This window comes from Pontibacter liquoris, assembly GCF_022758235.1.
Classification (GTDB): domain Bacteria; phylum Bacteroidota; class Bacteroidia; order Cytophagales; family Hymenobacteraceae; genus Pontibacter; species Pontibacter liquoris.
The window spans coordinates 2,246,858-2,362,200 of the sequence record NZ_JALEBG010000001.1; the positions used below are offsets into that span (position 1 = coordinate 2,246,858).

The following is a 115,343-nucleotide window of genomic DNA, read 5'->3' on the forward strand; positions in this document are numbered from 1 at the left end:
ATGTATACCTGTATCTTCTTAGGCAATGTTACCCAGGTTTCCTCGCCGGTATCGATCGTATCGCGGATGCGCTGCTCATCCCACTCGGGCATATCCTGTAACACATACTTGGCTAGTTCCAGGGGTTTCTCCAGCCGAACGCAACCATGGCTGAAATCACGCTGTGTCTGGCTGAAAAGGGAGCCGGCAGGCGTATCGTGCAGGTATACTGCGTACTGGTTCGGGAACAGGAACTTAAGCGACCCAAGGGAGTTCTTCGGGCCAGGTCGCTGGCGCACCATGTACTCAAAATTCTTCTCCGTTACGTCCGCCCAGTTAATGGAAGAAGGCGAAACCGGTTGCGGCTCTTTTTCCTTAGTCACTATTTCCATGTCCTGCGTATCGAGCCAGTTGATGTTGGAGAGCATATGGGGCTTTATTTCCTTCTCCACAATGCTGTTGGGCACATTCCAGTAAGGCGCGAGCACCACATACTCCATTTTATCACTGAAGATCGGGGTGGAATGCAGGGTCTTACCCACGATCACGCGCATCTCCATTTTCTTCTGGTATTCCCGTTCAGCTTCCGGATCGTTTTGGGGGTCTTCGTATACATAGAGTTTATACTCCGGTATATTAACCCAAATGTATTTCTGATCCAGGCTTTTAGGCACCATGCGTTTCGGGATCCAGCGCCAGCGCTCCATATTGATCACGATCTGCCGGATACGGTCATCCAGGGGCACATTCAGGGCTTTCAAGGTATTTCCGCCTACTACACCGTCCTGGTCCAGGCCGTTCAACATCTGAAAATGCTTTACCTGGGCCACCAGCTTCTCATCGTACGTGCGCAGGTTTTTATCGTTCGTATTCAGGGGCTGACCGGGGTTCAGGCGTTGGCGCAGGGCCAGCACAGCAGCGGCCGTATCGCCTTTTACCAGAGATTTACGGGAAGCCAAGTCAATTTTAGGCCAGCCACCTTTTGCCTGTAGGTCGCGGTATTGCTGCAACTTGTCGCGCAGCCTTCTGTAGCCGGCATGCAGGGCTTCGAACTCGTAGTAGGGATAGGTGCTTTCGCGTTCTTTCAGAATGGTCTGCAGGGCTTTATCCAGCTTGATCTTATTCTTTTTCACATCCCAGCTCACTGTGGTAACATCATCCGGATTTACCCGACCCCGGTAAAAATCGGAAGCGAAGTTGAAGTAGGAAGCCGTAAGGGCCACATCTATTTGCTGCTGTAGTTGCTGCCGGCTCGGGTCATCAGAGGCTTTCGCGTCATACGCTTCCAGCAGCTTGTTAACGTCCACAATTTTATAATTCTTTGGGTCTAAGCCCTCTTTAGAAGCATGATCTATCGCCTGCATCAGTTTCTGCATCTGCGGCACTGGTTTATTCTCCCGGAACCAGGCCAGGCGGTAGTCCCGCGCACGGTAAAAATCGAACATGAGGTCTTCGTGTTCTTTGAACTCAGGTTGTTTCTGTAAGTACTTCTCTACAAACAGGCTATCGGTTTTGACCTGCGGCTGGGTGTTTTTCCCGAACATACCTTTCAGGCCATCTGCTGAGGAATTGTCATCTGTTTTGGTTTTATTGCAACCTGTGGCCAGGCCCAGGCATAAGACAGCAGCAAACGGTAGTATGGCACGCTTTAACAGGACATGCTTTAGATTAGAAGGGCTCATTTTTAAATGTTTAGTATGATTTATCAGTTGCTGGTTCAGGGGCTTACCTTTGAAGGGTTTTAGCACAGGCTTCATCTTGTTTTAATACAACAACAATGCGCACTCACCCTGCTATACAGCTAGTTGCCTTTATGTACTCCTACTTTAGCTAAAATGTTATTCAGCCGCAAGCGTCTTTCCGCTCCTTAGTTCCTGCCGCTTTCACCTGCTACCGCTTACCGGTAAACGGGGGAAAGGCATTTTAAGACCAGCACCGGACCTGCGGCATATTTCTCATCATAGCGAATGTATAACCCTCCCTGTCCTGAAAACTTATAGGCCATGGCCCTCGTTGCTTCAAGGGATAAAAAGTCCTGCGAGCGTATACGCAAGCTGACCGCCACAACACAACCTGACTTAAAGCACAACCTATGAAGATGAGTGAACAAACAACGGGCCATACTGCTACTGACGTACACAGCTACGCCCGGCCGACTGAGGCCGTAGCCCGGCACCTGGACCTGGATATTACCGTCGATTTTGACACCCAAACCCTTCACGGCACGGCTACCTATACTATCGAGAACCTTACCGGCACAGATCACATCATTTTTGACACACGCCAGCTGGCCATCGAAAAAGTGTACGAAGGCTCCGATATGCAGGAGACAACCTTCTCGCTTGGGCTGGAAGACCCTGTGCTAGGCCAGCCGCTGATCATTGCCGTGCAACCTGCCACTACCCGCCTCACCATAAAATACCGCACCTTGCCCGGCGCAGCAGCTGTGCAGTGGCTGCCCCCGCAGCAAACGGCAGGCAAAGTCCTTCCTTTTCTTTTCACGCAGTCGCAGGCCATCCTTGCCCGCACCTGGATTCCGATACAGGACAGCCCCGGCATCCGGATCACATACAATGCGCGCGTAAAAGTACCTCCTGTGCTACTGGCTGTGATGAGTGCGGAGAACCCGCAGGAAAAAAACAACACCGGCGAATACACCTTCCGCATGCAGCAACCCATTCCCTCTTACCTGATGGCCCTGGCTGTGGGCGACCTGCAGTTCCGCTCCCTGGGGCCAAAGACGGGAATTTACGCTGAGCCTGCTACCCTGGATGCTGCTGCGTATGAATTTGCAGAAATGAGCCAGATGCTGACGGCGGCTGAAAAAATATATGGCACGTACCGTTGGGATCGCTATGATTTGCTGGTGTTGCCTCCTGCGTTCCCATTCGGAGGGATGGAAAACCCGCGCCTGACGTTTGTTACGCCTACCGTGCTGGCCTCCGACCGCTCCCTCACCAGCCTGATAGCGCATGAGTTGGCCCATAGCTGGAGCGGCAACCTGGTAACCAATGGCACCTGGAACGATTTCTGGCTCAACGAAGGCTTTACCGTATACTTTGAGCGCCGCATTATGGAGGAACTTTATGGCAAGGACTACGCCGATATGCTGGAAGTACTGGGCTACCAGGATCTGCAGCACACGATACAGGAACTTGGCCCCGCCAGCGAGGACACCTGCCTGAAACTCGATCTGGTAGGACGCGACCCGGACGAGGGACTAACTGAAATTGCTTATGAAAAAGGAAACTTCTTTCTTCTTCATATCGAGCAGGCGGTTGGCCGGGAGCAGTTTGATGCCTTTGTAAACAAATACTTCAACACATTTGCCTTCCAAAGCACCACAACTGATCTATTCCTGAATTTCCTGGAGAAAGAACTGATCAAATGGGATAAAGAGCTGGCCACCCAAATCAATGTTGACGGGTGGATTTTTTCGCCGGGCTTACCGGCTGATGTTATAAAACCTACTTCCAGCCGCTTTGCAAGCGTAGAAAAAACGTTCAGGGAGTGGAACGCCGGCAAACCCGCTTCGCAGCTGAACACCGGCTCCTGGTCGAGCCACGAGTGGCTGCATTTCCTGCGGATGTTACCAGACACCATGTCGCCGCAGCAAATGGCCGAACTGGACGCTGCTTTCCAGTTTACCAGCTCCAAAAATTCAGAAGTGCTTGCTGCCTGGCTCCTGCATGCCATCCATAACAAGTATACTTCAGCGCAGGAGGCCCTGGAAACCTTCCTGGTCAACGTGGGGCGGCGCAAGTTCCTGGTACCGATCTACAAGGCGCTGCTCGCCACGCCCGAAGGCAAGGAAAGAGCGCTGGCTATTTATGCCCAGGCCAGGCCCCATTATCATGCTGTAGCCTCTGTTACGCTGGATGAACTGGTAAAATAGACGTACCAAGCTGCGATAGGTAAAGCCTAGAAAGAAACAAGAGCCGGCGCTTAGTTGGATGAACGAAGCGCCGGCTCTTGTTTTATAAAAACGAAAAACTCTGTCACCTTCATACCTGCTGGTGAGAGCCAGGCGAAAGTACAGAGTTTTTTCCGTATGTCGTTTAAGCCTTTTACTACCTTTCGGCTCTGATGTTTATTGTCTCTTCTGCAATCATGGTCAGGCGCTGGTCGGTTGCTTTTTCTTCATCCAACGTCATCAGCAACTGGTTCATCACGTCTGTCATATTCAACTGCTTGGCATACGTACAAACCGTGCCATAGGCTGCAATCTCATAGTGCTCTACCCGCTGGGCGCAGCCAATAAGGGCCGCATCCATCACACTTTTATCTGCTCGTTCGCTCATCATCGACTCGCATTCCTTTATGATGCCCTCCATGGCTTTGCAGTGTTCCGATTGGGCTTTCATACCCAGCATGTCGAACACATTGTCCAGGCGCTCGATCTGCATTTTGGTTACCTGCAGGTGATCCTGGAAAGCAGCCCGTAATTTTTCGGAAGAACAGGCTTCCATCATTTTAGGTAATGCTTTGGTGATCTGATGCTCGGCACTGTAAATATCTTTGAGCTCGTGGATCATGAGGTCTTTTAAATTATTAAGTTTCATAGCTTGGAAAGGTTACGTGTATACTTTAACATCTGTCTGTGGACTTTCTATACGGCCGCTATCAAAAGGGGTTAGGCAAAATATTATTCTTTTCATACCAATAGCGTAATTTTACACCCAAACACATGCTGTATATAATATTATACATATACATGATATTAATAGCGCTATATTTGCCCGGCAGCCACCGAACAGGGCCAGCTGACAGAACATTCTTGAAACGATTTCTGCCAAAACAGGTAATTTAAGGAGGTCTGCTCTTGCAGGTATACTGCAAGGAACTGGCACCTGCTTTGCAGCAGCATCTAAACCATACATCAAAACAAGAGATTACGTGAATACACCCAAAGGAAAACTAATAGCAGTAGGCGGAAATGAAGACAAAGGCACATACCCTAATCCGGTATCGCGAAAAAAATATTACCTTGATTTTTTCGAGCTGGGCATCCTTAAACGTTTCCTCAAAGAGATACCAGCTAAAAACCCTCGTATAGAAGTGATTACAACAGCCTCGATGATCCCGGAAGAGGTAGGTGAACGCTACTGCAGCGCCTTTGGCATTTTGGGTGTTGATACGGTTAATCTCATGCACATCCGCGAGGAAGCCGATGCTTTAAATCCGGAATACCTGGCGCGCATCCGAAAGGCCGATGGCATCATGTTTAGTGGCGGCGACCAGTCCCGTATTACGCGTATGTTTCTGAACACCGAAATGCTCGACATTCTGAAGCAGCGTTACCAGAACGAGAACTTTGTGATTGCCGGCACCAGTGCAGGCGCAATGGCCATGTCGAAGATCATGATAAAGGGCGGCAATGCGAAGGAGTCACTGCTGCGGGGTTCAGTCAAATTCGGGCATGGGCTCGATCTGATCAGCAGTGTGCTCATTGACACGCACTTTGTGGCGCGCGGGCGTTTCGGGCGCTTACTCGAATCGGTGGCCACGCACCCGAAAACGATCGGCATCGGACTGGGCGAAGACACCGGCGTGCTGATCACTGACGGGCACCTGCTCGAAACTATTGGCTCAAACTTGGTGGTGATTGCCGACGGGCACAACATGGGCTATACCAATGCCACGGAAGTAGACAAAGGCCATCCGATTGCCATTGAGAACATGTTGATGCATGTAATGGCGAAAGGCAACATTTACGATATCGAAAACCGCCTGTTCTTTAAAGACATCGAAACCTATACCCTGGCGCGCATCCAGCAGGAAGCGGAGTAACGCCCGTTTCCGTGCTTACATCTCTTTATAGATGCCAACCTGGGCAGCGTCATTATTTTTTTTGAAGGCCCTGTACATCCCCTCGGTATTAAAAGGCAGGGCAATGTCGCCGGCCGCCGAGACGGCGATCAGGCCTCCTTCGCCGCCAAGTTTTACCAGTTTCTGCATCACCACCTCGTCGCAGGCCTGTTGCAAAGTATAGCCTTTGTAGGCCATCAGGCACGACACGTCGTGAGCTACCACCGCGCGCATAAAGAACTCGCCATGGCCGGTGCATGAGATGGCGCAGGTCGCGTTATTGGCATAGGTGCCCGCCCCGATCAGTGGCGAATCGCCGATGCGGTTGTAGTTCTTGTTGGTCATCCCGCCCGTGGAGGTGGCAGCAGCAATATCCCCGTTCATATCAACAGCTACCGCACCAACGGTACCGAATTTTTCATCAATCTTTTTCGTATGGTCCAGCAGAAAAATGTTGGAATCGCGCACCTCCGCCCATTGCTTGTAGCGAAATGAGTTGAAAAAGTATTCTTCCGATTCGAAGGCCAGCTGGTAGGTACGCGCAAACTCTTCGGCGCCATAGCCACTGAGCAGCACATGGTCCGAATGTTCCAGCACAGTACGGGCTAGTTTAATCGGGTTGCGGATGCTTCTGACACCGGCTACGGCGCCGGCTTCGAGTGTTTTGCCGCACATTATGGCCGCATCCATCTCATGTTTGCCTTCTTTTGTAAAAACGGCTCCTTTGCCGGCGTTAAACAGCGGCGAGTCTTCCAGGTTGGTCACGGCATGTTCCACTGCTTCCAGGGCCGTGCCGCCTCCGGCCAGCACCTGGTGGCCGGCTTCCACGGCTTCCTTTAAAGCGGCCCGGTACGCTTTGTCCTGGGCGGCTGTCAGGGTGGCTTCTGTTATGGTTCCGGCTCCGCCATGTATGGCAATGGCTATGTTTCTCATAGGGTATAAGGCTTACAGTTTTAATTCAGCTAGGCTGTACGTAGGCACAGCTTTAGCCGTTAAAAGAACAGAAAATATCCGGCATTTTTATACTTTATCGCTTCCAAAACAAGGCCGGTTTTGCTGAAAATTCGTTATCTTTGTTCTTATTAAAATAACCTCTTTTTATTTGATTGATTATGTCGTTTGATATCCAAGGAAAACTGTACGAAGCTTTTGATGAGCAACAGGTAAGTGACAAGTTTAAAAAGCGCGAGTTTGTGCTGGAAATACCCGATGGTTCGTACACACAATACGTGAAGTTTCAGCTGACACAGGACAAGTGCAGCCTGCTGGATGCCTTTAAAAGTGGCGATGAAATAAAAGTAACCTTCAACCTGACAGGGAAGCCTTTTACAAAGAACGGCACGACTATGTACTTCACCAACCTGCAGGCCTGGCGCGTGGAACCGGCGGCAGCAGGCGGTGGCAACTTTGGCGGTCCGTCAGGAGCTCCTGCCCAGAACGACGCTCCTACGTTTTATAGCAGCGACGCCGATAACGACCTCCCTTTCTAAGCCATTAGCCAGAATTGACATACCAAAGAAGCGGGCCCTACGGTTCGCTTCTTTTATTTTAAGCTCAAACAAGCGCCTTGGCTGCAAACTGTTTCCGGCAAAGCAGAACCTTTTATACTTTCTATCGAAAAAAGAAAGAAGCCTGCTGGCTATTCAGGGAGGCACCCGTATCACGACCTCCTGAACCCGCTGGCTCCTTTATACTATGGAAGAACTGGAACGCCTGATCCTACAAGGCGAAAACGACACCCTGGACTTTAAACAACGGGTTACCCAGCCCGAAAAGATAGCCCGCACCCTGGTTTCCTTTGCCAATACCCGCGGCGGCCGCATCCTGATCGGGGTAAAAGACAACGGCACCATATCAGGCATTGATCCGGAGGAGGAAAAACATACCCTGCAACAGGCTGCCGACTTTTACTGCGACCCGCCGGTGCTGGTACATTACGAGGAAATCGAGATCGATGACCGGATGGTGCTGGTGGTACTAGTGCCCGAGAGCTCCCAGAAACCGCATTATGCAAAAGTAAAAGAAGACGACTGGCGGGGCTATGTGCGCGTGCAGGACACAAGTGTGCAAACAAGCAAAATGGTGAACAAAGTCCTGCGGGAAGAAGCACCGGCTTTCGAGCAAATTCCGCTGGACCGCCACGAGCTGGCCGTGCTGGACTACCTCCGCCTAAGCCCGCGCATTACGCTGCGGCAGTTTATGAAGCTGGCAAACCTGGGCGAACGGCGAGCTTACCGCATCCTGGTAAAGCTGGTCATCCACGGCTACCTGCGCCTCCACGACAAAGAAGTGGAAGAATATTATACCCTGAGCTAAGTATAAATTACTCCATAACGCACTGATATACTACTGCTAAGCAGCTTACACCTGGAGGCTTTCTTATACTTAGCATCTCTACTATACTCCCACTTCAAGCTAAGGTGGTAGGTTTCTATTCTCCGGGGCTTTCCGCTTTTCGCCTGATCAGATGGCCGTTTTCATAGAGCTCGGTATGCGTGTAGTTACCCTGTTTGTCATATACCTGCCAGGGTCCAGTCCAGTAATAATGATCCATGGTAGTGGTGCTCACCTGCACGGCTTTGCCTGTGCGGGCCAGTTTGCCGTTTTCGTGGTACCTGCTTACGGCCACTTCGGGGCTGTGCCGGCTATACTTCTCTATCATGTACAGTGTACCGTCGGGGTAATAATACTTCCAGGTTCCTACTTCGCGTCCATGCCGGAAGCGCCCGTTCCGGATCACGACCTGCTCCTTCCCTTCTCCCAGGTATAATTTCCAGCGGCCCGTATACCTGCCCGCTTTATCGGTGCGGTTTACCTGGAAAGGCCAAATCCTGTGTTTCCCGGGTTGGGCTGTACCTAAAAGCGGGAGCAGCAGTAACAGGCAGCACAAAAGAAAATGCTTCATGGTAATATGCTTTTAGAGATCTGCGGCCGGCTGGGCTGCCGGTAGCGACTTACAAAAGTATTACTATATAACTAAACATTTAGTTACAAAACAACACCCTTCTAACTAATTGTCTTTCAAGCGCATACTTTTGAATAGGCGATTACTGAAATATGAACTGTGTTAAACCTCGAAAAATGGCCGGCACTGGGATAGCCGCGCAAAAAAATATCCCGTAAAAAGCTCTAATTGCAAGAGGCTAAACCACCGGCCACGGCAGGAGACTACCTGTACACACCGTATCACCTATAGCCATACCGTATGCTCAAACCCAGCAAAACACCAGCGGCATCTTCCCAGATCAAAACCAAACCAACACCCGCCTCCAAGGCAAAAAAAAGCAAACCAACCCCCGACGCCCTTGTGCCGAATCCCAAAGCCATTAAGGTTTTTGTATTGGATACCTCCGTTATACTATATGACCACAGCGCGATCCAGAACTTTCAGGAGCATGATGTGGCCATTCCGATCACGGTGCTCGAGGAGTTGGATAACTTTAAAAAGGGCAACGACATTAAGAACTTTGAAGCGCGGGAGTTTATCCGCTTCATCGACAAGCTTTCTGCCGAGCACAAGCTGCAGGAGTGGCTGCCGCTCAATGGCAAGAACAAAGGCAAGTTCAAGGTGCTGATGCATACCCCTTCCGCGCTGGATGCCGTGGAGATCTTCGGCGACAAGAACGACCACCACATTCTGAACTCCGCCCTGCAAATGCAACGCGAGCGGCCCGACAACAAAGTAGTGCTGGTAACCAAGGACATTAACCTGCGCCTGAAAGCCCGTGCCTTAAACCTGGTGTCGGAAGATTATGAAACAGGCAAGATCCAGGATGTGGCTGGGCTGTATACCGGCAACGACACGCTGGAAGAGGTACCGGCAGAGCTCGTGAATGACTTATATGAGAAAGGTCATTGCGAACCGGGAAAAGTGTTGGAAGCCGTTCCGAAGGACAACCATTACTTCGTGCTTAAGAGCTTTAAAAGTTCAGTACTAGCCTATTATAATTCGGCGGAGCAATTGCTGGAGCGGGTAGATAAAATCACCGCTTTCGGCGTTAAACCCCGCAATGCCGAGCAGGCCTTTGCGCTGCATGCACTCACCAACCCCAGCATTAAACTGGTATCAATTCAAGGAGTGGCGGGCACGGGCAAAACGCTACTGGCCCTGGCCAGCGCCCTGGAGCAGCGCCGGGAGTATAAGCAGATCTACCTGGCCAGGCCTGTGGTGCCCCTGAGCAATAAAGATATCGGTTATCTGCCCGGCGATATTAAATCGAAGCTGAACCCTTACATGGAGCCGCTTTGGGATAACCTGAAGTATATACAGAACCAGTTTGCCGAAAGCAGCAAGGAATTCCAGAAGATCCGGGACATGGTGGACCTGGAAAAGCTGGTCATCACGCCGCTGGCCTACATCCGGGGCCGCAGTTTATCGAACATCATCTTTATTGTGGACGAGGCCCAGAACCTAACGCCGCATGAAGTGAAGACGATTATTTCGCGTGCCGGCGAAAATACCAAGATCATCTTTACCGGCGACATTTACCAGATCGACACCCCCTACCTCGATTCGCAAAGCAACGGCCTTTCTTACCTGATCGACCGGGCAAAGAACCACCCGCTCTATGCACACATCACGCTGCTGAAAGGGGAACGCTCCGAACTGGCAAACCTGGCAAACGAACTACTGTAACCTAAAATTAAAATGTAAAAAGCCTCTGCAAGTATAAGTTTATACTTACAGAGGCTTTTTGCATGTCGTCAGGACATTATACAAACGATCGGCTATGCTTTTAGAAGTATAGTGCTGATTTGCTGCCACGCATAGGTATGAAAAGCGCCTGACGGAGGTATTACTGTAAAAAGAGGAAGCTGGTTTATGCGATTAATGGGATACTAGAAATTCAGCTCAGGTATGTATAAGCATCCCGAAGAAACCTTTTAGTTACACCCTTAATTGGCCGGCTATACTTAGGTGCTTATACTTGTGCTGCTATACTTTAGTCTTTGCGCTTAAGGTAGCGGGTTTGCAGTATGTTGATATGATGCATTTCGTGTGCCGCCAGCACATGGATGATCACGCGTACAGACATGCGGTTGCCATTGCAGATACCGGTCTGATCCAGCATCTCGGTGGTGAAGCTCCTGAAGAGTAGCAGATTTGCCCGGCGCACCTGTTCATACTCCTCCAGTATGTTGGGCAGCAGCCTGATGTTGGCAAGGGAGTTATAGGCGTACATGTTCTCGTCAAAACCGGGAAGTTCCTGCCGCTCGCCCCGGGCAATGCACAGAGCCCGGTAACTGAAGATGCGCTCGGCATCGATCAGGTGCTGCAGCAGCTCTTTCATCGTCCATTTACCGGGGGCATAACTTTCTTCTGCCCGCGTATCAGAGATGTTGCTAAACATGTGGCGCAGGTCGGTGCTATGTTTTTCCAGCAGGTATAACACATCGCCTTCGGGCAACAGGCTCATGTAAGGCTGGTATACTTCCGGAAACTCATCGGCGGCAGGTCGGATAATGGAGGTCGGCATAGCTGTTTTTTTATCTGGCTGCTCTTCTCTTACTGTTATCCTGCAGTAAGGTTTTTAGTCCTGCCAGCCCCTGCTCCACCTCCTGCTGCTTTTTATAGGTGTGGTATAGCCCTTTGTAGCGATCGAGCGGGTTGGTGCCTATCGCCGAGGTCTGGCGCCAGGTCAGCGCTGTGCCTTCTTTGGTGGGCTCAAGGTTAAACTCCCCGAACACGCTGTCCGGCATGCCCGATTCGCTCTGCACATAAGCCAGGGTGCTCGGGCTGGTGCTTTCGGTCAGCTGCAGTTTGCCTTCTCCCGATTTATCGCCACTCCATTGCATGCGCGCGCCCACTCCTGCCATAGGGCCTCCATAAAGGTAGATGATGGTGGGGTCTGCTGCTTTGTTCAGACTGCTCCACTTGGGCCATTCCATGGGGTTGTTCAGGTAGGGGTATACCTGCTCGGGGCTCACCCCCAGCTCCACCCGGTGCTCGACCAGCATCTGGGCCGGCAACCGGTACGAAACGCCATATAGGGCTGCCGCTATTACAGGAAGCGGCAAAACCAGTTTCCAAATCAGCTTCATAGGAACCGGTAAAAAGTAATTGTTAGGACAGAACGTTTGGCTGTTAAAGTACACTAATTTACACGATGATTTGGGTAGGAATCAAGTGCCGCTCCATAAATATTTTTACCTTACTCCCCCTTGCAAACAAAACACGCCAGACGCGTAAAGCCTTTTGGGCCCTTGCGCCGTATGATGCTCTAAAGAGACAACTGTTATGCTAAACGACTGGATTCAAAAAGGACTTGTCTACTCACAAAACCCGGCTTTCCGGAAGTATATGGGCAAAGCCAGCGGGCTGCTGGCCAAACCAGTAAAGCTGGGCATCCTGCTCACCACGGCCTATGGCAAACTGGTGGACAGCAACAGCCCCAAAGGCAGCTTTGAACAGATAAAGGAGATCATGCAGACGTTCATACGCCTGGTGCGCGCCTATGTGAGCGGCGATTACCGCCATGTAGCTAAAAAATCGATTCTGATCGGGGTAGCCGTCCTGTTATACCTGGTTACGCCCTTAGACATTATCCCGGACTTTATACCGGGCATTGGCCTGCTCGATGACCTGAGTCTGATGGCCTGGTTTGTTACCTCCTTTCAGAGAGAGATCGAAAACTTCCGGGCCTGGGAAGCCGACACGAGCTACGCCCACATCGGCTCATTCTGATTCAAGGATTTCCTGGCCGCTGCGGTGGCTTCTATTACTGCATCAGAAGGGCAGCCCCTGGTTAGGGGCTGCCCTTCTGTTATTTATACTTCCCTGGTCTACTGAACTAGCTACCAATTCCATCCGAAAAAAGCAGCCGGTTAGCAAATTTCAGGTATTCCTTGCCCCATTCTCCCCTTTGGCCCTGATTTTTGCTTAATTTTGTTAGATACAATTATTTCTCACAAGTTAACTGATCATGATCCGTAAACATTTAATAGCCCTCTTTGCCGCTACCTGCCTGAGCCTGAGCTCTACCGTAGCGCGCCCGGATGAGGGAATGTGGCTGCCGATGCTCTTAAAGCAGCTCAACGAATCGGAGATGCAGAAAAAAGGCATGCGCCTTACTGCAGACGATATCTATAGTGTAAACCAGTCCAGCCTAAAAGATGCCATTGTGTCTTTTGGCGGCTTTTGTACCGGAGAGATGATCTCCTCCGAAGGCTTGCTGCTTACCAACCACCACTGCGGCTATGGCTCCGTGCAGGAACACAGCTCGGTGGAACACGACTACCTAACCAATGGCTTCTGGGCCATGGACAAGGCGCAGGAACTTCCGAACCCGGGGCTTACCGCCACGTTCATCGTGCGGATGGAAGACGTGACCAAGCAGCTACTGGCCGGCACTGCCAACGCGAAAACCGAAGCGGAACGCGAAGCCATTGTGCAGCGCAACATGGCTCAGGTGCGTAAGGCAGCCACGGCCGGCACACACTATGAGGCCGTGATCAAACCCTACTACTATGGCAACGAATACTACATGTATATCACTGAAACGTTTAAGGACGTGCGCCTGGTGGGAGCGCCACCATCTTCTATCGGTAAGTTCGGGGGCGATACTGACAACTGGATGTGGCCGCGCCACACCGGTGACTTCTCGCTCTTCCGGGTATATGCCGGCCCTGACAATGCACCTGCCGAGTATTCACCCTCGAACAAGCCTTACAAGCCCCGCCACCACCTGCCTATCTCGCTGAGCGGCATCAAAGAAGGTGACTTTACGCTGATCTTCGGTTTCCCGGGACGCACCAACGAGTACCTTACCTCCCAGGCCGTAAAGGAGATCTACGAGGTATCGAACCCGGCCAAGATCAAGATACGCGAAACAAAGCTCAACATCCTGGACAAGGACATGAAAGCTTCTGACGCTATCCGCATCCAGTATGCAGCCAAGTATGCTAGCATCGCCAACTACTGGAAAAAGTGGATCGGCGAAAACCGCGGCATTAAAAAAGCTAAGGCCATTGCCACCAAGCAGCAACTGGAAGAGCAGTTTGCCCGCTGGATAGCAGCCGATCCGGCGCGTCAGCAGCCGTATGGCAGCCTGCTAGCCGACTTTGCCAAAAATTATAATGCCCTGAACGGCATCACGATCTCCCGCGACTATTATACTGAAGCGGCCAATGGCATCGAGCTACTTAAGTTTGCCAACACGTTTATCGGCCTGCAGGAACTGCTGGAGGCAAAAGCCCCGCAACAGGACATTAACGCCATGGCCGACAAACTGGAGAAAAGCGCCCCTGCTTTCTACAAGGATTACAGCGCCCCAACTGACCAGAAAGTATTTGCCGCCTTGCTGGACCTCTACTACACCGGGCTGGACAAGCAATGGCATCCTGCTGCATTGGACGCCGCTCACGACACCTACAAAGGCGACTTTGGCAAGTATGCCGCAGCTGTTTACAGTAAATCGCTGTTTACCTCCGAAGCGGGCGTTAAAAAAGCGCTGTCAGCGATAAGAGCCGGCAAAAAGGATGTGCTTGCAAAAGACCCGGCCTACCAGCTGTCCAGCAACATTACAACCCATTACCGTAACAGTGTGCTGCCAACCTACAACCAGGTGAACGAGAACCTGAACCTACTTTACCGCACGTATATGGCAGGCCTGCGGGAGATGCAAAAGGACAAAACCTTTTACCCGGATGCAAACTCTACCCTGCGCGTAGCTTACGGACTGGTAGAACCTTTTGAACCGGTGGATGGCGTGCAGTATAAATATTACACTACGCTGGAAGGTATTATCGAGAAAGCAGAAACAGGGGCAGCCGAAGATTACGCCATCCCGGCTAAGCTGAAAGAGCTATACCTCAAAAAGGACTATGGCCCTTATGGCGTGAATGGCCAAATGCCGGTAGCCTTCATTGCATCTAACCATACAACCGGTGGCAACTCTGGCTCTCCGGTGATCAATGCCAACGGGCAGCTGATCGGCACGAACTTCGACCGCAACTGGGAAGGCACTATGAGCGATATCGTGTATAACCCCGACCAGGTTCGTAACATTGCCGTTGATGCGCGGTACATGCTCTTTATCGTTGACAAGTTTGCTGGCGCCGGGCACCTGGTGAAAGAAATGACCTTGATAACCGACGACACCTCGGGCCTGCCGCAGGTAGATGCCCGCCGTGAAGGGGAGAAAAAAGCACCTGCCAAAAAGAAAAAGCAGAAAGCTAAGAAAAAGAACAAAGCAGTGGCTGAAGTACAATAAGTGAGCCCTATACTTTGCCGTATCTTAAAACAGAATGCCCCGCCTGCTATACAGGCGGGGCATTCTGTTTTAAGTATGGCCAGTTGAAAAGATATGTTGCTAAGAAAGGCACAGCAGCGCTGCCATTATGCCATCAGATCTAGTACCGACAAATTTTTAGAAGGCAACGAGGACGTTCCCATCAGGTATTCGTCTACGGCGCGGGCCGCTTCTCTCCCTTCTGAGATGGCCCATACAACCAGCGATTGCCCGCGGTGCGCGTCTCCTGCCGTAAAGACCTTGGCTACATTGGTCTGAAAGCGTTGATCGGCCTCTATGCTGCCGTTAGGATCAAAGGCTATTCCCAACTGCGTCAGCAATCCTTTGGGTTGCGGCGCGGCAAAACCAATGGCGATCAGGGCCAGGTCGCAGGGCAGTTCGCGCTCGGTACCTTCTATTTCTTCGTAAATGGTTCCTTCCGCTCCTTCCAGGCAGCGCAGATCCGCCACCAGCAACCCTTTGACATGCCCCTTCTCATCCCCCACAAACGCTTTGGTCAGCAGGGCCCAGGAACGGGTGCAGCCTTCTTCGTGCGAGCTGGAGGTTTGCATGATCAGGGGGGCTTGTGGCCAGGGATTGTTGTCGGGGCGTTGCTGCGGGGGCTCATACATACGGGCGATCTGCGTCACGGAAGCTGCTTGCTGCCTGTTCGCTGTCCCCACGCAATCGGAACCCGTATCGCCGCTGCCTACCACCACCACATGCTTGCCGGTGGCAAGTATGGCTTCCTGCTGCACTTCCAGGCCCCGCACGCGACGGTTTTGCTGTACCAGGTAATCCATGGCATAGTGGATACCCTGCAGATCATGGCCTTTCAACGGCAGCGCTTTGGGCACCTCGGCTCCACAGCAAAGCACCACGGCATCAAAGCTGGCCAGCAGCGCTTCAGCCGTTATCGTAATGCCCACCTCTACGTTGGTCTTAAACGTAATACCTTCCGCTTCCAGCAACTGCACTCTGCGCTCGATCACCCATTTTTCCAGCTTAAAGTCAGGTATGCCGTAGGCCAGCAAGCCGCCAATCACATCCTGCTTCTCAAAAACCGTTACCCAGTGCCCCGCCAGGTTCAATTGCGTGGCAGCAGCCAGGCCTGCCGGCCCCGAACCAACCACTGCTACCTGCTTACCGGTGCGCACAAGAGGCTGCTGGGGTTTGATCAGGCCTAACTCGAACGCTTTTTCGGCAATCGTCTTCTCAATAAACTCAATGGCCACCGGCGCTTTGTTTATACTTAGCACACAGGACGACTCGCATGGTGCCGGGCAGATGCGCCCGGTAAACTCCGGAAAGTTGTTGGTGCTGCTCAGTATTTCAAAGGCCTGCGCCCAGTTGTTTTTGTAAACGGCATCGTTAAAGTCTGGAATTTTATTTCCGAGCGGGCAGCCGCTGTGGCAGAAAGGCACACCACAATCCATGCAGCGGGTGGCTTGCTGGGTAGCCAGCTCGTAGCCCGACTCCAGGTATATCTCCTTAAAATCACGGATGCGCTCTTCCGGCTCTCGGACAGGCGGCAACGTTCTATCCAGCTCTATAAATCCTCTTTCTTTTCCCATGGTTGGTCTTACATAGCGTTTCGCAAGGTTTCTTTATTTTGAGAGAGTACCGCTTTATACTCCTGCGGGATCACTTTCATGAAGTTCCGGATAGCTTGGTCCCAGCGCTCCAGGATGCCGGCGGCCAGACGGCTGCCGGTATACTGGACATGGCGCTCGAGCAGCTGGCGTAGCATCAGGTGCTCTTCATAGGCTACCGGGTCCAGGTCCACCATCTCAAGATTGCATTGCCCGGGCAATTGCTGTCCCGGGTCATATACAAAGGCCAGCCCGCCGCTCATGCCGGCGGCAAAGTTGCGGCCCGTAGCCCCCAGGATAACCACTACGCCCCCTGTCATATATTCGCAGGCATGGTCGCCTACTCCTTCCACCACAGCCCGGGCACCGGAGTTACGTACGGCAAAGCGCTCGCCGGCCATGCCGTTGATGTATACTTCGCCGGAGGTGGCGCCATACAGGGCCACGTTACCGATAATGATATTTTCCGCCGGATTATACTTACTTGTTCTGTCGGGGTATACAACCAGGTGTGCACCCGATAATCCTTTGCCAAAGTAATCGTTGGCTTCGCCTTCCAGCTCCAGGTGCAGCCCGGGTGCCCCAAAGGCCCCAAAGCTCTGCCCGGCAGAACCCCGGAAGTTGAAATGAATGGTTTTTTCGGGTAAGCCCGCTTTTTTATACTTTTTTGAAATTTCGTTCGAAAGCAGGGTGCCGACCGATCGGTCGATGTTCTTCAGGGGGAAAGAGGCCCGGACAGGCTTACCGTCGTCGATTGCCTCCTTTGCTGCTGCCAGCAAGTGCCAGTCTAGCACGTCGTCCAGTTGATGATCCTGCGCTATTTGCTTGTAAAGCCCCACCTCCGGACCTGCTGCTTGCTTGTAGAGCAGCTTGCTCAGATCGAGCGCCTTTAATTTCCAGAAACCTGCATTCTCCCGCACTTTCAGCACATCGGCTTGCCCTACCATCTCATTGATGGTGCGGAAGCCAAGCGCAGCCATATGCTCGCGCAGGTCCTCGGCCAGGAAAAGGAACAAATTGACGACGTCCTCTGGTTTGCCCGTAAACAAAGCCCGCAGCTCCGGGTCTTGGGTAGCTACCCCTACCGGGCAGGTATTCTGATGGCATTTGCGCATCATAATGCAGCCCGCCACAATTAGGGCTGCCGTGGCAACGCCCCATTCTTCGGCACCCAGCAAAGTAGCAATAGCCAGGTCGCGACCCGTGCGGATCTGCCCGTCTGTCTGCAGCACCACCCGGCTGCGGAGGTTGTTTTTCACCAAGGTCTGGTGTGCTTCCGCAAGCCCCAGTTCCCAGGGCGTACCGGCATGGCGGATGGAGCTAAGCGGTGAGGCGCCGGTACCCCCATCATGGCCCGAGATCAAAACTACGTCGGCCTTTGCTTTGGCTACACCGGCTGCCACCGTGCCCACGCCTGCTTCCGCCACAAGCTTCACGTTGATGCGGGCAGCACGGTTCGCATTTTTCAAATCGAAGATGAGTTGAGCCAGGTCTTCAATCGAATAAATATCGTGGTGCGGGGGCGGCGAGATCAGCCCCACGCCCGGGGTCGAGTGCCGTACGCGCGCGATCCAGTCGTCTACCTTATGGCCGGGCAGCTGGCCGCCCTCGCCGGGCTTGGCGCCCTGCGCGATCTTGATCTGCAGTTCATCGGCATTGGCCAGGTAATAACTCGTCACACCAAAACGGCCGGACGCCACCTGTTTGATAGACGATCGCTCCGAATCCCCATTGGGCTTCAACTCGAAACGCACCTCATCCTCCCCGCCTTCCCCGCTGTTGCTTCTGGCCCCGATGCGGTTCATGGCAATAGCCAGTGTGCTGTGCGCCTCATACGAAATAGACCCGAAGGACATGGCGCCTGTCGCAAATCGCTTAAGTATACTTTCCACCGGCTCTACTTCTGCCAGCGGCACTGGCTGACGCTCCCGGAAGTCGAGCAGGCTGCGCAACGTGATAGCCTGTTGTTGCTGGTCGTTTACCAGCTGCGCATACTTTTTGTACAGCCCGTAATCGTTACGGCGGGTGGCATGCTGCAAAAGATGGATCGTTTCAGGGTTCATGAGGTGGCGTTCGCCATCGCGCTTCCACTGGAAAAATCCCCCTTCAGGCAATCGTGGGCTCAGATGGTGCGCGTATACATAGGCATGCCGCACCAGCACTTCTTTGGCAATACCATCGAAGTCAATGCCGCCGATTGTAGAAACCGTACCTTCAAAGCATTTGTCGATCACCTCCGGGCTGAGCCCCAGGCATTCAAATATCTGCGAGCCCTGGTAAGCCTGCAGCGTTGAAATGCCCATTTTAGAAAGGATCTTGAGTAAGCCATTACCTATTGCTTTCACATAGTTCTGCACCACCTCCTCTTCCGGTAAGCGCTGTGGCAGCTCCTGTTGTTTATTTAGCGAGAGGATGGTTTCAAAAGCAAGATAAGGGTGCACGGCGCTGGCGCCATACCCGATCAGGGTAGCGAAATGGTGCGTTTCCCAAACATCCCCGGCTTCTACCACCATGCTGGCTTTGGTGCGTAGCCTCTTCCGGATCAGGTGGTGTTGCAAAGCGCCCGTTGCCAGCAAAGACGGGATGGGGGCATGCGCCGCATCCACCGCCCTGTCTGAAAGCACCAGCACATTATAGCCTGCCGCAATGGCCGCTTCCGCATCGGCACACACCCGGTCAATTGCCTCTGTTAGCCGCTGCGGCTGTCCATCGGCATTAAAAACCAGCGCTATTTCCTTGTGCCTGTAGCCATGTTGGTCCAACTGCTTTAGCGTAATGATATTCTCGTACGTGAGCACAGGTTGCGAAATATGCACTTGGCTGCAATGTTTGGGTGATTCGGATAAGATGTTCTGCCCGGAGCCCACCCGCGTGAAGAGTGACATCACCATCCGCTCGCGGATAGGATCAATGGGCGGGTTGCTGACTTGTGCAAAGTGCTGCTTAAAATAATGGGACAGGTGCTGGCTCTGGTTCGAAAGTATGGCCAGTGGCGTGTCCGCTCCCATCGAGCCGAGGGGCTCTTTTCCGCTCGCTGCCATGGGGGCCAGGATCATTTTCAGGTCTTCTGAAGTATAGCCATAGACCTGCTGCCGTTGCCGCAGCGTATCTTCCTGTAGCACAAACGCTGGCACCCGGGGCGGAAGCATCTCGCGAAGTTTAAGCCGGTTATGGCGCACCCATTCCATATAGGGCCGGCGGCAGGCAACTTTCTCTTTTATCTCCTCATCTTCCAGGATGCGGCCCTGTTCTAAATCAACTATAAACATCTTGCCCGGCTGCAGGCGCCCTTTCCGTATCACTTTCGCCGGGTCTACGGGCAAGGCACCGGCTTCGGAGGCCATAATCACGGTGCCGTCGGAGGTGACGCAATAGCGCGAGGGGCGCAGGCCGTTCCGGTCGAGCATGGCGCCAACCATTTTGCCGTCCGTAAAGCAAATTGCCGCCGGTCCGTCCCAAGGCTCCATCAGCGAGGCGTGGAACCTATAAAAATCTTTCTTTACCGGCGACATCTGCTCATTATGTTCCCAGGCTTCGGGCACCATCATCATCAGAGCATGCGGCAGCGAGCGGCCCGCCAGCACCAGCAGTTCGGCCAGGTTGTCGAAGTTAGCAGAATCGGATTGGCTGGCATCGCAAATAGGCAATAACAGGTTCAGCTCCTCTTTTGTGAACAGCTCGGATTCCATCAGGACTTCTTTGGTCTTCATCTTGTTCACATTGCCCCGGATGGTGTTTATCTCCCCATTGTGGGCAATAAAGCGAAAGGGTTGCGCCAGCTTCCACTTCGGGAACGTGTTGGTCGAGAACCGGGAATGCACCAGGGCAATGGCCGAAACAAGGCGTTCATCCTGCAGATCGGTATAATATTGCTTTACCTGGTCGGTGCGCAGCTGGCCTTTGTACACGATCACCCTGCCTGAAAGACTTGCAAAGTAGAACTCGCCATGGTTGCCTTCTACCAGGCGGTTGATGGTATGGGTACTATAGTTACGAAACACGTATAGCTTCCGCTCCAGGGCATCGGCTTGCAGGCTCTCATCAACCGGTTTTATAAACAGCTGTTCAATGGCGGGCTCATGGGCAAGTGCCGTAGCCCCGATACCTGTCCGGTTAACAGGCACAACCCGGTAACCAAGTATAAGGAGGCCCAGCTTGGCGGCGGCTTCTTCCAAAAGCTGCCTGCATTGTTGCTGCAGCGCAGCCTGCACCGGGAAGAACACCATCCCCACGCCATACTTGCCGGGTGAAGGCAGCTCGAAACCGAGTGGACGGCATGCTGCTGCTAAAAAGTCGTGGGGTAGCTGGAAGAGAATGCCGGCACCATCGCCTGTTTCCGGCTCGCAGCCACAGCCTCCCCTGTGCTCCATATTTTCCAGCATGACCAACGCGTCTGCCAGGGTAGCATGCGTCTTCTTTCCGGCCAGGTTGGTCACAAAGCCGATACCACATGAGTCGTGCTCCGCTTGCGGGAGATAAAGGGAATTATCAGTTTCTTTTGTCATGGTCTGCACAAGGGTAAGTATCCTCAGCAATAAAGCTGAGGGGCATCAAACGAAATAAATGGAAGTTGATCAGGAAAAGCGGCTATCGGGAATGATCATGCAGGATACAACACCTGAAGAAATGTTTGTGCAGCAAAGAACCGGGAAGGAGACTAGTAAAATAAAGAACCATTCTTCAATTTTTTAATAATAAAAGAGATGCATAATCAGCATTACATCAACAATATATGGCCTATTTTACGAATATGAAAATTTATGTTCATAAAACTACTGATTTTTTTAGGCAGGTAAAAAGATCGCCTCTGATGTGGAAAGGGTTTTTACATCCGGCAATAAAGCTACCTAACAGGTATAAAAAAGAGCATTTCAGCCACGCATGCGACCTTTACCTGCCCCACACGCTGCCAATTCTGGTAACTAAATAATAGTAGCCATTGCCCCCTGTTTTTCGCATTTTTTTCTTCCCTGCGGCTGCGTGCACTTCATCTGAAATAAATGGTTTTAAGCCGGTGAATAGCTGCTGTCTGGCGGCCACAAAAGCAAACCAAGTAGGTATTTTTCTAACTTCCTGCCGCTGGAATAGCACTTTCCGTTGCCCGGTAGATAAAAAATCAATTACCTTTGCTACCGAATGAACATTCAATAGACTGGAGCTAATGGAGAATGTTGCCGATAAGAAGCGCGCTATTTTCAAGAGCATGCTGGCCCTGGTAAAGGAAAATGGCTTCCATGGCACACCCATGAGTATGGTGGCGCGGCATGCCGGCGTAGCAGCCGGTACCATTTACCATTATTTCGAAAGCAAAGAGAAGCTGATCTGTGAGCTCTTCGGCTATATCCGAAAGCAGATGATAGCAGCGGTAGCGAAAGGCGATGCCGAGCCTCTCTCGTACAAAGACCGCTTTTATTCTATCTGGATGAACCTTTACCGGTTTTATGAGGCGAACCCGGACATGCTATGGTACATCGAACAGTTTGTGAATTCGCCGTATAATACGAGGAAACCCGAAGCCGGTCCCGATGCCTTTCATTCCCAGCTCTTCAGCTTTTTCAGTAGGGGTGTAACGGAAGGCTATTTAAAAGACATGAACCCCGAGATCCTTGGAATTTTAGCCCATGTAAACATTATCATGACCGCTAAAATGCAGGGCAAAGGCCAGGTTGTAATTTCAGACCCTGAATTACAGCAGATCGCCCAGTTGCTGTGGGATGGCATGTGCCGCCACCCCGGCACCTCCTGAACCGGCAACTCACCTGCCCTAGGCAGGTGACTGGCAGCAACATACAAGACCGAATCCTAACGTGCAAAATAGAATACATGAAATTAATTAACTGTTTTAAGCCATTGCTGCTGGGGATGCTGCTGTTCCCCTCCGCCCGGCTGCTGGCACAAACAAAACCGGCCACCCCAGCGCAGCAAACGCTGACCCTGGAGCAATGCGTGGCATACGCCTTAAAGAACAGGGCTGCCGTGGAGCAGGCTTTGCTGGATGAGGAAATCGGGCAGCACGAGATCAAAGCGAACTTATCGGGCTGGTTACCCCAGATTTCGGCCAACTATGGTGGCACCCATCTTTTTAAGTTACAGCAACAGCCTTTTGGCGGCGAAGTGCGCACCATTGGGCAGAAGTATACTTCCAATATTTTGCTGCAGGCCACGCAAACGCTCTATAGCTCGGAGCTGCTGCTTGCTTCTAAAGCATCCCGTTATACCCGTCAGCAACTAGCCCTCGATATCCAGAACAATAAAATAAATACGGTGGTGGATGTGAGCAAGGCCTTCTATGACATCCTCTTCACGCAGGAGCAGCTCCGCATCCTGGACGAAAACGTAGCCCGCCAGGAAAAGCAGTATAACGATGCCCGCAGCCGTTTTGATGTAGGCCTGGTAGATAAGACCGACTACCAGCGGGCGGCCATTACGCTGGCCAACATCCGCAGCGACCGCAACCGAGCGCAGGCAAGTATAAAAGCCAAGGTTGCCCTGCTCAAGCAACTCATGGGCTACCCCGTAGCATCCGACCTGGACCTAAGCTATGATTATAACCTGATGCAGCAGGCCGTACTCCTGGATACCACTGAAGTGATAAACTTTGCCAACCGCATCGAGCTGCAGCAACTCCAGACCCAGCAGCAGTTGCAGCAGCTCAACACGGCTTATTATAAATGGAGCTTCCTGCCCACTGTTTCCTCCTACATCAACTATAACTGGCTCTATTTTAACGATACCTTTTCGGGGCTTTACAGCCAGTCCTACCCTACTTCGGGCGTGGGCCTGCAGGTGTCGCTCCCTATTTTCCAGGGTACCCGCCGCCTGCAGAACCTGAAGATCGCCCAGTTGCAGGAGCAGCGCCTGGAGCTGGAAACCGAAAATACCCGCAAGGCCATCAACACCGAATACCAGGCTGCTCTGGCCCGTTACAAAAGCGATTACTACGAGTGGACGACCCTGCGCGATAATGTGACGCTGGCCAGGGAAGTATATGACGTGATCAAACTGCAGTATGACGAAGGCATCAAAGCCTATGTAGACCTGGTAGTGGCTGAAACCGACCTGCGCACGGCGCAGCTGAACTACTACAACGCCCTCTACAATGTGCTGGCCAGCAAACTCGATTACCAGCGCGCGCTGGGTACCATAAACATCCAATAATATAAGCCCATAAAACGAATGAGAATCACATACGCATGGTTGCTGGCAGCCATAATGAGCCCGGCTATACTTGCCTCCTGCGGCGGGAAAGAAGATGTAAAGCAGCAGAACCCGGCCGCCATGGCGGTGCCGGTTACCGCTTATCCTGTAAAAAAACAAGCCGTGACCGGCACCGACACCTATCCGGGCAACATTGTATCACTACAGGAAGTGGAGCTGCGGCCCCAGGTATCGGGCTATATCACCAACATTTTTGTGCAGGACGGACAGCGGGTTACCAAAGGACAGAAACTTTACGAAATAGACCGCACCCGCTACCAGGCGGCCTACCAGCAGGCAAAAGCCAACCTGCAATCGGCACAGGCAAACCTGGAGCGCAACCAGAAGGATCTTCAGCGCTACGAAACCCTGGAAGCCCGTGAAGCAATTGCCAAACAGCAGGTAGATTATGCCCGCACCAACGTGCAGACTGCCCAGGCCCAGGTTGCCGCGGCCCGCGCGCAGGTAAGCAGCGCAGCCAATGAGCTGAGCTATGCCATAATCACAGCGCCTTTCGACGGGGTAATCGGTATTTCGAATGTCCGGGTCGGGGCGCAGGTATCGCCGGGGCAGCCACTCCTGAACACCATTTACAGCATGGCGCCTATCGCTGCGGATTTTGTTATTAACGAGCAAGAAGTACCGCGTTTTGCCAATTATATGAGCAATCCCAAGGCGCAGCCGGATTCTCTGTTCACCATTGCCCTGAACAACGGCCAGGTATACCCACATGTAGGAAAACTCATTACCGTAGATCGTTCCATCGGGCGTCAGTCGGGCACCACCACCGTGCGGGTGGAGTTTCCGAACCCCGAGCGCCAGCTTATACCCGGCATGACAGTTGATGTGCGCGTGCTGAACCAGGATATCGGCCAGCAGGTGGTGATTCCTTACAAAGCCGTGACAGAGCAGCTGGGCGAGTATTTTGTGTATGTGATCCAGGGCGATTCGGTGCACCAGCAGAATGTGCAGCTGGGTACCCGCTTTAACGGCAACGTGGTGGTGCGCGAGGGGCTGGCGGCCGATCAGAACATCGTGCTGGAAGGCATTCAGAAGCTGCGCGAGGGCGCCAAAGTACAGGTGGGCGACGCGGCAGCGCAGCAACAGGCCCCGGCCAAACGCTAAGAAGAAGTATAGGTAATTATCCCGAGCAACATGATTTCAGATGTATTTATAAGAAGACCCGTCACCTCCATCGTCATTTCCATTGTGATCGTGCTGGTGGGTGTGCTGTCGATGATGAACCTGCCGATTACCCAATACCCCGACATCTCTCCGCCAGTAGTATCGGTTTCGGCCAACTATACCGGGGCGGATGCCCAGACGGTAGAGCAAACGGTTGCCACGCCCATCGAAACACAGATCAACGGTACGCCCGGTATGGCTTACATCACGTCTACCAATACCAGCACCGGCCAGATGAACATGGCGGTGACCTTTGAAGTAGGCACCGATATTGACATTGCCACGCTCGACGTACAGAACCGGGCAAGTATAGCCTCCCCCAGCCTGCCCGAAGAAGTACGCCGCCTGGGCGTGATCGTGCGCAAGCGTAACCCGAGTATCATGATGGTAATTGGTATTTATTCGCCAAAAGGGACCCATGATATTCAGTACCTGGACAACTATACCAACATCTTTGTGCGCGAGGCCTTGCTGCGGGTACCGGGCGTGGGCGATATCAACGCGCTGGGCCAGGATTTCAGTATGCGTATCTGGCTCAAACCCGATAAGCTGGCCCAGTATGGCATTAGCGCTAACGAAATTACAGGGGCCATTCAGGAACAGAACATGCAGGTGGCCGCCGGTACGGTAGGTGCCAAGCCGCAGTATGACAACCTGGCGTTTCAGTACCCGATCACCGTAACGGGCCGCCTGCAAACGCAGGAAGAGTTCGGCAACATCATTGTGCGCACCAATCCTGAAAACGGCTCGCTGGTATACCTGCGGGATGTGGCCCGCATAGAGTTCGGCCGCTTTGATTATGGCCGCGCCGCCACCATCAACCGCAAGCCCTCCGCTATCCTGCTCCTTTACCAGGCGCCGGGAAGCAATGCCCTGGAAACTGCGGATGGCGTGTATGCTGCCCTGGATCAGCTGAAAAAGTCCTTCCCTGCCGATGTAGACTATGTCGTTTCCTTCGAAACAGTATCGGTGGTACAGGTATCCATCAACGAGGTGGTGCATACGCTGGTCGAGGCGCTTATACTTGTGATTATCGTCGTGTTCCTGTTCCTGCAAAGCTGGCGGGCCACGCTCATCCCGGTGCTGGCTATTCCGGTTTCCATTATCGGAACGTTCATCTTCTTTATCCCGCTTGGTTTCACCATCAACACGCTTACTTTGTTCGGCTTTGTGCTGGCCATTGGTATTGTGGTAGATGATGCCATTGTGGTAGTGGAAGCCGTGCAGCACTACATGGATACCCAGGGGATTTCGGCCAGGGAGGCTACGCGCAAAGCCATGAAGGATATTACCGCGCCGGTAATTGCCATTGCGCTCATACTGGCCGCTGTGTTTATCCCCGTGGGCTTTATACCCGGCATTGTAGGCCGCCTCTACCAGCAGTTCGCCATCACCATTGCCATCTCGGTGCTGATCTCGGCTTTTGTAGCCCTTACGCTCACCCCGGCGCTCTGCTCACTCATGCTTAAACCCATGAACGTGAACAAAGACTCTAAAGGGCTGAATAAATTCTTCTACAAATTCAACAACTGGTTTGAACGAACCACGAACTCCTACTCGCGCGGCGTGCGCAAAAGTATAAAAGCCACCCCGCTCGTACTCATCCTGCTGGTGTGCGTGTATGTCGGCACAGTGGGCTTGTTTGCGACCAAACCAACCGGCTTTATACCTACCGAGGATGAAGGGCGCTTGTTTGTGTCCATCGAGTTGCCGGAAGGCTCCTCGGCTAGCAGAACGGAAGCGCAGCTGGCCCGCATGGGCGAGATACTGGCCGACATCCCGGCCGTTAAAACCTATACAGCCATCGGTGGCCTGAATGCCATTAACTTCTCGTTTAAATCTAACAGCGGTACCATCTTTTTACAATTGCAGCCCTGGGACCAACGCAAGGAAGAATCGCAACAGCTGCAGGGCGTCATGGCTACGCTGAACCAGCGGTTTGCCGCTCTCAAAGAAGCCAATGTGATTGTAGTAGCTCCGCCGGCTATTCCGGGCCTGGGTAGTTCGGGCGGCTTTAGCTTTATGCTGGAGCAGCGCGCAGGTGGCGGCGATCTGAAGCAGTTTGAGGGCGTGCTGGGCCAGTTTCTGGGCGCTGTGAACCAGCGGCCGGAGATTGCGATGGCCTACAGTTTCTTTAACACCCGCACGCCTGGGTACCATGTCACCATCAACCGCGAAAAAGCCAAGCAGCTGGGCGTTTCGATTGCTGATGTGTATGCCACGATGTCGTCCTACATGGGAAGCCGCTACATCAACGACTTTACCCGCTACGGACGTAATTTCAGGGTGGTAGCGCAGGCCGATACGTCTTACCGCATGGATATTGAAAGCCTGAAGCAGTTCTACGTGCTCAACCGGCAGGGAGAATCGGTGCCGCTGAGTGCGCTGGTTACCTCGACAGTGGAAGAAAATGCATCCGTTATCTCTCACTACAACCTGTTCCGCTCGGCCGAGGTGATGGGAAGTGCCGCCCCAGGTTACAGTAGCGGCCAGGCCTTGCAGGCGCTGCAGGAAGTAGCCACACAAGCCTTGCCTGCCGGCTATGGGTATGATTTCTCGGGCATCAGCCGCGAGGAACTCACCGCCGGTAACAGCACCATCTATATTTTCTCGCTCTCGATCATACTTGTATTGCTGCTGCTGGCTGCCCTGTATGAAAGCTGGTCGGTGCCGTTCTCTATCCTTTTTGCTATCCCGCTGGGCATGTTCGGGGCTATTCTGGCGCTTACGCTACTACCCCGCCTGGATAATAACGTGTATGCCCAGATCGGTATGATCACTTTGATCGGACTAGCTGCTAAAAATGCCATCCTGATCGTAGAGTTTGCCAAAGAACGGGTAGACCGGGGTATGGAGCTTATAGAAGCGACCATTGAAGCCGTAAAGCTACGCCTGCGCCCTATTCTGATGACGTCGGCTGCCTTTATACTTGGCGTGGTGCCGCTGGCTACTGCGTCGGGTGCGGGTGCCGTGTCGCGCCAGACGATTGGTTGGGTGGTGATCGGTGGTATGCTAGCGGCTACGTTGCTGGCCATATTTGTGGTGCCGGTGCTGTTCGTAGTAATTACGCGGCTGGCTTATGGCAAACGCGGATTGGCCGAGCTCCGCGAAAAGCAGGCCGCCACAGCGGACGATGGCGGCGATCCGGCTTACGTGAACCCGCACCACTAAACACGGTTACATTATACTTTTTAAACCAAAACACCCGGTTCTGAGGAACCGGGTGTTTTGGTTTAAAAAGGAGGATACAATTAGCATGGATGCTAGGCTGAGCAGGAGAGGCAAGTATAACAGCGGCAAGAATCCCTGCTACTAATTTAGGTTGCCGCCCTCCGCCTGCGTCTTTGTTTTGGCAGCTGTAGTCGGGCAAATCCCGCTCCTGGTCTAAAAACTGCACGGGTATGCAGGGCTTTGTTTATCTTGTCAGCTGCGACTGCTTGCTCCTCCAAACGATGAACTTCAAGAACTTCACTCTCAATGGCATCAGTGTTTTCCTAGGCCTGATTTTCTTTACTGCCGGTATGGGCAAGCTGTTTTTTGAGCACAGGTACCCGGGCCTGATTGGGCCGGTATGGCTGGAGGAACGGCTTGCTACCTTCTGGCTGGGCCTGTTTGCCCGCTTTATTGCCTATACGCAAGTGCTGGTGGGGTTTGTGCTCCTCACGCTCCGTTACCGCACACTTGGCGCTATCATGCTGCTGCCTCTGCTGCTCAATATCCTGGTGGTCACCATATCGCTTCACTGGCGGGGCACGCCCTACGTGCTGGCCTTTTTGCTGGGGCTGAACCTGGTATTGCTTTTGGCGGAGGCTCCCAAGCTCCTGCACCTGCTGGGCTTCCGCACGGCTTATCGACCACCGGTAGCGGCACCCTCGCCTGCTACTTACGGGCTGGTATGGCTGGCAGGACTGGCCGTAATGCTAGCCAGTATACCGGTGTCCGCTTACCTGCCGGCAGCAGGTTACCTGCTCAGTATACTAGGCCCGGGCATCGGGCTGGCGACCTACCTGAAAGGAGGCCGCGCCGGAGAGCAGCCAGCAAGTCCGGCAACGCCATCTCCCATATAAAAAGCACATCAGCAATAAGTTACGATCTTAATATCAAAGTATAACACCAGAAATCTCATTACCTGCAAAGTATACTTTACTGACCTTTGCCGCGCATCTGTTTTTCCATGGCATCCCACATTTCTTGCGGGATCTGGTCGAAGCTGTTGAACTCGCCGGCCCCGTAAAGCCACTCGCCGCCGTCTATGGTCACTACCTCGCCGTTCACAAAAGAAGCATAATCCGATACCAGGTAGGCTGCCAGGTTGGCCAGTTCCTGGTGTTCGCCAAACCGGCCCACTGGAATGCGCCTCAGCGGATCCAGTTTATCGGCCAGTTGCTTCGGAAAAAGGCGCGTCCAGGCTCCTTCCGTCGGGAAAGGTCCGGGAGCGATGGCGTTGGAGCGGATGCCATACTTAGCCCATTCCGACGCAAGCGAACGCGTAAGGGCCAGCACGCCTGCCTTGGCCGTAGCAGAGGGCACTACATAGCCGGAGCCCGTCCAGGCATAGGTGGTCACAATGTTCAGGATGGCGGCTTCCTGCTTTTGCTCGATCCAGTGCTTGCCCAGAGCCAGCGTGCAGTTATAGCTGCCTTTCAGCACAATGTCCACCACCACATCAAAGGCCTTGTGGCTCAGGCGTTCGGTAGGGCTCACAAAGTTACCCGCAGCATTGTTCACCAGCACATCCACGCGGCCGAATCTGTCCAACGTGGCCTGCAGCATGGCTTCCACCTCGTTATACTTGCGCACATCGCAGGCAAAGGGCAGTACCTGCCCGCCGGTTTCCTGCGCCAGCTCTTTAGCGGTCTGCTCGAGCACGTCGAGTTTGCGGCTGCAGATCACGGCATTGGCGCCCAGTTCTAAAAAGTATTTCACCATGGAGCGGCCCAACCCGGTACCGCCGCCGGTTACCACGATGGTTTTCCCTTTTAGGGCGCCCTCTTTTAACATGGGTTCTGCTTTTATCATCGTTCTCTCGTATTAAGATTTCAGCGGCCATTTTTGGCAGCACATTACCTAAAGATAAGAAGCGATTTGGATTGACACCTATAAACCATTTCAATTAAAACACATGGGCACCATAATGAACAAAGAAGAAATCCAAAACGCATTGGCCCGGGCAACAGACGGCCTGCTGATGCACAGCGAAATAGAGGCCCCTTTTGAAGTTGTTTTCCACTCTCTGCGCCCAGGCCAGCAATTTGGCCCCGAGGCGGTAGCGGAATGGGCCGGGAAACCGTCAGGCATGGCCGTGGAAACAAAGGAGTTGGAGCAGTTTATGGACGAAATGAAAGGCATCAGCACCGACGCACGCCAGGAGGGCAGTATGGCATACCGTTACCAGAAACTGGTGCAAACGCTACATCAGCTGCTACGCGATGTGAAAGTATACTGCATCACCCAGATTGGCACCGAAGTATTTATTCTGGGCAAGACAGAAGCAGGCGACTACGCCGGCCTGCGCACCATGGTGGTGCACGACCAGGCTACGATTAATTGAGTTAAAAATGATCCTGCCATAACTTGTTAGCAGCAATAATGCCGCTCAGGCAGACACCTGGAATCCCCTGGCCGGGATAAACGGTATCGCCGCAGAGGTAAGCGCCACGATGGTCGAGGCGGGCATCTTTCATTTGCCAGGGTTTAATGTGCCGGTACTGCGGGTAGCCTCCTACTGCGCCATAAGCCCGCTTTGTCCAGAAGAGCCAGGCACCCGGCGTGGCCGCCTGCATATACTTGATTTTTTGCGGATCGATCAGCCCGCGCGTGGCCAGCGCCTCCAGTATCGCCGCTGCTATGGCCTCCTTGTCTTCGATGTACCTGGCTACCGGATCGGCGAGATGGGTACTGATGCTGGCCACTACCTCTCCGGCCGGCGCCCGCAGCTTATCCTCCTTATGGCTGAAACTGACAAAAATACTTTTGCTTCCCACCAGCGGTATCCCACCGGGAATATGCACCTGGTGATGGAGTATCTCGGGTTGCTCCTGCTGTAGTACGACACTCATCGTAAAAGCTCCCCAAAGTTTTTCGGATGGCAATGTATACTTGCTGAGCTTTTGCTGCAGGGGCTTGTCTGTAAACAGTTCCCGGGTATTGTTCAGGGGCATGCCGCTGATCACAAAGCGGCTCTCCAGTTCCGTTTTCCCCGTGCTGATCCGGTACCCCGTTGCTGTGGGCGTTACGGCTTTTACCTGCTGCCCATACATGATCTGATTGCCCTTGCTGGTTAGGTATGCCTCCAAGGGCTTTACCAGGTTGATCATGCCTCCGGGCACGTAATAGTTGCCATACAAAGTATAACACAACGCTGTCGCCCGGAAGAGTGCATTCACCTCCGGCAGGTAATTCTGGGCCGTGATGAGCAACTGTTCGTTTACAAAGGCCACAAACAACTCGTTTTGTAGCAGCTTATACTTGCTCAGCAACTGTTCCATCGTTTGGAAAGCAGCGGGCAGCAGCCTGAGGTGCATTGGTCGTACCCGCGCAGCCGAGAGCAGCAGATCTTTGGTATTAGAAGCAGGGAAGCTCTGCTGCTGCAGCGAGGTGCGCCATACCTGCTGGCTCAACGTATAGCAATGCTCCCAGAAAGGCCGTTGGTTATACTTCCCGAAAACCCGTTCAGCTTCTGCTATCCAGTCTTCCAGTTGCGGGTAGCGCGTCAGCAGCTGTCCGTCGGGCAGGTGCACCTGCATGGGTGTTTGCAGCCGCAGAACGGGCAGCCGGATGCCTGTTTCAGCCAGCAGGTAATGTAGCGGCATGTGCGCATCCAATCCTACCAGTGTGGTAGCGCCAGTCTCGAACCAGTAGCCTTTGCGCCTGTAACTGGCCGAACAACCCCCGGGGTATTTGGCCTGCTCCAGCACGCAGACCTGCAGCCCGCGTCTGGCCAGCAGCGCTGCAGCTGTTAAAGATCCGAACCCGGCGCCGATCACCACGACATCATACTTCATTTTTGCGTTATTTGCTGTAGTTTTATACCCGGTAGCTAAACACAAAAGCCAAGTCTTTGTTGGCACCCGGCACAAAATCACACCTACAATCTATATGGCGGAAAAAGCAGATATCAGTATAATGGGATGCGGCTGGCTCGGATTGCCCCTGGCCGGCAACCTGGTGCAGGCTGGCTACCGCGTAAATGGCTCTACCACCTCCCCTGCCAAGCTACCTGTGCTGGGGCAAATGGGCATTACCCCATTCCTGATCAACTTGCAGGAAACAACGCCGGGACAGGAAATACTGCACGACTTCCTCAATGCGAAGGTGCTGGTGCTTAATATTCCGCCCTTGCTGCGCGCTGATGGTGGCGAAAGTTACCTGCAGCAAATGCACCTGCTGCTGAAAGCATTGCTCACCTCCCCGGTCAACCGCATTCTTTTTGTGTCCTCCACATCCGTTTACCAGGACCTAAACCGGCTCGTAACCGAAGAAGACATTGTATTTACTGACGAGCAGGAACCGGGCAATATGCTGCGCAGGGCAGAGAAACTGATTTCCGGGCGGGAAGAATGGCTGACGACCATCGTGCGTTTTGGCGGATTGGTGGGCGGCAGCCGGCAGCCAGGCCGGTTTTTGGCTGGCAAGCAAAACGTGCCACAGGGCGATGCGCCCGTTAACCTCATCCACTTGGAGGATTGCTTGGCGATCCTGCAGCGGATCATAGAACAGGAAAAATGGGGGCAGACTTTTAACGCCTGTGCCGGGGAGCACCCGCTGCGTCGGGAGTTTTATACCAAAGCAGCCGAAGCGTTAGGCCTCACGCCTCCGCAGTTTGCCGACATGGACAAGACAAGCTTCAAGCTCATCAAAAGTCAGAAACTACAGGACGAGTTGGCTTATACCTTCATGCATCCCAACCCGATGACATTCTTTTCCTGATCCTCAGATCACCAGCCTCACCCCACCAAGTTCCTCCAGCCCATACAGAAAGCGGTTGCCGGGAGAGCCAATAAACATGAAATTTTTCGGTATTTTCCATTCTTCAGAGAGCAGTTCGATCAGCTCCGGTCCGAAATGGCCATGGATCGTAACAAAGTCCACGTCTATATCGGGGTACGCCCTGTCCAGCACACCAATATCCTCGATGAGCTTGTGTGGCGGTTCTTCCCCGTCTTTCAGCACGTTAACAATTTTGATCTTGTTTGTCTGTTCATTCTCCTCCACATAGCGCATCACCTGGTTGATGTTGGCAATGTTATCGCCCCGGGTAAAGAACACGAACTCCTGCGACTGGATCTCATTGATCAGGCGCTTAAGGGAATACGATTTAAGCGGGATAAGCTTTCTGAGTGGTTTGGCCAGGTGCTGCAGCACGTACGTAAACAGGCGCAGCAGCCGGATACGGTACAGCATGATCAGCACCAGCGAGAGCGTGGGCAGAAAGTATTTGAGGAAGACAAGGATATACGCCGGGTTCAGGAGGGCGTTCCCGACCAGAGCAGCCAACACCGCAGCTATGGCTATAAACAACGAAAGTCCCGAAGCCTGCACCGGCCGGGGCAGCCGGTTACGCCGTATTTTCAGGAGGATGTTTCCTAAACCGAACAAGACCATCACCGATAAAAAGGAGATCGTATACACACCGGCCAAAGCGCCCAGGTCACCAGCCGTGATCAGGAGGATAGAAACGCAAAGCAGGAAGAAAGTAATCATGATTAGGTAGGCCGATCCTCTTTTGTTGGTGATCAGCAGAAATTGGGGCAGGCAGCGGTCCAGCGTCATGCGGTGCACTAAACCCGTTACCCCGACATACGACGTCAGGACGGCGCCACTTAACACCAGCGCCGCATCTACCGAGACAAGGATAGACAGCCACTTGCCACCGGCTATGCCGCCAAGGTAGGCCAGCAAGGCATTTTCATGCCCCGCTACCTCTCCCATCGGAATGATGGCCAGCACTAAAAAAGCCGTCAGTGGGTTGAAAATCGACACAGCCAGCCACATGTTGCGCAGCGTTTTAGGAAACACACCCTGGGCCTGTTCTTCTACAAAGTTAGCTGAGCTCTCAAACCCCGAAATGCCCAGCATGGCTGCCGCAAAGCCAAAGAACAACGCCCGCCAGATGCCCCCCTCCACGGGTTGACTAAAATTAAATTGCATGATACTGAGCCCGTGGGTGACCAGGTACGTACCGCCCACCACAATTAAAAGCGTGAGCGTAAGCATGTGCGTCAGAAAGATAAGGACCGCTACAATCGATGACTCGCCTATGCCCATAATGGTGAGCCCCATAAAGATGGCCAGCAGCACGATGGTGGCATAGATGACCGGAAGCCCTTCCCAGAGGTGGTGCACATAATGCATGGCCTCGTTGGCCGAGATCACGGCTGTAGCCATATAGGAAAGTAGTGTGAGGCAGGCGGCCATAGAGGCCGTTTGCTTGCTGGTGGTGTTGAGCAGCGCATTATACGCGCCGCCATTCAGGGGCAGCGCGCCTACCACTTCGCCATAGATGTTCCGGAAAAGAAACAATACACCACTCACCATCAGAAGCGATACCCAGGCATATTGCCCGGCATAAATAATAGCTAGTGCCGAGACATACAAACAGGAAGACGTGATATCGTTGCCGCAAATGGCCGTTGCGGCCAACTCCTGAAGTTTTGGCGCGTGCGGCGGGGAAAGCGCAGCATTTAAGTTTTTTTCCATGAGGTAGAGCTGGCAAAGGATACGCCTGTGCTGAAGGTATATATGCAGATTGGGGCCAAAAGTTTCAAGATGAGCGGGTATGCTCCGGTATAACTGCTGCCCCATAAGTATAAAAAACGCTTAAAAAACTCGCTTTGCCCTTACGGATGCTGCTACTCTCCGGCGCGGGCAGCTATGCCGGCACAGCAATGAGCGTCGTTCAGACGAGCGTTTTGCCCGAAAAGTGCTTAAATAGGTTGTCTGAACGACTTTGCAGGCATTCAGCTACTGCTGGTTGCGCTAAAACAGCTACCTTTGTACTCTTTTACATTTTTTAGGCAACAAATAACATGCAGGTAGTAGTGATTGGCGGCGGTGCGGCAGGTTTTTTCGGGGCCATTGCCTGTGCGCAGGCAAACCCGAAGGCACAAGTTATGCTGCTGGAAAAGTCAAATAAATTGCTGGCAAAGGTGCGCGTATCGGGTGGCGGCCGCTGCAACGTAACGCACCACTGCTTTGAACCCGCTGCCTTCGCTAATTTTTACCCACGTGGAGCACGGCAACTGAAAGAAGCTTTCAAACGCTTCGGCGCAGCCGACACCATCACCTGGTTTGAGCAGCGTGGTGTAAAACTGAAGGCAGAAGCAGACGGGCGCATGTTCCCGTTAACTGATAATTCGGAAACGATCATCCACTGCCTGCTGCACGAAGCAAAACGGACAGGCGTGCAGGTGCGCACAAATACGGGCGTAACCGGCATCGAGCCGATAACAGGCGGTTCGCAACAGAAGTATACGCTGCACCTGAGCTCGGGCCAGAGTATAACCGCTGACAAAGTACTCGTATGCACGGGAGGCAATCCTAAAACCACAGGCTACGACTGGCTGCGTGCCTTAGGTCATCCCATTCAGGAGCCTGTGCCTTCATTGTTCACCTTTAACGTCCCCGGCTCACCTTTTAAAGAGTTGCAGGGGGTGTCGGTACCCAGTGCACGCGTACGCGTGGCCGGCCAGAAACTGGCCTATGAAGGACCGCTGCTCATCACCCACTGGGGCTATAGCGGTCCGGCGGTTCTAAAGCTTTCGGCCTGGGGAGCACGCCTTTTTCATGACCAGCAGTATCAATTCACCATCCTGATCAACTGGATACCAACCTTAACCGAAGAAACCCTGCGGGAGCACCTGCAACAATACCGGCAGGCGCATCCGCAAAAAGTGGTTGCCACTAACCCGCTGTTCGGCCTGCCGCAACGCCTCTGGAAAGCGCTGGCACACCTGGCCGACATACCGGCCGAGACTAAATGGGCCGAGCTGCCTGGCAAAAACACGAACAAACTGGTGGAGGCGCTGCACCGGGCCCCCTTTGAGGTAAAGGGGAAAACTACTTTTAAGGAAGAATTTGTGACCTGCGGCGGCGTTGACCTAAGCCAGGTAAACATGCGCACCATGGAAAGCCGCCTGCAACCCGGTTTATACTTTGCCGGGGAGGTGCTGGATATCGATGGCATAACCGGCGGATTTAACTTTCAGGCTGCCTGGACGACCGGCTACCTGGCCGGCTTGGCGATGGCTGCTGCTGCGGACTGAGGGCGGCTGCGTGGCTGCGGTGGCAACAAAAAGACTTTAATATCAGTATTACTGCATGTTAGATCACTTAAAAGTAAAACTATGACGATAAATAAAGAACTATACTCTACGGTTCATCATCTTATCGAAAGATGCAAGGATGGCTCCAAAGGGTATAAAACAGCCGCTGAAGATATTGAAGACCAGGATCTGAAAGAACTCTTCCTTAAGTATGCCGTGCAGCGCGACAGCATGATCACTGAACTGCAAGACCAGTTAACAAAAATGGGCCATGCCGATGACGAGTCCAGCTCCCTGGAAGGTACTGTGCACCGGGCGTGGATCGATCTTAAATCGGCCCTTTCTTCCAAAGACCGTGTTCGGGTGCTGGAAGAGTGTGAGCGTGGCGAGGATTATGCGGTAAAAGCCTACGAGGAAGCCCTCAAAAAGGAATTGCCTGGTCCGTTGCATCAGATTGTGGAGCAGCAGTTCCGCGATGTAAAGAACGCCCACGATCATATCCGTTCTCTGCGCAATGCCGCCAGAGAGGCTTAATTCTTTTGAGATCAAAGTCAAATATTAAAAAGGGCTTCGGCCCTTTTTTGTTTTCTTACGATAAAGGAAAGCTGCTGCAAGACTGGTGTTTACCAATAGCATCTTGGGGCAACGCAACAGGCGTTTCTACCTAAAAAGTGGAAAAACAAAAAGGCCGACGTTTCAAGTCGGCCTTTTCTAACAGTTTCAGAAGTTTTTATACTTCAAACGCTGTATAAGTAAGTATACGAAAGCGCTACTCGGGAGTTACGCTTAGAATCTTTTTTTACGGAATCCGCCACGGTCACCGCCGCGATCGCCGCCACGGTTTCTGTCGCCGCCACCAAAACGGTCGCCACCGCCGAAGCGATCACCACCACCGCCACTACGGCGGTCACGGAAAGAGCCTCCGCCACGGTTTCTGTCACCGCCACGACCTTCGCCGCCGGAACGGTTAAAGCCAAAGTCTTCGCCACCGCGCTCGCTGCGGCCACCTTCGCGTTCTGTTCCTTTTTTATCGGATTTCTCTACGATCACCATGCGGCCATCCACTTCGATACGGCCTACCCGCTTGAGGATATCGGCCGTATACTCGGTCGGCACTTCCACAAAGCTGAACTTGTCGTAGAGGTCGATGTCGCCTACACGTGAAGCAGGAATATCACTGTTCTGGCTCAGCAGATCGATGATGTCACGCGGGTGTACGCGGTCTTTCTTGCCGATTGTGATAAAGAGGCGGTCCATACCTTCTTTGGCAGCACCCAGTCCTTTTTCTACTTCAGCACCTTTCTCTTTTACTTTGGCCTCTTTCATGCTCATTTTGAGCAAAGCAGCCGCTACATCAAGTGGCGTGATGCCGTCGGATTCATTTACAAAGCGCTCAATGCGGGCCACGTGCTTGGCAAGATGTCCTTTCTCCAGCACTTCCTTCACTTTCTCGAAGTATAACGTGGTGCGAATCTCGTTCACATCTTCCACAGACGGCACTTGCTGCAGCACGATCTTGGCTTTTGTGAAACGCATAATATCCTTGATCTTGTAGCCATCGGTACGGCCACCTACAAACGAGAATGCTTTACCAGACTTGCCGGCACGGCCGGTACGGCCAATGCGGTGCACGTAGGATTCTTCATCCTGCGGCAGATCGTAGTTAAATACTGCTTCCACATTCTCCACGTCCAGGCCACGGGCAGCCACATCAGTCGCTACCAGAATCTCCAGGGTGCCGTTGCGGAACTTGCCCATCACGTTAGAGCGCTGGTTCTGGTTCATGTCGCCATGCAAGCCATCGGCAAAATAGCCACGGGCCTGCAGGTTCGATACCAGCTCGTCCACCATCCGCTTGGTATTACAGAAGATGATCGTAGATTTCAGGTTATACATGTCCAGCAAGCGTGACAGCACTTCCATTTTCAGGCCGCTGCGCACTTCAAAGTATACCTGGTCAATATTAGTTACGGTGAGTTCCTGGTGCACCACCTTCACAATCACCGGATCGGTCTGATAACGCTTGGTCATCTCCATGATCGGCTTGGACATGGTGGCCGAGAAGAAGATCGTCTGGCGGTCTTCCGGGATGCGCTCCAGTACATACTCAATATCCTCGCGGAAGCCCATGTCGAGCATCTCGTCGGCTTCGTCCAGGATGATTTTCTTTACATTATCAAGCACCAGCGTTCCGCGCTCGATGTGGTCCATCACACGTCCCGGGGTACCGATCACGATCTGTACGCCCTGCTTTAAGGCGCGCAGCTGGCGATCGTAGGGCTGGCCGCCGTAAATAGGCACCACGCTGATGCCCTGCTTATACTTGGCCAGTTTCTGAATCTCGCCGGAAACCTGGATAGCCAGTTCACGCGTCGGGCACAGAATAAGGGCCTGTACGCTGCGGTCGTTCTGATCAATGCCTTCGATAGTCGGGATGCCAAAAGCAGCTGTTTTACCGGTACCCGTCTGGGCCTGGCCAATAATGTCTCTGCCTTCTAAAACAACCGGGATAGCTTGCGTTTGGATAGGGGAAGCTTCTTCGAAGCCCATGTCTGCGATGGCTCGCTGAACTTCCTGCGAAAGCGGAAGCTCGTCAAATCTGATTTTGTTCATCTAATTTACTTAATAACCTAACTTATGACACATCTGGAGGCAGCCTGCCTTTCAACCTTTCTCTACTGAGAGAGCGACTTAACCTTTCTCTACTTAAGAGAGCGACACGAAAAACTAAAAACAACTAGGGCACGCCTACAGAGGGACTTTCCAGTTATGCAGTAAATCAGACTGATTCCAAATCGGGTGCAAAAATACAAAATATTTACCAGCTAAACTAGTTAAAGGTCCATTATAAAAAATTGCACTTCATTTACCCCCTAAAGTATGCGCCTCACCCAAGGTTTAAGCGAAGTCACGTACAATTAACTCCATTTTACCATTTATTCTGGTATTATTTATTTATATCATTTATATTACCTTAATAATTCATAAAAAATATTGGCTAAAGGAAACTATTATACTTGCTGCCCGTAAATGCCGCATATTAACACAAGAAAAACAGGCATTTACAATAAGTTAGGCCAGGAGTGTTATTGCAAAAAAATATCTCACGTAGATACAAAACGCGCTCCGGATTAGTATCTGTACCAGTAGCTGAAACCTAAACAAACCATTACCCGCTCCTCTTACTCCATAGATCGATCTACGGTCTAACTGCTCTTAAGCTGTTTATAACAAACCATTTAACAATAGCTTACCTGCAGATAAATGTGTAAAATCATTCATAAAGTATAAACCCTCAAGCTCTCAAATTATGTTACATTTTTCTAAAATTTCAGCAAAAGGCAAGGATTTTAACCTGATCGCCTCCGGTGCACTGGCGTTTAAGATTCATAACAAGATCCTCAAGGATGAGTCTTTAACACAGGGTACCAAAATCAGTAGAAACATGCTGCTTAACGGCATCCCTGTTTCGGAAAACACCGGGCAAAAGAAGGTTTACTTCGTCATTATTTCCGATCTCGACAAAACCAATGTAGAGGCGCTGTGTGCCACCATCGCGGCCGAGCGGGCAAAAGGCAGCTACGCCGTTTGCCAGGTTATACCTGTTTTCTACAACGAGCCTTCTTTTAAAGCCCTGAAAATGCTTCGCCAGAACTTTGATGAAGTGGTGGAACTGAACAAATTTAACCTGGGTGGCAGCAAAGCGCTTTCGCATGCCGAGCAGCAACAGTGCCTCATTACAGAGTACTCCCTATCTATGGCGCGCATCATGTACCATGTTTGTGTAAAGGATTTCGCTCCGAGCTATCCCAAAACAGAACAGCGCGTTCCCGTGCAAGCCTATGCTTAAACCTTTACGCTTATGGTCAAGATCTTATAGCCCCCGCCATCTACACATAGCGGGGGCTTTTTAAGACAAAGACTTAGAGGCGCTTATGCCCTGCTCCGAAATCTTTTTGCAGCAAACTTGTCTTTCGGGCTTGCTTCGGTGTATCTTTAAGTATAGAACCGATGCTTATGCCTTCACTCTTCAAGATATATTCCTCCTCTGCCGGTTCCGGCAAAACCTATCATCTCACAAAGGAATACCTGAAGCTGGCCCTGCATACCGCTGATCCGGATTACTACCGCGCCATTCTGGCCATTACGTTTACCAACGACGCCGCTGCCGAAATGAAGGAGCGCATCATGGGCGCTTTGCGTGGCTTTAATGATCCAACTCAATCCGAAAAAGCAAAAGCCCGCAGCGAGGAACTGCTCCAAAGTATAACTGCCGACCTGCAGCAGGAATACCCCGAAGAGAATCTGGACATCACCGAAATCAGAAGCCGGGCGGCCAAACTCTTCAGCCAGATCCTCTACAACTACAGTGATTTTTCGGTTAGCACCATCGATAGCTTTGTGAATAAGATTGTGCAGGCCTTTACACGGGAGCTCAACATTCCGCATAATTTTGAAGTGGACCTGGACTCGCAGACGTTGGTGAACACGGCCGTGCAGCTGCTGCTGGACAAAGTATCGGACAACAAAGACGACCTGCTATCTGAAACGTTGGAGCAGTATGCACTAGAAAAAGCCCGCGAAGGCCGCAGCTGGAACTCCCTGCCCGAAGACCTGGCCGATTTTGCAAAAAACCTGCTCAATGAGCAAGTATACGAAGCTGTTACGGACCTGCAGACGCTTACGCTCGAGGATTTTAAACATATCCGTACGCAGTTAAAAGAATTGCAAAAGGGAATAGAAGAAGCCCTGCACGAAGACGCTGCCCAGGCACTTGCAGCCATCGAGCAGGCCGGCCTCGCTCCTGCTGATTTCTTCCAGGGGAACCGCGGCATCTGGGGCTATTTTTATAAATTTTCTCGGGAAGCTGACCTGAACTACGGCAACAACTATGCCCGCCAGAGTATAGAAGACGATAAATGGTATGCCGGCAAAGCCAGCACGGCTACTAAAAACCAGATCGATCATATAAAGCAGCAACTCACCGATTTATACTTCCACATCGAGGAAATCAAGCAGGAATATGCGGCCACTTCCACCCTCATCAACGCCATTGTACCGCATCTTTATAAAGTCTCGGTGCTCAACGAGCTGGAAAAGTGCCTGCAGGAGATTAAGCTGGACAAAAATACGGTGCACATCTCCGAGTTTAACAAGCGCATCATTGATATAGTACTCAAAGAACCGGTGCCCTTTATTTATGAGCGCCTGGGCGAGAAGTATAACCACATCCTCATCGATGAGTTTCAGGACACCTCGGTGCTGCAGTGGAACAACCTGCTTCCGCTGGTAGATAATGCCCTGGCTTCGGGGCACTTCAGCATGGTGGTGGGCGATGCCAAACAGGCCATTTACCGCTGGCGGGGCGGCGAAATGGAGCAGATATTACATCTGTATAAAAAGAACACGGCCAAACTCTACCAGAACCGCCGCCACGGAAGTATGATCCGCGAACGCTACGAATCGGTGGATCATGCCCTGCGGCCCGACGAGCTGAACACCAACTATCGCAGCCGCGCAGAGATCATCTCCTTTAACAACGAGCTGTTTACTTTTATCAGCCAAGGGCACGAAAACTTCGGGATGTTCGCCTCTATTTACGACGAGAAATTTGTGCAAAGCGTGCCCGAAGGCAGCGACAAAAGTGGCGGACATGTGCAGATCATGTTCACGCACCCCGAGGACGAAAACTACAAGTATGACCTGGATGGTTGCTCCCGCACCGAAGAACTGTACGACAGCTATACCCACCCGGTTATCCTGAGCTACGACGAGAGCATGCTCAACATGGTGCTGCAACTGGTCAACCACGGGCTGGCCGAAGGTTATACTTTAAAAGATATGGCCATCCTTTGCCGCACCAACAGCAAGAGCAAGCTCATTGCCAACTTCTTAAAAGAGCGCCGCTTTGATATCATTTCGCAGGATTCGCTTTCGCTGCAGTTTGCCGAGGTCATCAACCTGATCATTGCCCTGTTCCGTGTCTTTAACCGGCCCAACGATACCCTGGCAAAATCAGAGGCCTTGTACCTGGTGTGCGCCGTAGCTCTGGAAACCATACCCGATACCGGCATGACGCAGCGCATCGCCCAGATTGCCAACACCCCGGATCCGCAGCCTTTGTTCGACCAACTGCGCGTGTTTGGCTTTGATGTGAAAGAGCGGGAAACGGGCAACCTGTCTATCTATGAATTGACCGAACAGCTGATCCGAATCTTCGGCCTGCTGGACAAAAATAATGAGAGCGAATACCTGTTCCGCTTCCTGGACCTGGTACTGGAGTATAGCCTGAAAAACAGCAATAACCTGAACAACTTTCTGGCTTACTGGGAAGTGCAGAAGGAAAAGCTGAGCATCAACACGCCCAAAGACCGGAATGCCATCACTATCACCAGCATCCACAAGTCCAAAGGCCTCGCCTACCCGATCGTGATCATACCGTTTGCCGATTGGAGTACCGAGCCCATGAACCGGGCCTTGATGTGGAGCCAGCTGCCCGATGAGATAACCGTAACAGGCAAGCTGCGCAGCGTGGCAGTTAACATAAGTTCTAAACTGGAGACAACCATCCTGGGGGAGCAATACAGCAACGAGGTGGAGAAAACCTTTATCGAGAACCTGAACATGCTCTATGTGGCCCTCACCCGCCCCATCGACCGGCTTTACCTGATCGGCAACAGCAAAGATCTGCTGGACGATAAAAAAGCCGCTAGGGCGCTGGATGGCAATGCTAAAAATGTAAGCCATTTGCTTTACCGCTACCTGGTGCACAAAGGCCTGTGGCAGCCGGGGCAGTTCTGCTACCAGCTGCACAAAGGGGGCTCGGGGCAGCACCATACCACCATCTCGTCTGATAAAACATACTTTCTTGAGCACCTGGTCACCACCGATTGGGCCCAACGGCTGCAACTTAAACAGCACGCCAATAACGTGTTCGACTTTGAAACCCAGACGCTGCAGCGTGCCGTGAACAAGAAACTGCATTATGCCCTGTCGCGGGTGCTGGAAGCCTCCCAGTTAGATGCGGTCCTACGGCAGATGGTTAACCAGGGCATCATCAGCGAACGCGAAAAACCGGAGCTGGTTACCCGCCTGCAAGGAGTGCTGAACCATCCCAAACTGCGGCATTATTTCTCGGATAAGGTAGTGGTAGAGCATGAAAAAGAGCTCCTGGATGCCCGTGCCTACCTGTATAAGCCCGACCGCGTGGTGTTTGACGGCGAACAGGTGGTGGTGCTCGAATTCAAGTTGCCGCCACCCGAGCCCGAGCACCGCAATAAACTGGACCATTATGCCGTACGCTTTAAGCAGCTGGGCTATGCTAAGGTAAAATGCCTGCTTTATTACTTTGATACCGGGCAAGTGCAGGAGTGGCAGTATGGCGGCAAAAGTATGCAAATTGGGCTAGCTTTGTGACGATCCTCTACTGAGAACAGAATTAGCGCCTGTTCTTCCTTCTGATGAAAGTATAAAGGCTATAATTGAGCTTTTTGGTGCTTCCACCAAAATCCTTTCAGGATGACAGGTAAGAGAAAAAAAGGAAGTACGAATCAATAACAAGTAAAACGCCCATCCTTTGTTAAGGAAGGGTCAGGGATGGTTGGACTACGACAAACCACCATCCTTAATCATACAGAAATAAAATACCATTATATGGAACAACGCATTACGATTATTACCCTTGGCGTTAAAAACCTGCAGCGCTCGAAGGATTTTTATCAGAACATACTGGGTTGGCAGCCCCTGGACAGCAGCTCGGAAGGCATTGTGTTCTTTCAGCTGAACGGCATACAACTGGCGCTCTTCCCGCAGGAATCGCTAGCCGATGATGCCGGCTTACCGGCCGATGGCAAGGGATTCCGCGGCTTCTCGTTAGCGCATAACGTGGGCTCCGAAAAAGAAGTGGACGCGCTGGTAGCGTCGCTGGAAGAAAAAGGCGTGCGGGTGTTAAAGCAGCCTGAAAAAGTTTTCTGGGGCGGATACAGCAGCTACATCGCCGATCCGGACGACAACCTCTGGGAGATCGCCTACAATCCGTTTCTGCCCCTGGATGAGAAAGGAAATACCGCCAGCATACATTAGGCTATTGGCAGTAGCCAGTTTGTTTTAGCCGGCCACACCGCATTTGTCCTCCTGAATAGATCTTAGTTGCCAGCGGGTGTAGCGCATACTACTATAAAGCAGTTAAAGAGGCTCTCATACAAGATCCTTTCAGGAGAACAAAGTCTTCAATTGAGTACTTTACCTCCGGGTATATGCATTCAGTTATTCAATCATTCAGTCATTCAAAATTACCCGTGCAGACTTTCCTCGAGCTCACCGCCAAGTACGTTTACGAGAAGTATAAAGAGAACATCAGCGAGCTGTGCATCATTCTGCCCTCCCGCCGCGCCAGCTTTTTCTTTAAAAATGCGTTGGCACAGGCTGCACCGGAGCCGATCTGGTCGCCGGAGGTAGCGGGCATGGAAGATTTTATTACGCGCCTGGCCCAGACCGATGTGCTGGAACCAATCAACCTGCAACTCGAGCTCTTTGACTTGATGCGCGAGCAGGACCCGCTGCTCGACTTCGACCAGTTTGTAACCTGGGGCGGCACGCTGCTGGATGATTTCAGCCGCATCGACCAGAACCTGGTGGATGTGAGCAAGCTGTTCGAGTACCTCTCGGAAGCAAAGGCGCTGGAACGCTGGGATCCCAAGTTCCTGGGCAAGGCCATCTCCCCGACCATGAAGAAATACTTCAGCCTCTGGGACAACATTGAGAAAACGTATCATAACCTGCAAAAGCGCCTGCTCCGCAACAAGCAGGCGTACACCGGCATGGCTTTCCGGAAAGTGGCCGAAAACATCAACCGCATTGCCAAAGAATCGAGCTGTAAGCAGTACATTTTTATTGGCCTCAATGCCCTGACAGCTTCCGAAGAAGTGATCATTAAAGCCCTGCTCAAGCACGACAAGGCCGAAGTGCTGTTCGACTCGGATAACTTTTACATGGAGGAAAGTACCCCCAACCGGGCCGGCACATTTCTGCGCAAGTATAAAAGCACCTGGAAACTGCCCGAGTGGCGCTGGCAGCAAAACCTCTTGCTGACCGACGACAAGGAGATCAGCGTGATCGGGGTAGCCAATGCCAGCATGCAGGGCAAACTGGCCGGGCAGCTTTTACAACAGATCCGGCAGCAGGACAAGCACGCGCAAACGGCCATCATCCTACCCGACGAAACCCTGCTTTTGCCGGTGCTGCACTCCATCCCCGACGAGGTGCCCAACTATAACGTCACCATGGGCCTGAGCTTTAAAGGCACCCCTCTGTTCAACCTTATCGACCTGCTGTTTGAAGTGCACCTGACCGGCGTAACCCAGCTGCAGGAATCGGGCTACAAAGTATACCAGTACCACCACCTGTCGGTTACCAAACTGCTCACGCACCCTTTTATCCGCAGGTATGAAGTATACCTCAACGAACAGCCCGGGCAGGTTAAACACCATGGCCTCATCCAGCAGGTTATCGATAAAATAGTGGCCGATAATCGGGTGTTGGTATCAGCGCAGGACCTGCTGCACATGGGCCGGCAACACCCACTTTTCGAGACACTCTTTAAAACCTGGCGCGATTGCGATGATATTATCGCGGCCATGTATAATCTCATCGAGCTGCTGCGCGAAGTATACAGCCACCAGCCCAACACCATTGAAACCGAGTATCTCTACATCTTTTATACCCTGGTAAAGCGGCTCGACACCATTTTCGATTGCCGCGAGCACAAGATCGGGGTGCGCAGCTTCCGTAAGTTTCTGTACGAGCTGATCTCGGCCACCCGATTGCCCTTCAGCGGCGAGCCGATCTCCGAAGTACAAATTATGGGTATGCTGGAAACGCGGGCGCTTGATTTTGAGAACGTCATCATTCTGTCAGTAAACGAGAACACCTTACCGGCGCCAAAGCGTCACGAATCGCTGATGCCGTATGATGTGCTGCGTGAGTTTGGCCTGCCCACTTATTCGGAGACGGAAGGCGCGATGGCGTATAATTTTTACCGCTTGCTGCAGCGCGCCAAACGCGTGCATTTACTTTATGTGCTTCCCTCCGATACCTATGGCTCGGGCGAGAAAAGCCGGTTTATCCTGCAACTGCAGCATGACCTGGCCTTGCGCAACCCGGGCATCACGTTCCGGGATCTGACAGCGGCCGTAGAGCAGCAGCAAACAAAGAATTATGACGAGGACATCCTGATTGAAAAAGATGCGCAGACGCTCACGCAGCTGAAAAAAGAGCTGGAAAAGGGCCTCTACCCCTCGCACCTTAACATGTACATCAACTGTTCGTTGCAGTATTATTTCAGCCGCATTGCCAAAATACAGGAGATGGACGAGGTGGAAGAGCAGTTGGGCACCGATAAATTTGGGACGCTGGTGCACCAGGTGCTGGAAGATTTTTTCCGCCCATTTGAGCAGAGCGGCAAGCCGATTTTAGCAGCAGATGTGGCCCTGATGTTGCAGCAACTGCCCGGGCAGGTAAAAGAAGAATTCCGGAAAACCACCCGCGGTGCTTCGCCGGAGCGGGGCATGAATTATCTGCTGTTTAAGGTAGCGGTGCAGGTGCTGGAAAAATACCTGGAAAAACTAAGAGACTCCGACGAACTGCCGCTTTATGTGCTGCGCCTGGAAGACACGCTGGCCGCTATACTTCCCGTAGCAGTAGGCGGCGAGGTGATTCCGGTGCGCATTGCCGGCAAAGCCGACCGCATTGACCTGACCGGCAATGCACTGCGCGTGATCGATTATAAAACCGGCAGGGTGGAGAAAAGCCAACTACAGGTGAAGCCCGAAGATATGGCGTTGCACTTTACCAGCGACCGCAAATTTGACAAAGCCCGCCAGCTCTGGCTCTACCAGTATGTGCTGCAACGTAACCTGCAGGAGCAACCGGACATCATCCTGAAAAATGCCCGGCATATGGAGGCGCACCACATTGTTCCCAGGTCCGGCATTCTGTCGTTTCGCAACCTGGAAGACGGCGTGCTGGTGGCCGAGCTCCCTTTCGGAAAAGAAGCGGAAAACACCAATTTTATATCGGCCTCAGAGCAGCTGCTGACCGATTTTGTAAAACATATGCTGGACCCCGAAGAGCCAATCCGCAAAACCAATGACCTGGAAGTTTGCCAATGGTGCCCGTACCGGGGTATCTGCGCGCGCTAGCAGCAGCATTCCCAAACGCTTAGTATCATACTTCTTTAAGCGTCAGGCGGCTAACGAGCGTTGGCTGCCTGACGCTTTTATTTGCCGGCACCCGCACGCGCCGTTATATCTGAACAGCTTGCCTCTTTCCGCCAGAGCTCCCCGTTAACAAAAGACGTACCCAGCCTAGAAATCTAAATATTATACTATTTACATATAGTATATCCTAAAGACCTTATTGCTGTTTACCTAACATAACTTTATAAAAATGCCCACGTTTAGATGTATCGGTTGGTTGAAAGGCTAAGAACCCGAAACAATCATACTAAATATTATACAATTTAATTATTATTAAAATTTTAGCTCACGTTACTAATATGAAAAAACTGAACTGGCTTTTCGCGCTTTTGTTTGTCCTTGCTTTTACTGCTTGTGATGACGACGATAATGATGTCACACTTGACACCACTGCGCCTGTAATAACGATTACTTCCCCTACTGCCAATGCCTCGTATGCTGCAGGCGCGCAGGTGCCGTTCAAAGCGACGGTGACAGACAACGAAGGACTTGATAAATTGACGGTATCCGTTACAGATGCCGGTGGTACTGTCCGGCAGGTTGATGATCAGAAGATCAGAGACTTCCTGAACGATAACACTAAAAAGGACTTAGAGCTTAATATCGGACTGGACGCCAATGCGGCAGCCGGCTCTTATACGATCATTGTAACAGCTACTGATAAGCAGGGCAATAATGCCTCGCAGTCCATTGGTTTTACCGTGATGTAAGCCCCTCTGTTTAAACGGCTAATTCGTTTAAAAGCATTTAAAATGCCCTGCCACTGATGCAGGGCTTTTTTTATGGCTCTATGAGGGCGCACTTTCGGATTTACATAATATAGCAGCCCATACTTGCCCTATACTATTTATCAGGAGTTAGCAGTATAAACCAGCTTCAACCGCTTTGGAAATAGTTTCGGTAAATCCTTTCCCTCTCACGTACTTTATAATGAACAGGTCTAGTTACAAGTAACAGGCGGCATGATTTTGCAACGTACTTTATGAAACGATTCGTCACCTCCGACAGCCACGGCGGCTACAGAGCACTGGTACAATGCCTGGCGCGCTGCGGCTTCGACAAGAAAAACGACCAGTTGTTTTTCCTGGGCGATGTGGTGGATGGCTGGTCCGAAACAAAGGAAAGTATAGAGCTGCTTTTATCGCTCAGGCACCTGCTTTTTTTGCTGGGCAACCACGATCAATGGGCGCTGGCTTATTATTCCCACCAAAATGGCAGGAAGGCGGCCTCTGACAGCTGGCAGAGCCAGGGCGGTCGTGCTACCGTAAAATCTTATGGGGCTGCAATGCCGCCGGCACACCTGGCGCTGCTGCAAAAAGCCCGGCTATACCATATCACTTCTGATAACATCCTTTTTGTGCATGCGGGTTTCGATGAGTGCATACCCATAGAAGAGAACGACGCCTATACCCTTCTCTGGAGCCGCGATTTTGTGGAAGAGCACTACAGCCACTACAAGCAGCACAAGCCCGATCGCATCAGCCCCTACAAGGAAGTATACATTGGCCATACCCCCACCATTGCGCTTGACAGGAAGCAAACCTCGCCCCTGCATATGGAAAACCTGACCCTGATCGATACCGGGGCTGCTTTTACCGGTTGCCTCTCTATCATGGATCTGGATAGTAAACAGGTCTGGCAATCAGACAAAGTAATGACTTTATACCCCAATGAAACCGGCCGCAACAGGCAAACCTGGAACCAGCTTCTGAAATCAGGAGGCTCCGTTTTTTATTAGGTGTTGTCTTGGTTTATACCTAACACTTTTTACCGGAAGAAAGCAGGCGCTATCCGTATCAAAACAACACGACCTACGTTGCAGGATAAATCAGGTATAAAGCACATCTTTGTAGCTGTACCTGCCGGGCAAGTATTTAAGCAACAGCCATACCCTTGTATAAAAGCATCCAGTTCCTTGCCCGCTTCGGGCTAACCTTACAGATCCTTAAAACGGCTTTAGCCGCTGCCGTCGCCTGGTTTGTCGCCACCAGCCTGTTGCATGCCGAGTACCCCTATTTTGCCGCCATCGCCGCTATCCTGACCGTACAGGTTACCGTAGCCGATTCGGTGGATAAAGCCTCACAGCGCATAATTGGTATCATTGGCGGCGTGCTGGTCAGTATGGTGCTGGGGCGTTGGTTTGAGATCGGGGCTTTATCTATTTTCCTTGTGATTCTCATCGGCATGGGCTTTGCCAAGGCGCTTCGCCTGAACCCGCAGATCATCTCGCAAGTGGCCGTCAGTTCGTTACTGGTGCTGGCTTTTGGCAACACCCGCCACGGGTATGGCTATGAGCGCATCATCGAAACCATGATCGGCTCTGGGATTGCCGTGCTAATAAATGCCCTGATCGTGCCGCAAAATGCCATTCCGGATGTGGAGCGCAGCATCCGTACCTTCAGCAACCTGGCCCAGACAACGCTTATCCAGCTCACGAGTTTGCTGGACACAAGCGGCAAGCGCCGCAAAACGGGCCGCTCGGAAGTAGACGCCCTCATCAGGGAAGCCGAAAACTGCCACCAGACGCTGAAGCTGGCCGAACAGAGCCTGAAGTATAACCCTTTCCTTACCCCTAAACGCACCCGGTTAAAGCGCCTGGCTTTGCGCATTAAAATGCTGGAGCAGATCACCACACAGATCCGGGGCATCCGGCGGGGGCTGGCCGACCTGCAGGAAACAGACATCAACCACAACCAGGCTATTTTACTGCAGCTGAAAGGGGCCATGGAAGCAACGGCCAACTGTATAGGGGCATTTGGCGAAGCCATACTTGATCACTCCGAGCCCAGGCTCCGCACCCTGCGCACCTGCATCCTGGAGGCGCGAAGCCAACAAACCGATTGCCTGCTGAACCTGCGGAATACGACTTCGTTAGAGATCTTGCGCGATTTGGGCAGCATTCTGACCGACCTGAGCCGCATAGTAACAGAAACCGAAGTGCAGCATACCAGTACAGAAACGCCTTAGCTGCCGGGTAACCCGCTCCCTGCGGCACGTAGGCGTTAAGTCATCATTCCTTTGCACTTTACCGGCTCACCTTGCTCTCCTAAGCGCCATTGTAACTATCCCCTTTACAAAGTCGTTGAGGGGTAAATAAAACTTTCCTAATATATGATCCCTGTCGGGAAAAACAGGTATGGGAAATTAACATGATCCTACACTATGAAAAAAACAACCATAACAGGCTTTATAGCAGCTATATTGCTGCTATTTAACTCCTGTGCCACTAACCCGGTCACCGGCAAAAAAGACCTGATCTTTATGTCCGAAGAACAGGAAGTTGCATTAGGGCAACAGACCGACCCGGCCGTGGTGGCCCAGTTCGGGGAATACAACAGCCCGAAACTACAGGCATTCATCCAGGAAAAAGGCCAGGCCATGGCCGCGGTCTCCCACCGGAGCAACCTCAAGTATAACTTTAAAATTGTGGACTCGCCGGTGATAAACGCCTTTGCCGTACCCGGTGGCTACGTATACTTTACACGCGGCATTATGGCGTATTTTAACAACGAAGCGCAGTTTGCCGGCGTGTTAGGCCACGAGATCGGGCACATTGCCGCCCGCCACTCGGCACAACAGCAAAGCAAGGCTACCCTGGCGCAGGTGGGCCTTATTGCCGGTATGGTGCTGGCGCCCAATGTCGCTTCGCAGTTCGGCGATGCTGCCTCGCAGGGGCTGGGCCTTCTGTTCCTTAAATTCGGGCGCGACGATGAGCGGGAAGCCGATAAGCTGGGCGTGGAATACTCTTCCAAGATCGGGTATGATGCCGCCGAAATGGCCGACTTCTTTTTAACCCTGCAACGCGAGCAGGAAGCCAGCGGCGCCGAAGCCATCCCCGACTTTTTGTCTTCACACCCCAACTCTGCTGACCGCTATGAGGCGGTGAGCAAAATGGCGACCGAATGGAAACAGAAGCTTAGCCTGACCCATGCCGAGGTAGACCGGAATGATTACCTGAAGCTCATTGACGGCATTGTGTTTGGCGAAGACCCGCGACAGGGATTTGTGGAGAACCAGGTCTTTTATCACCCGGAGCTCAAGTTTAAGTTTCCCATTCCCAATGGCTGGAAATATATGAACTCGCCACAGCAGTTCCAGATGGTGCCGCCCGACGGCAAAGCGGCCATGTCGCTGAGCCTGGTACCCGGCGAAACCCTGGAAGCGGCAGCCCAGCAAATGCTGCAGCAATACCAGTTGCAGGCGCTCGAATCCAAGAATGTAACGGTAAATGGCCTACCGGCCCTGGCCATTGTGGCAGACCAGAAACCGCAGCAGGACCAACAACAGCAACAGCAGCAGCAACAGGTATTGCGCACGCTTACCTACCTGATCAAGTATGGGGGCAACATTTATAGCTTGATGGGCATCAGCACGTCCGATAACTTTGATACCTACTTCCAGCAATTCAGCGGCACCATGCAGAATTTCAGCCAGCTCACCGATCCGGATAAGCTCAACAGGCAGCCCGAGCAAGTCCGCATTAAAACGGCTGCGCAGTCGGCTTCGCTTGGCCTGGTGCTGCAGAACTTTAAAGTGCCCCAGGACAAGCAGGAGGAAATGGCTATTCTGAATGGCATGCAACTAACTGACCGCATTGAAAAAGGAACCCTGATCAAAGTGGTTGAGAAATAAACCAATCGCATCATCATAAAAAAGGCTTCGCATCAAGTGAAGCCTTCTTTATGATGATGTCCTACCCTACTCAGGCCCTTACGATGGCGCAAGCGTCCGCTTGTGCCCTGTTCTTTCAATTAGAAAGGCTATATATTTTTGATTAGTATAGCATTAAGCAAAATCATCCGCTTAACCCTTCTAAGGGTAGGGCCCTTAAGTTCTACTTTTTTGTCATCCTGAAAGGATCTTGTGGGCAAGCCGCAAAGGCTTAACCTCCCTGCTACCAAGATTCTTAACAGAATGACAGTGTGTTTGAGATTATCTTGTTATAACTTAACAGCCCTGCCTTCAAAAGAGGAATTTTTCTTTTGCTGGTGCGGGTTTGTAACCCGTGTCTTGCATATCAAGTCGGATTTGTAATCCGACTGGGCAGAGGCTCAATTTTAGCCGGTCACAAGTATGGACTCCCCTTAAACACGACCGGATTTATCAGAATGAAACGACCCTGCTTTTGAAAGAGGAAGATAATGCCTGTGAAATCAAAAGGGACTCTTAGTAACTTTAATTTATACTTGTATGTGGCAATAGTAAGCAAGAGCGGGTACTTGCAGCAAAATTTCGATACCACTATGTATCTTAATAAGGAGATGAAAGTATAAGCTACCCATGCCCGGTAAGCTTTGGAAAAGGTAGCCTGGCAGGTATGCCGCCTTGTAGCTTGCCATGCTTTTTTTATAAGATTCCGGCTTACCTTTTCTGCTTTGCATTTTATTTAGTAACATAGCCCTGAACGACGTAGTCCACTAATGAATATTTATTTTTTACGATCTTACCTGCTTCTAATTCCGCTTCTTCTCCTATCCACCCTGGCTTTTTGCCAGAATGATGCTTTAAAGGCTGTTGCTAAAAAAGGTGATGGCATTTATACACTCCTGCGCCGCTACGGACTTAACGCATCGCACCTGCAGGATTTCCTGCACCTGAACCAGGATAACCTGGGCAAAGACAACAGCCTGTATGCCGGCAGAACGTACCTGCTACCGGCTGCCACAGCCGCCACTACAGAAAAGGAGCCGACACCGTTGAAAAGCGAAAACGCAAGTGCCTCCGCACGTACCCTCAAAGTGCCGCTGTTTGGCAACGCCTATGAACGCGTAGAAGTTAAAGACCGCAAGCTGAGTGGCGCTGTTTATTACCTCTCGTCGGGCCACGGCGGCCCCGATCCGGGTGCTGTGGGCAAGTATGGCCCTTACGCCCTTGCCGAAGATGAATATGCCTACGACGTTACCATCCGGCTAGCCCGCACCCTGATGGAACACGGGGCAACCGTTTACATGATCGTGCAGGACAAAGATGATGGCATCCGGGACGAAAGTATTCTGAAAATGGATCGCGATGAAATTAACTACCCGGATAAAAAACTAGCCTATAACCAACGGGAGCGGCTCCACCAGCGCACCAGCGCCATAAACAGGTTATATGCCCAGAACAAAGGCGCTTACCAGCGCATGCTGGAGATCCACGTGGACAGCCGCAGCGAAGGCCAGAATATCGACGTGTTCTTTTACCACCACGATAACAGTGCTTTAGGACAGAAAATGGCCCAGTCCATTCACCAGACCTTTACCAAAAACTACAAACGCTACCAGCCAAACCGCGATTATTTCGGCACTGTGTCAGACCGCAGTACCTTATACGTGGTCAAGTATAGCCACCCGCCTACCGTCTTTATCGAACTAGGAAACATCCGCAATACCCTGGACCAGCGGCGCTTTGTGATTGCTAATAACCGGCAGGCGCTGGCCAACTGGATCTGTGAGGGCATTATTCAAGATTACCGCTCCCGTTAGATATATGGCTTGCTTACAGCACAGTAGCCAACAAAAAAGCGGAGCCGGCCCACAGGGTTGCTCCGCTTTTTTGTTGGCTATCAAGTATAAATAGCCGCCCTTTACCAGGCTTGTTTATACATTAACATTCGTCATCTGCTCTGCCCGGTAGCGGCCGCCGGCTGCTACGCCTTTCGGCGCAATTTCATCCAGCTGCTGCAATTCCACTGTTGTGAGGTGCACGTGCAGGGCACCCAGGTTTTCTTCCAAATACTGGCGGCGCTTGGTGCCCGGAATTGGCACGATGTCCTTGCCCTGTGCCAGCAGCCAGGCCAGTGCCAGCTGCGAGGGCTGGCATTTCTTGTGGTGTGCCAGTTCTTCTATTTTCCGGACCAGGTCGATGTTCTTTTGAAAGTTCTCTCCCTGGAAACGCGGTGACTGGCGCCGGTAATCGTCTTCCGGCAGGTCTTCGAAACGTTTGATCTGGCCGGTCAAGAAGCCTCTGCCCAGAGGGCTGTAGGGCACAAATCCGATGCCCAGTTCGCGACAGGCTGGCAGAATCTCATCTTCCACATCACGGCTCCAGAGCGAGTACTCGGTTTGCAGCGCCGTGATCGGGTGCACCGTGTTGGCTTTGCGGATAGTATGCACCCCCGCTTCCGACAATCCCAGAAACCGCACCTTCCCTTCCTGCACCAGCTCGGCCATAGCACCAACCGTATCTTCAATAGGCGTATTCTTGTCAACGCGGTGCTGGTAGTAAAGGTCAATGTAATCCACGCCAAGGCGTTTGAGGCTGGCCTCGCAGGCACTTTTCACATACTCGGGCCGGCCGTTTATACCTAAGAAGCTGCCATCCTGCGCCCGCACATTCCCGAACTTGGTCGCCAGCACCACCTCTTCGCGCCGTCCTTTGATGGCCTTGCCGACCAATTCCTCGTTAGCACCTACGCCATACATATCAGCCGTATCCAGAAAAGTAACGCCCAACTCCAGCGCCCGGTGAATGGTCGCAATGGACTCCTGGTCATCGCGGTTGCTGTAAAAATCGGACATGCCCATGCAACCAAGGCCCAAAGCAGACACTTCGAGCCCCTGTTTTCCTAATGTTCTTTTTTCCATCTGTACGAATTAAGCTTGTTTCAACTAGCGGAGATTCCCTCTTCCCTTTGTAAATACGGGATCGATAAAGCTCAAGTATAAATGAAGTATAAATGAAGTATAAATGAAGTATAAATGAAGTATAAATGAAGTATAAATGAAGTATAAATGAAGTATAAATGAAGTATAAATGAAGTATAAATGAAGTATAAATGAAGTATAAATGAAGTAGCAGATTAAAGTTTACCGGCTCATCAACTTATGGCGCAAGCGTCCGCTTGTGTCCGCACGTGTAAAGTCTTCCTCCTCAGCACTGAGCCTAACGCTGCTTATCAATCCAACAGTGTAGGCACAAGCGGACGCTTGCGCCAGGGAAACACAATAGCATGAAGACCATAGCAGTCTTAGCCAAAAACGCTAAACATCCTTGTAGTATAAATGAAGTCCCTACGTTAACCAAAGGTAAAAGCAACCTTTCCTCATGATCCTGCCGAGCAAACGCTCCATTACTTTTTCTTTTCAGCTGCATAACCGGTAAGGGCATCCGCTACAAGGCCCGTTGTGACAGCATAGATGAGATGGAACAGCACATCCTGGGCAATGGCTTTGCCGCCCCATTTTGTAACCGGCTCCGCCACCCCCAGCGAAGGCAGCATGACGAGCTCAGAACCCCAGACAGCAGCAAAATGCGCCCCGGTGCCGGCTGCACCATCCGCCCCATAAGCAGCCAGCAAACCCCGTGGAATTCCCCAGGAGGTACCATAGCCCCAATGGATGAGGTTGGACAGCTTCTTTTTCTCTTCCTCATTTCGGGCTTTCAGGCCAAACACTTTACTAAAGGCTTTGTAAGGCGTGTCGCTGGGCTCGCGTCCGGTAAGCTGCATTTCGATCAGCTGGGCCACAGTCATAGCCGCGGTACCTGCCAGCCCGGCCAGGAGTCCCCGCCCTGCAGCGCGGCAAAAGTATTGCCATGGGGCTGTATGCGCATCTTTTGCTGCTTGCCAGCTATCCTGCTCTTTTCTCATAAACCTGTGCCTTAGAAGGTGATCTATACTTGTACGCAGCCTTGCCGCGCAGGTATAAACCGGAACCTTGTAGCTTCTGTAAAAGGGGAGCAGCCGCATAAAGCCCTGGCGTGGGCTACTGGATTTGCAAGTGCAAGTGTTGATTTGAGTAAACAAAGGAAACGTAAGCGCGTTATTTATAGAGCCTTACGTGTTGTAAGGCAGATCTTACCTTTAATCCCTGATCTATGAAACGCTTATTTTTACTTTCCTTCTTTTTCACTGCTTTCCTGTTCGGGGCATCCGCGCAGGACATGGGCAATATTCCAGCCCCACAAACCACCGCTGCTACCGCCGACGACGCCATACAGAAGGGCAACTGGTTAGTAGGCGCTGATATTGGCTCCATAGGCTTTAACTTCAACTCTGATGAGTTTAACATAGACATTAACCCGAATGCCGGTTATTTTGTGAGCGACAATGCCGCGCTCGGTGCGCAGGTGCAACTTGGCCTGACAGCCTACGACGGGGGCACCAACTTCCGTTACGGCCTCACGCCCTTTGCCCGGTATTACTTTCCGGAAGGCGCCGCGCCTACCCACCGTTGGTTTGGCGAAGCCCGGGCCGGCTTTGCCGGCAGCTCTACAAAAGACAGCGAAGAGGATGCTGTTGTTTCTTCGGTTTTTGGCATAGGCGCCGGTTATGCCCACTTTGTCGCCCGTAACGTGGCCCTGGAAGGAATTTTGCGCTACACCCGTACCCACGCCGATATTGATGTGGGTTCCGGCACGTCCGGTCTCTCGGTAGCAGTCGGCCTGCAGGTCTACCTTCCGGGCCGCAATAAATAAAAATTCTCCCTACAAAGCCGCTCCTGAACCGGGAGCGGCTTTTTTGTGTCCTGCCTTACGTAAGACCTTTCTTACTAAATAATATTTTCCGTTTGGCTATCAGCTGCTTACCACTGAATGGCTAGTTGGCACCTGCTCGGCAAATAGCCGTGTCGTTCGCTCCCACGTATGACCACACCATACCCGGTCGATGGACGACCTTCTTTATACTTGGCTTCTATGGCGAATGAACAAACCCCTGTCCAGTTGCAGTTTCTTGGCGCGGCTGGCGTAGTAACCGGCTCCAAAACCCTGTTGCAGGCAGGTGATAAAAAAATACTGATTGATTGCGGCCTTTTTCAGGGAGAGCGGTCCGAGCGGCAGCTGAACAAAATAAAACGGCTTCCTTTTAATCCCGCAGCGCTGGATGCCATTATCCTGACGCACGGCCACCTGGACCATTGCGGGTACCTGCCCGTGCTGGTAAAAAAAGGCTTTAAAGGGCCCATTTATGCCACAGCACCAAGCAAAGACATAACCGAGATCATCCTCTACGATAGTGCCCATATTCAGGCGGAAGACACCCGGGCTGCCAACGAACGGCGCCAGCTTGCCGGCAAGAAACCCCTCAAACCCCTTTACAAGGAAAAACATGTGCGGCGCACAATGGCGCTCTTCGAAACCTGCCCCATTAGGGAATGGGTGGAGGTAGCCGGAGTAAAGTTCCGTTTTGTAAAAAGCGGCCACATACTTGGATCAGCCTCCATTGAGCTGGAGACCCACGGCCGCAGCATTGTTTTCTCCGGTGACATTGGCCGGCAACGGCCGCTGGTGCTCGACCCGCCCACGCGCCCGGAAAAAGCTGACTTCATCGTGCTCGAATCGACCTATGGCAACAAGCAGCACGGCATTGCCTTCTCCCCTTACCAGGTGCTGCAGGAGGTGGTGAACAAGACCTACGAGAAAGGAGGCGTTCTGGTGATCCCGAGTTTTGCCGTAGAACGGGCACAGGAGATCATCATGCTGCTCAACAACCTGATGCGGGAGAAAAGCATCCCCACATTGCCCATCTTCCTCGATTCGCCTATGGGCTCCGAAGTGACTGAACTCTTTCAGAAGTACCCCGACTGGCACAACATGACCGAAGAGGAAGGCACCAGCCTGACTGAAAACGTGCACATCATCAAGAGCTTTGATGAAACGCTGCAGGTGCTGCATGAGAACGGGCAAAAGACCAAAATCATTATTGCCGGTAGCGGCATGGTGACCGGCGGGCGTGTGCTCTACTACCTGACCAAGCTGCTGGGCGACGAGAAAAACACCGTATTGCTGGTAGGCTACCAGGCCAGCGGCACCCGCGGAAGCCAGCTAAGCAACGGCGCTGCCAGCATCCGCATCGATGATACTGATTATGCTGTGCGGGCCGAGATAAGCCAGATCAGCTCGCTTTCGGCGCATGCCGACCAGAGCGACCTGCTGTGGTGGCTGGCTTCGCTGCAGGAAGCGCCAAAGCAGATATTTCTCAACCATGGGGAGCCCGAACCAGCACAGGAGCTGAAATCCAAAATAGAGGAAAAGTATAACTGGCTGGTTGTCGTGGCAGAAATGGATATCCTTTACGACCTGTAAACGCAGACGCGCCGCTGTTGCTTATACTTAAAGCAACAGCGGCGCGTATCGTGGTCAAGGGCCAGTTGGCTATACTTACAGCACTTTCTTGACCAGCTTCTTATTGCCGTCAATTTTGTGCGTGTACTCCAGGCCGAGCAGCTCGGTTATGAGCGGGTATACCTGCACGTTGCGGAATGGCGGAAGCACCAGATGCTTTTTAAAAGCCGGTCCCCAGGCATAAAAAGTGGCGCCCATCTCTTTCACTCTATCCGGGTCGTAGCCGTGGTGGCCGGGCACAGGTTTGCGTGGGGAAGAATGAAAGATCTTGGGCCATTCCGGTATCAGCAGAATATCGCCCACCCGCCCGAAGCAGTCGTCTTTGGCGCCATAATGCCAGCGGCGTGGTGTGTTGGTTTTAAGATACACCTTGTAGCCCAGGGCTTCCTTTTTGAGTTGCCGGTATATGGGCCTGATATCCTTTTTGTTTTTTGCAAAGAGCTCTACTGTCACGTCGCCTTCCGAGAGGATAAACTTTGATGTATCGATCGATGCCGGCAATGACAGTGTATGTTCGGTATCTACCTGCGTCATGCCATGGTCCGACACGAAGACAATGTTCACAGGCAGGCCGGTCCGGGCTACCGCGCTGGTCAGCAGTTGCATGGCTGAATCTGCCAGCTGCACTGCTCTTTCTGTTTCCGGCGCATCAGGCCCATAGTTGTGGCCGGCGTGGTCTACCTCCGGCATATAGAACGTAATCAGGTGCGGGCGTTTTTCTTCGGGCAGGCGCAGCCAGTTCTCCACGGTCTGTATCCGTTTGGCAAGCGGGATCGCCTCATTATAAGTATAATAATAAGTAGGATGAATGCCTTTGATGGGCGCCTCGGAACCTACCCAGAAGAAGCTGGCCGTGAGCATCTGCTGCTGTTCTGCCAGCACCCACAGGGGCACGCCGCCATACCAGCTGCCATCTTCCACTTTGCTGCGGTCGCCTACCGTATAAAACTCATGGCGTTTGCCATCATAAAACTTGTTGTTGATCAGGCCGTGGTGGGCCGGGTACAGGCCGGTAACAAGGGTATAATGGTTCGGAAAGGTCTTGGACGGGAAAGAGGGCAGCATGGCTTGCGCCTGTACGCCCTGCTGCCGTAGCGCCAGCAGGTTTTTGGCCTTATACTTATCGGCATAATCGTAGCGGAAGCCATCTGCAGAAACCAGGATAACATAAGGCTTTTGCTGCTGTTCCGGGCTGTTGGTGCGTCCGGCTATAATGTGCTGCGTGGTATCGGCCTGCGCCAGAGCGGTAAAAGCACTGGCCAGGAAGTATAAAAAGAAAAAGGACCGTTTCATAGCCGCAAAGGTAAGGCGCTGCCTGCAAAGATTTACGCCATTTAAATTATGTTTACGTTATATTGCTGGAGCCTAATGTGTCGCCGCTGGCCGGCGGAGCACTTTCAGCGCAGGCAACCTTGATACGTCTATTCTAAAACCACTTTGTGACACTATTTTATGAGCACCTCTAAAAGTATACTTACCCTGGCGCTGCTGGCCATCGGCATGAGCAGCTTTGCGCAGCAGACACTGCCCATGCCTCGTAACATCGACAAGGCTTATCAGCACCAGACCCGCTCCAAAGACGGCATGCCGGGCAAGAAATACTGGCAGAACACGGCTGATTATACTATTAAAGTAAACTTTGACCCCACCACCCGGAAGCTAGCCGGCACCGTAGCCATAGCTTATGTAAACAACAGCCCCGATACCTTAAAGCAGCTCCAGTTCAAGCTTTATCCCAACTATTACCAGAAGGGCGCGCCACGCGACCGCGGGATCGCGCCGGAGAACGTGAACGAGGGCGTGCAGATCCGGCAGCTACGTATAAACAATGTGGCGTCGGATGTATCCAAACTAACGATCGATGCAACCAACATGCCGGTGAAAATCACCCCGCTGGCACCCGGGCAAACTGCTGATATTGCTATTACCTACGATTACGAGCTGAATGCCGGCTCGCATAACCGCACCGGGCAGGTAGACGAAAGCGCCTTCTTTGTAGCGTATTTCTTTCCGCGCATCACCGTTTACGACGACCTGGATGGCTGGAACAAAAATCCCTACATCGGCTCGCAGGAGTTTTATAACGACTTCTGCCAGTTCAACGCTGAGATCACCGTGCCTAAAAATTTTGTGGTATGGGCCACCGGCGATTTGCAGAATGCCGCGCAGGTACTCACCAAGAAGTATGTAAAGCGCCTGGAGCAGGCCGAAAAGAAAGATGACTACATCACCATCATCGACAGCACCGACCTGAAGAAAAACGATATCACTGCCGCCAATGCAACCAACATCTGGAAGTTTGAGGCCAAAGATGTGGTGGACTTTGTTTTTGCAACCAGCGACCATTACATGTGGCGCTCGACCAGCCTGGTGGTAGACCCTAAAACCAAGCGCCGGACACGCGTGGATGCTGCCTTTAACCCCAAGCACAAAGACTTCTGGGAGGTGGTGGAGTTTGCCCGCAAAACGGTGCATGCCATGAGCTATACGTTCCCCGCGTGGCCTTTCCCCTACTCGCACGAAACCATTTTTGATGGACTGGACCAGATGGAGTACCCGATGATGGTGAACGACAACCCGCTGGAAGACCGCGCAGCTACGATTGAGCTGACCGATCATGAGATATTCCATACGATGTTTCCTTTTTACATGGGAACAAATGAGACCAAGTATGGCTGGATGGATGAAGGCTGGGCCACGATCGGCGAGTGGATCATCACGCCCCTGATCGATCCTTCTATTACCGATGATTATGGCGTACGACCTTACGCAGCCATGGCCGGCACTGAAGTCGATCTGCCGATCACGACGCTGAGCACGCAGCAAACCGGGGCCGCTTTTTACCTAAACTCCTACCCCAAGCCAGGCCTGGGCTACCTGTATGTGCGCGATATGCTGGGCGAGGAGCTGTTTACCAAGGCGCTACATACCTACATCCGCAACTGGCATGGCAAGCACCCGATGCCCTACGATTTCTTCTACTCCATGAACGCCGGGGCCGGCCGCAATATGAACTGGTTCTGGCAGCGTTGGTTCTTTGACGACGGCTATCCTGACCTAGCCATTGGCAACGTGCAGCAGCAGGCGGGCCAGTACCAGGTAACCGTAACAGCTGTCGGCTCCAAGCCGGTGCCAGTGGACCTAACCGTAATGTTTGCCGACAATACCACGCAGAAGATACATAAGGATGTGTCGGTTTGGGAAAAAGGCAACACCACGGTGGATGTGAGCTTTAAGCCCGGCAAAGCTGTGAAGCGTATTGTGCTGGGCAGCACCTTTGTGCCTGACAGCAACCCCACCGATAACGTGTATGAAATAAAGTAAGCCCTGCTTATACTTACAAAAGAAAGCCGCCGTAGTTTATACTTCGGCGGCTTTCTTTTTATACTTGTATCAGATGGTTTATCCTTTTACAAACAGGCGTTTATCAAACTCAAAAGGAACCGTATTCAGTAGAACCAGCTTTTGAAAGTCTTTGTGGCGGGGATTGATCAGATAATTGTAGGCGCCCTGCACCGAGGCCGAAGGAACTTTGAGAGCCAGGTACTCATTTGCCAGCACAAAGGCATCCCCTATTTCCTGCGTTTGGTTGGCATGCGGAAATGTTTTCCAGCCGGTCGGCAGCTGCTCCTCCGGAAATTCTTTTACAGGCACATCATCGGGCAATTGTAAACTGATCAGGTAATAATCAGTAGGCACCAGGCCAAGGGGCATATGCACGGCAATCTCAACGGTACAAAGCGCAATCGACTCGCTGGTATAAAGCATGGCAATGCCTTTGCTGTTCCAACGACCGCCTGCCAGTTCAGCCCCGCGCCCAGATAGGTCATTGCGGTACTTGCCCCTGCTGAGGCGGTATACGATCATGCCAGCACACCGTGTTCAATACGGATCAGCTCGTCGCGCAGCAATCCGATGCCAAAACTGCTGTCAAGCAGCTCCTTGGGTTTGATGCCGCCCAATGCCACGTTCGTGGCTTCGAGCCAGGCATCGTAATTTGCTTTGTCGCCAAACACCTCCACCCCTTTATTGTATAGCAGCGTTATCTCCAGGATCTTCTCGGACTGCAGCGGGTCGAAAGTGCGTTTCTCTTTTTTGTAGCGTTGAAAGGTGCGCTCAGACAGGTGCAGGTACGTAGACCACTCGGCTGTACTGAAGGGACTCATATCGGCTATCCGTTGGAATAAGCTATACTTAATTCCCTCACGAACCGTGCTGATAAGCTTGTACACATCGCTGTCGTCGAGTTGCCGGTAATCAAATTCCAGCGTGGAGGTAGGTGCCATAGGAGATGTTTTCCAAAAATACGAATTTTGTCAATATAATAACGCCACTTGTCGCTTTTTAGTTCTGATAAACTTTCAGGCATCCCCCGCCATACTTCCCACATCAGGAGTAAACACTAATTCGCTGCCCCGGCCGTTATAAGGGGCAGAAAACACAAGCATATGCGCAACTGGATCGCGGCGGCAGGTCTTTCACTCCTTGGCCTGACTGCCTGCAATACTTCCGAAAATGTAGTAGAACAAACACAGGCGCCTGAAAGCCCTGTTATCACCATGGCCGATATCATGCCGGTCGTACAAGCTAAAACGCCGCAGGCAAAAGCAAAACAGGAGAAGTTTCTCAAGCAGAACGTAAAGCGCTTCCGCTCCCGCAAGCTGGCAGCCGCATATTACGTGGCGCAGGCAAAGCGGACGTTTAATGAGCAAAAGCTCGATTCGGCCAAATACCTCTTCAGCCGCGCCTGGCTCATGGACAGCACCAACAAGGCTATTTACCGGGGTTATGGTCGCATTTACGGGCAACAAAAGGAATACAACAAAGCTCTGTTTATACTTTACCGTGCCCTGGAAGCAGACAGGCAAAACCCGCAACTGCTCACCGACATTGCTACCAGCCACCTGGGCCGCTTTTATGAAACAAGCGATCCGGCAGACCTGCAACAAAGCAAGAAGCTGCTGGAGCAGGCAGTCACGCTGGCTCCGGACCAGGCCGATACCTATTATAAGCTGGCTATCAACAGTTACTACCTGCAGGAGTATGGTAAAGCCTGGCGCTACCTGCACCAAAGCCTGCATCAGGACCGGGAGATCGCTGACAAGCACTTTATTTCCGCGCTGCTGGCTAAACAGAACGACCCCAGGGGCATCTATACCGAAGCCAATGTGCAATAGACTTGCTAATTACCCCGAATGGCGTTATTTTTAGGAGTTCGTGCACGATGCAGTGACGGAAACAACTACCTGAAAAAATGAGAAGAGTACTTTTAGCCACCTTTGCCTTTGTATTTACCACCACGCTTGGTTTTGCACAGGCGCAACCGGCCCCACAGGCAGAACCCAGCCCGCGGGTACAGCCCATGTTTGGCAAACAGCCCAAAACCGAAGCCCAGCAGCGCCAGGATGAGAAATTTCTGTCCAGCTGCGACAAGAACTTCACTAACCGCCAGGAAGCCAGCAACTTTTTTATGGAGCGCGGCTGGGAGTACCTCAACAGCGGGCAAACGGACACGGCCATGTACCGCTTTAACCTGGCCTGGCTGCTAAACCCCGACAACAAAGACACCTACTGGGCATTTGGCCTTGTTACGGCCAGCAAAGGCCAGCAGGACGAAGCCATAGGCCTGTATGAGAAAGCCCTGCAATATGACCCGAAGAACTCGATGCTGCTCTCGGACCTGGGTGCCGCTTACCTGGGCGTTTACAAAGCTAAGAACAAGAAAAAGGTCCTTAAAAAAGCAGATGAAATCCTGAGCAGGTCCATAGCAACCGACACCACTAACGCCTATGCGCTGTATAACCTGTCGCAGGTGAAATTCTATGAGAAGAAGTATGCGGAATCGTGGCAGTACCTGCACCAAAGCCGCAACATCAACCTGACGCAAATAGATTATACTTTCCTCTCCGAGCTGATGGCCAAAATGCCCGATCCGAAAGGCTTCTTTAAAGCCACTACTCCGGATGCCGCGCAGGATACCAGCGCCAAAAACAACTAACCCCAAGGGAGACACACCTGCCCCTGCTGCTGTGTTTATACTTTCTCTCAATACAGGAAGTATAAACTCGGCAGCAGGGGCTTTTTCTTTCTAGGCCAAACACTTAGCCTGTTCTCTTGTGCAGGCAACACCTTGTACACTTTGCTTTTTATGGTAAACGTGTCCTATTTAAATCCGCAGGTAGGGCTGCCTGATAAATCATAATTTGCTATATTTGTTCATCACCCTTTGTACACTTTTAGCTAAAGCATATATGAAAAAGAATTTACGCAGAGCCTCCGTTTATTTGCTGGCAGGCAGCATGGCGCTCTCCTCGTGCGTGGTTTCCAAGAAAAAGTATGAGGACCTACTGGCCCGTAAAAATGCCCTGGAGGTAGATAAAGCCGGCCTGGAACAGGAAAAAGCTACGTTAGAGCAACAGAAACAGTCGTTGGAAGCGGCCAAAGCGCAACTGGAGCAGGAACGCGCACAACTTGAGCAACTGAAGAATGAGTACCAGGAGAGCCTGGCCAAAGCCCTGAAAGAAGGCAAAACGCTCGGCGAAAACCTTAACATGAGCAAATCGCAGATAGACCGCCTGAACGCTGACCTGAAAGCGCGCGAACAACGCCTAGCCGAGCTGCAGCGCGTGCTGGATGAAAAAGAAAAGGCTGTAGCAAACCTGCGCAAGCGAGTAACCGATGCCCTGCTGGGCTTTAACGACAAGGACCTGACCATTAACGTGCGCAACGGCAAAGTATATGTGTCGCTGGCCGAGCAGCTGTTGTTCAACTCCGGCTCCACCAAGGTAGACCCCAAAGGCGTGGATGCCCTGAAAAAACTGGCCGTGGTGCTGAAAGAGCAGAAAGACGTAAATGTGCTGGTAGAGGGCCATACGGACGATGTACCGGTAGCCAAAGGCACGGTAGGAATGCAGGATAACTGGGACCTGAGCGTGCTGCGCGCCACCGAAATTACGCGCATCCTGACCGATGCTGGCGTAGATCCGACCCGCGTAACGCCATCCGGCCGTTCCAAGTATGTGCCGCTGGATGAAACCAAAACAAAAGAGGCACGCCAGAAGAACCGCCGCACCGAAATTATCCTCACACCTAAGCTCGACGAGCTATTCCAGATCCTGGAAACAACCTAAGCTTAGGTTATACTTCATACATAAACAGAAAAGCCAGCCGCTGTAGTAGCGGCTGGCTTTTCTGTTTAGTGCCTGGTCAGCTTCTTTACGAAGCAACTACAGCAGGTTTGGGCACAGGCAAAACCAATTTAAAGACCGGCAGCAACACCAAGTATAGCACGCCCCCCGCCGGCAAAGCCAGCAGCGCCCAGGCTGAAATACCCGCCAGGTTTGCCAGCCAGAGTTGCTCCAGGGCAGCCAGCCAGTCCGCTTTAAACATAGCCGTTATCTCATCAAACGTAAGCCGCAGCTCTGCCAGGCCGAACATATAAATACCCGCCCGGATAAAAGGAAGCGCCAGCAGCAGTTGCAGGGGCTGCACCAGGTAACTGACCAGCACGGTCGCCGCAATGTTGAGCCGGAATCGGGCAGCCAGCGCTGTACCCAGCACCGTAGTGACACCCAGGGCCGGGACCACGCCTACCACCGTACCCAGCGCTACTGTTACGGCCAATTTGTGCGGCGTCATGCCTTGCTTCAGCAGGTTAAGGATGGGCGCAACAAGCCGGCGTTTTAAAAAAGGTATAAAATAGGATCTCAAAAAGCGGGTATAAAACGGTTCGAATAAAAGGAATAAGGTATACTTTATAGAAGACTCTTCAGCAGGTAAATAGTTGCATGCCTGCCGTTAATTTTCAGGATTACTTTTTATACCCGGAGCAGCTTCAAAGTAACCTCCCTGAAACGGAAATATCCCTGCAAAAATCAGCCCGTTCTGGCAAGCCAGGATTCCCTTCTGCCGGTAAGCAACGGCTTATACGTTGACTAATCTATTTATAGCAATATTTTTTTGAAAGGATTAAACCCTGCCCAGGATTCAGTGTCCAAACGGAGTTCAAGAATGAATTGTTTGAAACCGTATAATGAGAAAACTACTGCTACTCCTTTTGCTGCTTACCACTGTAATGCAGGCCTACGCACAACGCGTGGCCGTAACCGGAACCGTACAAAGTGCTACCGATAAGGCAGGACTGCCAGGCGCCAATGTGCTTATGATCAACGCTGCTGCTGTCACGACAGGCCAGTCGACCGATGCCGACGGTAAATTCCGCTTCGACAACGTGGCTCCCGGCCAGTATACCCTGGAAATAAAGTACCTGGGGTTCAAGTCTTTTAGCAAAGCGGTTCAAGTACAGAACAGCGCCCTGAACCTGGGTACGCTGCTGCTGGAAGACGAAACCACTGCCATTAAGGAAGTGCAGATCGTGGGCCGCGCTCCCCTGGGCGAGCAGAAAGGCGATACCGCCCAATTTAACGCCAAAGCTTTTAAAACAGCGCCGGATGCCAGCGCCGAGGATCTGGTAACCAAAATGCCGGGCGTCACCATTCAGGACGGGAAAATCCAGGCACAGGGCGAAGATGTGAAGCAGGTGATGATCGACGGCAAGCGTTACACGGGTGAAGATGTGAACTCAGCTGTCCGCAACCTGTCGGCCGACATGATCGAAAACGTGCAGGTATTTGACGGCCAGAGCGACCGCGCTGCTTTTAGCGGGTTTGACGACGGCAACAAAGTGAAAACGCTCAACTTTATCACTAAAAAAGAGCGCCGGCAAGGCTATATGGGCAAAATCTCGGCTGGCTACGGCACCGACGACCGCTACATGGTAGGTGCCAGCGTGAACTACTTCAACAACAACCGTCGCATTACGGTAACGGGGCTGACCAACAACATCAACATGTTTGATTTCTCAGTGGGTGAAACGCCGGGCGGTGGCATGCGGGGCCGCAGAGGCTGGGGTGGCGGCTCTCCCAACGGCATCATCAACACCAATACGCTTGGCCTGAATTATAACGACATGTGGGGAAAGAAGATGGAGGTAAGCGCCAACTATAATTACTCAAACCGCGATGTGGTGAACGACCAGTACCGTTTCCGCAACTACGTATCGAACGATGCCGGGCTGACCTACGCTGAAAACAGCCTGAACCGCAACACCGACGACAGCCACCGTTTTAACTTCCGGTTACAGTATAACATCAATGAAAACAACCGATTGCTGGTAACCCCGCGCATTACGGTGCAGCAGGAAAACAACGTAACCGAGCGGAACGCGTTGTTTACCGATACCTCCGGCACCTTGTCCGAGTCGCTGAACCGCAATACTGCCGATAATGCTACGCTTAACGTGGGCAACAACATCCTGTACTCGCACCGCTTTGGCACCAGCGGCCGCATTTTTACGGCCAACCTGAATACCAGCTATAACAGCACCCGTGGCAAAAATTACCTCCTGGAAAACACCGATAATTTTAATGATCCGGAAAAGGATGTGGAGCGCGACCAGTACATACGCCTGGACCGAAGCAATTTCTCCTGGTCGGGCAATGCCGATTACTCGCAGAAGCTGGGAGTTAATTCGCGCCTGCAGCTTGAATATGAGATCGGCAACCAGATAAACGATTCGGATAAGCGGACCTATGACTTTGTGGAAAGTGAAGGCTCCTACACAGGCTTTAACACGCCACTGAGCAATACTTTCAAGAGCGATTACCTCTCGCAGACATTTGGCCCAAGCTACCAGTACCGCACCGAGAAAGTACGCTTTCAGGCAAACGCCCGCTACCAGTATGCCACGCTGCAGAGCGTAAATGAGTTTCCGACCGATTACCGCCTGAATCGCAGCTTCACCAACCTGCTGCCTTCGGCCGAGTATGAGTATAAGTTCTCCGAATCGCGTAACCTGGTATTAAACTACCGCACCAATACCAATGTGCCTTCTGTAGGAGAGTTGCAGAACGTACTGGACGTATCGAACCCGCTTCAGCCAAGTATAGGCAACCCGAACCTGGACCAGGATTATCAGAACAGGCTCAACCTGCGCTACCGGGCGTTCAATGCCGAAACCAACCAGGTGTTCTTTGCCGGCGTTTTCGGTACGGTAACCCAGAACTATATTGCCAATAGCGTGTACACCAGCAACCCTCCTGCCGAGCTGACCGGCGGCTACGAACTGCAGCCCGGCGCCCGCCTAACCCGCCCGGTGAATCTGGATGGCTACTGGAACGTGCGCTCGTTCTTTAACTATGGCCAGCCGTTGAACATCATCAGCTCTAACATCAACTTTAACGGCTTTATGGGTTACACCAGAATGCCCGGTATGATTGATGATGTCGTTAGCTATGCCAACACGACCAACTTCGGCGCTGGCGCAAACATCAGCAGCAACATCAGCGAAAAAGTAGATTTCACGGTGTCGACAAACGCTAATTATAACCTGGTGCAGAACTCGCTGCGCGCTACTCAGAACAACAATTACTTCACGCAAAACACAAATGTGCGCCTGAACTGGATCCTGTGGAAAGGCCTGGTATACCGTACTGAGATGAACCACCAGTATAACTCGGGTCTGTCGGCCGGCGTGGACAACAGCTACCTGCTCTGGAACATGAGCCTGGGCAAGAAGCTGTTTAAAAACCAGCAGGGCGAGCTTAGCTTCAGCGTAAATGATTTGCTGAACCAGAACGTGAGCATCCAGCGGAATGTAGCTACCGACTATGTAGAGGACGTACAATCCACGGTATTGCAGCGCTTCTTTATGGTGACGTTCACCTACAACTTGCGCAGCTTTAAGAGCGGCCAGGCGCCTGCCATGAATAATGAAGGTGGCCAGAACCGCGGCAACTGGGGCGGCGGAAGACCACGAACCTTCTAACCTGACAGACTTACAACAGAAAGAAAAGGCCTGCAGTGATGCAGGCCTTTCTTATTTATACAGCTGATGTTTATACAGCTGATGCTGCCATACGCGCCGTTATCTTTTCATACATTCTAACTCCGTTTTCAAAACACGGCGTACTTTATTCATTGCTTATACTTCAGCCGGTATCAAAACCCTCCTTCGGGCGGGCAGGCTGTAAAGTATAAGTCCGGCCATAACCAGGAGCATGCCCGCCGTTCCGAGCTCGTTGGGCCATGCAATGCCCAGCAACAGCACTTCGCCGATAACGGTCGATATGATCTCGACGGACTGGGTGGCTTCTACGGCGGCCAGGGCTGCACCATCGGCACGGACCATGTGCATGGCCTTAAAGAAAAGAATGCCGCCTACTACACCGGAGCTCAGGGCAACAACCAGTACAGCCACTAATTGCTGCGGCGCCGGAAAGCCAACTTCAGCATAGCCGTACGCAAAAAGTATAATTTGCACCGGTACACTGCCCAATGCTACGCCGGCTACCCGTTGTAGGGAGTTGAGTTGCAGCTCGTACTTTTCCTGGTGCAGCATGAGCTTGCGGTTGGCCAGCGGCCATAGAAAAGCAGCCGACAAAACTAAAATTACGCATAGCCATAATTGCCCGGTGGTATAAACGCCGCCTTTCTGGCTCCACTGCATCAGGGCAATACCCACCAGGATCAGCACCGACAACAGCAGCGCCCGCACCGGAATTTTGGCACGTTGGTCTTTGTAAAGAACAGGCGCGATCAGGATACCGGCCACAATCGTGAACTGGAACACACCGGCAATCAGCCAGCCCGGCCCCAGGGAGGCAGCGAAGGTAATCAGCACATACACCAGCCCATACGACACACTCCCCCAGCCGGCCCATACCCACCACTGCTTGCGCAACGTATCCAACAGATGCTTTAACCGGCCCTGCACCAGCAGAATTGTCAGCAGCAGAATCGCCAGGAAAAAGGTCCGCAACCCGACCGTCCAGGCCCAGTGGCCGCCATTGACCGAAAGGAAACTGTTTACCACGTACGTTGAGCAGTAAAATACACCTGCCAAAGACCCGATTGCAATAGCGCGAAAATTACTGGATACCTGCATAACGAAAGTGTTTTAGCAAAGGTACGACCAGCTTATACTTGTTCTGCGGTATGTTAGGCCTGAAGTATGGTACTTTCGGAACCACCACTCCGCAGTTGTGCCGGCGTGAGGCCGGCCAGCCGCTTAAAGAATCGAACAAAATAAGAATCATCTTCAAAGCCCAGCTCATACCCAATCTCTTTCACAGACAAGCTGCTGAAGTATAGCAACCGCTTGCTCTCTAGCAGCAGGCGGGCGTGCTGCATGTCGGCCACCGTGGTGCCGAGGTATTGCCGGCAAATGGTATTGAGATGTTTGGCGGTCATGCCCAGGGCTTCGGCATAAAATGAAATTGGGCGGTGCTCCTTATAGTGTTTGTCGATGAGGTGGCTGAGCTGAAAAAGGCGTTCGCTGTAGCGGGCGGGTGTCAGTTTGGCAATCTGCAGGTGGCTTTCGCGAAGCAGGTAATGCAGCAGAATGTACAGGTAGCGTGACAGCACGGCCATACTTGGTTCCGGCTCCTGTAGCTCGCGCGCCATCAGCTGGGTGAGTTGCCCGAATGTTTGTTGCTGTTGCTCATTCAGGTCGAGGAAAGGGTGCTGGTATACGGCGCCGAACAGCACCAGAATATCATGGGCGGCGATGCCTGTGGTCTGCAGAAACTCTTCTGAAAACACAAGTAACTGCCCCCGCTCCTGCCGTACCTGCCGCTGGTGCGCCTGCCCCGGCCGAACCATAAAAAGCCGTCCCTGCACCATCGCGTAGCGCCTAAAATCGATCAGATTATCGCCGCCGTTAGCCTGCGCCACATACATCAGCATATAGGCATCGTGGCAATGCGGCACCTCCGACAAGGCACTGTCATAGGCCTCCAAGGGCATAAGGGCTATTTGGCGCTGGTCCAGCAGATCCTGCGTGGGCAATTCTCCGGGCTTATGTTGTTTCATGCGATGCCAAGTTAAAAGAATCACGGAAGTTTATACATGGCCTGACTAGCTTTTACAAAAGCTGGCGAAGCATTATGTCAAGTCCTTCTGACCGACCACCAAGTATAAACAACCCGATACTGCACTAATTTGCGTACTTTTGAGGCTTAGTTACAACACATGCCTTCATTTAACGATTTAAAGCTGAGCCCTGCCCTGTTACAGGCCCTGGAAGCGCTACAGTATCATACCCCTACTCCTATCCAGACCAGCGCTATTCCGCTTCTTTTGCAGGGGCATGACGTGGCCGGACAGGCCGAAACCGGCAGCGGCAAAACGGCTGCCTTTGGCCTGGCCCTGCTCCAACGCCTCGATCCTGCCCTGCAGCAAATTCAGGCGCTGGTGCTGGTGCCAACCCGCGAGCTTGCCGTACAGGTGCGTCAGGAGCTGAAGCAATACGCTAAACATCTGCCGCAACTCAAGATCAGCGCCTTTTACGGCGGCCATGCCTTCTCGCAGGAGCGGGCGTCGCTGGCCCATCCGCCGCAGGTGCTGGTAGGTACGCCCGGCCGTCTCACCGACCATCTCTCCCGCAGAACATTAGATTTTACGGCAACAACCCAGGTGGTGCTGGATGAAGCGGATAAACTGCTGGAAATGGGCTTTCAGGAAGAGCTGGACACCATACTGGAAGCCTTGCCAGGCAAACGACAGACGGCCTTGTTCTCTGCTACGCTATCTGAACCGGTGAAAGCGCTGATCGCCGCCTCCCTGAAAAACCCGCAGTTTGTAAAAGCTACCACCAGTACCATTCCCGATCAGCTGCGGCTACTGGGTATAAAAGTTAGCACCGGCGAACGCCAGCCTGCTTTAATCCGCCTGCTGCAAAGTTTACAACATGCCGGTACGGTGATCTTCTGTAACACCCGCGCTGCCGCTGATGCCTTAACCGTACAGCTACAGGAAACAGGTATAAACGCCCGGGCGCTGCATGGCGGCATGGAGCAACCCGACCGCGACAAAACTATGACCTTGTTTCGCAATGGCACCACTGCCGTACTGGTTGCCACCGACGTGGCAGCCCGCGGCCTCGATATCGACAAGCTCCGTACCATTGTACATTACGAGCTTCCGGATGATGCGGCCGCCTACCTGCACCGCAGCGGCCGCACCGGGCGCGCCGGTAAAAGCGGTACGGTGTATACGTTGGTTGCTACCCGGGACGAACAGAAATTAGAGGATTGGGACCTGGCACAGATGGATGAATGGCTGACCCCAGAATCCCTTGTCAAAAAAGGAGCTGCTTCCGGTACTGAGCAGGTGCTCGCATTCACCACTTTATACATTGCTGGTGGCCGCAAAGACAAGATCAGTCCCCGCGACATTGTAGGCGCCCTGATCGCGGAAGCCGGTTTAAAAGCAGCCCAGATCGGAAAGATCGAGATACTGGACCGCAACAGCTTTGTCGCCGTACCACAGCAGCAAGCCACTGAAATAGCCGAAAAACTCAGCTCTGGCAAAATAAAAGGCCGCCGATACAAAGTGAGCCTGGTAAAATAACGTCAGCTCAGGTTACAATCAACATGGCCATTTTGCTGCTTACTAAAAAGGTAAGCAGCTTACCGGCTTGCCTTTTTATATTTGTAATACTGGTTGATCTATTGCTTCTATAGCAGTATGTTCATGATAATTCAGCGCTTTATCGCTGCCATCAAGCAGGTAAGTATCAAGTTTGAACAGGACCACATCCGCTTGCATCATTTCCTGCTCCAGAGTCTTCAGGTCATACTTGGGTACCCAGCCCAGCTTCTTTTTTGATTGGTCGCATCGCCGATCAAGAGACCCACTTCGGTGAGTCAGATGTGGTTTTCGCCTACGCACAAATTATGATTTATAAGCTACTAATTGAAAATTTAACTGTTCACTGGAACGAGTTTGCTCAGAAAGTCAGCATAGGCCAATGCGATGCCTTCTTTTAGCTGTGTGCTGTGCTTCCAGCCTAGGGCGTGCAGCCTGCTTACATCCATCAGTTTGCGGGGCGTGCCGTCTGGCTTGGTGGTGTCAAATACCAGTTCCCCGTTAAAGCCGGTTACTTCCTTCACGATTCCGGCTAGCTCTTTAATAGAAAGGTCCTCCCCCGTACCGATATTCACCAGCTCGCGCCCTGAATAATGCTGCATCAGGAACACGCAGGCATCGGCCAGGTCGTCGGCAAACAGGAACTCTCTTTTCGGTCTGCCTGTGCCCCACACCACTACTTCTGCTGCGCCGGCTTCCCGGGCTTCATGAAACTTGCGGATCAGGGCCGGCAGCACATGCGAGTTGTTCAGGTCATAGTTATCGTTGTAGCCATACAGGTTGGTCGGCATCACGCTGGTAAAATCGCAGCCATACTGGTCACGATACGCCTCGCAAAGCTTGACACCGGCAATTTTGGCAATGGCATACGGCTCATTTGTGGGCTCCAGTTCTCCTGTAAGCAGGTAATCTTCTTTCAGGGGCTGCAGGGCCAGTTTGGGATAAATGCAAGACGATCCAAGGAATTGCAGTTTCTTTACTCCCTGCTTGTAAGCAGCATGGATGATATTGGCCTCGATCATCAGGTTTTCGTAGAGGAAATCGGCCCGGAAGGTATTGTTGGCCTGTATGCCCCCCACTTTAGCGGCGGCCAGGAATACGAACTCGGGTTTCTCCTGGGCAAAGAAAGCTTCCACAGCTGCCTGGCTCCGCAGGTCCAACTCCAAGGAGGTGCGCGTGAGCAGGTTCGTGTACCCGGCTTCCTGTAGCTTTCGCACAATTGCGGAACCAACCATTCCCCGGTGACCGGCTATATAAATCTTTGAACTCGTTAGCATGTATGCGTACCGGATGTAATATTTAAAGTTAAAGAAAACATATTATAAGCAAAGTGCAAATATCATTTTTACTTTTGTATAAAGCCACCATACATGTCTTGCTCTCAGAAACCTAGCTTCAATTAAATGCAGAATTTTGCTGGTATACAGATAGTCACTAAATATGGTATAAACCCGCCTGAAGTATAACAACAATTAGCTTTCTGTAAAGATGACATGTAAAAAACAGCTTTATAGGCAGCTATACACATCTATACATTTTGTGGTATTCTTTCTTACACCTTTGCCCAGGAAGTATGCTTTACAACGATAGAAGATACTAGAATACCCAGCATTACTGCAGAGATAGAAATAATCAGAAGCTCCATTAAAGGAACAAATCCTGTTTGTGATAGCAGGCGGAGCGCCATAACTGCGCCGGCAAATACCGCCACCAGTAGCCAATAACGCCTAATCGAGCTGTCGGGCTTAAAAGGAACCGACATTGCTTGCAGCCTCATGAGAAAGAAGAAAATAAACAGAAGCCCGGCAACTGAACAGATATTATCGAAAATGGCATATATGGTAACCTTCGTACCGGCCAGGTAGAATTTCTGTACTAAAAACGGGCGCATCCAAGTAAGCCGGCCATTCAGATGCGTGATACTGTCCCAGGCAAGGTGTGAGGTGGCGCCAATAAGTACGGAAAGAGCCACTGCGCCATAGTTCTTCTTAAAATACGTTCTCCAATCGAACCCTCTGAAGCGATACAGGCGCTTGCGTAAAAAGACGGGAAGATGATCCAGCAGTTGATCGCGAATAATAAGGTGGTAGACGAACGCCAGCAGGATGCCGAACGGTACATTAAACCAGAAAAGGCCATGCCAGGTATGGCTGAAGGTATTTCCCGGTTCCATCTTGATGAACTTCTCAAAATCAGGCGCCATACTTCCCATCACCAGGCCTGTCATGGAGATCCATTTTTTAGGCAGGTACTTTAAGGGCAGCACAATAGCCGGATGTGAAAAGGTAAAAGGCATTAGGTTTAAGCTTGTGTCAGTTGCTGCGCTATAAATATAATAGTTTTCAGGGTGATGAAATATGATCCCCATTAAAACAACGCTGCTCCCCAAAGTTAAGTATTCTGAGCGTCAAGTATACACCGCGGGTGCAATGATGCCTGCTGCACCTTTCTTTAACGCCGCTAAATATTTGTGCCTACTAAAATGATTTAAATGAAGTACACATCTGCTATTATCGGGATATATTAAAAGCCTCAACCCCACCGGAAGAGCAAAGTCTAATTTTCATCTTCCGGTGGGGTTGAGGCTGAAGTCTTACTAAGCAGTACTGCTATAGGGCTCTCCTCTCTGGTAAATCCAGCGCTTCATACCTGGAGTTCTTGCTCAGAAACTCCGGCACGATTAGCTTCATCTTGCTGACAGCTTTCAACTCATCACTATTTTTATTAAAATCCAGTAACTCACTTACATCACTTACCACCTGCTCATAGGCGTATTCTCTAACCTTGGAAATCTTAATCTTGGAATGATGTGTCGGAATGGTAAGTTCTTCCTCGTTCAGCAGCTCCTCATAAAGCTTTTCGCCGGGCCTCAAGCCCGAGTACACGATCTCAATTTCCTGCTCCGTAAAACCGGCCAGTTTGATCATCTTCCGGGCAAGGTCTACTATTTTTACAGGCTGCCCCATATCAAAAATAAAGATCTCTCCGCCATTCCCCATTGTTCCGGCTTCCAGTACCAGTTGCACGGCCTCCGGAATAGTCATAAAATAACGGGTAATGTCCGGGTGCGTAACCGTGATAGGTCCCCCTTTCTCGATCTGAGCCCGGAACCGCGGAATAACGGAGCCGTTGGAACCGAGGACATTTCCAAATCGGGTGGTTATGAACTTTGGTTTTTTTGAATCCGAGGTGGCAGTAATGCTGTTCAATGACTGGATATAGATCTCGGCGATCCGTTTGGATGCACCCATAATGTTGGTCGGGTTTACAGCCTTATCAGTCGAAATCATCACAAACCGCTCCACGTCAAACGTAACCGATAGATCCGCCAGATTCCGCGTACCCTGCACATTTGTAAGTATAGCTTCAGAAGGATTATTTTCCATCATGGGTACATGCTTGTACGCGGCAGCATGATATACGATCTGCGGATTGTATTCGCTGAATAGAGCATACATCCTGTTAAAGTTCTGGATATCGCCAATACATAACCGGATGGTTGCTTCCGGAAAAGCTTCCTCCATCTCCAGTTGGAGTTCGTGGAGAGGCGATTCAGCCTGATCTAAGATGATGACCATTTCCGGCTGGTAGCAAAGTACCTGCCGAACGATCTCGGACCCGATTGAACCGGCGCCTCCTGTTATGAGCACCCGCTTGCCGCTAAGGTCCGCCGCTATTTTTGTATTCTCTATCACAATGGGTGGGCGCTGCAGCAGGTCCTCAATTCGGAGCTCCTTTATCTGGTTCATGCGCAGGTCCCCCGAAATCCATTCTGCTGTGGGTGGAACAGTGAGCACCTTAATTCCCAATTCAATACATTTCTCGATGGTTGCTTTCTTTGCGTCCGTTTTCAACTCTTCGCTCATGACCACCAGCTTATCGATCTTTAACTTGGCCAGCAAGCCTTCAACTTTTCTGGAGTGGTACACCCGCACCCGCTGAATGTATTTGTCTACCTTGTTGGCATTATCATCTATAAAACCCGCAATCACAAACCGGCCCATGCCGCTTGTTTCAAGCGCCTGTTTTACAAGAATGGAGTTCCCGTCAGTACCATAAATCAGAATATGTTCTTTCTTTTCAGACGTTTTCCATTTAATATAGTAGAATACCTTCTTGGCACCTATCCGGAAGATGACAAGCGTGGAGGACGAGATAAAGAAGTTTACAAGTAAAACACTGTAGATATTCACTGTCTGCAAATGGTAGGCCGGACTCAACCAGGCTCCTACAATTGCCACATCGAGCAGGCTTGTCGCAAGCACCGCTCCAAAAACCCTATAAATGTCCTGCGTATTCGAATATCGGATCAAACCCGTATGCAACCGCATGAGGTAAAACATAGCTAAGGAAACAAAGCTATAAGCGCCTACATAAATAAAGAAATGTCCTCTTAAGATGTTCGTGAACTCGAACTGCCGGATAATGAAGAAGGCAAAGATGAAAGACAATGTCGTAATCCCCTGATCTATTACTAAAATCATCCACTTTGGAAGGGATTTATTGAGTAAAAATTTTTGCATAAGCAAAGCAATGAACTTTTATAAAATGAGGTATAACTAAGGCGAAAAATGAAAAAATAGGACACTTTCCGAAAAGAGCAACAGCGCATTTAATAGCTTGCTATTAAATGCATCGGATAAGCTGAAGTAAAATTACTTATATTTTTCATCTCTCCTAGAAAGTTCATACATTTTGTATTATAAATATTTTTAGAAGTTAAAAGTAACCTATTTCCTGTTCCGTGCGGTTCACCTGTGCAAGCCAATGTTGGCTATAAGTATCATGTAGAATGGCAATTATCCCATGATAAGAAGATCGTAAGTGGTCTTTAGAACGTTCAGGGTACATCATGCGAAGAAAAGCTAAATTCTAACCAAAACAGGTTTCAATAGTTAAAACCCGCCATTATATCGTAAATCCATCCTATTCTTTCGGTAGTCGTTGCTTCGGAGGGTAAGCATTTAATACTTCTGCTCTTCTAGGAGTTACGCTACAGTACGTAAATTTGGCTGCAAGAAAGTATAATTAGTAAGCACCAGATACGAAGCCACGTGAGCGCTTGCAAAATTGGATAAAATGCCTGCGCCTGAACAAGACTTAGTTTCATTCTAAGCTGTTCAGGCGCAGTATATTGATAGCAATTAGGCGGCCAACCTAGTTGTATGTTTTTGCATTAAACCAGAAGTGTTTAAGCTGGTATGGAACGGAAGCAGGCGTTTATATGATCCACTACCCGCTCCAAATCAGTAGCTGTTAAGTTAGATCCTGATGGCAGGCAAAGGCCTTTGTCAAAAAGCTTTTCGCTGGTGCCATCTCCATAGTAGGGCGCATGCGCGAATACCGGTTGCAAGTGCATAGGCTTCCACAAGGGCCGCGATTCGATATTAACTTTTTCCAGGGCAAGCCGGATATCTTCCCGGCTGACACCTGGCTCCTGCGCGTCGTCTACCAGGATGGTGCTGAGCCATCTGTTAGAGTAGAAATCGATAGTGGGCTCCTGTAGTACCTGCACCGCTGCCACCCCGGCAAATGCCTTTAAATAAAACTCGTAATTATCACGGCGCTGCTGCACTCGCAGCGGCAGTACGTCCATCTGGCCACGGCCAATGCCGGCGCAGATATTACTCATGCGATAATTATAGCCAATATGCGAGTGCTGATAATGCGGGGCATTGTCCCGGGCCTGTGTTGCCAGGAAACGCGCTTTCCTGATCCATTCCTCGTTTGCCGAAACCAACGCTCCGCCACCCGAAGTCGTGATGATCTTGTTGCCGTTAAAGGATAAGATACTCATGGCCCCAAAAGTGCCCAGCGGCTGCCCCTTATATGTAGAGCCCAGTGCTTCCGCAGCATCCTCTATTACCGGAATGGCATAACGGTCGGCAATGGCCATGATACGGTCCATTTCGGCAGGCATGCCGTAAAGGTGTACCACAATAATAGCTTTTGGCTTTTTGCCTTTACTGATCCGGTCCTGAATGGCTTCCTCCAGAAATTCGGGGGACATGTTCCAGGTATGAGGCTCGCTGTCGACAAATACCGGTGTGGCGCCCTGGTACGCAATAGGGTTGGCAGAAGCCGAAAAGGTCATCGACTGGCAGATCACTTCGTCCCTGGCCTGTACGCCCAGGATAATCAGGGCCAGGTGCAGTGCGGCCGTACCGGAGCTAAGGGCTGCCACATGCGTATTGTGCCCCAGGAAGGTAGCCAGGTCTTGTTCAAAACCATCTACATTCGGGCCCAGCGGTGCGATCCAGTTAGTATCAAATGCTTGTTTTACATAGCTAAATTCGTTTTCGCCCATGTGCGGGGAAGAGAGCCAGATCTTATCTTGCATGGTATTATTCGTGATATTTAACATTTATTGCAGGTACACCAACAGCAGTGCAGTGAGCTGGTAACGATTCCTTAACAACAGCGCCAGCTCCAACTTTTGTCCAAGCTCCAATCTCTATATTATTCAAAATTTGAGCACCTGTACCAACATATACCCCCTCTCTAACAACGACGCCTCCTGAAATATTCACAGAAGGCATAAATGAGGTAAAATCTTCAAGGATTGCATCATGACCAACCGTACAGGTAAGGTTCAGAATTACAAATTTACCTACTTCTATATTTACTGTCAGTATATTATTAGCAGTAATGATTGCACCTTCTTCTATAGTTACATATTTACCTGTTAACACATTTGGGTGCATTAGAACAGGGTAGCTTAGTTGAGGATTTGAAAGGCGTGATATAATATCAAATCTTATTTGTGAGTCACCGATAGCTACTGCAACAGAAATATCACCTGTTACTGCATTTAAGTCGGCTAAATTACCTAAAACTTCATATTCATTTATAATTGTCCCTTTTTCAACCCCATCATCATAGAAGCCAAGTATTTGCCATTGTAGCTTAGAAGCATTTATTTGCTCTATCAGCATCATAACCTCTTTTCCAAAACCCCCAGCTCCGAATATAGCTATTTTTTTCATTTAAGAAGAAAAGGCTAAATTGATAAGTTTGAACTAATAACTAGCCATTAGCTACCTTACCTGGTACACCAATCACTATTGAGTCAGGGAGTATGCTTTTTACAATCATAGCCTGGCCACCAACTATAGAATTATTCCCTATTCTTACATTCTGACGTGTAGATGCCCCTATACCTATGTCTACAGCCTCCTCTATAAAAGTAAATCCTGCAAGGTTCACACCAGGAGCCAGAGAAGAATAATTTCCAATAGTACAATTATGCCCGATAGCGCAATTCATATTCATAATAACAAAATCACCCAAAGCCGTTTCGTAATTTATTGCAACCCCCGGATAAAGTATCACACCTTTGCCAACAGATACATGTTTTGAAAGCCAAGCGTGTTTTGAAATAAAAGATGGAAATTTAAGGTTATAGTCTGCAAGTGAATTAGCTATCTGTTTTTTTACTTTTGGACTGGCTATACCGATAGCAACAGTTACCTCCTTATTTGCATAATCTTTTATATTCGCTACAGGTCCTAACACCTTATATCCATAGAGAATCTTGCCTATTTTACTGAGATCATCATCTAAAAAACCCAATACCTCAAATTCTTGATCAAATTCCTCTAAATTGTAGGCTAAAAACCCGCCAACATTTCCGGCGCCTATTATTAATAAGGGTGTTTTCATAAATATTTTAGTAGTTCTGCTTTTAACCCTTTCTTTACCGGCAGCTGCCAAAGTAACTTACACCAGTTATGATTCCCTTCGATTAGCTCAGGCCCATTATTCGTAATAGCTACATCCCATCCAATCGATCTGTTCTCAGTATTCTTAAGAGCCGCTTGCTCAACCATTTTTATTGTTTCATTCCAAAAAGGAATTTGGAACCCAACTATTTTCACTTGAGTAACAGGATGAACAGTTTCTTCTCTTTTTGTAATGTCACTATAAATGGCAGCCCCATCTATTATACCTGTTTCTAAATTTATAGGTGCAGCTATGTTGCCTGCTGCTAAATTGTCAACTGATGAGTTTACGGTCATGCGAAGTCTTGCACCCAGGATCTCAACTTTATTATCCTTTGTGAGTTGCGTAAAAACACGAATTGTGTTCAATCCTGAGGGCGATAAACCATTTAATGCGTCATGCTGAACAACAAACTCTTCTACTAAGTCATTCCCTGTACTTTTCAATCTGCTTATTAAAGACACAGCATCAAAGTCCTTACTAATTCTCACTTCAATTCCATCGCCACATTGGCCGGATGAGCTTTTTAACACAAGCTTTCCAGAACTGTTTGATAATAGTGAAACAGCCAGGTCGGGGTTATTCTCGATATCATGAACTGAAGCAAACTTATGTTTAACAAACTGCTTATAATGCTTAAGGAACTGCAGTTTGTCTTCAAGTACATTTCGCGAAGATTTGGGATTCATACTTAAATGATACTCATACATAAATCCAGTACCTGCATAGGTACTTCTCTCCGCGTTGGTAAGCTTGTAAAAGCGAAACTGAAAATACTCTAGTAAGGAAATATTATACTTCAAACTAGAGGTAAGCATGTCTGCAACAAGGGCTGATTTGCTCTTCTTTTCCTGAACAGAGGCATATTCAAGAAAACTTCTGAGCTTAGCCCAGTCAAGCTCTCTTAAATAATATCCCAGATACAGCAGTCGTTTATGTAACATTAATTCTTTCCGTTAAAAGGTTGCATTGGCCTTTCTTCACTTTGATTTACTCCTTCACGCTTTATAACCTTCTGGAAGGTCAGCCACAGTATCTGGAAATCTAATTTAAATGAAATATTATCGACATATTCAATGTCGTAATTAAACTTCTTAGTCCAACTAATACTATTCCTGCCATTTACTTGCGCCCAACCCGTTATGCCTGGCCTTACTTCATGCCTACGTTTTTGCTCTTGCGTATAAAGCGGAATGTATTTAAATAGCAATGGACGAGGCCCAACTAAGCTCATATCCCCTTTCAGAACATTCATTAATTGTGGAAGTTCATCTAAAGATGTTTTGCGAACAAATCTTCCAACAGATGTCATTCTCTGGTTATCTGGCAACAAATCTCCATTCTCATCCCTTTCATCTGTCATTGTTTTGAACTTGATGATTAAGAATTCCTTTTCATTTTTCCCTGGCCTACTTTGATAAAAGAAAGGTTTTCCTTGATTCACCACCCATAAAAGTATGGTTAATATTACAATAATGGGTAGAAATAATAGCAAGGCTACCGAAGATACTATAAAGTCAATTATTCGCTTTAGATAGGATCTATACATTTAAAGTACCTTTTTGTAAATATCTACCATTTCATGAATAGCACGGTCTAAGCTATATGAATTTGATAGTATATGAGAATTCATTCCCATTTTCTCAGTTAATTCTTTACTTTTCCAGAAGTCATAGATTTTATTTGCCATATCAACACTATCATTTAATTCTACAATAAATCCATTGACACCATTTTTAATTAAGTCCCTATTACCCCTTACATTTGTTGCTACTAATGGCTTACCACAAGCCATTGCTTCTACTATGTTAATAGGTAAACCTTCCTGTGTACTGGATGATATTCCTATATCTGACGCTTGCACATATTCATAAATATCATAAGTAAACCCAATGAAATTTATAACATCTTGTAAGCCCCTCTTTTTTATCTCTTCATCATGATAACTCCAGTCTCCTCTTCCAGCGAAAATAAATTGCAAATTAGGAATCTTACCGTTTAACTTGCTTGCAACTTCAATCAACATATTCTGATTCTTCCTCCTACTAATCTCTGCAGGATAAACCAAAACAAATGCATCGGGTGCAATACCTACTTTTTTTCTTATCTTAAGTTTTTCGTCCAGATTAGGAACAGAGAATTTAGAAAGGTCTACGCCTACTCCTGGTACCAACTTTATTTGTTTCGCCCCAAATCTATTGCTAACTGCATTATTGTAGTCCTCTCCATTTATAGTTACTAACACATCTGTAAAGTCAGATAATAATTTCTCTAAAGGGAAATAAAGCAACCAGTTTAATTTAGGTGCGCCTTTATAAAAGTGAAATCCATGTGCAGTATATATAACTTTAGTGCCTCTTTTTCTAGCATTTCGGGATGCTAGCCTCGTTAAAACGCCAGCAGTTGGAGTATGACAATGAATAAGCTCATAGTTATTACTATCAATCAAGTTTTTAAGTATTTTAAAAGCTTCTATATTACTTTTAGAAAATGGTTTACGATCGAAAGGAATATTAATTTTTTCATCGCAATAAGGCAATTGCGTATCGCCTTTGGCAGCTACATGAACTTCATAGCCTGCTTCTTTAAACCAACGGAGGTATGGTAAATGAAAGACTTTGATATGCCCATCAATTGTGGCTGTAAACAATACTTTCTTCATCAATAACTTGTTACTTTAAAGTTTCACTTATTTGCAGTAAAAACTTTTCTCGCTCATCTCTCAAAAATATCCTATGAGCATTCACTTTACTCAAATAGGCTTCTCTACTATTTACAACAGACTTGAAAGCAGATTTTAAATGTTCCGCATCAACATTTTCAATCGGAATAACATAATCGTCTAGATTAAGATCCTGCATAATTCCGTAACTTTTATTACCTCCATAAGCAATGGCGATAGAGGGCACGTCAACATTCAGTGCAAAGATTACGGAGTGAAAACGAGTTCCAACCATGAAATCCAAATAAGAATAAAATTTGGTTACATCTTCGCAGTTTAGATCAAAGTCTTCAACATAACTATAATTCTCTTCCGCAGAAGCGGGCATAGCTTTTATCACTTCTCTTAAGGCTATCCGGTCATCTTCATGACTACTTGGCCCTAAAGTATGAGCAAAGAAGATTATATGGTACTGGTCATTAATAAGACCAGTTAAAAAGCTTACCATCTCACTTATATAGGATCTGTAGCGTTCAACAGGATCGGTTGAAGAAGGGAAACGGTAAGGTCGGAGTGTTACCCCAACCAATTTTTTTTCACCGAGAGGGATGTTTCGTTCAGCAAAATAAGCTGTAAAATCTTTCGCTGAAGGTTTCAGATAAAATCCAAGATCAGGGTACTTATATGTTTTAATTTTGAGCTGGCTTTCAACAAATTCTTTAGAAACATTTTCTCTTACGGTCACTAATTTACATTTAGAGAATACTTTCCTAACTATAGCTCTAGTTAGATAACCCTTAATAGGACCAATGGAGTTTGGTAAAACATAAACTTTCTTTTTATACCTGTTGGCTAACATTAAGTAATATAAAGAGAAATAAATAAGGTATAAGTCGGTTATTTTCCCGTAAGCATGAATAAACCCTCCACCTTTTACAAATACAGCATCTGCTTCCTTAAAATCCTTTAATGTTTGCTTTTCCGCATCTGAAAGGAAAGATTCTCCTAGCCTGTTTAGAAATTTAAAGTTGAATAGGAGTAATGATGTGGTGAATAAATCGATTATTGCTTGAAAGCCCCACTTCAAATAAACAGCAGGCGAATACTGTACAGATTTGCTTTTGTTTTTCTGAGTAGCTCTTCCAGGATGTTTTAAGAGGCGGGGAACAATTTGATACCCTAACTGCGCAGTTTGTCTTGTTTGCAAATGAACATCCTCAACTGAATTCCCACTTTCAAAAAGGAAAAATTCTGCATCAGGTAGTATATCTTTAACTAAATTGATTGATTCCCATATTAAAGCCTGATCTCCTCTATTTAAATCTGTATTGCTGGGAAGTATAAATATTTTGGGGTGCATAATTGTAATTAAATGCTAGCTTAAATGGTAAAAGTCTGTTGTAAGACCACTTATTTTTTTAAAGAAAAGGCTCCTCTTTTCAGTTAATATGTTTATCGCATATTGCCTAGCTATTTCTAAATTTCTTATTGCTTGTTCATTCGCAAAAGTCGGATTCTCTAGCATATAAGTTATCTTCTTAGCTAAAGCATCAGCATCATTCTTAGGAATCAAAACTGGTTCTTCTAAAAGCTCAGGAATCCCCCCTATTGATGTTCCAATACACGGCAGTCCTCTTGCCATAGCTTCAACTAAAGCTCTTGGTAGGCCTTCCGTTCTTGAAGGCTGTATATATATATCGGCTTTATCTAAATAATCTCTTACTAATGAAGCTGGTTTTACTGCTCCTGCAAAGTTCACATGTTCAGCTATTCCAAGCTTTTCAGATAATAAAATCATATTATCTTTAAATCGGCCATCTCCTAACCATACTACTTTTACATTTAAACCCTTAGTTCTAATTTGCTTAGCTGCCTCTAGCATCACATCAGGTGATTTATACATTTGGTCTAAAGAACCTAAAGCAATTAATGTAAAAGCACTCTTCCCTAAATCAATCTGTCTTGATCTTTCAACAAAAGCTTCTTCAGGTAAAACAACATCAGATGCAGAAATGCTGAATGTTCCAGGAGATATCGGGTATCGCTTTTGAAGTGCTTGGGCAGTTACATATAAAGCAGCTGAAGATTTTTTCACAGTATTTCTTAACTGTACTAATCCTCTATATCTGAAAAAAATTCTGAGTGGATGATTGAAGCCCCCAGGAGCAAATACATCGAATGGATCTGCAGCTACCTCTACAGCATAAGGTTTATTTATTTTCTGCAGTTCTTTAGCAGCCATATTTCCAATCGTTCCTGGAATTCGGCATATAACAGCAGCCTCTATCGCCACGTACTCTTTTATAAGTTTTTTGATAGAAGCTCTACTTTTCAAAAATTGTTTAGGCCCAATGTAGTATGGTATTTCTAAAACTTCAATTCTAGATCCATTTACTTTTGCAGCTTCATTAAACTCTTTTCCCTTTACATTTTCTACACGAGCCACTACATATATTTTAGAAAACTCATTTAAGTAAGGTGTAAGTGAAGCGTAAGATAAAGAAGAATGATAACCGTAAACATCTCCGTTTTCAACCTTACTTAATCTGGCATTCGAAAAAAACAATAAATCCATTTAAACTCTTAAAGGTTATCTAAAAATTCTTTGAAGCGTGTATCATGGTCAAAATTTCTTTTTGCCCATTCACTCGCCTTTAATTCAGGAAGGGATGATCGATTATGATATAGTTCTAAAATCTTCTTTGTTGCAGCCTCTGTATCTTTTGGCTCTATCAATTGAGAAAGCAAATAGTCAGGTACAGTTTCCCTTATTGGTTCTATGTTCGAAGCAATAAATGGCACGCCTGATATCATTGCTTCAATTAAAGAATTTGGTTGCCCTTCTGTTAGCGATGGGAAATAGAATACATCAAAAGCTTTTAGCACCCTATTCACATCTTCACGATAACCTAATAATTTAACACGATGCAATAGCCCCATTTCGTTTACTAAGTCTACCATAGCCTTCGAATCTGTTCCTCTTCCACAGAATACGAAATAAATATCCGCATGCTTTGCACATAAAAACCGAGCTACTTCTAATATAGAAATGTGATTTTTTACGGCATCGAATCGACCTGTATGGCCTATAACAAAAGCATCAACAGGAATTCCAAACTTTAATCTGTCAACCGATCTCTCAATCGAGATGTTAAACTGGCTTTGATCAACACCATTATAAATAACTTGGAATCGATTATCATCTGAACTCCGGTCAGGAAAAAAGTAGTTTAATGCCACATTAGAGTTAGCTAATATTTGTGTCGCATTCTTGTAAACTAATTTTTGTACAAAACTATTATACTTGAGCGTAAAAGCATTCTCTTTAAAATGATTTGTCGACTGTCTATAAAATGCAATTCTTTTTTTAATACCAGCATATTTACTTATCAAAAGATAAATACCTGCAAAGTTACCAGTAAAATCACAAACAGTATCAACACCTTCCTCTCTTAAAAATTTAAATATCTTATACCAGGATAATAGATTTAGGTATCCGGTTTTGATTGTAACAATATTAACATTTAGGCTTTGGTAATGTGGTAACAATTTTCCAGCCCGGCCACTCTTACAAATAACTATGGGCGTAAACTTACCGTCCGAGTACTTTAAAAAACGAAGTAGGTAATTTTCAAGCCCCCCTGGCTCAAGAGAAGTTAGCAGGAAGCAAACTTTTTTCATTATTAAATTTTAGAGTTCACAAATAGGCATCTTACTTAGGCCATTAAATTCCCTAATTCATCACTTGACATAAACTCTACATCTGGCCACCTACTCACAATAGAAGATAATAAGGATTTAAAGAGCTTTAAATTTTCATCTCTGTTTTTAGAATCAATACTACCTATATAGTTTAATCTGTGTGATCCGATAATTGCAGGTTTCTTCCATCTGAATGCCACATCAATTCCTGACAGACAATTCTCTACCGCAGACTTACGCCCCATTAAAGTAGGTTCAAAGTATGTATTACGAACTAGGTATTTCTGATTAAAATTATTAGACTGACCAGTGTAATGTAAAATTCTCTTATATTTTGATTTACCAACTAGAGGATGTTTTTGAAAAGGGTTACTTTGCATAAACTTAACCCCAATATTGGAAAGCGTTTCTTCATTTGATGAACTCCACACATAAGACGGCGCAATAAAAGAACTTGAGGTATAGCCGAAGATTGATCTAAATAGATTCATACCTTCAATTAATATTTCTTCCTTGTTAGTTTTCTCTTCAAGTGAATCATAATCTAATGCAGGCATAAAGTCTTTTCTTCTTTCTTTCGTAATAGAATTACTAATACCAAACAGGTTATAGTTGAAAGCCAAGTGTGTTTCTGTTAGACCAGCGCGGAGTGCATTCATCCATCTGTCAACATTCACGTGCTCTCTACCATGAAATTGAGGCTTGAATACTTCATCTTTCATTCCTTGCTTCCATAACTGGAAAATATCAGAATGTCTTGAGTACTTTTTAAGTGTTTCAACAAAAGGCTCATAATGGTATTCCTGAAAGTCTGAATTCTTAATTTTTTCAAAATCAGGATTTGCAACTATTGTGTTTGCAGTAATTACAGCTCCCCTGTTATTTTTATCTTTAACTGAATTTAGTAGCTCAAACAGTAAAGTTAAATCATCACAACTAGCTAAAGAATCAACCCTGTTATAAGCACAATTATCAACTCTAACCCCTGCTTTAAGCAGTTTATCATATACCTCTTTAGATGGCATCCTAATGCTACCCCAATCATCCGATTCAATAACAACGATCTTTCGGTTAGTATGCCATCCTGGTATATTAAACAGAATTTGTTTAGCATTACTTCTTAGTGTACTTAAGTTCATTCCCCTGATACAAGTGAGTTTAAAGATTTGGAAGACATAAACTCAACATCTGGCCAAAGCTGTTGTACTTTTTTTAATAATAGACACAAAGATTTTATACCACTTTCTCTATTCTTGTTAGAAATTGATCCTACAAAATTAGCTCTATGCGTACTAATGATAGCAGGCTTATTCCACCTGAATGCCAGTTTAATATCCTCTAAACAATATGGAACCCAATCTTTACCCTCAGAATGAGGTTCAAAAATACCGTTGCGGGTTATGTAAGTTTGATTAACATGATTTTGGTTACCGAGTGAATAATGTTTTGTTGTTAAGTTACCGTTCGTATTTGGAATTTGCTGAAGGCTTGGCCCACCTAAAAATTTGATACCATTTTCTTTTAGTGTCATTTCAAAGTTATCTGTTCGGGGATAAGGGCCATTGGGTGGAACAAAATAATCTGATCTATATTTAAAGATATCTTCGAACATTCTTAACCCATCCACAACAGATTCTTTCATGAACAGAATATCAGCAGGCATGTCAGGTTCGTAAGCAGCACGATAAGATTTTTTGATTTGAGAAGCGTAACTTCTGGAGAATCCATTAAACTCATGCTCGAAACCAAAAATGGTATCCTGTTGCCCTATCTGTAAATCTCTTAGCCAACGATTAACTTGTAAGTGCTCACGCCCATGATATTCTGCATGGAATAACCCAGTGTTTATGCCTTTATGATATAACTCTATGATTCTATCATGGTCCTGGTACTTACTTGCTGTCTCCGGGATTGATAAGTAATGATACTCTTTATATCTTGATGCCTTTATTTTTTTATAATCTGGATTAGCAACATTAAAGAATCCGGTAAATATAGGATGGTTCCCATTTTTATCTTTAAAACCAGATAAAGCATCAAAAAGCATCTCAAGATCCGTATTGGACTCTAATATGTCATTCATTGTCATAGGACACTTTTCAACGCTGTATCCTGCTTGTTTTAATTTGGTTAGTGTTTCTACACTTCTGGCTCGCTCACTTCCCCAATCATCTGATTCAAGTACTAATATTTTCCTGTTTGTTCGCCAGCCTGGAATATTTCTAATATTCTTTCTTAAAGCAGAGATTATATTCATTTTATTTTTTTGGTAATTGAAAGCCGGTATATCACCTAACTTGTTCTTTACACTAATATTGATCCGATCTACTTTATAATGTCTATTATAGCAATGTCTGAATCTACTATTAAAGATATTATTGGATTTCCTAACAGAGTTACTGCTCCAATCGTATCGAACCCTAAACGCAGTGCTACTACACAATAAAAAAGTAATGGAACTACAGATAATTTAAGAAACTTCTTATAGAAGCCTTCTTTGCCCATACTTTGTAAAAAAAAGAAGATTGCTGTAGTTGCAAAAAGATTGGCTACTGTAACAAAACGCCCTCCAGAAGGCATTAAACTCATAATATTAGAAAAAGCCAGAAACAACAACGAGAAGGCATATAGGGCATGCAAATTGGCTTGTGTCTTTATATAAGTAAATCCTCTGAAGTACATGATACAAATGAAAGTTACAATCACCCATTTAAGAGCATATATATAATATTTGGCGTGCCAGCTTGTATTTTGTATACTTCCTTTAAGTTGGCTGACATATTCTTCATTTGTATACCCACTTAATTTACTTGAAAAAATGTCTGGGACTATATTTTTTAATGTCTCATTTAGAAACCCAAAATTTACTTCAGAAATAAAGAAAGTCGCTAAAAACAGTAGAAAGTAGAGATTGGTCCTGTTCCGAATAAAAGTATAAAGTATCAATACAAAAACAGGTAAGACAAAAGAAAAGTGAACCAAGACAGACAATGCTGCGATCAGAAAGCCTTTCCTTTTTTTATCAAAAATATATCGAACAGCACCATAAAAAAAGATATGTGCCGCAGTCCACATTCTAAATCCATTGATTTGCCAGAACCCAATAACGAAGGCAAAAACAAAAATAAAAAGTACTGTTTCTTTATTTATTTTAGGACCGGCTTTTGAAATTATATACCAGATATTTCTGGAATAAAAGAAGCCAAATATCAAGCCATATACTAAAAAAAGAATTTTATAGTTTGTCGTGAACAGAGCAACCACATAGGATATTAAGGGTTGGGCTATATCTACGTAAGTCGTATTTTCATTATATAATTGGCTGACAAAATTGTCAAAAGACAACTCTGATTGAGCTATCTGTAAAAATTGATCTCTGTACCTGCTCGAATCTATTCCTTCATTTGAAATGACCATGGTATAGCCATAAAAGGCTACAAATAACCACACAACATTTTTGGCCCAGGTGGCTCTATAATTTTTAATAGCTACCAAAAGGGCAAGAAGGGGAGATAAAATATATATCAGATATATATATATTTTATTCCGGTTACGTAACAGATATTGATCACCCTGTATCATAGATTTTATTCTTCTGAATGTGCAAGCTCTAAAAACTTACTACATACATTTTCAATGCGATACTGGTCAGGATTTTCAACAGACAACTGGTTATGATAGTCTCTAGCAAAGAATTCATTTACAACTGCTTTATCTAAAGCACCAGTTTTGATAGAAAGTATAGGCTTGCCAATTATAGCATAATCTATTAATTTACTTGGTGTTTGCTTATCTCCTATGTTTTCAAAATTAACTACAAAGTCCATTTGACTGAGATGAGCAAGCAACTCTTGCCTGGGTATGTATTCATGAAGGATTATACGACCTTCTGCTTTTTCAAGAAAAGGGCGAACTAAGCCAGGTACGTTTGTGTAAATGTGAAATCTAAATTTCAAATCAAGATTTACTAAATATTCCAGCAGTTCCTTAGGGTCTCTCCTTCCTGGAATAAATCCTCCTGCATAGCCAAAGGTTGGAATATCATTACCTCCTGTGTTATCAGTGCTTTGAAAATCCTCAAACCTGAAGCCTTGCGGAATAACTTTTATCTTCTCCTGAAATTCAGGATAATAGCCTCTTTTAGCACCAGTTGTAGGCACAGTTAAATAATCTGCTTTTCTGCAAAACCATTTCTCTACATATTTATAGAAAAAAGGTGGAGTAAAGGTATCATTTTCCTGTCCCATAAAAGGATCCCCACAATCTGCGATCCATACTTTTGCGATTCGGTGCGCTTCAGACCTTGTCATAGCTACTCCCCAATGTACAGGGTACGGAACCGCAACAGATATCAGTAAGTCATATCCACTTTCATTTTTAAGAGCTTGATTAACCAACCATTGAAGTTCAATTTCAGGATACTGAAGAACCAGATTGGACACTCTTCTGACTAATCGTCTGATTTTTAAATTTAAACCCCTACCATTCAATTGAATAGCTTTCCATGTTGGTTTCCCCAGGTCTTTGATAACTATATTATGCTCCTTTTCAAATGAAGTATGTATCTCAATATCCTTAGGAGTTATAACTGTAACCTCATGTCCTTGTCGGGCAAGCTCTTTTGCCAACTCTGTCGTTCTAAACGAACGCGGTGAGTTCATCGGGAAAAAGCTCCTGCTAACTATCAATACTTTCTTTTTATTCATTAAATGCTTTAAGTATTTGTGTTACAATTCTCTCTGCAGAATTACCATCCCATAAAGCAGGTATGCCGCCTTCTTTCCAATCCCCGTTAAACAATTTAGTTAAATAACCATTTATGTTCTTTGGGTCTGTTCCAACTAACTCGTTTGTTCCTATAGTTATCGTTTCTGGCCTCTCTGTGTTATCTCGTAATGTCAAACAAGGAACACCTAGTACAGTAGTTTCCTCTGTAATACCTCCCGAATCTGTAATTACTGCCTTTGCATTTTTTACCAGATAATTAAACTCCAGATATCCTAAGGGATCAACTATATTTAAATTTGGCGCACTTATACCTAAACTAGTGAAGATTTTAGCCGTTCTTGGATGAATTGGGAAAATTATTGGCAGCCCCTGTACACCATCCACAATTTCCTGGATCAGTTCCTTTAATTTTTCACCTTCATCTACATTAGCTGGACGATGTAGCGTAAGAACGATATAGTTCTTATCCTTCAAATCCAATCTCTGATAAAACTCAGGAGCTTTAAATTTACTTTGATTGACCAACAGCGTATCAATCATCACATTCCCAACAAAATGTATCTGGGCTTCGTCTACTCCAGCTTTTAATAAATTGGTATTTGCTATTTCACTGGTTGTAAAAAAGTAATCTGTAATACTATCAGTAACCAAACGGTTAATCTCCTCAGGCATACTAATATCAAACGACCTGATTCCTGCTTCAACATGTGCTACTTTTGTATTCAGCTTCTTAGCTACAATCGAGCACGCCAAAGTAGAAGTAACATCACCTACAACTAACACCAAATCAGCAGGATGGTTCATTAGCTCTTTTTCAAAGGCTACCATTATGGCACCAGTCTGTTCTGCTTGTGTCCCACCTCCTGCTTCTAAATTTATGTCGGGTTGGGGTATCTGAAGTTCCTCAAAAAAGGTATCGGACATCTTTTGATCATAATGCTGCCCTGTATGTACTAACCTATAAGAGATTGGTGCCCCATTACTCTTAGCTTTTAATATGGCATGGATTATAGGAGCAATTTTCATGAAATTTGGTCTCGCTCCTGCAATAAGTGTTATTTTCACTTTAGCTATTTTTTATGTTTTGGAATTCAATAATGATTAAAATCTTAAAATTGTAAAATCATTATCAAGTTTTGTATACCTTCTCCCAGGTTTGTAAGCAGGCTGTCCAACTAAGTTTATTAAAAATCACATTACTGTTTCTCTTTCCTATCTCTTCCCAATTATCATATTGGCTTAAAGCAGCCTTTATGTTCTCAGGTAGTTTGCCTTCACTGGTTCTAACAAGTTTCACTTCCCACAAATCATATAAATCATAAGGGAGCCAATCGCCCACAACTAGCAATTTTCCAGCTGCTATCGATTCAGATAAGGAAGCTGAAAATGCATCTGAAACTTGAATATTAATGTCTATATCCGACGCGCATCTTAGAAGTGCTAATTCTTTCTCTTCTAATTTACTTTCAAAAACAGTATATGTCACACCGACATTATCAAGCTCAAGCCTTAATCTATTCTTGTATTCAGTATCTCCACCATAAGTAAGTGGTACAAATACATGTACATCTTCTTTTATCTCGCTTTTTAAGTTACCGATAGCTTCAATCAATTTAAGATGCTGTTGCAATGGACTTGCATTATACCCTATACTTATTATTCTTTTTGAAAGCGGAATATTATACTTTGTTTTAAATTCAGCTATATCTCTTTCTGTTACACTATTTATTAGATCCAGTAATTTTAAGCCAAAGAAGGTTGATTGCGTCTTATGCTTGTATTCAGGAAATTCGTTTTCGAAGATTCTTTTAACACCTTCAACCATTGTTATGGAATCACTATACTTTAATAGTTTTTGATAAGCCTTCTTTTGTTGATCTGATGCTCTTAAATAATCTGATCCCCAGAAAGTTGTTACTAAGCGACATCCCTGTTGCTTAATTTGCTTTGCATAAAATGCATATTCTTTGTGAACATAATGTACATTCACAATATCACCATGCTTAAATTCTTTGCTAATACATTTTTTGTTGATATAGGGGATAAAGAATCTTCTAATGTATTTGATCTTTAGAACCCATTTTGCCCACCAGTAAGAATTTATAAATGTTGTATATCCTGTAACCGGATCATAAGTTTTTGAACTAATAAAATCATAAACACGCACGCTATGACCTTCATGCTGTAAACGATGCACCAGTTCCAGAAATAAAGGATTTGTTACGGCAAGGTTGAATATGAATAGGATTCTCAAGGTTATGTTACAATTTTATATTACTTGTTTTATTATTTTCTTTATTAGGCTTTATTAGGCTTTATTAGGCTTTATTAGGCTTTATTACCTTAATTATTTCTTTCAATAAATCCCTTTCTAAAAAGAATATCGTTAAAGCATATATGGGAATGCTTAGTACTATTTTAGATAGCAGACTTAATTCTAGATTCAGATTAAAACTATTAACTAATAAACCTATAAGTATAATTAAGAGGCAGCCTAAAATTATCTTATACAACTGCTTCCAAATATCTAATAAACTTAAGTTTATAATGTTGATTGCTACATTTAAAATTGGTATTGCACCTATAGTACCAATTAATAAATATGCAAATACTAAACCTTCCAATTCTCCTAAGTATAGCCCTAAGATCCAAGCAGGAATCAGAATAATGTTTAAGTATAGAGTAACTCTGAAAGCCTTACCAGCATTACCTGTAGCATTATAAATTACTCCATTTAAAGAAAGTACAGATTGAGCCGCGCCCAAAATACTAAGCATCTTAATAATGGGAATTGCATCTCTCCATTTAGCTCCTAAAATCAGCAGTACAAATTCATCGGCTACAGTAAACAGACCTACCATTAAAGGAAATGTGACTAGTGCAATGAACTTAATAACCTTTAAGTAATGAAATGCAATCTTCTCTTTATCACCCTGAATAACGGAGAATGCAGGAAACAGCACTTTACTAAAAACACTGGTAACATTTGATATAGGCAACATCATTAGATTATAGCTCCTGGTATAAATACCTAGCGAAGCATTTCCTAAAAATTTACCGATCAGCAAATTGTCTAAGTTACGTGTTAAGTAACCAAGCATATTTGTTCCAACTATTCCGGAACCATAATTAAATAATCCACTTATCTCGCTCCACGAAAAGTAAAACAGAGGTCTCCATTTAGCTATTCTCCACACAAATATCAGGTTAATAACAGAAGAAATAATACCCTGAATTACCAGGCTCCAAACTCCCCAATTATTATAGGCCATATAAAAAGCAACTCCATAACTTAGGAAAGTAGCTATCCAAGCAGCAACAATCTTAAGCTTAAAATCTATGTTTTTACTTAAGAGGGTATTAGGTATTCCGGCAAGAGAATTGATTATTAAACTTAAAGTAACTACACGGGTCAGGATTATTAATTTTGGTTCATTATAAAATTCCGCGATAAACGGTGAAAGCACAAAAAATAAGAGGTACACAAACAAACCGATAGCCAGGTTAAACCAGAAAACACTGGATGTTTTTTTAACGGTTAAGTTTTGATCATAAATGATAGCAGAGCTGAATCCAAAATCAACAAATAAGTTAGCAAAGCCTGAGAAAATAGTTATCATACCTACTAACCCATAAGCTTCCGGCCCCAGTAACCTTGCTAAATAGATCCCAAACCAAACGAAGATAAGTTGGGTTACTACCTGGTTAATTATATTCCATTTTAGGCCGCTTTTAACCTTAGCTTGTAGCATATTAATTATAAAGACAGGAAGCTACAATAGCAAAAGTAGAAAAGTCTACTTTTATGATTACTCACGTTTAACTATACCTGTGTGCTTCTAAAAATATTTATTGAAATTTGATTATTACTTATCCATTAAACGTTTAACCGTTTTATCGTATTCCTGCCATTCGCCGGTATCCATCCAGGAGCCTTCGCTCACCGGGTATACACCAATTTTACGATTCTCTTTTTTAAGATTACCAATCAGTTCCGTTATATGGAAGAAACCTTTCTCAGGTATCTCATTTATAAGATCAGCTTCTAAGATATACATCCCGGTATTGATCCAAACTGATTGATTAGGCTTCTCTCTTATTTCCAGAAGTTCTCCGTTATCACCTGTCTCAAGCGTACCATATGGTATCTGATAATGTTTAAGTGCTGCTATAATAGTTAGCTCGTTTTTATTATCTCTGTGGTACTTTAAGATGTCAGAGTAATCCTGATCAATTATAATGTCGCAATTTGTAACAAAAAACGTTCTATCTATCTTACCTTTTAACAAACTCAAGCTACCTGCCGTGCCTCTTGGCTCATCTTCTTTGATAAACTGTATGTTGTAAGGAAGATTTAACTCTTTCAGGTAAAACTTGATCAGCGATGCTTTATAGTTTACTGATAAGAAAAAATCATTTACTCCATGACTGTTAAACCTGGAGAAAATTTCTTCCAGCATGGTACCGTCCCCAATCGGAATCAATGGCTTAGGCACCACATTAGTTAATGGTTTTAACCTGGTTCCAAAACCACCAGCCATTACCACTACAGGTAAATCGAATTGAAAAGCAGGTTTAGGTTTAGCATCTTTAAAAATGTCTTCCCAAAAATGCACGTCTAATAAGTCTTTATCTTCATTTACAACAGGGCAAAACTCCATTCTAAACGAAAGCATTAATTTCTCAATAGTATGCATAGTATCATCCGGAGACGCTACCCGAATGTGCTCCCGCAGTATAGTTGATATCGGAGTATCCAGATCTATCTTTTTGATGATCGCTCTTTGTATATCGCCCGCACTTACAATGCTTATAAATTTTTCATTACTGACAATCAGTAAAAGCTTCTTGTCTAGTACGTCCATTTGTTTCAATGCATCCAGTATAGTTGCATTTGGCGAAATTATGCGCTCTTCAATTCTTTTTGAATAAATCATTTACCTGTTAATATTCTTTACTGCAAAGCTTTTCACATCTTTATTTTGGGCTTTTGTAAGTAAGTATATACAAATACCTAAAAACTATTTAATGCGCCTTGCAGGATTTCCGACCCATGTCTGATTAGCTGCAACATCATTTATAACAACTGTTCCAGCACCTATAATTACACTATCTTCAATCTTAACGCCCTGCTTAACCACTGCATTCGCTCCAATAAAGCTACTTTTACCCACCATAACGTTACCTGCTAATACAGCTCCTGGCGCAATATGAGCGTAATCACCAATATTACATTCATGTTCCACAATGGCTCCGGTATTTACAATAACACCTTTCCCAATCTGAGCCATAGGATTTATCATTGCGCCTGCAGAAATAAAACTACCATTACCTATTGCGGCGTAACCTGCAACTATTGCGGAGGGATGTATGATTGAAGTATTATTAAGTTTTCTCTCTGTCAGGTATTCAGTCAGTTTTTCCCTGATTACATTATCTCCTATACCTATAAAAAAACTAGCATCGTAGGCCTTTATTTGTGTTAGAGTATTCTCATCTTTTTCATCCCCTAAGTATTTTAAATAAAATGGGTTGAATTTAGCTTCTGATCTATCACAATATCCTATTAAATCTAAACCTAGTTTCTTAATTGCATCTGCTACTACATATGCATGCCCAGAATAACCTAATAGTATAATGCTCCCCATAGTTATATCCTGACACTGCTAGGTATATTCACAAGTCTCTCTTCTAACCAATTACTTATTGATAAATCACCTAGCTGGCAATCTTGGAACATTGGTAACTTATGCATTAAAGTCCATACGGGCCTGGACATTACTCCATTAGCATTCAGTTCTGTTAAAAAGGCGTCACGCTCTTTCCTATCGTTTAATAGAACTGCGTTAAGCCAATAGTTTGCTTTGGCATCCGGCTCTTCTATTATATATTCTACTCCTTCTACCCCTTTAAAGAATTTTGTATAGTTTTCAGCCAGTTCTCGTTTATTTTCCACAAAAGCATTTAATTGCTCCAGTTGCGCGCAGGCCAAAGCAGCATTAAGGTTTGGCATGCGGTAATTATACCCGATATAATCGTGGTTAAACTCCCAGGCATGAGGTGTTTTAGCCTGTGTTGTCAGGTGCTTCGCTAGCTTTGCAATACGCTCATCATTCGTTACAATGGCACCGCCTCCGCCGCAGGTAACAGTCTTATTCCCATTAAAACTAAAAGTGCCAAGCAACCCAAAACCTCCTGTATGTTTTCCCTTATAGTAACTCCCTAATGACTCAGCAGCATCTTCCACCAATGGTATATTCCACTCCTGGCAGATGGCAGCAATGCGATCTACCTCACAAGGAAAACCAAAGCTATGCATCGGAACACAAGCAGCGATCCGATTACCAGTTTTCTTATTAAAAGTAGCCCCCTCTGCTTTCTGTCCAAACTCCTTTAAGAATGCCTCCAGTTTTTCAGCACTTAGGCCAAGTGTTTTCCTATCAACGTCCAGAAAAACAGGTTTTGCACCAATGTAACTTATGGCATTGGCAGTAGCAATGAAGGTAAGGTCCTGTGAGAGCACTTCATCACCTTGCGTAACACCAGCAACAATAAGTGCCATATGCAGGGCTGCAGTACCATTAACAGTAGCAATAGCATACTTAGCTCCTGTAATATCCTGCATCATCTCCTCAAAGCGGTTTACATAAGCACCCACTGATGAAACGAAAGTTGAGTCGATGGCATCTGCTACATATCTCTTCTCATTTCCAACGAACCGGGGCTCATGTAAGGGAATAAAATCCTGATTAGGGAAAAGAGATTTTATATGGTTTAAGATGTGGCTATACTTAGTAGTCTGCCCCATAAATTAAGTCCTTAGAAGATTTACCTTAATTCTATATATTATAAATATCAGCCTTGTATTGTCGCAGGTTCTCTTTGTTTCGGAACCACTCAATTGTTTCCGCAAGTCCCTCCTGTAGCGAATACTTCATCTCCCAATTTGTATGGCTCTTGATCTTACTGTTGGCTCCATATAAACGGAACACTTCGCTTTTCTCAGGCCTTAAACGAATATCATCCTGAATTATTCTTGCCTCTGGATTGATCTGGTTGATCAGGCTCTGAGCAAGATCTCCAACTGTTATCTCAGACTCGGTTGCGATGTTACAATCTTCACCTATAAGGCTATCTGACTTTGCAATTTCTACAAAACCATTCGCAGTATCCTTTACAAAAAGCAGGTCGCGCGTAGGAGTCAGATCTCCTAATTTTATTTCAGTTTTACCCTGCAGCAACTGTGTGATAATAGTAGGTATAACGGCTCTGGCTGATTGCCGAGGACCATATGTATTGAATGGTCGTACTATAGTAAGTGGCAAGTTGAAGCTCCTGTAGAAGGATTCTGCGATGCAGTCTGCACCAATCTTTGAAGCTGAATAAGGAGATTGTGGCTGACGCGGGTGCTTCTCATCTATTGGAATGTACTGTGCGGTGCCATATACTTCTGAAGTGGATGTTACCAACACTCTCTCTACACCCAGATCTTTTGCTGCCTGAACGATATTTAAAGTACCTTTTACATTGGTATCAATATAACTATCCGGAGAGTGATAACTGAAAGGTATAGCTATCAGTGCTGCCAGGTGAAAGACTACATCTATATCCTTCATAGCAGTACGTACACCATTCGGATCCCTTATATCGCCAGAGAATATCTCTAGTTGTGAGAGTTTTTCTTTAGAAAAGTTATCTAACCAACCCCAACTATTGAAGGAATTATAGTATACAAAGGCTTTGACGATACATCCTTCCTCTAAAAGACGTTCCACCAAATGACTTCCAATAAAACCATCAGCTCCGGTTACAAGTACTCTTTTACCTTTTAATTCAGCCATAAAAGTTAATGTGATTTCTATCTATTAATAAAATTTGTGGCACTATTTGCCTTGTACCAGTTAAATGCTAAATCTAACCCATCTAAAACAGAAAATAAGGGTTTGTAACCCAATACTCTATTCGCTTTCCCTATATCTGCAAGACTATGCCGAACATCGCCTTTTCTTTCTTCCCGGTACTCAGCAGGTATAGATACTCCGGCAATTTCATTAATTTTATTCCAAAGCTGATTTAAAGTTGTGCGCTCACCAAAAGCTATATTGACTACGTCATGCTTTGTGATAACCGAACTTAGCATTGCCTTTATATTTGCCTGCACAGCATTTTCAACAAATGTAAAGTCCCGGCTGGTTTCGCCGTCACCATTTATAAAAGGTGCTTCTCCATTCAATGCAGATTCTATAAATAAAGGGATAGCTGCTGCATAAGGCCCTTTCGGGTTTTGTCTTGGCCCGAATACGTTAAAGTAGCGCAGGCCAATCGTATGAAAGTCGTAGGTTTTAGAGAATACGCTTGCGTATAGCTCATTCACATATTTCGTAACCGCATAAGGAGAGAGGGGATTCCCAATTTCGTTTTCCACTTTAGGCAGGCCAGGGTGGTCGCCATAGGTACTGGAACTGGCAGCATATACCATGCGCTTAATACCCGCATCGCGTGCCGATACCAACATATTCAGGAATCCACTTACGTTTACCTCATTGCTGGTAATGGGATCATTAATGGAACGCGGCACCGAACCCAGCGCTGCCTGGTGTGAAAGATAATCTATTCCTTCCAATGCTTTGCGGCATATCTCCAGATCCCGTATATCCCCCTCCAGCAGTTCAAAAGCAGGATTCGCTTTAAAAGCTTCTATATTCGCATGTGACCCCGTCGAGAAATTATCCAGCACCCGCACTTTGCCTGCACCATACTTCAGCAGGTATTCTACAATGTTAGAGCCTATAAAACCTGCACCCCCAGTTACAAGGAAGCTGTATTGGCTAAGGTTTTCGGTATGGTATGGTGTTTCGTACACAGCTTTGGGCTATTATAGATTTAATTATTAATAAGTCATTTCGACGCAAGTAGAAATCCATTGAAACATATTGTGATGCTTCATATTTCTCCTTAAGTCGAAATGACACCATTCTTTGTATTTATTTTATACTCTGGCGTCGGCTAATTCTTTTGGTAGGATGCTTTTTACATCGTAGATCACGGCTTTCTCTTTGCATAATTTGCTTAGATCAAGTTCCCTGAACGTGTCGAGTGAAACGGCCAGGATCACGGCATCACTACAAAGCACGTGTTAGGCCTTTACCTTTTTCCGGAACTTCTGGGTCCACTCCCTCTTCTGCTCCTCGCCATACGTATAACTGTAGCCGTAGCCATAACTACTCCCCTGCTTGGCATCGTTTAGCACCAGGAGCGGGTGCTTGAGTTTCTGGTGTTTATAAATATCATGGATGATCTCCAATTGGGATCGGAAGGTATAGCCATAGCGCACAATATAGATACTTGAATCGATATAAGGCGCCAACGTAAAGGCATCCGTTACCTGCCCGACAGGGGCAGTATCGATTATGATAAAGTCATAGGCTTCTTTCAGTTCGGCTAGCAGCTGCCCTACTTTCGGGCTCATCATCAGTTCTGCAGGGTTAGGTGGAATCGGACCGGCACTTACCACAAAGAGACCAGGCACGGCTTGCAATGGCTTTACTATATCAGCCACCGTTGTGTCGTCGGAGATCAGGTAATTGGTAATGCCGGGTCCAGGGGGCAGGCCAAGCTCCTGAAGCAGGCGGGGCCGGCGCAGGTCAAAGCCTAATACTACCACTTTTTTACCTGTTAATACCAGGCTGGCCCCTAGGTTAATGCTGAAAAACGTTTTACCTTCCCCGCTCATGCTAGAGGTAACCAGTATTACTTTGTTTTCTTTGCCGGCAGTGGTAAACTGCAGGTTAGTCCGCACGAGTCGGAACATTTCCACGATTGGGCTCCTATTGTCTTCTTCCACTACAAGCGTACTGCCCGTATCATTATGCGCCAGCTCACCCAGTATAGGTGTAGCCGTAGCCTGCTCCACCTCTTTCTTCTCCTGCACTTTGTCGTTTAAAAGATCCTTCACATAAATGCAGGCAAAAGGTACTCCAAGGCCCAGCAGCAGGGCAGCCAAGTATATCAGCGACTTTTTAGGTGCCACAGGCTGATCGCCCGCCATAGCCCCATCCAAGACGCGGGAATTAGAAACGGCTGCCGCTAAGGATACAGCGGATTCTTCGCGCTTTTGCAGCAGGTACAAATATAGCCCCTGTTTGATGCCCTGCTGGCGCTGGATCTCCAGCAGCTCCCGCTCAATAGAGGGCACCTGTTGTATGCGGGAATCAAAGGAGGCCATGCTAGCCTTCAGATTGCTCTGCGTGATCACCAGTCCTTTTTTAATATTTTGCAGGTTCTCCAGAATGTTTACCCGCAAGTTTGCCAGCTGGTCGTTGATATTTTGAATAAGGAGATTGGTTGGCTGGGTAGTGCGCAGCATGCGTTCCCGCTCCAGCTGCAGCTCGTTAAATTTACCGATCAGGCCCAGCAGGGTCGGGTCATGGATGCTAAGCGTACTCGGCACAAGTTGGTACTGCTGCCCATTCTCCTGTAGATACTTTTGGATTGAGTTCAGTATATCGAGCTGAATCTCATACTCGGCCAGTTGTTTGTTATACTCACTCGCCCTCTCCACATACAACTGTGCTTCGGAGCTTACATCCGTCAGTTCGTTCTTCCGCTTATATTGCTCCACGTTCTTCTCCACATCACTTAGCTCGGCTGTTAGAAATTTCAGGCGCTCATCAATGAACTGGATGGTATTGGAGGCAACCTGGTTCTTATCTTCCACCGCCTCTTTGTTGTAAACCTCCACCAGTTTGTTGATGATGTCCTTTCCTTTTTCCTGCACGGGTTCTGTCAGGCTGATCCAGAGCACGCTGGCATTCTTGTTTACCGGCTCTATGGAAAGCCGGCTGCTATAGTTCTTCGCAAGTTTAGTCAGGTCGTTAAAATGCACTATCACTTTGCCAGCATTTGTAGGAGAAAAGGAAGCAGCAGCTGCCACCACGGTGAAAACCCCATATGGTTTTTGTATTTCTTGGCCGAATTTATGCGAAGTGATAATAGATTTACCTTTATCGTCTTCCTCCTCCAGTTCGAAGCTGTTATTATCTTTGATTTGCAATATAAGGGTCTTCCCAGATGCGGATGGATGAAGTTTTCCGACGATCACCTTCAGTGGAACCGCCGGGCCATAGATTTCCACGTCATGTACCGTGCCTTGTTTAAAGTAGCTTGTCTGCAATGAAAGCTCCGTCAGCACACGCTCCATCAGACTCACGGCATTCAGCACCTCGATTTCGTTATCTACATTTTTGGTGGATTTAAAAACGTCAAGATCGCTAAAAGCAGAGGCATCGCCAAGATCCGCCCCTTTCTTATCATCCCGAATCAAGAGTTTGCTCTTGATCGTATATTGCGGCGTGGCATAGCGTAAGTACAGAAAGGCCATACCAAATGCAACAATTACACTAAGGGCAAATAACCACCAATACCGCAGGTATCGGTGCAGTAGCGCTTTAATATCAATCTCCTCTGCTTCCTCTGGTTGAAAAGGCGTAAATCCTTGCTCAGTCATACTCACTGGTAATTAAAATAATCGGGACAACACGATACTCAGGGCCGAAACGACCGCAACTGCTACTGGCAGATAATACGTTCTGGTGCTTGCCTGCAGCTCTTTGGCTCTGCTGGGCTCAACATAGACCACATCGTTCTGTTGCAGATAGAAATAAGGCGAGTTCAGGACGTTCTTGTTATTGAGGTTAAGGCGTATCATTTTGCGTGTACCGGCTTCTTCGCGTATCACGAGCACATTCTCCCGTTTGCCATAGGCAGTCATGTCGCCGGCCATTCCCAGCGCTTCAATGATGTTGATCCGTTCGGCCGGGATAGTAAACGTGGAAGGGCGGTTCACTTCACCTACCACTGTTACCTTGTAGTTGAGATAGCGCATGTTTACAATGGGGGCCTTCAGATGTGCCTGCAGTAAGTCCGTAAACTTCTCTGTAGCCTGTGCTCTTGTAAGACCGGCCAGTTGTACTTTGCCTAATATTGGGAAGTTTATATTGCCCTCTTTATCTACCAGGTAGCCTTCGCGCGCCACGCTGCTTGCAGTGTTCGTAGCCATGCTATAGTTGGAGATACTTCCAGCTGCGGGGTGCACCTCCCCGGTATTGAACAAAGCGCTAGCCTCAGGGTTAAGGCTGGTGATGGAGATGCTGAGCAGATCGTAAGGCTGGATGCGAGCCTCTGTGCCATTAACGATCTTTTCCTCGTAGGTCGCCTGTTCCTGCATATCACTGAAATAAGCCAGGTTACGGGGAGAACAGGAAGTAAAAGCAACTAGCGCCAGCAGGTAAAGTAAATTTATTTTCATGCAATAAAAGAAAGCTAAATCAAAAATCCGCTGCAAAACTTACAACTTAATTCAAGATGACGCGTTTAAGTACGTTTTGCAAAAATGAAAAAAAAGATCGGGGAAAAGAATAGTTTTCCTTTAAAAATTCAAAAAAGAGTACAAATATTTTCTAAGGTGTGTTCAAGGCTCTTTAAAGTCACTATGAATATCTCTTAATTAAAAAGAGCACAAATTTCTGAGCAGTACAAACAACAGGAGTTACTTAATAAAAGGTCGTATAAACATTAGTCAACTGTAGGACTGTTTGAAATTATAACCTTCATACTTACGGTTGTTTTTGACTCGTTATGCCAGTCAAATTAATAATCTCGACATCATTTTCAGACATAGGTTTAAAAACCTGCGCTAGTAAAAGCTTATAAGAAACATGAAAATACTTTTTGCTAGGAAAATGAGTAAGTTTATACTTGAAAGTTATAGTAAGTTATAGTAAGTTATTATCAATTCTGCGCTATTGCCTGGTAGTGCCCACATATTTACAGGCTTCCTTCCCTGGAAGAACTAAAAACTGATAATAGGTTCAGCGATATTGGCACAAGAGGACGCTCTTACTAAAGAAAGATAATACTATAATGACCAAAGCTGGCATGGGCTGAAACACAACAAGCTTCTTACAAAACGTTCGTAATTGCAACCTGAGGTATTTTATAGAATATGCTGCTTATGTGTGAGAGCAGCTCACAACAGGAGAAGGAATATTATAGAGAATGCACTAGTAAGTGTGCACTCATACAATTACTTGAACCTGATTAGAAAACAGGTACAAGCAGATCGAATGAACTAGTTGCGATTATCTTTTTCGAGTGAGCGCGTAAAGCAGTTTTACCGAAAAGTTTAAGTAGTGATCGTTAGGCCCTAAATGTCCTGCTTTGTTTAGATTATTATCTAAATAATCTGTGGTTGTAAAATGAAAGTTTAGCTCAGGCGCAATGCTGATCTGCCTGGAATAATAAAACTTAAGTCCTCCTCCAAGCGGTACGGTTAGCGCAACGGCCGGGTAGTGACGCGCTGCAGGCATGGCTCCGGGCAGGATCTTTCCGCCATCCCCGGAAGTAGAAGAAGAGGCTTTATACACCAGAGCGCCTATCCCTACTTTTACATATGGTTCCACTAGACGCTGGCGTCTTGCCCTATAAAAGCCCGAGCTTCTGTAGTTGCTGAACAGATTAAATACAGCAGAGCCGGATATCTCGGTAGCACTTGCCTTGTAAGAGAGATCACCACCTGCTTTATACTGGGCGTCCTCCGCACCTTTTAAGCTGACATGATCTACACTGCCCAGCAGTTCCAGTGCGGGTGAAACTTGGTAGATGGCCCCTATATTGAAACTGGGGCCTATGCCGTTGTTCCTAATCGAACTTTTTTCATCAGCTGCGTTATTTACCCTGTTATCACTGTTCATCAATGCTACACCTGCTCCCGCAAAAATAGTCACACCTTTCGTTTTCCGGCGGCTGTTATAATTCATACTCGATCTGAACTTTGGGCCGCCCCGACGCTGCGCTTGCACAGTAACCGCCATGTTAATAGAAAACAGTAGAACAATAACAAAGGCTAAAATGGAATGCTTCATGGCGTTGATAACGGCTACAACAGTTTACCGGGATATTAATTGCACAATTATACATATTAAAGTCCAAATATATATAATATAAAATGGAATTTATTGAGTACAGGTGTACATTCTGTTTTTAGAGTAAAAGAAGTTTAGAAGAACTTGCGGCGAAGCGAATTTATGTTATATAAAGATAATATTCTGAAAGCAGAGATTCCTGACAAGGAATCCCTATTCAAACTTAATTAAGTTTTCCATAAGAAGGTTCTATACTGTAAATGGATTGCTTTCATCCTATTGTAGTTCGGAGCATTGGCTCTATAACTCAATGTTGCAGGCTAAATCCTATCTGTTTTACAGGCATGCCGCCAGGGTGTATCAGGCGAAAGTTTAAATGGATGAAATGTCATCATTCGTCATGTCCAAGGAAATTCCTTTGGCTACCAGCAAAACATACTCAAATATACTTTGCCGGATTACGCCAGTTACAAACTGGGAGTATGATAAGCCACAAGTTACGCCAGTGCTAAACTTGCGGCATAAACGGTTTGACGCAAGCATCCGCTTGTGCCAGCGGGTCCGGAGCATCTCTCCTATCTGTGGTTAAAACATTAACGCAGATCAAGATAGATTATGGAGTAATTAAAAATTTTAAAATTGTTAAAAGGTTCTGCAGGGGAATCCGGAAAAGGAATCTTCCACTATTTTATGCTAATCTCATTAACAGCAAAAACTAAAATACCTTACCTTTACCTGTATGGAAATAATCGTTGGAATCGCGGCTTTTTTAGGTGGATTGGTAGTAGCTTTCCTGGTATTGCGAGGAAAACTGGGCACCCTACAGCAAATTGCTAACCAGGCTGCAGTAGCGCAAGGGGTGTTGGAAGGGCAAGTTCGGCTGAAAGCAGAGGAAAATGAGCAACTGAAACGCCAGTTGCGGGAGGCGCAGACCGAGACTATGGAACTGACCAACGCCCTCACAAAAGTAGAAACCGACTACGACCATCTCCAGAACCGCATGCAGGAACAGGCCCGGGAACTGGAGCAACTCCGCGAGAAATTCCTGCAGCAGTTCCAGAGTATCTCTAACCAGGTGCTCATGACGAATGTCGAACACTTCAACAAAGCCTCTTCCGAAACCCTGGAGCGGGTACTCTCACCTTTAAAGGAGCGCATCAAAGAATTTGAAGCAAAAGTGGAGCAGACGTATGAAAAAACCCTGAAAGATAGCATCTCCCTAAAAGAGCAGATCACGCAACTGGCTTCGCTGAACCAGCAGATGAGCCAGGACGCGCTGAACCTGACCCGGGCCTTAAAAGGCGAGAACAAAACGCAAGGTAACTGGGGCGAATACCTGCTGGAGAGCCTGCTCGAAAAGTCGGGGCTGCGGAAGGGCGTGCATTACGAACGCGAAGAAGTACGGCAAAACGATGAAAGCAAAGTTTACCGTCCGGATGTGATCATTCGCCTGCCCGAGGGCAAGCACCTCATCATCGATTCAAAAATGTCGCTGGTAGCGTATGAGGCGTATTGCAGTTGCGAGGACGATTTACAGCAGGAAGTATACCTGCGAAGCCACATCACTTCGGTGCGCACGCACTTCACCGACTTGGGCCGCAAAAACTACCACCGCCTCAGCGGCATCAACTCTCCGGATTTTGTGATGATGTATATCCCGCTGGAGCCTGCCTTTAACCTCGCCGTGCAGCACGACCATGATTTGTTCACTGATGCCTTCGATCGCAACATTGTACTGGTTACCACCTCTACCCTGCTGGCCACGCTCCGCACAGTGGCCGGCGTGTGGCGCCAGGAGGATCAGAAACGGAACGTGCTCCGGATCGCCGCTGAAAGCGGGAAGCTGTACGACAAGTTTGTGGGCTTTGTAGACGATCTGAAAATTATTGGCAAGCACCTTGAAAGCAGCCAGAGTTCCTACAACGCGGCGATGAACAAGCTCACCGAAGGAAAAGGGAACCTCATCCGCCGGGTAGAGATCCTGCGCGAATTGGGCGCTAAAACAAGCAAAACGATCGACAACAATCTTTTGCAGGAAGCGCAATTGACCGAAGAACGGGAAGAAGAAGCGGAGTAACGTATACCTGCTGCTTTGCTAAGTATAACATATACCTACTATTTATACTTCCAGGATAGTATGGAAGTTTCTCCTGGCTCGGAACGCTAAATTCATGTCATAGAAAGGGGCAAGTATAAAGAGAAATCGAGGAATAAGTGAATGCTTGGAAACGCCACACCTCCAGAAAATAATAGAAGCGATCTTGAGGCGAAAAAAACAATTAGTAAAGTATACAGTGACTCAATTAAGAGAGAGACGTATCTTTTTACAGGTATTCTACTGTCTATTTACTAATTATTTAATGGCGCAGGTTTTTAAACCAGTATCGTAGAATGATGTGGGTTTGTAACCCGACTGGCTCGAAGAGCCAAAAACACCCGGGAACCACAAGCTTTATACTTTAAAACAGCGCTGCAGCAGTTTTAAAGGCTGTATTAGGTCTAGGCGAGCCCGTGTAATCAGAGACTACACCATATTAATAGTCACCAATCTGGAGATTGGCGCCAGAGTAAATAGAGTAGTATAGTATAGGATGAACCTACCCAGAAATTTGGGCCTCCTTTATAGGTATACTTTGTTCCAAAAGTGTGACTAACCAAACCTTCAACTTACCCAAATATGGTATAAAAGCCATTTGTGCTTTCGTTTGCAGGAAACTTGCTTCTTGGTAGGCTCAGATTAAGAATTCCGGCCGTTTTATACTTGTATCCTGATCATCAAGTATATCTAAGCGTGTTGCTGCAAGCGAAGTGAAATCCCTTGTAAAACATCTAAGGACAAGTTCTTCCTCCCTTACCTTCCTTCATTACGTTAAGGTATCAGCAGAAGTATATGGCACCAAAGTTGGTTGACAATCTTGCTGCTACCAACTAACTTAGTATAAAACCTCACATAGATATGAAAAAACTAGTTTATACCGGCTATACAGCGGCTATACTTCTTGCTGCCTGCGCCGCCCCAAAGCTTACTACTAGCCCGGCTGCAACAGAAACGACCACAGCTACTACCGAGAGCACTCCGGCTGCACCTACCCTCCAGCAACAAGCACAGGCTTTCCTGGACCAATACTCCCATACTTACCAGAACCTATATACCCAATCGGCGGAAGCGGAATGGCGCTCGAACACCCACATTGTGGAAGGCGACTCGACCAATGCCATTGCAACCCGCAAGGCCAACGAGGCCTTTGCCGCTTTTACAGGAAGCACCGAAAACATCAACACCGCCAAGGCCATGCTGGCCAAAAAAGACCAGCTCACCCCCTTGCAGATCAAACAATTCGAGGCCATCCTGTATGCCGGCGCCAACAACCCGCAGATCATTCCGGATGTGGTGAAAGCACGCATCAAGGCAGAAACGGAGCAAACGGAAAAGTTGTATGGCTTCGACTATAAGGTGAACAAAAAGTCTGTTTCTACAAACGAGATCGACGACATCCTTAAAGATGAAACCAATACAAAGAAGCGCCTCGCTGCCTGGAACGCCAGTAAAGCAGTGGGCCCTACCCTGAAAGAAGGCCTGCTGAATTTGCGCCAGCTGCGCAACAAGACGGTGCAGAGCCTTGGATACGACGATTACTTTACCTACCAGGCATCGGATTACGGCATGACGCGTGCCGAAATGATGGACTTGATGAAGCAGATCAACGAGGAACTTCGTCCCTTGTATAGGGAGCTGCATACGTATGCCCGCTATGAGCTGGCGAAGAAGTATGGCGTAAAGCAGGTACCCGACTATTTGCCTGCTCATTGGCTGCCTAACCGCTGGGGGCAGGACTGGAGCCCGATGGTGAATGTAAAAGGCATTGACCTGGATGCAGCCCTGAAACCGAAAGGTGCGGAATGGCAGGTAAAACAGGCCGAGCGCTTTTATATTAGCCTGGGCTTTCCGCAACTGCCGCAAACCTTCTGGGAAAGATCGAGCCTGTACCCTGCCCCTGCCAACGCTGATTACAAAAAGAACAACCACGCCTCTGCCTGGCACATCGACCTGGACAAAGACGTGCGCTGCCTGATGAGTGTAGAACCGAATGCCGAATGGTACGAGACCACGCACCACGAACTGGGCCATATTTATTACTATATGACTTATACCAACCCTGATGTACCGGTACTGCTACGAGGCGGTGCTAACCGGGCGTATCATGAAGCGATGGGTAGTTTAATGGGCCTGGCCGCGATGCAAAAGCCTTTCCTGGCTAACCTGGACCTGATCGATAAGAATGTGCAAACCGACGAGGTTCAGTCGCTGTTGAAAGAGGCGCTGAATTACGTGGTGTTCATCCCATTCTCTTCAGGAGTGATGAGCGAATGGGAAAAAGATTTTTATGCCGATAACCTGCCTGCCGACCAGCTGAACAAGCGCTGGTGGGAGCTGACCAAAAAGTACCAGGGCATTGTGCCTCCAACCGAGCGCGGCGAAGAATACCTGGATGCTGCCACAAAAACACATATCAACGACGATCCGGCTCAGTATTATGATTATGCCCTATCATATGTGATCCTGTTCCAGTTGCATGACCATATCGCTAAAGAGATCCTGCACCAGGACCCGCATACTACCAATTACTATGGCAACAAGGAAGTGGGCAAGTTCCTGCACGATATCATGTACCCGGGCGCTTCGGCCGACTGGCGCCAGATGCTGAAAGACAAGACCGGCGAAGAGCTGAGTGCCCGCGCCATGGTCGCTTACTTCCAGCCGCTGATGGACTACCTCAAACAACAAAACAAAGGCCGCAAGTATACATTATAGTCTTCTCTTTTTATACTCCAGAAAGCAGCAAGGGCCAATGCCTCTGCTGCTTTTTTGTTTGATGCCAATGCACCGGAAAGGCACTGACAGAAAACAACTTAAATATAGTATAGCAAAGTATAAGTATAAACTGATTATCTTTCCCAGTAAATCCCCTTCTCATGGCAGTAACAGGCACTTACCAGGCTTCAGGAGCTACCCGGTTGGCTATAGCGGGCTTGGCTTTATTTAATGTAGTGCTGCACCTACTGTTTTATAACAACCTGGAATACCACCGCGACGAGCTGCTTTATTTTTCGTTAGGGCAGCATCCGGCTTTCGGTTATGCCAGTGTTCCGCCGCTTATCGGATGGGTGGCCGCCGGGCTGCAATTCCTGTTCGGCTACTCCCTGTTTGCAGTAAAGATACTGCCAGCTATACTTAGTGGGGTGATGGTTATACTTTGCAGTGCTCTAACGCGGGAGCTTGGCGGCCGATCGTATGCGCAGCTATTAGCCGCCATTGTCCTTATATTTACGCCGCTTTCCCTTCGTACTTATTTTCTCTACCAGCCTGTTTTCCTGGATGTGCTGTTCTGGACCTGGCTTCTTTACCTGCTCGTCCGCTACCTCAACACCAACCACGACAAATACCTGTTATACTTTGGGGTGGTGCTGGGATTTGCCTTGCTGAATAAATACCTGGTGGGCCTGCTTGTAGTGGGCTTGCTGCAGCTGTTGGCGCTCACGAAAAAGCGCGAGGTTTTTACCAGAAAAGCTTTCTACATAGGTATGGCAGCGGCCCTATTGATCTTCCTGCCCAACCTGTTATGGCAGCTCGCAATGGGCTTACCGGTTTTCCACCACATGCAGGAGCTCAACGATACCCAGCTGGTGCATGTTGATCACGGAGCCTTTCTGGCAGATCAGCTGCTCATCCCGTTTGCCGCTTCGTTGCTGACGGTGCCCGGCCTGCTTTTCTTGCTGCTTCACCCCCGCATGCAGCGGTACAGGTTGCTGGGCTTTCTGGCCCTGCTCGTAGTGGCTGCCTTGTTGCTGCTGCGTGGCAAAAGCTATTATACTATGGGCATCTTCCCGATGCTGATTGCAGCGGGGGCTGTTTTCTACGAAAGCGTACTGCAGCGGAGTGCTTTCCGCGCTGCTATTCCGCTGCTGGTTATTTTGCTGATGCTGCCATTCCTACCCATGGGTCTGCCTATATTCAAATCCGCGGGGCTGATTCGTTACTTCAACCTGCTTGAAACAAAGTATAACATTGATCTGGGAAGGCGTTTTGAAGATGGCACCATCCACTCGCTGCCCCAGGATTATGCCGATATGCTCGGCTGGGAAGAACTGACGGCGCTCACCAACAAAGCCTACCAGCAGGTGCCGGATAAGCAACACTGCCTTATTTATTGCGAGAATTACGGACAGGCGGGCGCCATTTATGTCATCGGTAAAAAGTACGGCTTACCGCAGCCGGTGAGCTTCAACGAGAGCTTCCGGTACTGGAGCCCGCGCAAATTCAGGCAAAACATCACCCACTTCATCTACATTAACGATGAAATGGGTGACGATGTGGTTCAGGCCTTTGGCAAGATCGAAGTGATCGGTAAAGTATCAAACCCCGATGCGCGCGAGTATGGCACCACCGTTTACATGTGCAGCAAGCCAACACAGGACTTTAACATCCTGTGGCAGGCAGCCTGGAAACGGGTGGAAAGCAGCAACTAGCGGGTGCTTAATAATTTGCTTCGGTAGCGGGCACGTCGATCAGCATAAACGAAGTATCGGAATTGGCATGCAGCGTCACGATATCCTGGTCTTCCAGACGGATCTGGTCGTGCTTTTCCAGCTCCACGTTGTTTACCAGCAGGTCTCCCTCCGTTACATAAATAAGTGTTTTGCGGATCTTAAAGGTTTGGAAGATGAATTCGTGCCCTTCTTTAAAATTGCCATAATACACGGTTGAGTTGGAGTTCATAAAAACGACATCTTCCAGCACTTTCTGGCCTGTTGCCAGCGGGATGAGCTTGTTCTTGCTATCCAGGAAGTCAACATCCATTTGCTCATATGAAGGCGCAAGCCCCCGTTTATTGGGCAGGAACCAGAGCTGGTAGAGGTGCGTGGCTCCTTCGCCGGCATTACTTTCGGCATGGGTAATACCGGTACCGGCCGTCATGCGTTGCACCTGCCCGGCTTTGATCGTGGTTTCGTTTCCCAGGCTATCAGTGTGTTTAATGGCGCCATCAAGCACCACCGTAATGATCTCCATCTCGGCATGCGGGTGCTCCGAAAAGATTCCCTTTGGCCCGATATGATCATCGTTAAACACGCGCAATGGCCCGAACTGTACGTTGCTGGGATCATAATAATCGGCAAAAGAAAAAAGGTAGTTGGACGTAAGCCAGTCTCCTACCTTCGCTTCGTGGCGTTCAGTAGCTGTAATTATTTTTATCATTGCACAGTGTTTAAGGTTAAGGTATCCGTTTACTCGTTCAAGTTAGCTTTACGCATGCAGTTCAATTCTTGTTAGAAAAGGCGCTTTGTGCCGAGAGGCTGCCCGGAAAATAAAAAAGCCTACCCCGTTTCCGGAGCAGGCTAATTGTATCTGGTATGATTGCTTATTCGGCTTTCTTGAGCTTGAGCATTTCCTTCTGCAGGTCCAGTACGATAGAAGAAAGCTTGTCGAGCGACAGATCAGCTATCGGGAATGTGGAACTGATATAGGACCTGGCCTCCCAGATCTCAACTACATCCTCTATGTGCAGCTCGTAAGGCGAGTATAAGGGATTATCGGAGTGCAGCCGTAGCATGGCCGTATCCTTTATCTTGTTGTAGATGCGCTTAAATACCACGCCCTCTTTCTGGCTGACAATGATGCAGGGGGTACCGTCTTTGATGGTGCTCCAGTCCTCTACAAAGCGCCCCACGATCACGGTGCCGGAAGCAATCGGCAGCATGGAGTCACCGGAGATCTCGAAAGCCCGGAACGTACCGCTATTGCCCAGCATCGGTAACCGGAAACGGGGCAACTCCTCAATGTATTCCGGGTCTGCATACCCGTTCAGGTAACCGGCACTGGCCTTTAACGGTACCAGTTCTATATTTTCGCGCTGGTCCTCATCCACCGTAATGGTAAGCACCCGCAGATTTCCGCCGGTTGCCTGCGCTTTTCCTGCTGCCGGTTTTGTGGCGGCTGAAAGATCCTGTGTGATCAGGCTATCGAGCGAGATATCGAAGAGGTGTGCAATATTAACCAGGGTACTTAACTTAGGTTCTGCACGGCCCTCTTCGTACGCCCCGATCAGAGAACGTTTAATGTCCAGCTTTTCAGCCAATTGCGCCTGTGTATAGCCAACAGTTTTACGCAAATGCCTGATATTTGAAGTTACATTTTGCACCTTTTTGCCAATTAAGTTAGTGTATAAACTCCTTTACGTGTCAGATGGGAGTTTACCTACGTAAATTTACTAATTTTTTAAACTAAAACTAATTTTATTAGCACAAAAGTTCACTTAATCTTCATAAAGCTTCGCTTCTAAGAAACAACTTTTTGCAAGCCTATACTAAGTTGTTTATAAAATCCTATTTATTCTTTTATTCCTTTATAACCTATCCTTGCATTATACTTCTGTTTACAATTACATTTATGAAATTTTTAAAGCCGGAAAAAATAACTAGCATTTAACAGTTGCTTTCAGAATTCCGCCTACAAGTAAATAACACAGGCAAACACCTGTTTATGAAAGGTAAAGCAAATACAAATCCTTCGTTCCTGATCTATGTATAATTGCACTTTATATTTCGGCCTGCTTCTTAAACTTTAAAACAATACCCTTACACTATATTAATAAAGTACATAACGCCTACTTGCCTGATCAACTCCAACTTTTAGCCCTATTACCATTTAGCCTATGCTTCCTTTTGCTTTACACAAAACTTTCTGTGCCGCAGCTTTCGCAGCAGGAGCCTTGCTTCTTTATGGCTGCCAACCGGAAGAGGAGTTGCTGGCAAGTCAGTTCGCTACGCCCGCTGCCCAACAAAACAGCGCAAACGGACAGGCCATTGCAGGCCAGTACCTGGTGGTGCTTACAAGCCAATCTACCGGTACAGCAACCATGGCTACGGGCAGAGAAGCAGGGCGCTTAAAACAGGACCGTCAGGAGTTGTTACAAGAGGCTAAGATCAGCAGCAAAGACCTGAAGCAAACGTTTGAGGGGGCGGTGAATGGCTTTACAGCGACACTGACCCCGGAGCAAATAAAGATGCTGCGCAACAGCTCCAAAGTTGCCTACATCGAACAGGACCGGATTATCTCGCTTGTGAACACCTTCCGGAAAGACTTCCCGCTGAACAAAGGCAAAGGCACGCCAGGTAATACGGCGCCTTCACCAACGCCTACGCCGGCACCCGCTCCTGCTCCGGAACCTGCACCCACCCCGCCGCTGCCGCAAACGCCGCCTGTTCCCGTGCCGGCACCTACGCCGGCCGCTCTCCCTTACCTTCCTATCACGCTCATGGCGGGCGAAACTGTGCCCTGGAATATTGCCCGCGTGGGCTATGGCGACGGCACAGGCAAAACGGTGTGGATCGTAGACTCCGGCATTGATACCGACAATCCGGACCTGAACATCGACCTGGAAAGAAGTATGTCGTTTGTGTATGGCGTGCCCTCTGTGGAAGACGGCTACGGCCATGGTACCATTGTGGCCGGCATTGTGGCTGCCAGAAATAATGGCGCCGGGGTGCTGGGCGTTGCGGCCAATGCCACGGTAGTGGCCCTGCGCGTATTTGATGATGCCGGACAAGGAACCGTGTCCCGGGCAGTGG

General features: G+C 48.4%; 89 protein-coding genes (2 of these 89 running past the window's edge). 38 read left to right on the forward strand and 51 right to left on the reverse strand.

Annotated elements, in window-relative coordinates; genetic code table 11:
* Positions 1-1,661: the 5' portion of a L,D-transpeptidase family protein gene (locus LWL52_RS09295; RefSeq protein ID WP_242919110.1), read on the reverse strand. 100 nt of this gene lie to the left of the window's left edge; only the first 1,661 of its 1,761 coding nucleotides appear in the window; it begins with the start codon at positions 1,659-1,661; its stop codon lies off the left edge, out of view.
* 410 nt (positions 1,662-2,071) lie between these two features.
* On the opposite strand from LWL52_RS09295, the gene LWL52_RS09300 reads away from it, so the two are divergent.
* Positions 2,072-3,874: a M1 family metallopeptidase gene (locus tag LWL52_RS09300; RefSeq protein WP_242919112.1), complete on the forward strand. Its 1,803-nt coding sequence runs from the start codon at positions 2,072-2,074 to the stop codon at positions 3,872-3,874.
* 175 nt (positions 3,875-4,049) lie between these two features.
* Here LWL52_RS09300 and LWL52_RS09305 read toward each other — a convergent pair whose 3' ends face one another.
* Complete coding sequence (locus LWL52_RS09305) at positions 4,050-4,541, reverse strand: YciE/YciF ferroxidase family protein (protein ID WP_242919114.1); 492 nt, start codon at positions 4,539-4,541, stop codon at positions 4,050-4,052.
* A 334-nt stretch (positions 4,542-4,875) separates the two neighbouring features.
* Here LWL52_RS09305 and LWL52_RS09310 point away from each other — a divergent pair, with 334 nt between their 5' ends.
* Positions 4,876-5,769, forward strand: coding sequence for a cyanophycinase (locus tag LWL52_RS09310; RefSeq protein ID WP_242919116.1), 894 nt, complete (start codon positions 4,876-4,878; stop codon positions 5,767-5,769).
* Between the two features lie 15 nt (positions 5,770-5,784).
* Here the strand turns inward: LWL52_RS09310 and LWL52_RS09315 are convergent, their stop codons facing one another.
* Positions 5,785-6,720, reverse strand: a complete 936-nt coding sequence (locus LWL52_RS09315) for an isoaspartyl peptidase/L-asparaginase family protein (protein ID WP_242919118.1) — start codon at positions 6,718-6,720, stop codon at positions 5,785-5,787.
* Between the two features lie 179 nt (positions 6,721-6,899).
* Between LWL52_RS09315 and LWL52_RS09320 the strand changes: the two genes are divergently transcribed.
* Positions 6,900-7,277, forward strand: coding sequence for a DUF3127 domain-containing protein (locus LWL52_RS09320; RefSeq protein WP_242919120.1), 378 nt, complete (start codon positions 6,900-6,902; stop codon positions 7,275-7,277).
* A 205-nt stretch (positions 7,278-7,482) separates the two neighbouring features.
* Positions 7,483-8,103 carry an AlbA family DNA-binding domain-containing protein gene (locus LWL52_RS09325; protein ID WP_242919122.1) on the forward strand — a complete coding sequence of 207 codons (621 nt, stop codon included), beginning with the start codon at positions 7,483-7,485 and terminating at the stop codon, positions 8,101-8,103.
* Positions 8,104-8,218: 115 nt separating this feature from the next.
* Here the strand turns inward: LWL52_RS09325 and LWL52_RS09330 are convergent, their stop codons facing one another.
* Positions 8,219-8,692, reverse strand: coding sequence for a toxin-antitoxin system YwqK family antitoxin (locus tag LWL52_RS09330; protein ID WP_242919125.1), 474 nt, complete (start codon positions 8,690-8,692; stop codon positions 8,219-8,221).
* A gap of 402 nt (positions 8,693-9,094) precedes the next feature.
* Between LWL52_RS09330 and LWL52_RS09335 the strand changes: the two genes are divergently transcribed.
* The gene (locus tag LWL52_RS09335) at positions 9,095-10,423 is read left to right on the forward strand and encodes a PhoH family protein (protein ID WP_437179354.1); all 1,329 of its coding nucleotides are present in this window, start codon (positions 9,095-9,097) and stop codon (positions 10,421-10,423) included.
* A gap of 307 nt (positions 10,424-10,730) precedes the next feature.
* Here the strand turns inward: LWL52_RS09335 and LWL52_RS09340 are convergent, their stop codons facing one another.
* Positions 10,731-11,264 carry a DinB family protein gene (locus tag LWL52_RS09340; RefSeq protein WP_242919129.1) on the reverse strand — a complete coding sequence of 178 codons (534 nt, stop codon included), beginning with the start codon at positions 11,262-11,264 and terminating at the stop codon, positions 10,731-10,733.
* Between the two features lie 10 nt (positions 11,265-11,274).
* The gene (locus LWL52_RS09345) at positions 11,275-11,829 is read right to left on the reverse strand and encodes an SRPBCC family protein (RefSeq protein WP_242919131.1); all 555 of its coding nucleotides are present in this window, start codon (positions 11,827-11,829) and stop codon (positions 11,275-11,277) included.
* Positions 11,830-12,025: 196 nt separating this feature from the next.
* Between LWL52_RS09345 and LWL52_RS09350 the strand changes: the two genes are divergently transcribed.
* Both LWL52_RS09350 and LWL52_RS09355 read left to right on the forward strand, forming a co-directional pair.
* The gene (locus tag LWL52_RS09350; protein ID WP_242919133.1) at positions 12,026-12,472 is read left to right on the forward strand and encodes a YkvA family protein; all 447 of its coding nucleotides are present in this window, start codon (positions 12,026-12,028) and stop codon (positions 12,470-12,472) included.
* Between the two features lie 238 nt (positions 12,473-12,710).
* Entirely contained in the window at positions 12,711-14,999 is a 2,289-nt protein-coding gene (locus LWL52_RS09355) for a S46 family peptidase (protein WP_242919135.1), read from the forward strand.
* Positions 15,000-15,124: 125 nt separating this feature from the next.
* Here the strand turns inward: LWL52_RS09355 and LWL52_RS09360 are convergent, their stop codons facing one another.
* The 3 genes from LWL52_RS09360 to LWL52_RS09370 all read right to left on the reverse strand — a co-directional run bounded on the left by LWL52_RS09360 (position 15,125) and on the right by LWL52_RS09370 (position 21,814).
* On the reverse strand, positions 15,125-16,591 hold the full coding sequence (locus tag LWL52_RS09360) for a glutamate synthase subunit beta (protein WP_242919137.1): 1,467 nt from the start codon (positions 16,589-16,591) through the stop codon (positions 15,125-15,127).
* A gap of 8 nt (positions 16,592-16,599) precedes the next feature.
* The gene (gene gltB, locus LWL52_RS09365; RefSeq protein ID WP_242919139.1) at positions 16,600-21,114 is read right to left on the reverse strand and encodes a glutamate synthase large subunit; all 4,515 of its coding nucleotides are present in this window, start codon (positions 21,112-21,114) and stop codon (positions 16,600-16,602) included.
* 385 nt (positions 21,115-21,499) lie between these two features.
* Positions 21,500-21,814: a hypothetical protein gene (locus tag LWL52_RS09370; RefSeq protein WP_242919141.1), complete on the reverse strand. Its 315-nt coding sequence runs from the start codon at positions 21,812-21,814 to the stop codon at positions 21,500-21,502.
* Between LWL52_RS09370 and LWL52_RS09375 the strand changes: the two genes are divergently transcribed.
* The 5 genes from LWL52_RS09375 to LWL52_RS09395 all read left to right on the forward strand — a co-directional run bounded on the left by LWL52_RS09375 (position 21,813) and on the right by LWL52_RS09395 (position 29,058).
* A complete protein-coding gene (locus tag LWL52_RS09375; RefSeq protein ID WP_242919143.1) occupies positions 21,813-22,355 on the forward strand; it encodes a TetR/AcrR family transcriptional regulator in 543 nt (180 codons plus the stop codon). The genes LWL52_RS09370 and LWL52_RS09375 overlap by 2 nt on opposite strands.
* A gap of 77 nt (positions 22,356-22,432) precedes the next feature.
* The gene (locus LWL52_RS09380) at positions 22,433-23,767 is read left to right on the forward strand and encodes a TolC family protein (RefSeq protein ID WP_242919145.1); all 1,335 of its coding nucleotides are present in this window, start codon (positions 22,433-22,435) and stop codon (positions 23,765-23,767) included.
* Positions 23,768-23,785: 18 nt separating this feature from the next.
* The gene (locus tag LWL52_RS09385) at positions 23,786-24,931 is read left to right on the forward strand and encodes an efflux RND transporter periplasmic adaptor subunit (RefSeq protein ID WP_242919147.1); all 1,146 of its coding nucleotides are present in this window, start codon (positions 23,786-23,788) and stop codon (positions 24,929-24,931) included.
* A 30-nt stretch (positions 24,932-24,961) separates the two neighbouring features.
* Positions 24,962-28,162, forward strand: a complete 3,201-nt coding sequence (locus LWL52_RS09390; RefSeq protein WP_242919149.1) for an efflux RND transporter permease subunit — start codon at positions 24,962-24,964, stop codon at positions 28,160-28,162.
* A 281-nt stretch (positions 28,163-28,443) separates the two neighbouring features.
* Complete coding sequence (locus LWL52_RS09395) at positions 28,444-29,058, forward strand: hypothetical protein (protein WP_242919151.1); 615 nt, start codon at positions 28,444-28,446, stop codon at positions 29,056-29,058.
* Positions 29,059-29,134: 76 nt separating this feature from the next.
* Here the strand turns inward: LWL52_RS09395 and LWL52_RS09400 are convergent, their stop codons facing one another.
* Positions 29,135-30,010, reverse strand: a complete 876-nt coding sequence (locus tag LWL52_RS09400) for an SDR family oxidoreductase (RefSeq protein ID WP_242919153.1) — start codon at positions 30,008-30,010, stop codon at positions 29,135-29,137.
* A gap of 115 nt (positions 30,011-30,125) precedes the next feature.
* Here LWL52_RS09400 and LWL52_RS09405 point away from each other — a divergent pair, with 115 nt between their 5' ends.
* On the forward strand, positions 30,126-30,542 hold the full coding sequence (locus LWL52_RS09405) for a nuclease A inhibitor family protein (protein ID WP_242919155.1): 417 nt from the start codon (positions 30,126-30,128) through the stop codon (positions 30,540-30,542).
* Position 30,543: 1 nt separating this feature from the next.
* On the opposite strand, the gene LWL52_RS09410 is transcribed toward LWL52_RS09405, so the two are convergent.
* On the reverse strand, positions 30,544-31,995 hold the full coding sequence (locus tag LWL52_RS09410; protein WP_242919157.1) for a phytoene desaturase family protein: 1,452 nt from the start codon (positions 31,993-31,995) through the stop codon (positions 30,544-30,546).
* A 94-nt stretch (positions 31,996-32,089) separates the two neighbouring features.
* Here LWL52_RS09410 and LWL52_RS09415 point away from each other — a divergent pair, with 94 nt between their 5' ends.
* A complete protein-coding gene (locus LWL52_RS09415; protein WP_242919159.1) occupies positions 32,090-32,920 on the forward strand; it encodes an SDR family oxidoreductase in 831 nt (276 codons plus the stop codon).
* A 3-nt stretch (positions 32,921-32,923) separates the two neighbouring features.
* Here the strand turns inward: LWL52_RS09415 and LWL52_RS09420 are convergent, their stop codons facing one another.
* Positions 32,924-34,690, reverse strand: a complete 1,767-nt coding sequence (locus LWL52_RS09420) for an APC family permease (RefSeq protein ID WP_242919161.1) — start codon at positions 34,688-34,690, stop codon at positions 32,924-32,926.
* A 329-nt stretch (positions 34,691-35,019) separates the two neighbouring features.
* On the opposite strand from LWL52_RS09420, the gene LWL52_RS09425 reads away from it, so the two are divergent.
* Positions 35,020-36,255, forward strand: a complete 1,236-nt coding sequence (locus tag LWL52_RS09425) for a BaiN/RdsA family NAD(P)/FAD-dependent oxidoreductase (protein WP_242919163.1) — start codon at positions 35,020-35,022, stop codon at positions 36,253-36,255.
* An 81-nt stretch (positions 36,256-36,336) separates the two neighbouring features.
* The gene (locus tag LWL52_RS09430; RefSeq protein WP_242919165.1) at positions 36,337-36,789 is read left to right on the forward strand and encodes a ferritin-like domain-containing protein; all 453 of its coding nucleotides are present in this window, start codon (positions 36,337-36,339) and stop codon (positions 36,787-36,789) included.
* 252 nt (positions 36,790-37,041) lie between these two features.
* Here LWL52_RS09430 and LWL52_RS09435 read toward each other — a convergent pair whose 3' ends face one another.
* The gene (locus LWL52_RS09435; protein WP_242919167.1) at positions 37,042-38,868 is read right to left on the reverse strand and encodes a DEAD/DEAH box helicase; all 1,827 of its coding nucleotides are present in this window, start codon (positions 38,866-38,868) and stop codon (positions 37,042-37,044) included.
* Between the two features lie 697 nt (positions 38,869-39,565).
* Between LWL52_RS09435 and LWL52_RS09440 the strand changes: the two genes are divergently transcribed.
* The 9 genes from LWL52_RS09440 to LWL52_RS09480 all read left to right on the forward strand — a co-directional run bounded on the left by LWL52_RS09440 (position 39,566) and on the right by LWL52_RS09480 (position 53,974).
* Entirely contained in the window at positions 39,566-40,105 is a 540-nt protein-coding gene (locus tag LWL52_RS09440; protein WP_242919169.1) for a hypothetical protein, read from the forward strand.
* 167 nt (positions 40,106-40,272) lie between these two features.
* Positions 40,273-43,671 carry a UvrD-helicase domain-containing protein gene (locus tag LWL52_RS09445; protein WP_242919171.1) on the forward strand — a complete coding sequence of 1,133 codons (3,399 nt, stop codon included), beginning with the start codon at positions 40,273-40,275 and terminating at the stop codon, positions 43,669-43,671.
* Between the two features lie 237 nt (positions 43,672-43,908).
* Entirely contained in the window at positions 43,909-44,337 is a 429-nt protein-coding gene (locus LWL52_RS09450; RefSeq protein ID WP_242919173.1) for a VOC family protein, read from the forward strand.
* A gap of 215 nt (positions 44,338-44,552) precedes the next feature.
* The gene (locus LWL52_RS09455; RefSeq protein ID WP_242919175.1) at positions 44,553-47,453 is read left to right on the forward strand and encodes a PD-(D/E)XK nuclease family protein; all 2,901 of its coding nucleotides are present in this window, start codon (positions 44,553-44,555) and stop codon (positions 47,451-47,453) included.
* 356 nt (positions 47,454-47,809) lie between these two features.
* Positions 47,810-48,220, forward strand: a complete 411-nt coding sequence (locus LWL52_RS09460; RefSeq protein WP_242919177.1) for a DUF4625 domain-containing protein — start codon at positions 47,810-47,812, stop codon at positions 48,218-48,220.
* A 272-nt stretch (positions 48,221-48,492) separates the two neighbouring features.
* Positions 48,493-49,248 carry a metallophosphoesterase gene (locus LWL52_RS09465; RefSeq protein WP_242919179.1) on the forward strand — a complete coding sequence of 252 codons (756 nt, stop codon included), beginning with the start codon at positions 48,493-48,495 and terminating at the stop codon, positions 49,246-49,248.
* Between the two features lie 155 nt (positions 49,249-49,403).
* Entirely contained in the window at positions 49,404-50,477 is a 1,074-nt protein-coding gene (locus LWL52_RS09470; protein WP_242919181.1) for an FUSC family protein, read from the forward strand.
* 195 nt (positions 50,478-50,672) lie between these two features.
* Positions 50,673-52,142: a M48 family metalloprotease gene (locus tag LWL52_RS09475; RefSeq protein ID WP_242919183.1), complete on the forward strand. Its 1,470-nt coding sequence runs from the start codon at positions 50,673-50,675 to the stop codon at positions 52,140-52,142.
* Positions 52,143-52,930: 788 nt separating this feature from the next.
* Positions 52,931-53,974 (forward strand): N-acetylmuramoyl-L-alanine amidase family protein, encoded by a 1,044-nt coding sequence (locus LWL52_RS09480; RefSeq protein ID WP_242919185.1) that lies wholly within the window; start codon positions 52,931-52,933, stop codon positions 53,972-53,974.
* A 114-nt stretch (positions 53,975-54,088) separates the two neighbouring features.
* On the opposite strand, the gene LWL52_RS09485 is transcribed toward LWL52_RS09480, so the two are convergent.
* Positions 54,089-55,075, reverse strand: coding sequence for an aldo/keto reductase (locus LWL52_RS09485; RefSeq protein ID WP_242919187.1), 987 nt, complete (start codon positions 55,073-55,075; stop codon positions 54,089-54,091).
* 485 nt (positions 55,076-55,560) lie between these two features.
* A complete protein-coding gene (locus LWL52_RS09490) occupies positions 55,561-56,079 on the reverse strand; it encodes a hypothetical protein (RefSeq protein ID WP_242919190.1) in 519 nt (172 codons plus the stop codon).
* 227 nt (positions 56,080-56,306) lie between these two features.
* On the opposite strand from LWL52_RS09490, the gene LWL52_RS09495 reads away from it, so the two are divergent.
* Entirely contained in the window at positions 56,307-56,906 is a 600-nt protein-coding gene (locus LWL52_RS09495) for a hypothetical protein (protein ID WP_242919192.1), read from the forward strand.
* A gap of 219 nt (positions 56,907-57,125) precedes the next feature.
* Complete coding sequence (locus tag LWL52_RS09500; RefSeq protein ID WP_242919194.1) at positions 57,126-58,514, forward strand: MBL fold metallo-hydrolase; 1,389 nt, start codon at positions 57,126-57,128, stop codon at positions 58,512-58,514.
* 75 nt (positions 58,515-58,589) lie between these two features.
* On the opposite strand, the gene LWL52_RS09505 is transcribed toward LWL52_RS09500, so the two are convergent.
* Positions 58,590-59,846 (reverse strand): alkaline phosphatase family protein, encoded by a 1,257-nt coding sequence (locus LWL52_RS09505; RefSeq protein ID WP_242919196.1) that lies wholly within the window; start codon positions 59,844-59,846, stop codon positions 58,590-58,592.
* 159 nt (positions 59,847-60,005) lie between these two features.
* Here LWL52_RS09505 and LWL52_RS09510 point away from each other — a divergent pair, with 159 nt between their 5' ends.
* A complete protein-coding gene (locus tag LWL52_RS09510; RefSeq protein WP_242919198.1) occupies positions 60,006-61,877 on the forward strand; it encodes a M1 family metallopeptidase in 1,872 nt (623 codons plus the stop codon).
* A gap of 78 nt (positions 61,878-61,955) precedes the next feature.
* On the opposite strand, the gene LWL52_RS09515 is transcribed toward LWL52_RS09510, so the two are convergent.
* Positions 61,956-62,420: an RES family NAD+ phosphorylase gene (locus LWL52_RS09515; protein WP_242919200.1), complete on the reverse strand. Its 465-nt coding sequence runs from the start codon at positions 62,418-62,420 to the stop codon at positions 61,956-61,958.
* Complete coding sequence (locus tag LWL52_RS09520; RefSeq protein WP_242919202.1) at positions 62,417-62,839, reverse strand: Xre family toxin-antitoxin system antitoxin; 423 nt, start codon at positions 62,837-62,839, stop codon at positions 62,417-62,419. Before LWL52_RS09520 ends, LWL52_RS09515 begins: the two co-directional genes overlap by 4 nt.
* Positions 62,840-63,001: 162 nt before the next feature.
* Here LWL52_RS09520 and LWL52_RS09525 point away from each other — a divergent pair, with 162 nt between their 5' ends.
* From LWL52_RS09525 to LWL52_RS09535, 3 genes are all read left to right on the forward strand, one after another.
* Complete coding sequence (locus LWL52_RS09525) at positions 63,002-63,730, forward strand: tetratricopeptide repeat protein (RefSeq protein WP_242919204.1); 729 nt, start codon at positions 63,002-63,004, stop codon at positions 63,728-63,730.
* 77 nt (positions 63,731-63,807) lie between these two features.
* Positions 63,808-64,551 (forward strand): tetratricopeptide repeat protein, encoded by a 744-nt coding sequence (locus LWL52_RS09530; RefSeq protein WP_242919207.1) that lies wholly within the window; start codon positions 63,808-63,810, stop codon positions 64,549-64,551.
* Positions 64,552-64,804: 253 nt separating this feature from the next.
* Entirely contained in the window at positions 64,805-65,683 is an 879-nt protein-coding gene (locus tag LWL52_RS09535; protein ID WP_242919209.1) for an OmpA family protein, read from the forward strand.
* A gap of 85 nt (positions 65,684-65,768) precedes the next feature.
* On the opposite strand, the gene LWL52_RS09540 is transcribed toward LWL52_RS09535, so the two are convergent.
* The gene (locus tag LWL52_RS09540) at positions 65,769-66,263 is read right to left on the reverse strand and encodes a DUF2062 domain-containing protein (protein WP_242919211.1); all 495 of its coding nucleotides are present in this window, start codon (positions 66,261-66,263) and stop codon (positions 65,769-65,771) included.
* A 322-nt stretch (positions 66,264-66,585) separates the two neighbouring features.
* On the opposite strand from LWL52_RS09540, the gene LWL52_RS09545 reads away from it, so the two are divergent.
* The gene (locus tag LWL52_RS09545; protein WP_242919213.1) at positions 66,586-69,378 is read left to right on the forward strand and encodes a TonB-dependent receptor; all 2,793 of its coding nucleotides are present in this window, start codon (positions 66,586-66,588) and stop codon (positions 69,376-69,378) included.
* Between the two features lie 156 nt (positions 69,379-69,534).
* On the opposite strand, the gene LWL52_RS09550 is transcribed toward LWL52_RS09545, so the two are convergent.
* Both LWL52_RS09550 and LWL52_RS09555 read right to left on the reverse strand, forming a co-directional pair.
* Positions 69,535-70,497, reverse strand: coding sequence for a DMT family transporter (locus tag LWL52_RS09550; protein WP_255748915.1), 963 nt, complete (start codon positions 70,495-70,497; stop codon positions 69,535-69,537).
* Between the two features lie 53 nt (positions 70,498-70,550).
* Positions 70,551-71,423, reverse strand: coding sequence for an AraC family transcriptional regulator (locus tag LWL52_RS09555; protein ID WP_242919217.1), 873 nt, complete (start codon positions 71,421-71,423; stop codon positions 70,551-70,553).
* A gap of 159 nt (positions 71,424-71,582) precedes the next feature.
* Between LWL52_RS09555 and LWL52_RS09560 the strand changes: the two genes are divergently transcribed.
* Both LWL52_RS09560 and LWL52_RS09565 read left to right on the forward strand, forming a co-directional pair.
* On the forward strand, positions 71,583-72,962 hold the full coding sequence (locus LWL52_RS09560; RefSeq protein ID WP_242919219.1) for a DEAD/DEAH box helicase: 1,380 nt from the start codon (positions 71,583-71,585) through the stop codon (positions 72,960-72,962).
* Positions 72,963-73,079: 117 nt separating this feature from the next.
* The gene (locus tag LWL52_RS09565) at positions 73,080-73,220 is read left to right on the forward strand and encodes a hypothetical protein (protein WP_242919221.1); all 141 of its coding nucleotides are present in this window, start codon (positions 73,080-73,082) and stop codon (positions 73,218-73,220) included.
* Positions 73,221-73,315: 95 nt separating this feature from the next.
* Here the strand turns inward: LWL52_RS09565 and fcl are convergent, their stop codons facing one another.
* The 28 genes from fcl to LWL52_RS09705 all read right to left on the reverse strand — a co-directional run bounded on the left by fcl (position 73,316) and on the right by LWL52_RS09705 (position 105,716).
* Positions 73,316-74,257: a GDP-L-fucose synthase gene (gene fcl, locus LWL52_RS09570; protein WP_242919223.1), complete on the reverse strand. Its 942-nt coding sequence runs from the start codon at positions 74,255-74,257 to the stop codon at positions 73,316-73,318.
* Between the two features lie 275 nt (positions 74,258-74,532).
* A complete protein-coding gene (locus LWL52_RS09575; protein WP_242919225.1) occupies positions 74,533-75,276 on the reverse strand; it encodes a DUF4184 family protein in 744 nt (247 codons plus the stop codon).
* A gap of 313 nt (positions 75,277-75,589) precedes the next feature.
* On the reverse strand, positions 75,590-77,464 hold the full coding sequence (locus LWL52_RS09580; RefSeq protein ID WP_242919227.1) for a polysaccharide biosynthesis protein: 1,875 nt from the start codon (positions 77,462-77,464) through the stop codon (positions 75,590-75,592).
* A 707-nt stretch (positions 77,465-78,171) separates the two neighbouring features.
* Positions 78,172-79,320, reverse strand: a complete 1,149-nt coding sequence (locus tag LWL52_RS09585) for a DegT/DnrJ/EryC1/StrS family aminotransferase (RefSeq protein WP_242919229.1) — start codon at positions 79,318-79,320, stop codon at positions 78,172-78,174.
* A gap of 4 nt (positions 79,321-79,324) precedes the next feature.
* Entirely contained in the window at positions 79,325-79,966 is a 642-nt protein-coding gene (locus LWL52_RS09590; protein ID WP_242919231.1) for an acetyltransferase, read from the reverse strand.
* Positions 79,967-80,006: 40 nt separating this feature from the next.
* A complete protein-coding gene (locus LWL52_RS09595; protein WP_242919233.1) occupies positions 80,007-80,642 on the reverse strand; it encodes a NeuD/PglB/VioB family sugar acetyltransferase in 636 nt (211 codons plus the stop codon).
* On the reverse strand, positions 80,639-81,646 hold the full coding sequence (locus tag LWL52_RS09600; protein ID WP_242919235.1) for a sugar-transfer associated ATP-grasp domain-containing protein: 1,008 nt from the start codon (positions 81,644-81,646) through the stop codon (positions 80,639-80,641). Before LWL52_RS09600 ends, LWL52_RS09595 begins: the two co-directional genes overlap by 4 nt.
* A complete protein-coding gene (locus LWL52_RS09605) occupies positions 81,646-82,251 on the reverse strand; it encodes a sugar transferase (RefSeq protein ID WP_242919237.1) in 606 nt (201 codons plus the stop codon). The genes LWL52_RS09600 and LWL52_RS09605 overlap by 1 nt, the downstream gene beginning before the upstream one ends.
* On the reverse strand, positions 82,252-83,364 hold the full coding sequence (locus LWL52_RS09610) for a glycosyltransferase family 4 protein (protein WP_242919239.1): 1,113 nt from the start codon (positions 83,362-83,364) through the stop codon (positions 82,252-82,254). It lies immediately after the preceding gene.
* Positions 83,365-83,374: 10 nt separating this feature from the next.
* Positions 83,375-84,724 (reverse strand): polysaccharide pyruvyl transferase family protein, encoded by a 1,350-nt coding sequence (locus LWL52_RS09615; RefSeq protein ID WP_242919241.1) that lies wholly within the window; start codon positions 84,722-84,724, stop codon positions 83,375-83,377.
* A gap of 15 nt (positions 84,725-84,739) precedes the next feature.
* Positions 84,740-85,939, reverse strand: a complete 1,200-nt coding sequence (locus LWL52_RS09620; RefSeq protein ID WP_242919243.1) for a glycosyltransferase — start codon at positions 85,937-85,939, stop codon at positions 84,740-84,742.
* Positions 85,940-85,947: 8 nt separating this feature from the next.
* A complete protein-coding gene (locus tag LWL52_RS09625; protein ID WP_242919245.1) occupies positions 85,948-87,045 on the reverse strand; it encodes a glycosyltransferase in 1,098 nt (365 codons plus the stop codon).
* A 35-nt stretch (positions 87,046-87,080) separates the two neighbouring features.
* Positions 87,081-88,205, reverse strand: a complete 1,125-nt coding sequence (locus LWL52_RS09630; RefSeq protein WP_242919248.1) for a hypothetical protein — start codon at positions 88,203-88,205, stop codon at positions 87,081-87,083.
* Complete coding sequence (locus LWL52_RS09635) at positions 88,202-89,323, reverse strand: hypothetical protein (RefSeq protein WP_242919250.1); 1,122 nt, start codon at positions 89,321-89,323, stop codon at positions 88,202-88,204. The genes LWL52_RS09630 and LWL52_RS09635 overlap by 4 nt, the downstream gene beginning before the upstream one ends.
* Positions 89,324-89,391: 68 nt before the next feature.
* Complete coding sequence (locus LWL52_RS09640) at positions 89,392-90,648, reverse strand: EpsG family protein (protein ID WP_242919252.1); 1,257 nt, start codon at positions 90,646-90,648, stop codon at positions 89,392-89,394.
* A 5-nt stretch (positions 90,649-90,653) separates the two neighbouring features.
* Positions 90,654-91,772: a glycosyltransferase gene (locus LWL52_RS09645; RefSeq protein WP_242919254.1), complete on the reverse strand. Its 1,119-nt coding sequence runs from the start codon at positions 91,770-91,772 to the stop codon at positions 90,654-90,656.
* A complete protein-coding gene (wecB, locus tag LWL52_RS09650) occupies positions 91,765-92,859 on the reverse strand; it encodes a non-hydrolyzing UDP-N-acetylglucosamine 2-epimerase (RefSeq protein WP_367615692.1) in 1,095 nt (364 codons plus the stop codon). The genes LWL52_RS09645 and wecB overlap by 8 nt, the downstream gene beginning before the upstream one ends.
* Positions 92,860-92,923: 64 nt before the next feature.
* Complete coding sequence (locus tag LWL52_RS09655; RefSeq protein WP_242919256.1) at positions 92,924-94,048, reverse strand: glycosyltransferase; 1,125 nt, start codon at positions 94,046-94,048, stop codon at positions 92,924-92,926.
* A 64-nt stretch (positions 94,049-94,112) separates the two neighbouring features.
* Positions 94,113-95,546: a lipopolysaccharide biosynthesis protein gene (locus tag LWL52_RS09660; RefSeq protein ID WP_242919258.1), complete on the reverse strand. Its 1,434-nt coding sequence runs from the start codon at positions 95,544-95,546 to the stop codon at positions 94,113-94,115.
* Positions 95,547-95,660: 114 nt separating this feature from the next.
* A complete protein-coding gene (locus LWL52_RS09665) occupies positions 95,661-96,731 on the reverse strand; it encodes a sugar phosphate nucleotidyltransferase (protein WP_242919260.1) in 1,071 nt (356 codons plus the stop codon).
* 84 nt (positions 96,732-96,815) lie between these two features.
* Positions 96,816-97,442 carry an acetyltransferase gene (locus LWL52_RS09670; protein ID WP_242919262.1) on the reverse strand — a complete coding sequence of 209 codons (627 nt, stop codon included), beginning with the start codon at positions 97,440-97,442 and terminating at the stop codon, positions 96,816-96,818.
* Positions 97,443-97,444: 2 nt separating this feature from the next.
* A complete protein-coding gene (locus LWL52_RS09675; RefSeq protein ID WP_242919264.1) occupies positions 97,445-98,602 on the reverse strand; it encodes a LegC family aminotransferase in 1,158 nt (385 codons plus the stop codon).
* 31 nt (positions 98,603-98,633) lie between these two features.
* Positions 98,634-99,635, reverse strand: a complete 1,002-nt coding sequence (locus tag LWL52_RS09680; protein WP_242919266.1) for an NAD-dependent 4,6-dehydratase LegB — start codon at positions 99,633-99,635, stop codon at positions 98,634-98,636.
* Positions 99,636-99,652: 17 nt separating this feature from the next.
* A complete protein-coding gene (locus LWL52_RS09685) occupies positions 99,653-100,657 on the reverse strand; it encodes an SDR family oxidoreductase (RefSeq protein WP_242919268.1) in 1,005 nt (334 codons plus the stop codon).
* 126 nt (positions 100,658-100,783) lie between these two features.
* On the reverse strand, positions 100,784-100,927 hold the full coding sequence (locus LWL52_RS09690) for a hypothetical protein (protein ID WP_242919270.1): 144 nt from the start codon (positions 100,925-100,927) through the stop codon (positions 100,784-100,786).
* 3 nt (positions 100,928-100,930) lie between these two features.
* Positions 100,931-103,300: a GumC family protein gene (locus LWL52_RS09695; RefSeq protein ID WP_242919272.1), complete on the reverse strand. Its 2,370-nt coding sequence runs from the start codon at positions 103,298-103,300 to the stop codon at positions 100,931-100,933.
* A 12-nt stretch (positions 103,301-103,312) separates the two neighbouring features.
* On the reverse strand, positions 103,313-104,101 hold the full coding sequence (locus tag LWL52_RS09700) for a polysaccharide biosynthesis/export family protein (RefSeq protein WP_242919274.1): 789 nt from the start codon (positions 104,099-104,101) through the stop codon (positions 103,313-103,315).
* Between the two features lie 832 nt (positions 104,102-104,933).
* Positions 104,934-105,716 carry a hypothetical protein gene (locus tag LWL52_RS09705; protein WP_242919275.1) on the reverse strand — a complete coding sequence of 261 codons (783 nt, stop codon included), beginning with the start codon at positions 105,714-105,716 and terminating at the stop codon, positions 104,934-104,936.
* 739 nt (positions 105,717-106,455) lie between these two features.
* Here LWL52_RS09705 and LWL52_RS09710 point away from each other — a divergent pair.
* From LWL52_RS09710 to LWL52_RS09720, 3 genes are all read left to right on the forward strand, one after another.
* Positions 106,456-107,793 (forward strand): DNA recombination protein RmuC, encoded by a 1,338-nt coding sequence (locus LWL52_RS09710; RefSeq protein WP_242919277.1) that lies wholly within the window; start codon positions 106,456-106,458, stop codon positions 107,791-107,793.
* Between the two features lie 879 nt (positions 107,794-108,672).
* Positions 108,673-110,529 (forward strand): M2 family metallopeptidase, encoded by a 1,857-nt coding sequence (locus LWL52_RS09715; protein ID WP_242919279.1) that lies wholly within the window; start codon positions 108,673-108,675, stop codon positions 110,527-110,529.
* A 161-nt stretch (positions 110,530-110,690) separates the two neighbouring features.
* Entirely contained in the window at positions 110,691-112,244 is a 1,554-nt protein-coding gene (locus LWL52_RS09720; RefSeq protein ID WP_242919281.1) for a glycosyltransferase family 39 protein, read from the forward strand.
* A gap of 7 nt (positions 112,245-112,251) precedes the next feature.
* On the opposite strand, the gene LWL52_RS09725 is transcribed toward LWL52_RS09720, so the two are convergent.
* On the reverse strand, positions 112,252-112,971 hold the full coding sequence (locus LWL52_RS09725; RefSeq protein WP_242919284.1) for a pirin family protein: 720 nt from the start codon (positions 112,969-112,971) through the stop codon (positions 112,252-112,254).
* A 163-nt stretch (positions 112,972-113,134) separates the two neighbouring features.
* On the reverse strand, positions 113,135-113,914 hold the full coding sequence (locus LWL52_RS09730) for an XRE family transcriptional regulator (RefSeq protein WP_242919286.1): 780 nt from the start codon (positions 113,912-113,914) through the stop codon (positions 113,135-113,137).
* Between the two features lie 513 nt (positions 113,915-114,427).
* On the opposite strand from LWL52_RS09730, the gene LWL52_RS09735 reads away from it, so the two are divergent.
* Positions 114,428-115,343, forward strand: the 5' portion of a protein-coding gene (locus LWL52_RS09735) for a S8 family serine peptidase (RefSeq protein ID WP_242919288.1). 455 nt of this gene lie beyond the right edge of the window; only the first 916 of its 1,371 coding nucleotides appear in the window; the start codon lies at positions 114,428-114,430; its stop codon lies beyond the right edge, outside the window.

Excerpts from the sequence above, each read along its gene's own strand:
- LWL52_RS09315 (WP_242919118.1), bottom strand. The coding sequence starts at position 6,720 with ATGAGAAACATAGCCATTGCCATACATGGCGGAGCCGGAACCATAACA.
- LWL52_RS09390 (WP_242919149.1), top strand. The coding sequence starts at position 24,962 with ATGATTTCAGATGTATTTATAAGAAGACCCGTCACCTCCATCGTCATT.
- LWL52_RS09705 (WP_242919275.1), bottom strand. The coding sequence starts at position 105,716 with ATGAAGCATTCCATTTTAGCCTTTGTTATTGTTCTACTGTTTTCTATT.
- LWL52_RS09400 (WP_242919153.1), bottom strand. The coding sequence starts at position 30,010 with ATGATAAAAGCAGAACCCATGTTAAAAGAGGGCGCCCTAAAAGGGAAA.
- LWL52_RS09440 (WP_242919169.1), top strand. The coding sequence starts at position 39,566 with ATGTTACATTTTTCTAAAATTTCAGCAAAAGGCAAGGATTTTAACCTG.
- LWL52_RS09605 (WP_242919237.1), bottom strand. The coding sequence starts at position 82,251 with ATGTATAGATCCTATCTAAAGCGAATAATTGACTTTATAGTATCTTCG.
- LWL52_RS09510 (WP_242919198.1), top strand. The coding sequence starts at position 60,006 with ATGAGCACCTCTAAAAGTATACTTACCCTGGCGCTGCTGGCCATCGGC.
- LWL52_RS09680 (WP_242919266.1), bottom strand. The coding sequence starts at position 99,635 with ATGGCTGAATTAAAAGGTAAAAGAGTACTTGTAACCGGAGCTGATGGT.
- LWL52_RS09700 (WP_242919274.1), bottom strand. The coding sequence starts at position 104,101 with ATGAAAATAAATTTACTTTACCTGCTGGCGCTAGTTGCTTTTACTTCC.
- LWL52_RS09565 (WP_242919221.1), top strand. The coding sequence starts at position 73,080 with ATGTTCATGATAATTCAGCGCTTTATCGCTGCCATCAAGCAGGTAAGT.
- LWL52_RS09375 (WP_242919143.1), top strand. The coding sequence starts at position 21,813 with ATGCTGGCCCTGGTAAAGGAAAATGGCTTCCATGGCACACCCATGAGT.
- LWL52_RS09590 (WP_242919231.1), bottom strand. The coding sequence starts at position 79,966 with ATGAAAAAAATAGCTATATTCGGAGCTGGGGGTTTTGGAAAAGAGGTT.
- LWL52_RS09495 (WP_242919192.1), top strand. The coding sequence starts at position 56,307 with ATGAAACGCTTATTTTTACTTTCCTTCTTTTTCACTGCTTTCCTGTTC.
- LWL52_RS09340 (WP_242919129.1), bottom strand. The coding sequence starts at position 11,264 with ATGCCGACCTCCATTATCCGACCTGCCGCCGATGAGTTTCCGGAAGTA.
- LWL52_RS09535 (WP_242919209.1), top strand. The coding sequence starts at position 64,805 with ATGAAAAAGAATTTACGCAGAGCCTCCGTTTATTTGCTGGCAGGCAGC.
- LWL52_RS09405 (WP_242919155.1), top strand. The coding sequence starts at position 30,126 with ATGAACAAAGAAGAAATCCAAAACGCATTGGCCCGGGCAACAGACGGC.
- LWL52_RS09475 (WP_242919183.1), top strand. The coding sequence starts at position 50,673 with ATGAAAAAAACAACCATAACAGGCTTTATAGCAGCTATATTGCTGCTA.
- LWL52_RS09430 (WP_242919165.1), top strand. The coding sequence starts at position 36,337 with ATGACGATAAATAAAGAACTATACTCTACGGTTCATCATCTTATCGAA.
- LWL52_RS09715 (WP_242919279.1), top strand. The coding sequence starts at position 108,673 with ATGAAAAAACTAGTTTATACCGGCTATACAGCGGCTATACTTCTTGCT.
- LWL52_RS09480 (WP_242919185.1), top strand. The coding sequence starts at position 52,931 with ATGAATATTTATTTTTTACGATCTTACCTGCTTCTAATTCCGCTTCTT.
- LWL52_RS09325 (WP_242919122.1), top strand. The coding sequence starts at position 7,483 with ATGGAAGAACTGGAACGCCTGATCCTACAAGGCGAAAACGACACCCTG.
- LWL52_RS09545 (WP_242919213.1), top strand. The coding sequence starts at position 66,586 with ATGAGAAAACTACTGCTACTCCTTTTGCTGCTTACCACTGTAATGCAG.
- LWL52_RS09610 (WP_242919239.1), bottom strand. The coding sequence starts at position 83,364 with ATGAAGAAAGTATTGTTTACAGCCACAATTGATGGGCATATCAAAGTC.
- LWL52_RS09460 (WP_242919177.1), top strand. The coding sequence starts at position 47,810 with ATGAAAAAACTGAACTGGCTTTTCGCGCTTTTGTTTGTCCTTGCTTTT.
- LWL52_RS09725 (WP_242919284.1), bottom strand. The coding sequence starts at position 112,971 with ATGATAAAAATAATTACAGCTACTGAACGCCACGAAGCGAAGGTAGGA.
- LWL52_RS09305 (WP_242919114.1), bottom strand. The coding sequence starts at position 4,541 with ATGAAACTTAATAATTTAAAAGACCTCATGATCCACGAGCTCAAAGAT.
- LWL52_RS09515 (WP_242919200.1), bottom strand. The coding sequence starts at position 62,420 with ATGATCGTATACCGCCTCAGCAGGGGCAAGTACCGCAATGACCTATCT.
- LWL52_RS09485 (WP_242919187.1), bottom strand. The coding sequence starts at position 55,075 with ATGGAAAAAAGAACATTAGGAAAACAGGGGCTCGAAGTGTCTGCTTTG.
- LWL52_RS09575 (WP_242919225.1), bottom strand. The coding sequence starts at position 75,276 with ATGCCTTTTACCTTTTCACATCCGGCTATTGTGCTGCCCTTAAAGTAC.
- LWL52_RS09600 (WP_242919235.1), bottom strand. The coding sequence starts at position 81,646 with ATGTTACATAAACGACTGCTGTATCTGGGATATTATTTAAGAGAGCTT.
- LWL52_RS09660 (WP_242919258.1), bottom strand. The coding sequence starts at position 95,546 with ATGCTACAAGCTAAGGTTAAAAGCGGCCTAAAATGGAATATAATTAAC.
- LWL52_RS09670 (WP_242919262.1), bottom strand. The coding sequence starts at position 97,442 with ATGGGGAGCATTATACTATTAGGTTATTCTGGGCATGCATATGTAGTA.
- LWL52_RS09615 (WP_242919241.1), bottom strand. The coding sequence starts at position 84,724 with ATGCACCCCAAAATATTTATACTTCCCAGCAATACAGATTTAAATAGA.
- LWL52_RS09635 (WP_242919250.1), bottom strand. The coding sequence starts at position 89,323 with ATGAATATAATCTCTGCTTTAAGAAAGAATATTAGAAATATTCCAGGC.
- LWL52_RS09360 (WP_242919137.1), bottom strand. The coding sequence starts at position 16,591 with ATGGGAAAAGAAAGAGGATTTATAGAGCTGGATAGAACGTTGCCGCCT.
- LWL52_RS09320 (WP_242919120.1), top strand. The coding sequence starts at position 6,900 with ATGTCGTTTGATATCCAAGGAAAACTGTACGAAGCTTTTGATGAGCAA.
- LWL52_RS09710 (WP_242919277.1), top strand. The coding sequence starts at position 106,456 with ATGGAAATAATCGTTGGAATCGCGGCTTTTTTAGGTGGATTGGTAGTA.
- LWL52_RS09425 (WP_242919163.1), top strand. The coding sequence starts at position 35,020 with ATGCAGGTAGTAGTGATTGGCGGCGGTGCGGCAGGTTTTTTCGGGGCC.
- LWL52_RS09530 (WP_242919207.1), top strand. The coding sequence starts at position 63,808 with ATGAGAAGAGTACTTTTAGCCACCTTTGCCTTTGTATTTACCACCACG.
- LWL52_RS09665 (WP_242919260.1), bottom strand. The coding sequence starts at position 96,731 with ATGATTTATTCAAAAAGAATTGAAGAGCGCATAATTTCGCCAAATGCA.
- LWL52_RS09410 (WP_242919157.1), bottom strand. The coding sequence starts at position 31,995 with ATGAAGTATGATGTCGTGGTGATCGGCGCCGGGTTCGGATCTTTAACA.
- LWL52_RS09560 (WP_242919219.1), top strand. The coding sequence starts at position 71,583 with ATGCCTTCATTTAACGATTTAAAGCTGAGCCCTGCCCTGTTACAGGCC.
- LWL52_RS09465 (WP_242919179.1), top strand. The coding sequence starts at position 48,493 with ATGAAACGATTCGTCACCTCCGACAGCCACGGCGGCTACAGAGCACTG.
- LWL52_RS09625 (WP_242919245.1), bottom strand. The coding sequence starts at position 87,045 with ATGAAAAAAGTTTGCTTCCTGCTAACTTCTCTTGAGCCAGGGGGGCTT.
- LWL52_RS09580 (WP_242919227.1), bottom strand. The coding sequence starts at position 77,464 with ATGATTTTAGTAATAGATCAGGGGATTACGACATTGTCTTTCATCTTT.
- LWL52_RS09630 (WP_242919248.1), bottom strand. The coding sequence starts at position 88,205 with ATGAACTTAAGTACACTAAGAAGTAATGCTAAACAAATTCTGTTTAAT.
- LWL52_RS09595 (WP_242919233.1), bottom strand. The coding sequence starts at position 80,642 with ATGAAAACACCCTTATTAATAATAGGCGCCGGAAATGTTGGCGGGTTT.
- LWL52_RS09420 (WP_242919161.1), bottom strand. The coding sequence starts at position 34,690 with ATGGAAAAAAACTTAAATGCTGCGCTTTCCCCGCCGCACGCGCCAAAA.
- LWL52_RS09370 (WP_242919141.1), bottom strand. The coding sequence starts at position 21,814 with ATGCTCTTGAAAATAGCGCGCTTCTTATCGGCAACATTCTCCATTAGC.
- LWL52_RS09380 (WP_242919145.1), top strand. The coding sequence starts at position 22,433 with ATGAAATTAATTAACTGTTTTAAGCCATTGCTGCTGGGGATGCTGCTG.
- LWL52_RS09585 (WP_242919229.1), bottom strand. The coding sequence starts at position 79,320 with ATGCAAGATAAGATCTGGCTCTCTTCCCCGCACATGGGCGAAAACGAA.
- LWL52_RS09500 (WP_242919194.1), top strand. The coding sequence starts at position 57,126 with ATGGCGAATGAACAAACCCCTGTCCAGTTGCAGTTTCTTGGCGCGGCT.
- LWL52_RS09720 (WP_242919281.1), top strand. The coding sequence starts at position 110,691 with ATGGCAGTAACAGGCACTTACCAGGCTTCAGGAGCTACCCGGTTGGCT.
- LWL52_RS09550 (WP_255748915.1), bottom strand. The coding sequence starts at position 70,497 with ATGCAGGTATCCAGTAATTTTCGCGCTATTGCAATCGGGTCTTTGGCA.
- LWL52_RS09620 (WP_242919243.1), bottom strand. The coding sequence starts at position 85,939 with ATGGATTTATTGTTTTTTTCGAATGCCAGATTAAGTAAGGTTGAAAAC.
- LWL52_RS09355 (WP_242919135.1), top strand. The coding sequence starts at position 12,711 with ATGATCCGTAAACATTTAATAGCCCTCTTTGCCGCTACCTGCCTGAGC.
- LWL52_RS09435 (WP_242919167.1), bottom strand. The coding sequence starts at position 38,868 with ATGAACAAAATCAGATTTGACGAGCTTCCGCTTTCGCAGGAAGTTCAG.
- LWL52_RS09640 (WP_242919252.1), bottom strand. The coding sequence starts at position 90,648 with ATGATACAGGGTGATCAATATCTGTTACGTAACCGGAATAAAATATAT.
- gltB (WP_242919139.1), bottom strand. The coding sequence starts at position 21,114 with ATGACAAAAGAAACTGATAATTCCCTTTATCTCCCGCAAGCGGAGCAC.
- LWL52_RS09525 (WP_242919204.1), top strand. The coding sequence starts at position 63,002 with ATGCGCAACTGGATCGCGGCGGCAGGTCTTTCACTCCTTGGCCTGACT.
- LWL52_RS09345 (WP_242919131.1), bottom strand. The coding sequence starts at position 11,829 with ATGAAGCTGATTTGGAAACTGGTTTTGCCGCTTCCTGTAATAGCGGCA.
- LWL52_RS09330 (WP_242919125.1), bottom strand. The coding sequence starts at position 8,692 with ATGAAGCATTTTCTTTTGTGCTGCCTGTTACTGCTGCTCCCGCTTTTA.
- LWL52_RS09675 (WP_242919264.1), bottom strand. The coding sequence starts at position 98,602 with ATGGGGCAGACTACTAAGTATAGCCACATCTTAAACCATATAAAATCT.
- LWL52_RS09415 (WP_242919159.1), top strand. The coding sequence starts at position 32,090 with ATGGCGGAAAAAGCAGATATCAGTATAATGGGATGCGGCTGGCTCGGA.
- LWL52_RS09300 (WP_242919112.1), top strand. The coding sequence starts at position 2,072 with ATGAAGATGAGTGAACAAACAACGGGCCATACTGCTACTGACGTACAC.
- LWL52_RS09445 (WP_242919171.1), top strand. The coding sequence starts at position 40,273 with ATGCCTTCACTCTTCAAGATATATTCCTCCTCTGCCGGTTCCGGCAAA.
- LWL52_RS09350 (WP_242919133.1), top strand. The coding sequence starts at position 12,026 with ATGCTAAACGACTGGATTCAAAAAGGACTTGTCTACTCACAAAACCCG.
- LWL52_RS09695 (WP_242919272.1), bottom strand. The coding sequence starts at position 103,300 with ATGACTGAGCAAGGATTTACGCCTTTTCAACCAGAGGAAGCAGAGGAG.
- LWL52_RS09520 (WP_242919202.1), bottom strand. The coding sequence starts at position 62,839 with ATGGCACCTACCTCCACGCTGGAATTTGATTACCGGCAACTCGACGAC.
- LWL52_RS09505 (WP_242919196.1), bottom strand. The coding sequence starts at position 59,846 with ATGAAACGGTCCTTTTTCTTTTTATACTTCCTGGCCAGTGCTTTTACC.
- LWL52_RS09555 (WP_242919217.1), bottom strand. The coding sequence starts at position 71,423 with ATGAAACAACATAAGCCCGGAGAATTGCCCACGCAGGATCTGCTGGAC.
- fcl (WP_242919223.1), bottom strand. The coding sequence starts at position 74,257 with ATGCTAACGAGTTCAAAGATTTATATAGCCGGTCACCGGGGAATGGTT.
- LWL52_RS09645 (WP_242919254.1), bottom strand. The coding sequence starts at position 91,772 with ATGAATAAAAAGAAAGTATTGATAGTTAGCAGGAGCTTTTTCCCGATG.
- LWL52_RS09490 (WP_242919190.1), bottom strand. The coding sequence starts at position 56,079 with ATGAGAAAAGAGCAGGATAGCTGGCAAGCAGCAAAAGATGCGCATACA.
- LWL52_RS09385 (WP_242919147.1), top strand. The coding sequence starts at position 23,786 with ATGAGAATCACATACGCATGGTTGCTGGCAGCCATAATGAGCCCGGCT.
- LWL52_RS09450 (WP_242919173.1), top strand. The coding sequence starts at position 43,909 with ATGGAACAACGCATTACGATTATTACCCTTGGCGTTAAAAACCTGCAG.
- LWL52_RS09395 (WP_242919151.1), top strand. The coding sequence starts at position 28,444 with ATGAACTTCAAGAACTTCACTCTCAATGGCATCAGTGTTTTCCTAGGC.